Genomic DNA, 115,343 nt, shown 5'->3' with positions numbered 1-115,343 from the left:
TCAGCCTGAACCGCGCGGCCGCGCACCTCGACACGCTGCTCGACAAGGCGACTGGCGTCTACCAGATCTCGTCGTCATTGCAAGTCGCGCTGCTGATGGACAACGTCGAGGTACACAGCGCGTTCCAGGCGCTCGCCGCGTATTACGTGCGCCGCGCCGAGTATGCGCGCGCGGGCCCGTTGAGCCAGCGTGCCGACCGGCTCTCGGCGGCGATCCTCAAGGTGTTCTGGCGCGGCACGCAATCGGGTTTTCGCGCCAGCACGCAGCGGATCAGCGACGCGACCTTCTATCCGGCGAAAGTCGCGCAGATCTTCCCGATCCTGTCCGGCATTCGGGTGCCCGACCAGTCGAACGAGACGATCTACGCGCAGTGGATGCAGAAGTACGGCAAGACCTGGATGCAGCTCGCCGGCTCCGATTTTCCGTGGGGGCTGATCGCACTGGTCGCGTTCAAGATGAACGACTGGAGCACCGTCGCCTGCTGGTATGCCCGCTCGGGCCCATACCGTCACGGCACGCACTGGAACGTACTGGAGGAGGCGCTTTACCTGGCATTCGAAAGCCGGATGGCCGATCCGCTCGCACCCGCTCAATGCGGCTTCACGACGGCGTCGGCGACGGTGACCGGATCGCGCTGACACAATGGCGCACGGTTCGTGACTGAACAAAGGGAAGGAGACGTGTCATGTGTGGCATCGTCGGCGCGGTCGCGCAACGGAACATCGTTCCGATTCTGATTGAAGGCTTGCGCCGCCTCGAATATCGCGGCTACGATTCATGCGGCGTGGCGACCGTCGTCGACGGCCAGGCGCGCCGCGAGCGCAGTGTGTCGCGCGTCGCCGATCTCGACGCGCACGTGCGCAGCGCCGGGCTGTCCGGCAGCACCGGCATCGCGCATACCCGCTGGGCGACGCATGGCGCGCCCGCAACCTGCAACGCGCATCCGATCTTCTCGCGCGACGAAATCGCGCTCGTGCACAACGGCATCATCGAGAATCACGAAACGTTGCGCAGGCAACTGTCTGACGAGCAATACGAGTTCGACGGCCAGACCGACACCGAGGTCGTCGCCCACCTGATCCACAGCAAGTATCGCGGCGACCTGCTCGCCGCCGTGCGCGATGCGACGTCGCAGCTGCACGGCGCGTACGCGATCGCGGTGTTCAGCAAGCACGAGCCGCAGCGGCTGATCGGTGCGCGCGCCGGGTCGCCGCTCGTCGTCGGCCTGAAGGACGACGAATGCTTTCTCGCGTCCGACGCACTCGCACTGGCCGGCATCACCGATCGCTTCATCTTTCTCGAGGAGGGCGACATCGTCGAGCTGACGCCGGGCGGCGTGCGGATTCTCGAGCGCGGCGGCACACCGGTCGATCGTCCGATCCAGACCGTTGCGTCGACGCAAGGCGTGGTCGAGCTCGGGCCGTACCGGCATTTCATGCAGAAGGAGATCTTCGAGCAACCGCAGGCCGTGGCCGCGACCATTCCCGACGCGGGGCTGTTCGATCCGGCGACGTTCGGCCCGGACGCCACGCGGGCGTTCGAGCAGATCGACAACGTGCTGATCCTCGCATGCGGCACGAGTCACTATTCCGGCCTGACCGCGCGCCGCTGGCTCGAGACGATCGCGCGCCTGCCCGCGCAGGTCGAGATCGCGAGCGAATACCGCTACAGCGACGCGCTCGCGCTGCCGAATACGCTGGTGATCAGCGTGTCGCAATCCGGCGAGACCGCCGACACGCTCGCCGCGCTCAAGTACGCGCAGGCGCTCGGTCATATCGACACGCTCGCGATCTGCAACGTGCCGACCAGCGCGATGATGCGTCAGACCGGCCTGCGGTTCCTGACGCGGGCCGGCCCGGAAATCGGCGTCGCGTCGACCAAGGCATTCACGACGCAGCTCGTCGCGCTGTTCATTCTCGCGGTGACGCTTGGCCGGCTGCGCGGCTACGTCGACGACGCGCAGCTCGCGCGTTATACGACGCAGTTGCGGCGGCTGCCGAGCGCGCTCGAGGACGTGCTCACGCTGGAGCCGCAGATCGAGCGCTGGGCTGGGGAGTTCTCGCGGCACGAGAATGCGCTGTTTCTCGGGCGCGGGCTGCATTACCCGATCGCGCTGGAAGGCGCGCTGAAGCTCAAGGAGATTTCGTACATCCACGCTGAAGCGTATCCGGCCGGCGAACTGAAGCACGGGCCGCTCGCGCTCGTCACGCACGCGATGCCGGTCGCGACGATCGCGCCGAACGACGCGCTGCTCGAGAAGCTCAAGTCGAACATGCAGGAAGTGCGGGCGCGAGGCGGGCAGCTTTACGTATTCGCCGATGCCGATACGCGGATCGACAACAGCGAAGGCGTGTCGGTGCTGCGGATGCCGGATTACTACGGGCTGTTGTCGCCGATCCTGCACGTCGTGCCGCTGCAGTTGCTCGCGTATCACGCGGCATGCCTGCGCGGCGCGGATATCGACAAGCCGAGGAACCTGGCGAAATCGGTGACGGTGGAGTGACGGGATGGGAGCCGGTCGACCGCGCCGGCGGCCCCGGCGCGTTTCGGGGCCGTCGGCCGCGGGTTGCCGGCCGGCCCGCGCAAGCGGTCAACACCGGCCCGGCCGGGGCTTCACGATTTTTCCTCGCTGCATCACGTATTCGACGCTTTCGCCTTCCCCCGCGACGATGCCGATATCGTCGAGAGGATTCCCGTCGAGCACGACGACGTCCGCGATCGCGCCCGCGGCAATCACACCCAGTTGCCCCGGCATGTTGACGATCTCGGCCGCCACCGTCGTCGCCGATCTGAGCGCCTCGAGATTGCCCAGCACGTCGGCCCGGATCCGGAACTCGCCGCATTGGAACGCGTGCATTTCGCCGAGGAGGTCGGATCCGAAGCCCATCTTCACGCCGGCGTTCGCGTAAATTTCGAGCGACTCGCGTCCTTTCTGCCGCACGGAGGCCACCTTGGCCACCGAATCCGCCGGCATCCCGAACTGCGCGCCGTGTTTCGCCAGCGCGTCATACGTGACGAGTGTGGGCACGACGAATGCACCGCGCTCGTGCATGAGCTTCGCCGCGTCGTCGTCGACGAGATTGCCGTGCTCGATCGTCCGAACGCCGCACCGCACCGCGCGTGCAATCGCGCGCCCCGTATAAGCATGGGCCATCACGTAAGTGTTCGCGGCGTCGGCTTCATCGACGATCGCCCGGATCTCGTCTTCCGAATACTGCGTGTTCGCGATTGGATCGGTCGGCGAGGCAACGCCGCCCGACGCCATGATCTTGATCTGCGTCGCGCCTTTCTGAATCTCTTCGCGCACGGCGAGCCGCACGCCGTCGACGCCGTCGACGACCCGGGCGATCGCCCCCGTGCGAAAGCAGCACGAGCAAGGCTCCAGGACATCCCCGCGCGGCCGGAAATCGCCGTGCCCGCCGGTTTGCGACAACGCCTTGCCGGACGGAAAGATCCGCGGCCCTGCAACCAGCCCGGTCTCGACCGCCTGCATCAGGCTCCAGTCCGCGCCACCCGCGTCCCGCACGCTGGTAAACCCGCGCGCCAGCATCGCATCGAGAATCGGCAACGACCGGATTGCCGCGAGAATGTTCGGTTGCGTCGCGTTGGCGCCCAGGTTCGCATTTGCAGCGAGCACGTGCACGTGGCAATCGATGAACCCCGGCATCACGGTCTTCCCGCGCACATCGATCACGTGGGCATTCGGAAAATCCGCGGGGCGATCGGTGACTTCGACGATGCGTTCGCCGTCGATGACGACGTGATGATGTTCGAGCAGCACGCCCCGTTCGAGGTCGAGCACGTTGCCGCCGTGAAGCACGGTAATGGTCATGGGGAAAGGTCCTTATCGAGTCGTTGACGCGTTGCGCCGCGGGTCCCTCACGAAGCGCGTGCCGACGAGGCTGACCGCGGCCGCGACGCTCACGTAGAGCGCGGGCGCCATGTTGCTGCCCGTGCGGGCGATCAGCCACGTCATGAGGAACGGTGCGAAGCCACCGAAGAGGGTTACCGCGAAGTTGTAGGCGACCGACAACCCGGTCGACAGCACCTTGGTCGGAAACAGCTCGGCGAACGCCGCGAGAATCGGCCCGGTATACGTCGCGATCAGCACGCCGAACACGGCCTGGAACACGATCAGGGATGCAAAGCCGGGCGCGTGGTTGATCCACGCGAACATCGGCCACGCGAGCACCAGGATCGCGAGCGCCGAGCCGGACAGGAACACGCGCCGGCCCCACGCGTCGGCGAGCTTGCCGACGATCGGCGAGCAGCACATGATCATCAGCCCGCCGACCATGCCGGCCGCGAAGCCGGTCGACTGCGGCAGGTGCAGCGTGCGCACCGAATAGGTCGGCATGTAGAACAGCAGCACGTACGTGCAGACCGTCCACAGGATCACCATCGAGAAGCTGGCGAACGTCTCGCGCGGGTAGGTCGACAGCACTTCCTTCAGCGGGGAGGTTTCCTTCGCCTGTGCTTCGACGGCGCTGAACGCGGGCGTTTCGTCGAGATGGCTGCGGATGAAGTAGCCGACCGGCCCGACGACGATCCCGAGCAGGAACGGCAGCCGCCAGCCCCAGCCATGCAACGCCTGCGCATCGAGCGACGTCGTGACGAACGTGCCGGTGGCCGCACCGAGCAGCACCGCGAAACCGATGCTCGACTGGATCCAGCTCGAGTAGTACGCGCGCTTCTCCGGCGGCGCGTACTCGGTGAGGAACGCGGTGGCGCCGCCCATCTCGCCACCGGCGGAGAAGCCTTGCAGCAGCCGCGCGACGACGATCAGCAGCGGCGCGGCGATGCCGGCCTGCTCGTAGGTCGGCGCGAGCCCGATCAGCGCGGTGCCGAACGCCATCATCAGGATCGTCAGCGACAGCGCGGCCTTGCGTCCGGCCTTGTCCGCGTAGACGCCGAGCACGATGCCGCCCACCGGCCGCATGAAGAAGCCGACACCGAACGTCGCGACGGTGAGCAGCACCGACGTCAGTTCATTGCCCGTTGGGAAGAACAGCTTCGCGATGATCACCGCGAAGAAGCTGTAGACGGTGAAGTCGAACCATTCGAGGCCGTTGCCGATCACGGTCGCAACGATGGCGCGGCGGCGCTGCTGGGTAGCCGCATCGACGGAACGCGCGGCGCGCGGGGAAAGCGTTCCTTGCATGGTCTCTTCCTTTCTCAGAAGACGGGACGGGTGTCCCGCATGAACCCCATGCTAAGGACAGCCGGTTTTTTTTCTGAAACGAAAGATTTGCATGCACGCATGCGCACGGCGCATGCATCGCAATCACGGCGCGGTCTGCTGGTCCGCCTGTTCGAACAGCCAGCGCGAAAACAGTCGTGCCGCCTGGTTCTGCGCGCGATCGTTCGGCGAGATCACGTAATAGCCGCCGCCGTGGCTCGCGGAGGCTTCCGTCACCCGCACGAGCAGGCCTGCCTCGATGCACGCGTCGATCATGTAGCGCCAGCCGAGCGATACGCCCTGGCCGAGGATGGTCATCTGCACGATCTGCGGATACGAGTTGATCGTGATGTCCTGCGGCTGCGCCTTTTGCCGGTCGACGTCGTTCATGCCGAACCATTCGGACCACGACATCCATTGGCGTTGGCCGTCCTCGAGGCGCAGCAGCGTCTCGCTCGCGAGGTCGGCCGCGCTCAGCGTGCGGCCGGCCAGGTAGCCCGGCGCGCAGACCGGGAATACTTCCTCGTCGAACAGGCGGCGCGCGGTGTACTCGGCGGGCGCCTGCTGGCGCACATAGTAGACGCCGACGTCGAATTCCGCGGGCGACATCGACGCCAGGCCGTCGCGCACGATCAGGCGCAGCTTGAGGTCCGGATACGCAACGCGGAACGCGGGCAGGCGTGGCGTGAGCCACAGCAGGGCGACGCCGGACGAGCAGGCGACCGTCAGTTCGAGATCGCCGTACGGCTTCATCACGTCGTGCGTCGCTTCCGCGCATTGCGTGAGCAGATGATGAACCTGCGCCGCGTATTGCTCGCCGGCGATCGTCAGCCGCAGCGAGCGGTGTTCGCGAACGAACAGCGAACGGCCGAGGAATTCCTCGAGCTGCTGGATCTGGCGGCTGATCGCGCTTTGCGTCAGGTGCAGTTCGGCGGCGGCCTTCGTGAAGCTCGCGTGCCGCACGGCGGCTTCGAACGCGACGAGGCACTGAAGGGGCGGCAGGGGTGTGATGCGCATGGCGGGCGTGAGGATCGAGGTCGCTGCCGACATGATACGGGTGTAGGGGCCGGAAATCGCGTGCCGGAAAAGGTACTGCCGGCACGTCGTATTCGTGCGAAGATTGAGCGAGCTTCCACCCGCATTCCATCGAGACCGTCGTGATCCGATCGAACCCCAAGGGCAACCCGCAGGCCGGCCATCCGCCGTGGATGCCCGTCGCGCTGGCCGAGCTGGGCATCCGCCGCTTTCCGCCCGGCAGCGTCAATCCGCGCATCGTCGAATACAACGATCACACGAACCTGGTCGGCTACGACGACAAGATTTCGTGGTGTTCGTCGTTCGTCAACTGGTGCATGACGCATGCGGGCATCCGTGGCACGGGTTCCGCGCTTGCGCGTTCGTGGCTCGAATGGGGGCGCCCGCTGGAGCGCCCCGTGTACGGCTGCATCGCGATCCTGACGCGCGACGATCCCGCGAGCTGGAAGGGTCACGTCGGGTTCTATCTGCGTCACGACGACCTGCAGGTGCACCTGTTCGGCGGCAACCAGCTCGAGGCGGTGCGCGAGCTCGCGTATCCGGTGACCGAGGTGATCGGATACCGGTGGCCTGCCGCCGGCTGACCGGGCCACGGTCAGCCGCTGCCAAGCTGTTGCCCGCGCCGCATCGGCCCGGCCGGGAAGCCGGCCCGGAGATCGCGAGGCCGGCGTCGCACGGCGGTCGCGGTCAGTTCGTCGCGCCAGCGGCAGCCACGGCCACGGGCGCCGTCTCCGGCCCGCCCGCCGCACCATTCCTGCTCCACCCGCCCCCGAGCGACCGATAAAGCGCGACCGCCGCCAACGCATGCTCGCGCTTCACCTGGTTGAGCGCATCCGAGTCCCGCAGATACACCTCCTGCGCGGACAGCACGTCCAGAAAATCCGTCGCGCCTCCCTTGTAGAGCTGGTTCGCCAGCCCGAGCGACTTGTCCGACGCCGCAAGCGCACTGTCGAGCCGCCGTGTCGCTTCATCGCTGCCGACGAGGTTCGCGCGCGCATCCTCGACTTCCCGCAGCGCCTGCAGCATCGTCTGCCGCAACCCGAGTTCCGACTCGCGCATCCGGCTTTCGCTCTGCGTGATGTCGGCCGTGATCCGCCCGGCGTTGAAGATCGGGCTGGTCGCGCTCAACGCCGCGCTGAACAGGTTGTCGGTCAGCGTCGGCAACCCGAGGTACGACGCGGCCAGAATCCCGTCCGTCAGGTTCAGCGAGAACTTCGGATACCGCTCGGCCTTCGCGACGCCGACCTGCGCCGCGCGCCGCTCGACCTGCGCGTAAGCGGCGAGCACGTCGGGCCGGCGCAGCAGCGCCTGCGAGGGCAACGTAGCGGGCGACCCGGCCGGCGGCGCCGGAATCGCGCCGGCCTGCGCGAGCACGAGCCGGTCGATCGACTCGGGCGTGCGGCCTGAATACACGGCGATCAGGTTGAGCTGATGCGCAATCTGCGCCCGTGTCGGCGGAATCCGCGCCTCGAGCGCATCGAGCTGGTTCTGCGCGCGCGTGACGTCGAGTTCCGTCGACAGCCCGAACGCCTGGCGCTTGCGCGTGAGTTCGAGCGCATGCTGACGGATCGCCGCGTTGTCCTGCAGGATCTTCAGTTCCTGCTGCGCCCAGCGCAGGTCGACGTACGCGCCGGCCGCATCGGCCGCGAGCGCGAGCCGCATCGCGTCTTCCGCATGCCTTTGCCCGACCAGTTCGGCCTGCGCGGCCAGCAGGTCGAGCCGTTCGCCGCCGAACACGTCCGGCGACCAGCTCAGCGCGAGTCCCGCGCCGGCCTGCCGCACATAGCCGAGCGGCGGCGGCGTGTTCTGGCGCGCATCGGCCGCACGCGCGGTCGCGTCGAGTTCGGGCAGCAGCGCCGCGCGCTTCTGCCCGGTCAGCGCCTGCGCCTGCTTCACGCGTTCGGCGGCGGCCTGCAGATCGAGGTTGCCGTCGAGCACGGTCGCGATCAGCCGGTCGAGCACGGGATCGTTGAACCGCGCCCACCACGCGGCGGCGCCGATGTCCGCGCGCGGCACGTCGGTGTCCCACGCGGCGGGCGCGAGCGATTGCACGGAATCGTGCAGCGCGGGGTGCTGCGCGGGCTGCACCGCACACCCCGCGGCGAATGCGCTGACGGCCAGCGCGACGAGTAGCTTTTTCATGATGATGACCTCGGCTTCAGTGTGCGTCCGGCGGCGGCGCGTTCAGGGTGATGGGACGGGAAAACGCGACGGCGATCAGCGCGACCACGAAGCACAGCGACAGCGCGTAGTACGCATCCGCGTAGGTGAGCGTCAGCGCCTCGCGATAGATCAGGCGGTGCAGGTTCGCGAGGCCCGCCTGCGCGGTATCCAGCGTATTGCCGGCCACCGAGGTCCAGTACGCGGCCTGGCGGTCGAGCAGCGACGCGACCTGCGGCTCGCCGGCGCTCACGTGCTCGTTCAGGCGCAGGTAGTGGAAGTTCAGCCGGTCGTTGAGCATCGTCGCGCTCACTGCGATGCCGATCGCACCGCCGAGGTTGCGCATCAGGTTGAACAGGCCGCTCGCCGACTTGAGCCGCGACTGCGGCAGCGAACCGAGCGCCATCGTCACGATCGGCGGCACGCTGAACTGCTGGCCGATCCCGCGCAGCGCCTGCGGCAGCAGCAGTTCCCGCCAGCCCCAGTCGTGCGTGATCGGCGTGTACAGGTAGCAGCCGAGGCCGAAGCAGACGAGCCCGAACACGAGCAGCGCGCGCATGCTGAAGTAGCGCGCGGCGAACGCATACGCGCAAAGCGCGAGCAGCTGGAACGCGCCGACCGACAGCAGCGCGATGCCGATCTGCAGCGAACTGAACGCACGCACCTGGGCGAGAAACAGCGGCGTCAGGAACACGGTGACGAAGATACCGATGCCCGTCACGAACGACAGCAGGCTGCCGATCCCGAAGTTGCGCACGGCGAGCGCGCGCAGGTCGACGATCGGGTCTTCGGCGGTCAGCGCATGCACGATGAACAGGACGCCGCAGATGCCGGAGATCCACGCGCAGATGACGATCGCGTCGTCGCTGAACCAGTTCTTGCGCGGGCCTTCCTCCAGCACGTATTCGAGGCAGCCGAGGAAGCCCGACATCAGCGCGATGCCGAGATAGTCGCCGCGCTTGATGAGGCTCAGGTCGGGTTCGTCGATATGCACGTAGCGCGGCACCAGCACGGCCACGGCGATGCCGGGCACGAGGTTCAGGTAGAACAGCCAGTGCCACGACCATTGATCGGTGATCCAGCCGCCGATCACGGGCCCGATCGCCGGCGCGAGCGACGCGAGCGCGCCGATCGTCGTCGACGCGATCAGCCGCTGCTTGCCCGGGAACAGCACGAACGCGGTCGTGAACACGGTCGGGATCATCGCGGCGCCGAGCGCCCCCTGCAGCCCGCGGAACAGGATCATCGAGTTGATATCCCACGCGAGCCCGCACAGCATGCTCGTGATCGTGAAGCCGATGGCCGACGCGACGAACAGCCAGCGCGTCGACATCACCTTCGACAGCCAGCCCGACATCGGGATCACGATGATCTCGGCGATCAGGTAGGCCGTCTGCACCCACGACAGTTCGTCCTGGCTGGCGGACAGGCCGCCGCCGATGTCGCGCAGCGACGACGCGACGATCTGGATGTCGAGCGTCGCCATGAAGAAGCCGACGCACATCAGCGCGAACGCGAAGACGCGCTGCTTCGTCGGTTGCGACGCGGGGTCGCCGGAAAACGCGGTGGTCATCGTCGGCTCCCGTTCAGTTCGCGTGGTCGGTGTGCACGGTCACGACCGCGGACAGGCCGGGGCGCAGCACCTGCTCGATGCCCGGTCGAGGATCGAGATGCACGCGCACCGGCACGCGCTGGACGATCTTCGTGAAGTTGCCGGTCGCGTTCTCGGGCGGCAGCACGCTGAAGGTTGCGCCGGTCGCGGGCGCCAGGCTGTCGACGCGGCCATGCAGCTGTGTGCTCGATGCGTCGAGCGTCACGTCGACGCGATCGCCCGCGCGCATCTTGCGCAGCTGGTCTTCCTTGAAGTTCGCGTCGATCCACAGCCCCGACGCGGGCACGACCGTCAGCAGCGGCACGCCGACGTTCGCGAGCATCCCGACGCGGCCCGTGCGGTTGCCGACGTAGCCGTCGACCGGCGAGCGGATCGTCGTGTATTCGACGTTGAGCGCCGCGACGCGCTGCGCGGCCAGTGCCGTGTTCACGCGGGCCCGCGCATCGGCGAGCTGCGCGCCGAGCACGTCGAGCTGCCGCTTCGATGCGAGCAGCGCGGCGTCGCTGCGTGCGACGGCCGCATCCGCCTTCGAATAGTCGGCGTCCGCGCGTTCGACGATCTGGTTCGACACCGCGTCGGATTTCACGAGCTCGCGGTAGCGCACGCGGTCCGACGACGCACGCGTGAGCTCGGCCGACGACGCGTTCCTGTCCGCCGCATGCTGGCCGATTACCGCGTACTGCAGTTGCTGCTTCGCTTCGAGTTCGGTCACCGCGGAGCGCGCGCTGTCGACTTCCGCGGTGGCCTGCGCGAGCTTCGCATCGTAGTCGCGCGCATCGAGCTGCACGAGCACGTCGCCGGCCTTCACGCGCTGGTTGTCCGTCACGAGGATCTTGTCGACGAAGCCGTTCACCTTCGGCGCGAGCACCGTGACGTCGCCGCCGACATACGCATCGTCGGTGCTCTCCTGGAAGCGCAGCACGAACAGCCAGTCGAGCACGGCAGCGGCCACCACGACGATCACCGCGCCCACCGCGATGCGCATCCACGGCACGCGGCGTTGCTTGGCCGGCCGCTCGATTGTGGCTGCCTCGCGGGAGGCAGCGGCTTGGGTCGTTTCCATCGATTCACCTATGTATATGCACTTATCGAAACGACCGACGACGCGTCGCCGATCGGGGAAGGGGTTAGCGTTCCGGCAGGTTGTGCGTGATCCGGAACAATTCGTCTCTGAGGCGGGCCGCCTGGGCCGGCCCGAAGCGCCGCTCGAACGCTTCCTGCGCGGCGAGCCAGTGCACATGCGCGTCGGCGATCTTCGTTTCGCCGTGCGTGGTCAGCGCGAACGTCTGGCGGCGGCAACGCGGCTCGATCCGGCCCGTCACGAGCGCCGCGCCGACCAGCGGCTTGAGCGCGCGCAGGAGCGCCGTGCGCTCGATCACCAGCACCGCCGACAGCGTCGCCATCGTCAGGCCCGGGCGCTCCCGCAGCAGCGCGAGAATGCTGTACTGCGACGGCGTGACGCCCGCCCGCGACAGGTAGCGCTCGTAGAACTGCGAGATTCGCCGGGCGGCTTGCCGGACCGCGAAGCAATCGTCGTCGGTGAGTGTGCTTTTGTGCATGTGCACATGTTAGGCGGCAACGCGGAGCGAAGCGAGGGGCGGGGCAGGATCAGATTGGTGTCGTGGCTGTACCAATCGGCGGCCCAGCGGCGCGTTCTCGCGCCGGATCAGGCCGCGGCCGGAACAATCCCGCCTTCGCGGTCGCAGTACGCGGCCGTGTAGTCGATGAACGCCTTGACCTTCGCGGGCAGCAGCGCGCGGTTCGCGTAGGCGAGCTTGATCTCCACGAACGCGTCGACGAGATCGGCGCCTTCGAGCAGCTGCACGAGCGCGCCCGACGCGAGTTGGGCTTCGACGAGCGTTTTCGGCACGACGCCGATGCCGAAGTCGTGCATCACCATTTCGCGGTTGAAGACGGGGCTGTTCGACGAGATGTCGAAGCTCAACGGCACGGTCAGCGTGTCGCCGCCGACGCGGAACGACAGCGCGGGCCGGCGCAGCGACGGCGACATTGGCACGAACGCATGATCGGCGAGTTCGGCCGGTGTCTCGGGACGCGGATGCGCGCGCAGATAGGCGGGCGTCGCGACGATCACCACCGGAATGCGTTCGACCAGCCGCACGACGGTCGTCTCGCTCGTCAGCATGTACGGCACGACGATGCCGATGTCGTAGCCTTCGCCGACGAGGTCGACCGGGCGCTCGGTCAGCGTGACGTCGAGCCGCACCTTCGGATGCGCGGCCTTGAAGCCGGCGATCAGCGGCACGAGCCGGTTCAGCGCGGCCGTCGTATGCGCGACGAGGCGCAGCAGCCCCTCGGGCTCGCGCGTATGCGACTGCGCCTGCGCTTCCAGCGAGTCGAGTTCGTCGAGCACGGCCGCGCAGCGTTCGTAGATGCGCTCGGCGGTTTCGGTCAGCGAGACCTGGCGCGTGGTCCGGTGCAGCAGGCGGCTGCCGAAGCGCGCCTCCAGATCCGCGACCGCCCGCGACACGACCGGCCGCGCGAGGCCGTGCATGTCGGCGGCGCGCGTGAAGCTGCGCATCTCCACCACCGACCGGAAGATCCGCAGCTTGTCGATGTAGTCCATGTCCGTCTCCTCGAGGCGATGGCGGGGCGCCCGATGCACGCGGCCGGCCCGGCCATGTTACGGCGGAGTGTACATTGACTTTATGTATATGCACATATAAATTGCCGGTCATGAACGATATCCAGATGACCCAGGCCTGCAATTGCCTCGCGCTGCGTCAGGCGGCGCGCTTCGTCACGCAACTCTACGAGCGGCATCTGGCCCCGGTCGGGGTCACGCCCGCGCAGTTCTCGATCATGGCGAACCTGTCGCGCCGGCCCGGACTGGTGATGAGCGAGCTCGCCGATCGGCTGGTCATGGATCGCACGACGCTGTTGCGCGCGCTGAAGCCGCTGCAGCGCGACGGATTCGTCGCGGCGGCCGCGTCCGAGCACGACGCACGCGCGCATGCGCTCAGCCTGACGAAGCTCGGCGAGCACACCTACGCGCAGGCGAAAGTCGCGTGGCAGGCCGCGCAGGACGAGTTCGAGACGCAGTTCGGCCGCGGCCGGGCCAAGGCGCTGCGCGACGAGCTGTTCAGCCTGACGGCGCAGCGATAGGCGCAACGCGCGCGGTAGTATGACGAAAGCGATCCGGAGCCACCGGACGAGACACGAGGAGCACCTCCCATGCTGCAGTTGAGCGAGCGCGACGACGCGATGTTGCGCGGCGCATTCGGCGACGGCGTCGCACGCGCGATGCGGATCGTCGCGCGCACGGCAGAGGTCATGTCGGCGCCGCACCTGATCGACATCACGTCCGCGCATATCGACGGCTGTCTTTACCACGGCCGGACGAGCCTCGACTTCGTCGAGTATTTCGTCGACACCGGCGCGCAGGTCGCGGTGCCGACCACTCTGAACGTCGGGTCGCTCGACCTGATCCATCCCGAGCTGTATCACGGCGACCGCATGATCCAGCGCGACGCGTGGCGCCTGATGGATGCGCACCTGCAGCTCGGCTGCGAATCGAGCTTCACGTGCGCGCCGTATCAGCTGGAGAAGCGTCCGCGCCTGGGCGAGCAGATCGCGTGGGCCGAATCCAATGCGATCGTGTTCGCCAATTCGGTGCTCGGTGCGCGCACCAGCCGCTATGGCGACTTTCTCGACCTGGCCGCCGCGATTACCGGACGTGCGCCGTATGCGGGGCTGCATGTCGAAGCGAATCGCGCGGCGCGGATCGTGTTCAACGCGCCGGACTTCGGCAACCGGCCGTCGCGCGACATCCATTTCGCGGCGCTCGGGTTGCTGATCGGCAGGATCGCCGGCGCGATCGTGCCGGCGATTGTCGGGTTGCCCGCGGACACCACCGAAGACGAACTCAAGGCGCTGGGTGCCGCCGCCGCATCGAGCGGGGCGGTCGCGCTGTTCCATGCGGTGGGCGTCACGCCCGAGGCGCCGACGCTCGACGCCGCATTGCACGGGCAGGCGGCGCTGCGAACGGTCGATGTCGCGATGGCCGATCTCGACGAGATCCGCCGCACGCTGAACCACGGCGCGGCCGGCGATGCGCTCGTCGCGGTCGCGCTCGGCACGCCGCATTTCTCGCTGGCCGAATTCCGCACGCTCGACGCGCTGCTCGATCGGTTCGACGGCAAGCCGAAGTGCGATTTCTACGTGAACACGAGCCGCTTCATCCTGTGGGAGCTGGGCGAGCTCGGGCTCGCCGACAAGTTCGACGCGCGCGGCATCCAGATCGTCGTCGACACCTGCACGTACATCACGCCGGTGATGAAGCAGCTGTCGGGCCTGGTGATGACCAACTCCGGGAAGTGGGCGTCGTATGCGCCCGCGAACATCGGCGTCACGGTCGCGTACGGCAGCATGCGCGAGTGCGTGCGTTCCGCGTTCGAAGGAAAGGTGCGATTCGATGACTGACACAACGATCGGGAAACTGACGGGCGACACGCTCGTACCGGGCAGCGCATGCGCAAGGACGATCGTGCTCGACAAGCCGCTCAGCTTCTGGGGCGGCTACGACTCGGGCGCGGGGCGGATCGTCGATCGCGGGCATCCGCAGGCCGGCGCGAGCCTGGCCGGCCGGATCATGGTGATGCCGCATGCGAAGGGGTCGAGTTCGAGCAGCAGCGTGCTCGCGGAAGCCGTGCGCAACGGCACCGGGCCGGTCGGGATCGTGCTGAAGGAGCGCGACCTGATCATCTCGATCGGCGCGATCGTTGCCGCCGAACTGTATGCGATCGCGGTGCCGGTGGTGTGCGTGACGGACGACGTGTATGACGCGATCGTTGCCGCGGCTGGCGAGGTGCGGATCGAGGCGGGTGAAGGGGGCGGCGGCGCGCGGATTGACGTCGGCAATTGACGCGTCGCGCTCGGCGTCCGTTCACCTCGGCGAGAGGCGGATCGATGCCGGTGACGGGGCGGCAGCGCGCATTGACGTCGGCAGCCGATGCGTCGGGCGTCGTTCCATTGACCCGGATCACACGAATGCGCCGCTACCTTCGGGTGTCCGGTGTGAGTGCTTTCCCTGCGGCAGGCGGGTCGCGCCAGCCGCCGCGCTTGCGCGAGCCTTCCCGCTTACTCGCGCGCCGGATTGCCGGCCGCTTCCCGATAAGCGCTCGGCGTCTGCCCGGCCCAGCGCCGGAACGCCCGCGTGAAATTCGCCGGGTCGGTGAATTGCAGCCGCTCGGCGATCGTCTTCAGGTCGAGGTCCGATGCCGACAGCAACTGCTTCGCGTCGCGAAACCGCGCTTCGTCGAGCAGTTCCCGATAGCTCGATCCGGCTTCCTCGAGCCGGCGCCGCAGCGTGCGCGTCGACACGAGCAGTGCATCGGCGAGCGCCTCCGGGCTCGAATAGTCGCCGGCCGTGCGCGCCAGTTCCGCGCGCACGCGCTCGACGAGATCGCCTTCCTCCTGGCGCACCTGCGCATACTCGCGCTCGACCTGCACGAGCGCCTGCCGGTGCGCGACTTCGTCGGCGAGCGGCAGCGGCCAGTCGAGCACCTCGCGCGCGATCCACAGCGCGTTCGCGGCGCAGCCGAATTCGACCGGCGGCAATTGGGCGCGGTAACGCGCGAAATACCCGGGCTCCGGCCACGCGAAGCGCAGCGTAATCGGCGGCGACGCGCGCCCGGACCACTGCGAGATGTTTTGCGCGAGCCCGGTCAGCACGAACTCGAACATCACGTGATGCTGCAGCACGGGGCTTGCCTGCACGCCGTGCAGTTCGAGCGTCGCGCCGTGTTCGTCCTCCGCATAGGTCAGCCGATATTGGCGGTTGCGCATCCGGAAGTAGCGCTGCGTGACGACCAGCGCGTCGCGGATGTCCCGGGCGGTCAGCGTCGCATAGCCGAGGAAGCCGTGCACGGTTGGCTTCAGCAGCAGCCCGAACGCGAGCCCGATGCCCGGATCGCCGCCGATCTCGATCGCATTGAGCACGAGCCGGCCCCATTGCGATGGCGCGACGCGCGCGTCCGGTTCGGCCAACACCGCGTCGCGCAGCCCGGTGCCCGCGCGCACCGCGGCCAGATCGACGCCGCGCGCGGCCAGCGCCTGCAGCAGCAGGCGTGTATAGGCGACCGGAATCGTCGGCCGGCGCAGCCCGAGGTGGTCCTTGCGTGGCGGAGAGGTCATGTCGTTTTGGCCGGAAATGACAAGCATTATGGCTGTTTGCCCCCTCACGTTCAAGGCGGCGCGCGGCCTACGATGGCACCTATCGCTTACCGGCAGGATCACCATGACGACCCCCTTTCCCCACCTGCTCGCGCCGCTCGATCTCGGCTTCACCACGCTGAAGAACCGTGTGCTGATGGGCTCGATGCACACGGGCCTCGAGGACAGCCGCAAGACGCTGCCGCGCCTTGCCGACTATTTCGCCGAACGTGCGCGCGGCGGCGTCGGCCTGATCGTGACCGGCGGCTTCGCGCCGAACGTGGCCGGCTGGACCAAGCCGTTCGGCGGCACGCTGATGACGTCGGCCGGCGCGCGGCGGCATCGCGTGATCACCGATGCCGTGCATGCGGACGACGGCAAGATCGCGCTGCAGATCCTGCATACCGGCCGCTACGGTTACCACCCGTTCGCGGTCGCGCCGTCGAAGATCAAGTCGCCGATCTCGCCGTTCGCGCCGCACGAACTCGGCGCGCGCGGCGTCGAGCGGCAGATCCGCGCGTTCGTCCGCTGCGCGCAGCTCGCGCGCGAGGCCGGCTACGACGGCGTCGAGATCATGGGTTCCGAAGGCTACCTGATCAACCAGTTCATCTCGATGCATACGAACAAGCGCACCGACCGGTGGGGCGGTTCGTACGAGAACCGGATCCGCCTGCCGATCGAGATCGTCGAGCGCACGCGCGAAGCGGTCGGGCGCGACTTCATCCTGATCTATCGGCTGTCGATGCTCGACCTGATTCCGGACGGCAGCGACTGGCGCGAGACCGTGCAGCTCGCGAAGGCCGTCGAGCGCGCGGGCGCGACCATCATCAACACGGGGATCGGCTGGCATGAGGCGCGCGTGCCGACGATCGCGACGTCGGTGCCGCGCGGCGCGTTCGCGTGGGTGACGAAGAAGATGAAGGGCGAGGTCGGTATTCCGCTCGTGACGACCAACCGGATCAACCGGCCCGAAGTGGCCGAGCAGATTCTCGCGGATGGCTGCGCGGACATGGTATCGATGGCGCGCCCGCTGCTCGCGGATGCCGAGTTCGTCGTCAAGGCCGCGCAGGGCCGCGCCGACGAGATCAACACGTGCATCGGCTGCAACCAGGCGTGTCTCGACCACGCGTTCAAGAACAAGATCGCGTCATGCCTGCTGAACCCGCGCGCATGCCACGAGACGGAACTGGTCTACACGCGCGTGCAGCAGCCGAAGCGCATCGCGGTGGTCGGTGCGGGGCCGGCCGGGCTCGCGTGCTCGACCGTGCTTGCGCAGCGCGGCCACCACGTCGACCTGTTCGACGCGGCGTCGGAGATCGGCGGCCAGTTCAACATGGCGAAGCGGATTCCGGGCAAGGAGGAGTTCGACGAAGCGCTGCGTTACTTCGGCCGCCAGGTCGAGCTGACCGGCGTGAACCTGTACCTGAACCACCGCGTCGACGCGAGCGACCTGATCGCGGGCGGCTACGACGAGATCGTGCTCGCGACCGGCGTGGCGCCGCGCGACCCGAAGATTCCCGGGCAGGACGGACCGAACGTGCTCAGCTATGTCGACGTGCTCGCCGGCAGGCAGCCGGTCGGCCGGCGTGTCGCGGTGGTCGGCGCGGGCGGCATCGGCTTCGATGTCGCCGAGTATCTGGTGCAGGACGGCGAGTCGCCGACGCTCGATCTGGACGAGTGGAAAGCGGAGTGGGGCGTGACCGATCCGGCCGCGACGCGCGGCGGCGTGACGCGCGCGCAGGTCGCCGCGCCGGCTCGCGCAGTGACGCTGCTGCAGCGCAAGGCCGCGCCGCTCGGCAAGGGGCTCGGCAAGACGACCGGCTGGATTCACCGCGCGACGCTGAAGATGAAGCAGGTGAAGATGATCGGCGGCGTGAACTACGAATTGATCGATGCGCGCGGGCTGCACGTGTCGTACGGCGAGCAGCGTACCGATCACGAACTGATCGAGGCCGACACGATCGTGCTGTGCACGGGGCAGGAGCCGCAGCGCGCGCTGCTCGCGCCGATGCAGGCGGCCGGACGCTCGGTGCACCTGATCGGCGGCGCGGAACTGGCGGCCGAACTCGATGCGAAGCGTGCGATCGATCAGGGCTCGCGGCTTGCGGCGCGGTTGTAACGAACCGCCCGTTCAGGTTTCGAAACGGAGCGCGTCGCGCGGTGGCAGCTTGCCTGCGCGACGGCTCGCGACGTTGCGTCCGATGATGCGTCATGCCGGGGCACACCGACAGCATGGAACGGATGTACCGCGTCGCCCCGCAACGTGGCGACGCGATTTCCGCGGATCGCCATCTGCCGCCGGCCGGCGTGCGTCAGGCCGCTTCGGCCCGTTCTTCCTCTTCCGCTTCCAGCATCGCCTTGACGATCAGGTAGACGGCCGGCAGGTCGTCGTCGTCGCGACGCCAGTCGACCGGCTCCTCGACGTCCGCGGCGACCAGCCGGCTGTCGCGCAGGCGAATGAACGCGTCGACGACCATCGGATCGTTGCGGCTCAGGAAACCGGTATTCGAGAACGCGAGTTCCTCGACGTTCAGCAGCGCCTGCCAGCTCATCGTGCGGACGGCGGCCGGATGGGTGCGGCGCCGCAGCCCGAGCGCGCGTTGCGCAGGGCCGCTGACGACACGCTGCAGGTCGACGACCGCCCGCTGCGCGGCACGCTCGAAGTGGACCGGGTTGAAGCCGGGTTGCTCGGGATCGAATGCGGATGACTGGAACATGGTCGCCTCACAAAAGTCCGTCCGTCATGGGTGACGGAATTCGGGTCAAATGATGCAAAAGCACTGTAAATATATACAGTGTTCGAGGCGGTTTCAAGTGCTGAATGCGCGTGGGTTCGTCGTAACCGGTTCGAGCGCGGCGGTGAGGGGGGTGGCCGAAGCACGGCATCCCTGCCGTTCCCGCGAGCGGCTTACCTGACACACTCACACCGACGCGGCGATCGTCTCCCGCAACCATCGATGCGCCGGATCGCGATGCACGCGTTCGTGCCACAGCATCGACATCTCGTAGCCGGGGATCTCGACGGGTGCTTCCACGACGCGCAGCGCGGGCGTGTTGCGCACCAGCCGCTCGGGCAGCATCGCCACGAGGTCGGTGCTGGCGACGGCCGACATCACGAACAGGAAATGCGGAACCGACAGCACGACGCGCCGCGCGGCGCCCGCTTTCGCGAGCGCTTCGTCCGTCACGCCGAAGAAGCCGCCGCCGTCGGGCGACACGATCACGTGTTCCAGCGCGCCGAACTGCGCGAGCGTCGGGCGCCGCTTCAGTTTCGGATGACCGGCACGGCCGGCGAGCACGTATCGCTCGACGAACAGCGGCAGGCGCCGCATCCCTTCCGGCGAACCCTCTGTCGTGTGGAAGGCCAGGTCGATACCGTTGCGCTCCGCGTCCTGCTCGATGCGCGGCGGCACGAGCTCGACGACGGCGAGCCGCGTAGCGGGCGCGGCCGAACGCAGCGCGTTCAGTGCGGGCAGGACGATCGTCGATTCGCCATAGTCGGTCGCCGCCACGCGCCATGTGTTCGTCGCGGTCGCCGGCTCGAACGGCGTGGCCGTCAGCACTGCGCGCTCGACCGCGTCGAGCGCGTCCCGCAGCGGCTCGCGCAGCGTTTCCGCGCGCGTGGTCGGCCGCATCCCGCGCGGGCCCGGCAGCAGCAGCGGATCGCCGAACAGGTCGCGCAGTTTCTGCAACTGCACGCTGACCGACGGCTGCGACATGTTCAGTTTTTCAGCCGCACGCGTGACGTTGTGCTCGGCGAGCAGGACGTCGAGCGTGACCAGCAGGTTCAGATCCAGTCGTCTGAGATTGTTCATGGCTATACCTGGAATGTCTGGAATTCATTTCCAATATACCTTAGGCGACGGCATCCTGCAGTCATTCAATCAACGGAGCAGTGAACATGAACGTGCTGATCGTCTATGCCCATCCCGAACCGCGCTCGCTGAACGGCGCGTTGCGGGACTTCGCGGTCGAGCATCTCGAAGCGGCCGGCCATGCCGTGCAGGTGACCGATCTGTATGCGATGAACTGGAAGGCCTCGTTCGACGCGCATGACGTGACCGACCGTGTGCCCGACGCACGCTTCGATCCGGCGCTCGATTCGAAGCATGCGTTCGAGACGGGCACGCAGCGCGACGACATCGCGCGCGAACAGGCCAAGCTGAAGTGGGCCGACGCGGTGATCCTGCAGTTCCCGCTGTGGTGGTTCTCGATGCCGGCGATCATGAAGGGCTGGGTCGAGCGCGTGTATGCGTACGGCTTTGCGTACGGCGTCGGCGAGCATTCCGACCGGCATTGGGGCGACCGTTACGGCGAAGGCACGCTGGCGGGCAAGCGTGCGATGGTGATCGTCACGACCGGCGGCTGGGAGTCGCACTACAGCGCGCGCGGCATCAACGGGCCGATCGACGACGTGCTGTTCCCGATCCAGCACGGGATCCTGTATTACCCGGGGTTCGACGTGCTGCCGCCGTTCGTGATCTACCGGACCGGAAAGATGAACGACGCGCGCTTCGACGAAACGCGCGCGGCGCTCGGCAAACGTCTGGACGAACTGTGGACCGCACGGCCGATTCCGTTCCGGCGGCAGAACGCCGGCGACTATGAGATTCCGGCGCTGACGCTGAAGGCGGGGATCGAACCGGAGAAGGTGGGGTTTGCGGCGCATCTGGCGCACGAACGCTGATCGCACGCGGTCATGACCGATCGACGCGCCGTTCGACGCGCAGGCGGCCCGGTGGTTCGAAGTAGGTGCCGAAGCGCACGAGTCCGGCGTTCTTCAGATGGCAGGTCATTTCGAAGCTGACCAGGATCCCGGGATCGCGGTTGTCGACGATCCCGATGTCGATCGAGCGGATGCGCGGCTCGTACTTCAGCAGCGTGGCTTCCATCTGCTGCTTGAGCAAGTGTGCCGACGCGGGCAATGCCTTGTAGATGTTCGTGAGGTCCGGCAGTCCGTAGTCGGGCAGGTGCTTGAGCGCGCCCGCCCGCGTATTGAGAATGCGGCGCACGTTCTGTTGCACGCTCAGGCATTCGAGCGTGCGGTCGTCGTAGGCGCCGATCGGCTCGCCGCCGATCTGGCCGAGCAGCATGTCGTAGAGGGAGGGGCCGGCGGTCATCGGTGGCTCGGCTGCCCGGTGCCGTCATCGATCGTGGCCGGGGCATCGACGAAATCGATCGTCAACGCGCCTTCCATGCCTGTCGACAGAAGGATTTGTCGCGGCCGGACACCCGACGCCATCCTTGCAAGCAATTCGCGCGAAACGACCGGCAGCACGCGCTGGTTCAGGAATGCGTCGACGCTGCGCGCGCCGGATTCCCGTGACACGCAGTACTGCGCGATCGATTCGATCAGATCGTCGGCACACGTCAGCGTCGCTGCATGTTGCCGATGCAGGCGTTCGGCAATCTTGTCCAGCTTGATCCGCACGATCGACGCGAGCGCCGCCGCATCGAGCGGCCGATAAACGAGCGTCTGGAAGCGTGCGAGCAGCGCCGGCTGAAAATGTGCGACCAACTGCGGATGGATCGCATCGCGCAACGCGGCCTGCGTGATCGACGCATCCTCGGCCGTCGCGTCGTCGATTTGCGTACTGCCGAGATTGGACGTCATCACGATCACGCAATTGCGGAAATCGATCTCGCGTCCCTCGCCGTCGCGCATCGTGCCGCGGTCGAATACCTGATAGAAGATGTCGAGCACGTCGCGGTGTGCCTTCTCGACTTCGTCGAGCAGCACGACGCTGTAAGGCCGCTGGCGCACAGCCTCGGTCAGAACGCCACCGCGTCCGTAACCGACGTAGCCGGGTGGCGAACCCTTGAGCTGCGACACCGTATGCGCTTCCTGGTACTCGGACAGGTTGATCGTCGTCAGCGCGGCGGCGCCGCCGAACAGCAGATCGGCGAGCGCGAGCGCCGTTTCGGTCTTGCCGACGCCGGACGGACCGGTGAGCAGGAACACGCCGAGCGGCGCATGCTCGCTTTTCAGGCCGGCTTTGGCCGTGCGCAGGCTTTCCGCCAATGCGCTGATCGCTTCGTCCTGCGCGACCACGCGAGAGGAGAGCGTCGCTTCCAGCGCAAGCAGGCTTTTCAGTTCGTCGTCGACGAGATTGCCGACCGGCACGCCGGTCCATTCGGCGACCACGCGCGCAATCGCTTGCGCGTCGACGTCGGCGGCGATCGTCGGTGATTTTCCCTGAGCTTCCGCCAGCGCGTTGATCGCATGGACCATGTCCGCCGGATCCGGCACGGGATCCGTTGTTCCGCGAAGCGTGCGCAATGCCCCGACAAGTTCGCGTTCCCGCGTGTACTGGCCGAGCAGTGTGCCAGCGGTGATGCGCATCGCATCGTGCTCCGTCTCGATGGCCGCGCGTCGTTCGGCGCTACCGGCGATTCCGGCGCGCGTGTCCGCATCGAGCGCGGCGCGCTCCAGTTCGAGCGCCGCCAGCGTCGCATGCGCCTGTTGCAGTTCCGCCGGCGGTACGTCGAGTGCCATCCGCACGCGTGCTGCAGCCGTATCGATCAGATCCACGGCCTTGTCCGGCAGCTGGCGCGCAGGAATGTAGCGGCGCGACAGGCGGACGGCCGCGACGATCGCCTCGTCGCGGATGTGAACATCGTGATGGGCTGCATAGCGGCCGGCGAGGCCGCGCAGCATCAGGCAGGCCGTATCGTCATCCGGCTCGTCGACCTTGACGACCTGAAAGCGCCGTTCGAGTGCGGCATCGCGTTCGAAAAATTCCTTGTATTCCGCCCACGTGGTGGCCGCGATCGTGCGCAACTCGCCGCGCGCGAGCGCCGGCTTGAGCAGATTGGCCGCGTCGGCGCCGCCGGCCGCGTTGCCCGCGCCGATCAACGTATGCGCCTCGTCGATGAACAGCAGGATCGGCGTTGCGGACGCTCGCACCTCGTCGATCACGTTTTTCAGCCGTTGCTCGAACTCGCCTTTCACACCGGCGCCGGCCTGCAGCAGGCCGAGGTCGAGCGTCAGGATGCGCGTATCGCGGATCGTTTCCGGAACACTGCCGTCGGCGACACGCAACGCAAGGCCCTCGACGAGCGCGGTCTTGCCGACGCCCGGTTCGCCGACCAGGATCGGATTGTTCTTGCGGCGGCGCGCGAGCACGTCGATCATCTGCCGGATCTCCCGATCACGCCCGAAGACCGGATCGATCTCGCCGCGGCCTGCCTTTTCGGTCAGGTCGAGCGCGAAGCGGGCGAGTGCGTCGCCGTCGGGCGAGCGCGACGGCGTCGGTCCGGCGGACTTGTCGGTGATGGGCGCCGTAGCGGCATTGCTGCGCCGATCGACAGTTTCCGGTGCCTTCGGCTGCGGCGCCGCCGTGTCATCGGCCGCGTTCTCGGACGACCGTCGCCCGAGCCGCGGCAGCACGCGCCGGATCTGCGCGCTGGAAACCGACAGCAACGGCCACGCGCGCTGTGTGCGCAGCACGTAAGGCGCTTCGACGATGGCTTGCAACAGATGTCCGGACCGAATGGTGCCGTCGGCGTCATCGGCTGCCGCATGCGTCCATGCGTCGTCGATCACCGCGGCGAGTTGCCGCGACAGCGCCGGCATGCCCCGCAGCGTACGCGGCATGCGATCGATCACATCGATCAATGCGTCCCATACCTCATCGATATCGAGATCGTAGTGACGCAGGATCGCCGGAATGTCGCCGTCGTCGGCTTCGATCAGTTTCAGCACCCAGTGCTCGACCGCGATTTCATCCGCAAGCCGGGTCTGGCAGAGACTGGCCGCGGCTTCGAGCGCGCGCGTGCAATGAGGATTGAGACGGCGAATGAGGCGGGAAGCGTCCGGAAGAGGCGGCGTCATGTCGGTAGCGGATGAGGAGGGAAGCGGGCGGGCGTGCGTCGATACCTGTACGGACGGGCGGAAACCGGCCACGCGAGCGTGCTGGATTCCGCCTGCCGGTCAGCACATCAGGAACGTTCGTTCCACGTGTCCTTGTGGATGATGTTGCCGTCCTTGTACGACCACGTGATCGTCTCGTAGCGCAGTTCGACGTCTTCGAGGTGGTTGTGCTTCTCGTAGTCCGGATTCTTGATGTCGAGCATCTTCGGTTTCACGGCGACGATCTTCACGTTGTCGAGCTTCGTGTTGAAGTACTCCTTTTCCTTGCCTGCATCGTCGATCTTGTACCACTTGATTTCAACCGACTTCAGCGTTTGGCCGCTCGTCACGGCCTTGTACAGATAAGGCGTCGACGCATCCGTTTCCTTCGTCAGCGTGATCGGTTTGTGCACGCGCGTGCCGGTGAGCTTGCCCGTATTGCCGTCGGTCGGGATGTGCACGCCGTGATCGAACGCGACAAGTTCGACGCTGCCCTCGCGGTCCTGGACGGTCACCGAACCCTTGATGTCCGCGCCCCCGTCATCCTTGAGCCACATGTATGCCGGAATTGCCATTGTTCACTCCTTCTTGGTACTACGAAGCGCCGGAATCGGAGTCCGGCGCCGACAAACCCGGGACAATTTCCCCCGGGAACCCAAACACGTATTACCTTGCGGCGCCCGGTACGGCGGCTGCCGGCGTATCGGGCACGAGCGTGATCTCGACCCGACGGTTTCTTGCCCGCCCCTGCGGCGTCGTGTTGTCGGCGATCGGTCGCGTGTCGCCGTAACCCTGGATCGCGAATTGTGTCGCCGGCAGGCCCGATGCGTCGACGAGCCAGTCGCGCACGGCGCTCGCGCGAGCGATCGACAGCGTCAGGTTGCGGTCGGGGCGGCCCTGGTCGTCGGCGTAACCCGCGATCAGCACACGCTTGCCGGGATGCGCCTTGATCAATTCGATCGCATCGACCATCGCGCGTGTGGTGCCGGACTTGAGCCGCGCGTTGCCGCTGTCGAACAGCGACATGCTGTCCAGCGTGACGACCGCGGGCGGCGGTGGGGGCGGTTCATAGGACGCGATCGCATCGTCGATCGCCGGCAGCAGTCGTGAGCCGCGATAGGTGCCGAACGACAGCCGGAGCGGAACACCGACGCGCGCATACCGGTCGAGCTGATCGCGGTCCGACGCAAGGGCTTTGAGGGCGTCGCGTCTCGCTGCATCCTGGGTGGCCGGGATGCGGTGATAGCGCTCGAGATGTCCGCCGATGCGGGTCATCAGCTTCTCGTTATTGTTCGCGGCACCCCAGGTCGCGACGGCGGCGGCACAGGCGGCGATCGCGATGACATGCGCGACCGCGGCCACACGCGGCGACCGCCACGCGCGGCGCGGCATCGCGTCGAGCAATGGTTGCGGCAGCGGCCAGGGTAGCGGCGACGCAGGCAGCGCGGCCGGCGAGATGCCTGTCAGCGAGCGCACCTCGCGCTCCCATGGTTTGCCGGGACCCGCTGCCGGACCATGGTCGATCCAGCCGGCGCCGAACGGCGGCCAGGGCGGCGCGGGCTGGCGGTGGTCCGTCAGCGGGTCGAACACGATACGGCGGGTCCAGCCGAGCATCGATCCGAGGCCGGCGGCACGTGCGGCGACTGTCCGGTCTCCGCCGGCGTGCAGTGCATCCGATTCGGCCGCATCGATTGCGGTGTCGAGGCAGCGCAAATCCGTGACCGGCGAACCCGTCGACATGCCGTACCATCGGACGGTCGATTCGCCCGTCGGCGATGCCGCGGCCGGTTCCGCATTCGACAGCCGTTGATAGATGGCGACATAGCCTGGCAGGTGCATGCCGAGCATGCGCGACGCGTCCGCAACAGCCTGCCGGATCACGCGCAGCGATTGCGACAGCGTATCGGTGTTCGCATGCAGGCCCGGCGCGACCGACAACACGATGCAGTCGGGCGCATGGCCGTCGCGCCACTGGCGGACCGCGACGGCGAGACGCGGAAGATCCTGGGGGCGATCGGCGCGCAGCCAGATCGCGCCGTCGCCGACATGAACGAAGCGCGCGGCCCGGCCGCGATCGAACAAGGCGGGAAGACCGTCGCCGGTTACCAGTGCGAGCGGCATCCTGGTGCGCAACGCGACCGGCAGGTCGGCAGTCGCCGCGCCGAGTTGTGCGATCACATGTACGTTTCGTTCGCGCGCGCGCGTCAATCTGCGCGAATGCAACCAGATGATCAGTAGCGACAGCGCGATGATGACCGCGGCCAATCCCCACACGACGCCACGGCCGACCGGCAACACCCCTATGCTGACTGCAAGTGCCAGTGCGGCCGACAGCGCGACGACCGTGCGCAGCGGATAGCCGAGGCCCGACAGAGCCGCACGCACGGCGTCGGAATCGGCGCGTGTTGTCGCAGCCGGGAACGAGGTATCCGGAATCACGGCCGCTTCGCCTGCCGGACCAGCGTTGCCAATTCGGCGTCGAGGATGCGGTCCCATGTGCACCACACGGCTGTTGCGATCACACATGCGATTCCCGCGATTGCCCATGGCGACAGACGCCTGAGCCGGTCGAACAGTCGTGTGTGAGAGCGATCGATGACGAAGTCCGACCGCGCGGCCGGTCGCAATCGATCGATCTGCTCGGTCAATGCGGCGATCAGTGCCCGACGTTTCGCCTCGCCGTCGTGGCCGTCGGCCGACGGGCCGGAACGGGTGGCGTAGCGGCCGCGAAACCCGAGGCCCAGCACGGCCGCATAGCACTCGAGCAGTTCGACGTTCGGCGCTGGTTCCCGCATCCGGTACTCGAGCCGTTCGTAGACGCGCGTTCCGGCATCATGCGTGCCCAGTCGCTCGACCTGCAGCGGTTTCTGCTCCCACTGGGCCTTGTCGGACGCGGTCAGATAGCGCAACGCGGCTTCATCGATCAGCCCGCATTGCGCGATGACGGCATCGTCGCGGACGTCGGCGGCAACGCCGCGAGCGTCGAGTGCCGTCGCGAACTGCGCAACCAGCTTCGCGCACTGTTGGCGCAATCCTTCATGATTGTCGACCAGGCCGCCGTTCGACAGGTGCGTGACGAGCAGTGCCGTGTCGCGCAGCAACGCACGTATCGAAGGCTGAGCGGTCGGGCCGGACGACGGATTTCGTGCAAGCAGTGCGGAATCGGGACGAGGGGAGACGATGGCATTCATCAGCGCAGCACCGCATAGAGTTCGATCGACGCGTCGGGGATCGACGCGGGCAGATAGACCTGACACGCGCGCGCGGCGATCATCCGCGCGTGTGCGGCGTCGTGCGCGTCGAGCGCGAAGTAGTGGTTGTCCAGCCGGACCGGAATCGCGCCCGGCACGCGCTGCACGGCCTTGAGCGGAATGCCTGCCACCGCGGAATTGACGATGTGCTCGACGTCGTCCGGTGCACCGATCTTGCACAGACGTGGAAACTGTTCGATCAACTCGAGTGCGGGCAGCGCCGCATTGACCGACAGATACCAGTCCGCCGCGCCTTCGACGATGCGCTCGTCCAGGAACTGGCCGGTCCATGTCGTCGGCGCCGTATGCGACAGTCCGATCGAGACGACGCGCGACGGGATGATCGCATCGAGCAGATCGCGGATCAGCGATTCGAGCGTCGCGAAGACGTCATGTGCGCCGGCGTGATCGTAGGGCGGAATGTCGGCCAGCGACACACGCGTCGAGAACGTGGTCAGCGACCCTGCCAGTTGGGCAAGCACCTGGTACAGACGATCGGTCGGCTGTGCCGGATGCGATGCGAGGAAGCGCAATTGTGGCCAGGCCTGATGAATGCAGTGCAGGAGCCAGAAGAGCTGGACGTCCGCGACACCGTACTCGGCCACCTGTTCGATGCGTTCGCTGCGGCGGGCGCCGAGCAGCGCGCTCTTCGCGGCGAGGATATCGGCAAGCCGGTGGATGCGTTCGATATGCAACGCATGACCTGATAGAGACAGACACGGCGGCACGTATTGACGATCGATCTGGAACTGGCCGCTCGTCGTGCGTGTCAGGCGCGCGATGGCGCATACCGTGTCGTCTGCGTGCGATTCGAAGCCGTACAGCAGCCGGACCGCGTGGCGCTCGGCGGCCACTTCGGCTTCACCGGTGCCGTTCAGGTCCGTCGCCTTCACGAATTCCCGATAGGTCCGTCTTGGCCGGGCCAGCGACGTTTCGTCGAAACGGCAGTTGTTGCCGTTCGGATCGGGCAGCGCGAGCGCGGCGAGCACAGCGACGGTCTGCGTGTCGGCGGGAATTTCCCCGAGCAGATCGCGAGCGGGCGGCAGCGTATCGGCGATGGTCGTGTCGATCGGCGTGCCGTCGGGAAAGCGCAGTTGCAGCCGCGTCAGCTTCAGGCGGCCGGATGCCAGTGCCTCTTCGTCGATGTCGACGTTCAGCGTCCCCCACGGCGACGCGGCAATCGCCGACGCTAACTGTTGCAACGCAAACCCGTTCCAGCGGTCCTGCTGCTGAAAGTGCTGCTGCGTAAGAATCAGTCCTTCATGCCAGAGCGGCTTTTCGATCCGCATGGTGTGGTCAATACCGATGTAGGAATTATGAGGCGCCGATTCTATACATCGTTTTCTTATTTCGTATACCCCTGAATTGGGCGAATCCTTGATAAGTGTTTCGATTAAATCGAGATATGGTGGATGGTAATTTTGAGATTTTATTGGGCGTGACTGGTTGGTGTTTTGGAGGGTGGTTTTATTGAGATTTTATGGTTTGGGAGGGTGTGTGAAAAATTCATTTAAATCAATTGTTTGGTGGATTTATATGGGAATTTGAGATTGCGTGATGCTGCGTTGAGGTGAATTTCAAGTCCGTCTTGTGGGTCGAGGTTTGTGACTCGGACTTGTCCCATTCAAAAAATGCAATGTGGTTATTGGGCGATTTCTTGTTTGGGATGTTTACTTTGCACTTGGGTGCATGATATTTTTTGCCGCCTGAATCGGGTATCGTGCCGCGAATATCCGAATCGGCCGTCCGTCGCGATGTATTACGGAGTTCTGCAAAGGTGACGTGATCGGCCCACACCCGTGGTTGCGGGTGTGCATCGCGGAGTCTTCAAGCTTCCTGCAATAAGGAGAACGAATTGGATAGCTTTCAGCGAGAGATCCCGAAGAGCCGGGTGTCGATCACGCTCGACCTGCATACGGGCGGAGCGCAGAAGAAGGTCGAGCTGCCCTTGAAGCTGCTGGTGGCAGGCGATTTCGGCGCGGGGCGCGAACAGGCGCCGCTGGCCGAACGGAAGAAGGTGAACATCGACAAGAACAACTTCGACGCCGTGCTGGCCGACTACGCGCCGGACCTGAAGATCGTCGCGGACAACACGCTGGCCGGCGATGGCGGCGAGCTTCCCGTCAATCTTTCGTTTCGCTCGATCAAGGATTTCGAGCCCGAGCAGGTGGCGCGTCAGATCCCCGAGCTTCAGGCGCTCCTCGCGATGCGCAATCTGCTGCGCGACCTGAAATCGAACCTGCTCGACAACGGCACGTTCCGTCGCGAATTCGAGAAGGTGCTGAAGGACGATCGCCTGTCCGCGAAGCTGCGCGGCGAGCTCGCGCAAATCGCGACCGCCGCGACGCAGCCGGAAGGGCATGCGTGAGCGACGCTGGGCAAAGCGCGCATTCAGCGCATTCCGCAACATCGTAGCGATTCGATCGCAGACAGGACCTGAGATGAAACCCACTGAAATGCAGCAGACCGGTGCGACCGAGACCGTCGTGCTGGACGCCCCGCGCGGCGATATCGACAGCGTTTACGCGTCGCTGTGCAGCAAGATCAACCTGAAGCCGGTCAGCGAGGCGCGCCCGCTCGAGGCATTCCGCGACAACGACATGCTGTCCGAAGCTTCCGCCGATGAACGGATCGCGCGCGGAATGGGCGCGTTCCTCGAACTCGTCGCGAACGCGAGCCAGCCGGTTGACCGGCTGGACAAATCGTTGCTCGATTTCCATATCGGCCAGATCGATCGTCAGATCGGCCGCCAGCTCGACGCGGTGATGCATGCGCCGGAATTCCAGGCGCTCGAAGCACGCTGGCGCGGCCTGAAGATGCTGGTGAGCCGTACCGATTTCCGCAAGAACGCGCGGATCGAGGTGCTCGACGTGTCGAAGGATTCGCTGCAGCGCGACTTCGAGGATACGCCCGAGCTGATCCAGAGCGGCCTGTATCGGCTGACCTACATCGAGGAATACGACACGCCCGGCGGCCAGCCGATCAGCGCGATGATCAGCGACTTCGAATTCGCGAATTCGCCGATGGATGTTGCGCTGCTGCGCAATATCTCGAAGGTGGCCGCCGCCGCACATATGCCGTTCATCGGCTCGGTCGGGCCGGCGTTCTTCGGCAAGCAGTCGATGGAGGACGTCGCTGCGATCCAGGACATCGGCAACTACTTCGATCGTGCCGAGTACATCAAGTGGAAGAGCTTCCGCGATACCGACGACGCGCGTTACGTCGGCCTGACGATGCCGCGCGTGCTCGGTCGCCTGCCGTACGGCAAGGACACGGCGCCGGTGCGGGCCTTCAACTACGAGGAAGCCGTCAAGGGCCCCGACCACAACAAGTATCTGTGGGTGAACGCGTCGTTCGCGTTCGCGGCGAACATGGTGCGCAGTTTCGTCAGCAACGGCTGGTGCGTGCAGATTCGCGGGCCGCAGGCGGGCGGCAAGGTCGAGGACCTGCCGGTCCACCTGTACGACCTCGGCACCGGCTATCAGCCGAAGATCCCGACCGAAGTGCTGATTCCCGAGACGCGCGAATTCGAGTTCGCGAATCTCGGCTTCATCCCGCTGTCGTTCTACAAGAACCACGACTTCGCCTGCTTCTTCTCCGCGAGCTCGGCACAGAAGCCCGCGCTGTACGAGACCAAGGAAGCGACCGCGAACAGCCGCATCAACGCGCGGCTGCCGTACATCTTCCTGCTGTCGCGCATCGCGCATTACCTGAAGCTGATTCAGCGCGAGAACATCGGCACGACCAAGGACCGCCGTCTGCTCGAACTCGAACTGAACGGCTGGATCAAGGGTCTCGTGACCGAGATGAAGGATCCGGGCGACGAACTGCAGGCATCGCATCCGTTGCGCGACGCGAAGGTGACGGTCGAGGATATCGAGGACAACCCCGGTTTCTTCCGGATCAAGCTGTTCATCGTGCCGCACTTCCAGGTGGAAGGGATGGATATCGGGCTGTCGCTCGTGTCCCAGATGCCGAAGGCCAAGAGCTGATTCGACGTGAGTCGCAGGGGGCGCCGGGGTGTACGGGGGCACCCCGGCGTGCCGTGCAGTCGAGCAACCGGGAAATTCCATGTCGATGATTCTGCCTTCGCAGGCTTATGAATTGAAGCTCGCGCCGCAACCGGCGCCGTTCTCGATCCTGACGTTTACCGGGCTGGATCGAATCAGCCAGCTTTACCGGTACGAGATCGAGTTCACGAGCCCGGTCGCGGGAATACCGATGGATCAGGTGTTGGGACGACCGGCGAAGTTCGTCGTGGATCCGGTCGATCCGGACATGGCGTATCTGCGAAAGATGTTCGGCGAGAGCGCCGGGCAGTTCAGCAAGAAGCCGCCTGCGTATACGGTTCACGGGGTCATCACGCGGTTTGACGAGATCGAGACGTCCGCGGATGAAACGCGGTATCGGGTCGTGCTCGAGCCGACGCTGGCCGATCTCGATCGCGGGGTCACCAGTCGGTTGTTTCAGAAGCAGTCGGTCGAGGAGATCGTGACCGATACGTTGCGGCATTACGGGTACCGCGCTGGCGTCGATTTTCAGTTTCAGTTGCGCGGGGAATACAAGCGGCGCGAATACGTGACCCAGTATCGCGAGACCACGTTCGCGTTCATTCAGCGCCTGTGCGCCGAGGGGGGAATCTGGTTCCGGTGGGAACAGAAGAAGGATCGCGCGGTGGTGGTGTTCGGCGACGATCTCGATGCCTATGCGCGCAAGCAGCGTGTCGTCCCGCATCGCAGCGATTCGGGGCTCGATAGTGTCGGTGCGGACGCGATCAAGACGCTCGGACGTGAAACGCAGCGCGTGCCGGAAGCGGTGAGGCTGCATGACTACAACCATCGACAGGCCGGGGTGTCGCTGCTGGTCGAGGAAAACACCGCGCGTGACGACAAGACGACCAATGCCGTCGATTATCACTGGGGCGAGCATTACGAGACGCCCGAGGAAGGCAATCGCATTGCCCGGTTGAGGCATGAGGCTTATCTGGCCGGGCAGATCACGTTCAAGGGAACGGGCAACCCGTTCTGGCTTGAAGCCGGCGAGGTGATGCGGATCGATCCGAAGCCGGTCGATGCGAAGCATGGGGTTTTCGTGACATCGGTCGAATCGCGTGGCGGGCGCAGCGAATCGTACTGGGTCACGTTCGAGGGGATTCCGTCGGATCGGGTGTGGCGGACGCCGGTGGCGTCGGTGTCGCGGCCGGTTGTCGACGGAATCTTGCCGGCGCGGATTACGTCGCCGGGGGACTACAAGTACGCGTATCTGACCGAGCAGGGCTGGTACGTGATCAAGCTGCCGTTCGATCTCGACGAGTGGAGTCCCGGCGGCACGAGCCGGCCCGTGCGGTTTGCGAAGCCGTACAGCGGGGACGACTACGGACATCACTTCCCGCTGATCGATGGGGCGGAGGTGGCGATCGTCCATACGGACGGCGATCCGAACCGGCCGGTGATCATCGGGGCGATGCACGACAGCCTGCATCCGGATCTGGTCAATAACCTGAACCACACTCGCAATATCGTTCGCACCGCAGCCCGGAACGAACTGCGGATGGAGGACAAGGAGGGTATCGAGCATGTCCATCTGACCACGCCGTACCAGACCAGCGAGCTCAATCTCGGGCACATGGTCGACGATGCGCGCAATGAGCGAGGCAAAGGCGCCGAGCTGCGTACCAGCGGACATCTCGCGGTGCGCGGTCCGAAGGGCATGTTGCTGACTACCGAGGCGCAGGCGGGAGCGTCGGGCCATCAGCTCGATATGAGAGATGCGCAGGCACAGCTGCAGCGGGCCATCGAGCGCATGGAGTCGCTTGCCGACGCCGTTCGCGCCGCGGAGGCAACTGTGGCCGAGCTGCAGGAGCAGAAGGCGCTTTATGCGGAGGCGCTCGATGGCTTGAAGCGTGGGGCCATTCTCATGAGCGCGCCATCGGGTATCGGGCTTACGTCAGGCGATCATTTTCAGGTCAATGCGGACCGGAATCTGATCGCGACTGCCGGTGGAAACTTCGACGTCGGGACCATGAAGAACTTCACCGTTGCCGCAGGGAGACAGGTATCGCTTTTCGCGCAGGCGCAAGGCGTGCGAGTCACAGCTGGGAAGCAGGATGTCGTGATTCAGGCGCGCACGGGTGCGATGGCGCTGGCGGCTTCGAAGGATATGCACTTCACGAGCGTCGACGGCTCGATTCTCGCGACTTCGGGCGGCGCACTGACGCTGACGAGCGGAGGTGCTTACCTGAAGATCGATGGCGGCAACATCGAGCTTGGATGTCCCGGCGATATCACGCTCAAATGCGGCAATTTCCGCTGGACCGGCCCGAATACGCTGTCGGTCCCCCGACCGGCCATGCCGATCGGTCCGTGCAGGGAATGTCTGCTGGATGCGCAGCGCGGTGTCGAAGCAATGACGGAGGTTGCCTGATGTCGCAATCCAGCCGTAGTGAGTCAACTGGCGATGTTGACGCGACATGGGCCGTTTGGCGCAATCGTCTGCTATCGCAATTCGATGCATACGATGCCGGCGACGCCTCGACGTACTTGTACGTACTGGCAGATACGCGTGCCAATCCGGAACTCGACAAGCTCCTGGTTCAGGTGCCGGGGTTGGAGTGGCTGTCGCTGTGGCACGGGACTGTCCTGGAGACGTACACGGATATTGCTCCGTATCTGATCGCGATCGATCGCTTCGCGTTCGACGATGCGCGCGATCTGCAGAGCCGGCTCGTCCGCCGGCTTTGGCGTGACGCCGACGGGACATACATGCTGACATGGATCTGGTCGCCGCTTCCGACAGGGCTTCTCGCGGAACACTTTCGGTCGTACTGCCGCTACTCGACGCCAGATAAGCGCGCGTTCTTCCTGCATTTCTATGACAACCGGATTCTTGGCCGTTTGCGGAGGGTCTGGAACGAGGTGCAGGCCCAAGCGTTTCTCTCGCCATGCGCCGAGATCTGGTATCGCGATCGCGAATTGAACGAGGTCGTCTGGGGCAATGATGCTGGCGCGTCTGATCGAATTGTCGACGAAGAACCCGCGATGACGGTCGAGCAACACATGGCATTGCTGCGGCTTGGCCGCGCCGATAAGGTCGCGATGCAGTTGCGCGCGATGTATGGGGCAATGCTCGACGATTTCACGGACACGGCGCTTTACCGGAACGTGTCCGAACAGCTGGAACGCGCTGATCGATACCGCATTACCGACGATGACGATCTGTTGAACTACGTTTCGAAGGGGGTAGTCGTGTCGCCTCGATTTGACGAGCACCCGGTGATTCAGGATCGGTTGGCCCGCGCGATGAACAGGGAGCAGACCTATCGCGAGGCGTTGAGTCAGATCGATGCAGAGGTGTTGCGGGAGGCGTCTCGTCTGGTGCCATGTGTCGAGGAATCAGGTGTGTCTGCTCATGATTAGGCGGCTATGTTTGGCGATGGTTGTAGTGGTGATACTGAGCGGTTGCGATGCGTTTTCGTCCGAGCCGACGTACCGCGGCGTCAGCATCATGGGTCTCAACTACACGCCGTTCAACCTCAGCGAGTTCACGATCCGCGACAAGTTTGGCAACAGAGCGAGTGGCGGCGGTGACCTGCCGCCGAGCGCAGGTGCGGGTAGCCTGAGTTGTTGCTACAAGTTGAAGGGAACGGAGTTCACGGTCGATTGGGAACTGTATGACCAGGACGAGTTCATGAAGAATCCGTACGCGCCGATCAAGAAGATTCACAAGAAGACGGAGGTCAGGTTTCCGCCGACAAAAGTCAAGGGGGGAGCGGGAGACGCGGTGCTGGCGGTGCACTTCTATCCGGACGATCACGTCGAGTTCGAAATCCGGCACGACATGAGCGGGACGAGGATCGACTACACGGAAGTGGATCACTGGTTTCAAACGAAGTACGGCAAGGCGGCAAATCCGGACGATGCCGACATGGCGGTGGCGTTTAGACGGACTGCGAAGGTGGCTTCACAGGGGTGGCTGAAGTATCGATTGACTGACTCGTCTGATCTGGAGCAGTACGTGTATTACACGCAGCTTGTGAATCCGAAGTTCGACGAGCATCCGGCCGTACAGCAGATCTTGAAGGAGACGAAGGGAAGGCCGGGTGCATTCGGTAAGGCGATGGAAAGCCTGCCTACCGCCGTTGTTCGAGAGATCAAGGGAAGTCGCGTTGATTAGACGCAGCCGAGTAGCATACGCACTGGATCGATGGCGGTTCTCCCGGCAGTCGGGGATGAATTGCATGCTTAGTAGAGCGTTGTATTGGATTGTGCTCTTGCAGTGGAGGAGTTCCCAAAATGTTTAAACGGTTCGTTGTCTTGCTGGCGGTCACGCTGGTGCTGGCCGGATGTGATGCGTTCTCGTCGGAGCCGACGTACCGCGGCGTCAGCCTCATGGGACACAACTACACGCCGTTCAATCTGAGTGGGTTCACGATCCGCGACAAGTTTGGCAACAGAGCGAGTGGCGGGGGGGACTTGCCGCCGAGTGCAGGTGCGGGCCGGCTGAGTTGTTGCTACAAGCTGAAGGGAACGGAGTTCACGGTCGATTGGGAAGTCTACGACGCTGACGAGGCCATCAAGGACCTATACGCGCCGATCAAGAAGATTCACAAGAAGACGGAGGTCAAGTTTCCGCCGACGAAAGTCAAGGGGGGAGCGGGAGACGCGGTGCTGGCGGTGCACTTCTATCCGGACGATCACGTCGAGTTCGAAATCCGGCACGACATGAGCGGAACGAGGATCGACTACACGGAAGTGGATCACTGGTTGCAAACGAAGTACGGCAAGGCGGCGAATCCGGACGATGCCGACATGGCCGTGGCGTTTAGACGGACCGCGAAGGTGGCTTCACAGGGTTGGCTGAAGTATCGATTGACTGACTCGAGGGATCTTGAGCAGTACGTGTACTACATGCAGCTTGTTAATCCGAGGTTCGACGAGTATCCGGCCGTACAGGAGATCTTGAAGGAGACGAAGGGAAGGCCGGGTGCATTCGGTGCCGCGATGCTGGCGCTGCCTGCCGCCGTTGTTCGAGAGATCAAGGGAAACCGCTTTGATTAGACGCAGCCGAGTAGCATACGCACTGGATCGATGGCGGTTCTCCCGGCAGTCGGGGATGAATTGCGTGCTTAGTAGAGCGTTGTATTGGATTGTGTTCTTGCGTTGGAGGAGTTCCCAAAATGTTTAAACGGTTCGTTGTCTTGCTGGCGGTCACGCTGGTGCTGGCCGGATGTGATGCGTTCTCGTCGGAGCCGACGTACCGCGGTGTCAGCCTCATGGGTCACAACTACACGCCGTTCAACCTGAGTGGGTTCACGATCCGCGACAAGTTTGGCAACAGAGCGAGTGGCGGGGGGGACTTGCCGCCGAGCGCAGGTGCGGGCCGGCTGAGTTGTTGCTACAAGCTGAAGGGAACGGAGTTCACGGTCGACTGGGAACTGTATGACCAGGATGAGTTCATGAAGAATCCGTACGCGCCGATCAAGAAGATTCACAAGAAGACGGAGGTCAAGTTTCCGCCGACAAAAGTCACGGGTGGAGCGGGAGACGCGGTGCTGGCGGTGCACTTTTATCCGGATGATCACGTCGAATTCGAAATCCGCCACGACATGAGCGGGACGAGGATCGCCTACACCAAAGTGGATCACTGGTTTCAAACGAAGTACGGCAAGGCGGCGAATCCGGACGATGCCGACATGGCCGTGGCGTTTAGACGGACTGCAAAGGTGGCTTCACAGGGTTGGCTGAAGTATCGGTTGACTGACTCGTCCGATTTGGAGCAGTACGTGTACTACACGCAGCTTGTTAATCCGAAGTTCGACGAGCACCCCATCGTGCAGAAGATCTTGAAGGAGACGAAGGGAAAGCCTGGTGCTTTCGGTGAGGCGATGGAAAGCCTGCCTGGCGCTGTTGTTCGAGAGATCAGGGGAAGTCGCTTTGATTAAACGCAGCCGAGTGGCATCCGCATTGGATCGATGACGGTTCTCCTGGCAGTCGGGGATGAATTGCGTGCTTAGTAGAGCGTTGTATTGGATTGTGTTCTTGCGTTGGAGGAGTTCCCAAAATGTTTAAACGGTTCGTCGTCTTGCTGGCGGTCACGCTAGTGCTGGCCGGATGTGATGCGTTCTCGTCGGAGCCGACGTACCGCGGCGTCAGCATCATGGGTTTGAACTACACACCGTTCAACCTCAGCGAGTTCACGATCCGAGACAAGTTTGGCAACAGGGCGAGTGGCGGGGGGGACCTGCCGCCGAGCGCAGGTGCGGGTAGCCTGAGTTGTTGTTACAAGTTGAAGGGAACGGAGTTCACGGTCGATTGGGAAGTCTACGACGCTGACGAGGCCATCAAGGATCTGTACGCACCGATCAAGAAGATCCACAAGAAGACGGAGGTCAGGTTTCCGCCGACAAAAGTCACGGGGGGAGCGGGGAACGTGGTGCTGGCGGTGCACTTCTATCCGGACGATCACATCGAGTTCGAAATCCGGCACGACATGAGCGGAACGAGGATCGACTACACGGAAGTGGATCACTGGTTGCAAACGAAGTACGGCAAGGCGGCGAATCCGGACGATGCCGACATGGCCGTGGCGTTTAGACGGACCGCGAAGGTGGCTTCACAGGGTTGGCTGAAGTATCGATTGACTGACTCGTCCGATCTGGAGCAGTACGTGTACTACACGCAGCTTGTTAATCCGAAGTTCGACGAGCATCCGGCCGTACAGCAGATCTTGAAGGAGACGAAGGGAAAGCCAGGGGCGTTTAGTGATGCGATGAATAAGCTTCCCGAATCCGTACTAAAGGAGATCAAAGGTAATCGATTTACTTCTGTTCCGACTGGAGGTGATCGTGGCTGAAAATGCATACCTTGATCCTGATGATCAAACGCCGGTCGAAGTCCGGGCCGCGATTGGAGAGAGTCGTAGGGCCTATCCCCACGACGCCTGTATTCCTTGTGGAGCCGTGGTCCACATGGGGTTTTTCTTTGATGGATTTGGCCGCCATCGTGACTTTGATGATAAGAGTTCGTCACGCTACTCGAATGTGTGCCGTCTGTGGGAGGCGCATCGAAATATTACCGATCGACGTCGTCCAAGTGTACCGAACCAATTTTGGTATCGATTTTACTTCTCCGGCCTCGGCACGGAACTGAACAGCGATGTCCGAGATGGTTTGGCTGAATCGGTAGTTTGGAAGCTTGCAGGAGAAAGCGTCAAAGCCGCAAAAACATCGGCGGCAAGCGTCGGAAAAAAAGCGACCGGAGTAGATCGACTCCCGATCGACCCCAAGGGTGCTCTCACCGATGCGTTCAAGAAAGGGATCAAGGAATTTTCGTATCGACCGATCGCGAAGACGTTCAACGATCTGGCCGAATCGGTTGCCAACGCACCGCGCAATGTCGGTCGAGTATTGAGTCTCTACCGCGAGAATCGCTGGATTCGTCGTGGTCGAGCCGCTACCCGAGCGATTCTCTACGATACGAAGAAGAATTTTCTATCGATTGGCTGGAGCACCGCCAAGTCGGTGTTTCTCAGCGTCGGGATCGATTCCATTCCGTGGTTCAGAGACAACCGTGCGGTCGCGCGCGCATTCGGAACTGGCGTCGAGGATCGATTGACGGCTGCATTGAACCAGTTTGAAAACGCGATTGATGATGTCAGGCAGAAGATGCCGAAGATTCAGCGCATTCAGGTATCCATCTTCGGCGCGGATCGTGGCTGCGTCCTCGCTCGAGCGCTGGCGAACGAGTTGACACGGAAGTACAAGCATCCGACCGACACGACGCTGGCCTTTGTCCATCCGAAGGATCCCAATTACACCGTGATTCCCGTCGAGATCAAGTTCCTCGGGCTGCTCGATGCTGTCTCTTCGCTGATGGAGGAAAACACGTTGCTCGGCATGGTCCCGATACTGGGCCTGCTCAAGCAGAACTATGGCGACCGCGAACTCTCGGTCCCGGCATCGGTTCAACGGTGCGTGCATTTCGCGGCTGCTCACGAGCTGCGTTTTTATCAGCGACTCGATAGTCTGGAGAAAACCCGAGGCCTGCAATATCTCTATCCGGGAACGAGCGAAGATATCACCGGCGGAGCGCCGCCTGGAATGCTCGGAGCACGTGCGGAGCTGCAGCGTGTTGTCCTGCGCGACATGCTGAACGAGGCTATTTCGCATGGCGTCGTGCTCGACACGATGGAGGACATGGCGAAATGGAAGCCGGAATTGCTTCAGAGATTCACACTTGCACAACCGATATCGGATGGCAAGACGGCCTACAGAATCGGCGAACTGATCGACGCTTACCGACAGATAGTCCCCCACGTCGCGCGTCTGAATTTCGTCGAGCACATGCAGGTTTTCCTGCGCTGGATGGCGGTTCGCTATCAATCGCCCGCATTCCGCGCGACGGTGACGAGTCGCTTCGACCAGCTCGCTGCCCGGCACCGGGAAATGCTGAAGGAACGGAACGAAGCCGAAGCGGCTTATGTGGCGCTACGTAACCAACGCCCGCCGGTCGATAGCGGGACGCTTGGCAAGGCCTATGCACGCTGGCAGGACGCCATCCTGCCCGAGATGCTTTCCGGCCGAGACACGGGTATCGAGAAAGCGCGCCCGTCAGTCGGTGTTTGGGAGCGCATCGAGAGCGAATTCGAAGCGCTGTCGAAGCGACAGTCCAGGCAAACCGGTGTGCAGAAATCAATCGATGTCATGCGTGAACGCGAGAAAGACGGGACGTTGCCTTGGGACGCGGATCCGGAGTTCAGCATAGGGGTATTCGAGGCCGAGATGCTCACGCCCGAGCAGGAGTCGTTGATTCAGGCATGGAAGATGGGCCTGAGCGGCAAGAACCCGTTGCCCCCGAAGGTCATGGCGCTGTTCGATCTGCTGGTCCACGACACGATGCTGACGAGTTGGCATGACCACATGCTGTCGTCGACGCTGTACTTCCAGACGCGTGCGACGGACACGTTCGGAAGCAGCGACTACGTCAACGAGGAAAAGAAGCGCGAACGTGATGAAAAACACGGGGAGCGTGTCAGGCAAGCGACCGAAGCGATGTCGCCTGGCGCTCGGCCAACCGGGCCTGCCCGATCGCCGAGCCAGTCGACCACGTCGCTTGGCAGCAGCGGAACTTGGTAAATTCGAGGATAGATATGGCAGGCATCATTCGGGTAGGAGATCGTCATACGGGCGGCGGTAACGTAACGGCCGGCTCGGCTACCTGTTCTTTCATGAACCGTCCCATTGCGCGCGTTCACGATCCCGTGACGTGTCCCAGGCATGGCAATAACCGGATCGCAACAGCAACGTCGGGTGCGTTCGACGACGATCGCGAAGTCGCACAGCACGATGATCCTTGCGAGTGCGGCTGCCGGTTGATTTCTTCGCTTCCCGACAGCGGGCGCTACTGAGCCGTGGCGCTGGATTTTTCCAGGCTGCCGCCTGAAGAGCCGATTCCGGACACGCCGCCATCCCGGTTCGTATGGACGATCGTTTTCCTGGTGCTGACCTTGCTCGGGGTGTTCGCCGTGCTGATCCTTTGGCCACCCGCGGAGCCGACGCGGACACCGTGGTTCTGGGTCAGCGTGACGGTTTATCCGGTCGGGTTCGCGGCGCTCGTCGCATCCCGGCCCTTCAGCATGTACGAGGGGCGCCGTCTGCGCGTGCATGCATGGAACGCAGCCTGCAAGCAATATACGGAAAGCGCGTTCGAGAGGGAAAGCGTTCCGGTGCTCGTTCTGGGTACCGCCATTTGCGTGACGGAAAACGACGTGGAAAACGACGTCGACGCGATCGTCGCCGGAACCTTGAAGCTGGACGCAAGGGCATCGACGCACGAGGAAAACGGGTCGATGAAGGCTCGATGGCTCGCGCCGATCGATGCACGTCTGGCCAAAAACGATTCCGAACGTCAGGAGATCGTCCTCGACTGGCTTTACGGTCGGTTGCTGAACGACTTGAGTGCATCGATTTCGGTTGTCCCGGCAGAATTGCCGCTTCGCGTGTGGCTCGATGTATCCGGCTACACCGGGGAGATGGATGCGATCGAGCTATGGCGCAAGAAATGGAGCGACCGCAAATTTCGGTCCGCTCATGCGGACCGGGCACCGGAATCCCTGGATTTGATGGCGATCGATTCATGGCTCGACGATGAACGAGGGCCGCTGACGCGCCGTGCGTCACTGGTCATCTCCATCACGCTGAGGAACGTGATCGCCGAGGAACCGGCCGACGGTACAGCGGAGGCGGGTGTCGGCTTGTTGCTGGCTTCGGTACCGGTTGCATCGCGATTCAGGTTGCAGCCCGTGGCAGCCTTGCATAGGCCGCGGATGTCAAGCGACGGAGACCTTGATCATGCGTTGACTTATGCGCTTCGCTGGGGAAGCGTCGATCCGGGGGCGATCGGCGCTTTATGGACGACTGGATTCGACGGGCAAACCGTCGGCCGTTTGCACGCCACGCTTCGGCAGGTGGGGCAGGAAAAGGCGAGCGGCGAAGCAGCACGGGAATTCGATCTGAACCGCACGGTTGGACATGTGGGCGCTTCGGCCGGCTGGCTTGCGGCGGCCTGCGCTTTGCACCAAACCAAAGCGTCGTCGACGTCGCAACTTGTTGCACAACGTCTGGAAGACCGTACGTTCGTCGCAGTGACGACGGTTATCGATAACGAATCAAAGAAAACACACGCGCTGGCATGAACCGGAAATTCAATATCGATTTACTCGGATCCTTTATCGCGGTCGTCCTGGCCGGACTGTTTGTCTGGATGCGACCGCATTCCGTCGGTTTGACCCCGGCAGAGCGCGGGACCGCCATCGCGGTGCTGAGTATCACATTCGTGATCCTGGTACTGGCCTTTCGTCACGCCGAATCATCACGGGGCGCCGACGCATGGCGTGCAGTGCGGAAATGGCTGCACGACCGTGGTCACCGCATATCCCCGACTTCCAACGAAGGCCAGACCGATTACGCACGGGTCCGAGCGGAAATGCTCAAGCGCACGCTGGTCGAACGCCATGGCTGGCCGTGGCGCTATCGTGAACGGTGGGTGCTGATCGTCGGCGAGGAGCCGCTTGTCAAGAGATTGGCACCGGGCATCGTCGACACCGGATATGCCGTCACCGGCGACGTGGTGCTGCTTTATGCGACGCAAAAAGGCGACGAGCTCGATACCGGATGGCTCGATCAGATCCGGCGCCTGCGCCGCCGCCGACCGGTCGATGCAACCGTGGCGATAGCACCCGACCGTAGCGCCGCAGTCGGAACGTTCGACGTTCACACGCTTGCCGGTCAACTCGCCCGCCATGCGCGTGCGTTGCGCTGGGCGTCGCCGACATACCTGCTGGGCGTTACCGATTTTGGTGGCGAATCGTCAAGTATCGACGAGGCGATTGGTTTCACCTGGGGGAACCGGCGCGTGGGCGTCGACGAAGTCGACGAGCGGTTGCAACGGCTTTCGGTCGACCTCGCCGACACGGGCGTTGCGTCCCTCGCCAAGGACGTTTTGGATAGTTACCGGGCCAGACTGTCACAGCACATTTCGGTGCGCCGAAGTGCGCTTTCGGAATTCGTGACGAAAGCCGGTGAATCGCGCGTCTGGCGACAGGAAATTCATGGCGTGTTGTTTGCGCCGTTGTTTGCGGAGCGGGAATTACTGGCGTCGATTCCCGACGGGGCGAGCGACGGCCAGCAGGTACCGGTGCTTCGACATCGAACGATATGGCAAGCCGCTGGTGAGCACGGCCGCAAGATCGGCGGGTGGCGAGTCGGCTTCTCATGGTCGGTCGCAGCCGCTGGACTCGCGACAATCTTCGTCTGCTGCTGGATCATGGGCGCGATGTTTTCCGGGTTCGGCAATCGCGCCAGGATCGTGGACATCGCGGCGACATTCACCAAGCTCAACGCGGCTCGAGATCGCGCCGTGGCCATGCAAGCCCTCGATAGCCTGGACCGGCAGATCGAGACGCTGGAGGAGCATCTGCGTGCCGGAGCGCCCTGGACATCAAGGTTCGGCATGAATCGTGACGGGTTGTTGCTGGGCATGATATGGCCGGGCTACTCCGTCGCAGCGAACCGCATCCTCGTTGCACCGATCCGTCAGAAGCTCGAGGCGCGCCTCCATCAACTCGCATCGCTGTCGGACGCCGAGATTGCCAGCGGCGGCAACGCGCAGGTACAGGCTGCCTATGACACGCTCAAGGCCTACATGATGCTTGCGAAGCCCGAGCGTGCCGTGGCGGCATTCCTGACACCGCAGCTCATGGCGACGTCGATGCCTGCGCACCCGAGCAATTCGTCGCTGTCGGCGGGTACCTGGGAGGATTTACGTCAGCACGCTATCGCGTTCTTCACGAGCCACTTGCAGCAAGGCAGATTTCAGCCGATCGTGCCCGACCTCGGGCTGGTTGCGTCAACACGGCAGACGGTGATCGGTGTGCGGGGCATCCAGAACTCGTCGGACGCGATCTATCAGCACATCCTCGACGACGCGGCACCGAAGTATCCGCCCGTATCGCTCGCAACGCTGCTCGGCGATGTGTCAAGCCGAGGCCTTTTCAACGCATCGGCGACCGTGCCTGGCGTCTTCACGCGAGCCGCATGGGACGACCGCATATCGAAGGCGATCGACGAAGCAGGCGAACACGACGACGTCGCCGTTGACTGGGTCCTCTCCGATGCCCAAGCCGCCGGCCAGTCCTCATCCACCCTGAAGACCCAATTGCGCCAACGCTACTTCGACGACTACGCACGCGCCTGGGCCCAGTTCCTCAACAGCGTGCGCTGGCAACCCGCGTCCACGCTGTCTGCTACCGCCGATCAATTGACCTTGCTCGGCGATCCGCAACGCTCGCCGCTCGTCGCGTTGATGAATGCGATCGTCTACCAGGCGGGGACGGGCGCCAGCACGCAATCGTTGTCCGACACGCTGATCAGCAAGGCCCAACAGCTCGTCGGCGCCGACGAGAAAGATCCTTCGAAGCAGGCCAAACCGCAACTCGCCCCGCTGGCCGCCGCGTTCGGCCCGATCCTGCGCCTGACCGGCAGCGATCTCGCCTTGGGCATGCCGGCCAACGGCAAGGTGGCCAGCGCTCAAATGGCCGCGACGGGCGACCTGAGCCTTGCCCGCTATCTGGAGCGCATCACGGCCATGCGCCTGAAGACCTCGCAAATCGTCTCCAGCGCCGACCCGGACGCCGTTGCTCGATTGGCCGCACAGTCGGTGTTGCAAGGCAAGACCTCCGACATCGCCGACAGCCGCGACTACGCGAATCGTGTCGCCGCAAGCCTCGGCGAACAGTGGTCCGGTTTCGGCGCACTGTTCCGTGCGCCGTTCGATCAGGCATGGCAGGTCATCGTGCAGCCCGCCGCGTCGAGCCTGAACGAAATCTGGCGCACCGCGATCCTGGCCGACTGGAACAAGACCTTCGGCGGCCGCTATCCGTTCGCCGACTCCGACAACGACGCGTCGCTACCCGAGATGGCGCGCTTCATGCGTCCGGATAGCGGCGTGATCGCGCAGTTCGTGACGTCGCAGCTGGCCGGTGTCGTCGAGCGCCAGGGCGACCGCTGGGTTGCTTCGCAGGGGGCCGATTCCGGTGCACTGGCGATCGATCCCGTCTTCCTGACCGGCCTGAACAAGCTCACGCGCACGTCGACGGTGCTGTTCCCGTCCGGCGATGCGCGCGTGCGCTACGAATTGCAGGCGGTGCCGACGCCGGGTGTCACCGACATGCGATTCGTGCTGTCCGGCCGCGAATTGCACTACTTCAACCAGAAGCAGGAATGGACGCCGTTCGAATGGCCCGGCCAGTCGCTCGAAAACCGGGCGCATATCGCGTGGCGGACCGAGCAGGGCGGATTGCGTACCGCGCTCGATTCACAAGGGCGCTTCGGCCTGATCCGGCTGCTGGAACGAGCGAAGGTCACGCAACAAGACAACGCACGTTATTTGCTGACGTGGACGCCGGACACGAGCCAGGGTATTGCGCTGAGCGTGCAGTTGCGCAGCGAGGCGGGTGCCGGGCCGCTCGATGTGCTCCAGCTTCGCAATTTCGCGTTGCCGGCACGGATTTTCATGACCGGCGCGACGAGCGTCGGGCCGAAGGGTTCGACGGCCAGTCCGCCGCCGTTGCCCGCGGCGGCGATCGCTGCGGCAAAGCACGCTGCCGTGCCGCTGCCGCCCGGGCTCCCGGGTGTCATGTCGATGCGGGATGCGCCGATGACCGAGATGTCGCAACCGGCACCGCGTCGATCCGCGGCGACGCAATTGGCTCGACCGGACGTGCAACCTGTCTCGTCCGGCACGAAGCAACCCGGGACCCATCCGGGCATGGCGGTATCGTCGTTGGCGACGACTTCAATGTCCGCCGACGAGCCATCGAGACCCTTTGGACACGCCCTCCGGTTGTTGGGCGATGCATTTGCGTTTTGAGAACGGCCATGACGCTCGCCCATTTCGTCAAGACACTCGTCGGCGGTTCCCGCATCGATTCGCTTCGCGCATCTCGTCAGTCCACCTGGTCGGCATGGCTCGCGCCTATACCGGGCGAGCACGCGTACGGCCGCGATCCCGGCTACGAGGACGCATTCTTCGCACTGAAGGACGAAGCGACCAAGCTGTCGGGAATCGACGACGGGCTGATCGTTCGCGCATGCGAACAGCTTCTCAAGGAAACCGGCAAGGATCTTCGTCTGGTCGGTTACTACGCATTTGCGCGGCTGCGCCAGGATGGGCCGGCGGGATTCGCCGACGGGCTCGAACTCGCCGCGTCACTCGTCGACCGGTTCGGCGAAGCCGTGCTGCCCGCACGGGCCGAAGCGAAGCGGGCAGCGCTGGAAATGCTGGCAACCGCCCGCGTGACCGAGGCGCTGGACGCACGCGGCGACTTTGCGCAAGCCGATCTCGAGCGTACGTTGGCCGCGCTCGACGAGCTCATCGAACAAACGGGAAACTGGCAGGACGCCGCTCGCCCGAATTTGCAGCCGCTGGTTACTCGCTTCGAGCGCAAGGAGGAGCCGGTTCGAGGCACGGATCCACACGCATTGCCTGCCCCGAAGGCTGCTTTCGCGTCCATGTCGAGCGGCGCCATCACTTCGGCGCGCGACCTGCTCGAGCAGGCTCGCTCGATGTCGGCGTGGCTCAGGGATCAGGAAAACGGCTATTTGCCCTCGGTGCGGCTCGTGCGAAGCATTCGCTGGGACACGCTGCACGACGTGCCGCCGTCGGATGCCGCGTCGCATACGCGTCTGGCGCCGCCACGCGCCGAGTTGCGTCAGCAGATGAAGCGCCTCGTGCTGCAGAAGCACTGGCACGAGCTGCTGGAGCGTGTCGAGGGGGCGTTCATGGAAGGCGTGAATCATCTGTGGTTCGACCTGCAGTACTTTCAGCACGTCGCGCTCGACCACGTCGGTACGCCGTACAGCGCATGGCGCGAACTGCTGCGCGCCGACTTCGCGCTGTTCCTCGAGAGACTGCCGGGTATCGAACGGCTGGCATTCAGCGATGGAACGCCATTCTCCGACGACACGACACTCGAATGGATTGCACGGCATGCGGTCGTGCGCGACCTCGAGGCGGGGGAGGCGGTCGCCCCGCTGCCCGTCTCGGCAGACAGCGAGGCCGATGCCGCCGGCGACTGGCCGGAAATCGAGACGCAGGCCCGCGAACTGACGTCACGCGAAGGTGTCGAGACTGCCTTCGCATGGCTCGAGGCGCTACCCGGCATGAAAACCGATCGACATCGCTACCTGCAGCGGCTCGTGATGGCCCGGCTGGCCGATCACGCCGGCCGCCCCGACGCGGCCCTCGCTCTCCTTGCCGAACTCGATGCATCGTCACGATCGTTGCCGTTGATGCGCTGGGAGCCGGCGCTGACGTTCGAGGTCAAGCAGCAACTGGTCAAGGTGCTGAAGGCGCTGGGCAACCGCAAGGACGCGGACAAGCCGGCGCTCACGCGTCGCATCGCCGAGCTGCAGGCCGAACTGACGGTGCTCGATCCTGCACGCGCGCTGACTCTTTCGTAACGAAACGCCATGAACGACAACGATTCCATCCTGCGCTACTACGAAGCGGAAATGCGCTACCTGCGCGAATCCGGCAAGGCATTCGCGAAGGCGCATCCCGATCGCGCGCGCCTGCTCAATCTCGACCGCGTCGGCGATCGGGATCCGTACGTCGAGCGGCTGTTCGAGGGCTTTGCCTTTCTGACCGGCCGACTTCGACAAAAACTCGACGATGAACTGCCCGAGCTGACCGAGGGGCTCGTCAGCCTGTTGTGGCCGCACTATCTGCGAATGATTCCGTCGCTGTCGATCGTCGAGCTGATTCCGTTCGCGCAGAAGCTTCAAAAGACCGAAGTGCTGCCGGCCGGCATCCCCGTCAGGTCCGCACCGGTCAATATCCCGTCGCCAGGCGGCGACGGTTCCGCGCCGCGGGCAGTTCAGTGCCGGTACCGGACCACGCAGCCCGTTGCGCTCCAGCCGATCGCGATCACGCATGCCGGTCCAGGCGTGCGCCATGACGGCCGGTCGGTGATCCGGATCGGTTTCGCGCTCGAAGGCTCGGCGTTGCGCAACGAAACCGATCTGTCCCGCCTGCGTTTGCATTTGAACGCGGATTTGCCGACCGCATTCGCGATGCATCTCGCGCTGACGCGACAGGTCGACGCGATCCACTGGCGCATCCCGGAAGTTCGCGACGGCGAGCCGGTGCCGCTCACCGCCGTGACGATCGAGCCTGCGGGGTTTTCGACGGAAGAACGGCTGTGGCCGAAGGCCGACGCGGCGTTTTCCGGGTATCAGCTGTTGCTCGAGTACTTTACGTTCCGCGAGAAGTTCCTGTTCGTCGATCTGTGCGGGCTGGATGTGACGAAGCTTCCGGAAGGCGCGACGCGTTTCGAACTCGAGATCGTGCTGAAACATGCGTATCCGTCCGATCAGCGTTTCAACGCGGAGAACCTGCGCCTGTTCTGCACACCGGTCATCAACCTGTTCGAACTCGACGCCGAGCCCATCGAGATCGACCATCATGAAACGGAGTATCGCGTCGTTCCGGCCGGCCACCAGGGCGAGCATGTCGAAACGTATTCCGTCGATGCGGTTGCGACGTTCGACCACGACACGGCCGAGCGATACGAGTACGTGCCGTTTGCCACGTTCCGGCATCGCGGCGGCATGCTGCGGCACGAAGCGCCGGAGCGCTATTTCCATACACGGGTGCGTCCCGGCATGTCGGGGCTGCACGAAACCTGGGTGATTCTCGGCGGCCATGCATGGGAGACGATGGACACGCTTCCCGAGGAAAGCCTGTCCCTGCGCGTGACCGGCACGAACGGGATGTTGCCGCGCAAGGGGTTGAGGGAGGCGAGTCTCGAAGAGGTCGTGGTCAGTTCGCAGAGCGTCGCCGGCGTGCGTAATCTCGTGTCGCCGACGATGCCGCTGTATCCGCCGACCGAGGATCGCTTCCAGTGGCGTGTACTGTCGCATCTGGCGCCGAATTTCCTGTCGATGATGAACGCGGAAGTGTTGCGCGGCGCCTTGGCGCTGTACGACTGGACGGACGACGAGCTGAACCGGCGCCGGCTCGCGGGCATCCTGCACGTGTCTCAGGAATTGATCGAGGAAGTGTCGGGCGGCGCGGTCGAGCGCGGCGTGCTGATCGAGGTCACGCTCGATTCGCATGCGTTTTCCGGCGAAGGTGACGTGATGCTGTTCGGCGAGCTGCTGCATCGGTTCTTCGCGGCGTATGCGGAGATCAACCTGTTCACCAAGCTGGCGATCGTCAGCCTGCCTGCCCAGGTCCGAACGGAATGGCCGCGCAGCAAGGCGAGCCGGGCGGCGTTATGAAGTACGCGCTCAATCGGGATGGCATCGTGACGGCCGGCGAGCGACGACTTCCGCCATTCGTCGCGGCATTGCTGGCGAGTGCGCCGAAGATGAGCTTCATGCAGTTCTGTCGGCTCATCGAAGCGAGCGCCCCTGACACACCCGGTTTCGGCATGCGCGATACGCCGGAACAAGAACCGGTGCGGTTTCGTCCGCGTCCGCGCCTGGGCTTTCCCGCAGGCGAGATGGCCGCGGTCGAGCGTGACGATCCCGATGCACCGCCGACCGTACGTACCACGTTCATGGGACTGTACGGCGTCGATGCCGCGATGCCGTCGCATACGATCGACGAGATTGCGCTGCGCGAAGAGGGGCATGAAGCGGTCGAGGCCTTTCTCGACCCGTTCAATCATCGCATCGCGACGCTGCTGTATCGCGCATGGAAGAAATACCGCTATCCGGAGCGTTTCCAGGCCGGCGGTACCGACGACTATTCGCGGAGCCTGTTGTGTCTGGCCGGATTCGGATGGGGCGACAAGCCTTCGCGTGCCGGATTGCCGGCGTCGCGCATGCTTGCGTTGCTCGGTCTGCTGATTCAGCGCACGCGGACGTCCGAAGGGCTGGCTGGCGTCATCGCGCTGGCCGCGCCGGGTGCCGACGTACGCGTCGACGAATTCTGGGCGGTCATGACGAGCGCGGGCAAGCAGCGGCCGTTGACGTCGACGAATTCGGCCGCCGCCGCTGACGAGGACGCCGGGCGTGTCGGTCTCGGCGGCGGTTACGTGCTCGGCAAGCGCATTGCGTACCGGAGTCGGGCGGTGCGTGTCACGCTGCGACCTGCCGACGCGCGGCAGGCGCACGATCTGTTGCCGGGCGCATCGCTGCATCGTGAGCTGATGGCGTTCATTCGGATGTATGTCGGCATCAAGGCCGACGTGCATGTGCGAATGAAGGTGTCGTCCGGATTCGTCCCGAAACCGGTCGTCTCGATCGGGCGCGCCGATCCTGCGCCGCGCCTCGGCTGGACGACCGTCCTGCCGTCGTCGGACACGCGTTTGATCGATATCGGGTTAGGTGTCTATGAAGCTTTTTCGATGCCTCGACCCAACCCGCATCTCGTGCGTCGCACGATCTGATTTCGGAGTCTCAATGTTCAATCGAATGAGTGTGGCAGCCGTTGCTGCAGGATTGCTTTTGTCGGGCTGCGGCGCCTGGCAGTCGGTGTCGGATGCGTCGTCGAACGCGTATCGCGCAGTGTTTTTCAAACAGGTGAAAGTGCTGAACGTGGATCTGACGGCGCGCGCCGAACTGAATCCCGACGAAGCGGGGCGGCCGACATCGGTGGCGGTGCGCGTGTATCAGTTGAAGGATCGCAAGGCGTTCGATGGCGCGTCTTACGAGGATCTGCTGAAGCACGATCGAACCGTGCTTGCGCAGGACTGGCAAGCCGACACGTCAACGGTCGTCAATCCGGGGGCGTCGGCAAGCCTGTCCCAGCCGATGCAGCGAGAGACGAATTATGTCGCGATCGTGGCGCTTTATCGGAATCCCGGGGAAAACGGTGGTTGGAAGCGAGTCGTCGAGAAGAAGAAACTCGACGCCGAAAAGCCGCTTAGGCTGGAACTGTCCAGGAACGATTTGCGGGCGGCTGGCGCGATGCCGGGAGTCAGGGAAACGCGGTGATTTCGCGACGGATGCCGTCTTTTCGTGACGGCATCCATCGCATTGAATTACCGATCGTCTTCCCGCACGGAAGACGGATGCCGGCACAGCGCCCGCACCTCCATCTCCATATACGGAAACAACGGCAGCTGGCTCAAGACATCATGCAGCTGCTGCACGCTTTCCACATCGAAAATGCTGACGTTCGCATACTGCCCGGCGATGCGCCACAGATGCCGCCAGACACCTTCGTTCATCAGCCGCTGGCACATCGCCTTCTCTTCGGCCTTCAGCGTCGCCGCCTTGACCGGATCCATGTCCGCCGGCAGGCGGACGGTCATTTCCACATGAAACAGCATCCTGTACTCCTTGCGTGATCGATGCGTCGAACGGGACGGGCGCTCAGGCCTGCGCACGCGCCCGCTCGACTTCGCTCGCCGGCACGTCCTGCTTGTCCTTGAGCAGCGAGAAATCGAAGTCGATCAGCGCGAACTGCCCGTCGACGCCATACGGCTTGCCTTCCGCGCCCTCGGCCTGCTTGACCTGCGGGATCAGCCCTTCGCGGGTCGCGAATGCGAAGTCGTCCCAGATATGCGGATCGCCTTCGATGTTGATCTGCGTCGTCAGCTTACGATATCCGTCCGCGGAAACGAAGAAATGGATGTGCGCGGGACGATGGCCGTGGCGGCCGAGCTGGTTGAGCAGTTGCTCGGTCTTGCTGCCCGGCGGCACGCTGTAGCCGACCGGCAGCACGCTGCGGAAGCTGTAGCGGCCCTCGGCATCGGTGCGGATCGAGCGGCGCAGGTTGAAAGCGGGCTGCGACGGGTCGAAGTACGAGTAATTGCCGAGATGATTGGCGTGCCACACCTCGACGAGCGCATGCGCGAGCGGCGCGCCGTCCTGGCCGAGCACCTGGCCGCGCATGATCAGCGTCTGGCCCGGATCGGTGCCGTCGTCAAGGCGTGCATGGCCGACCGATTCCGGCGCGCCCGCGACATACAGCGGCCCTTCGATCGTGCGCGGCGTGCCGCCCTGGAAGCCCGCCTTCTCCTCGGCCTCGTCCATCCGCACGTCGAGGAAGCGCTCGAGGCCGAGGCCCGCGGCGATCAGCCCGAATTCACGGCCGGCTTCGTTCAGGTAGTTGAGCGCGGTCCAGAACTCGCTCGGCTGCACGTCGAAGTCCTCGATCGTATAGCAGATGTCCTTCACGATCCGGTTGACGATCGCGCGCACGCGCGGGTTGCCGGGCTTTTCCGCGGCGTCGTCGAAGGTCTTCAGCAGGGCGTCGATGGCTTGCTTGTTCATCTGTGTCTCCGGTTTCGGTTGTCGTGTCGTGTGGGATCAGCGGGCGTCGCGTCGCATCCGTTCGATGCGGGCCCAGTCGAAGGTGATGCCAAGGCCGGGCGCGGCCGGCAGGTGCAGCTTGAAATCCTGGTAGCGCAGCGGCTCGACGAGGATCTCCTCGGTGAGCAGCAGCGGGCCGAACAGCTCGGTGCCCCATTTCAGCGAGCCGAACGTGCTGAACAGCTGCGCGGACGCCATCGTGCCGGCCGCGCCCTCGAGCATCGTGCCGCCGTACAGGTCGATGCCGGCCGCCGACGCGATCGATGCGACGCTGGCCGCGCCGAGCAGGCCGCCCGATTGCGCGATCTTCACCGCGAACACGTCGGCCGCGCGGTCCTGCGCGAGCGCGAACGCATCGACGGGGCCGTGCAGCGCTTCGTCGGCCATGATCGGAATCTGCGCGAGCTGCGTGAGGCGTTTCAGCCCCGCGCGATTGGTTGCGGCGATCGGCTGCTCGACGAGGCTCACGCCGGCGTCCGCGAGTCGGGCGCCGGCCCGGATCGCGTCGGTTTCGGACCATGCCTGGTTCACGTCGACGCGCACGTCGCCGCGCTCGCCGAGCGCACGCTTGATCGCGATCACGTGCGCGACGTCGTCGTCGACCGCGTTCGAGCCGATCTTCAGCTTGAACGCGCGATGGCGGCGCGCGTCGAGCATCGCCTCGGCTTCCGCGATGTCGCGCTGCGTGTCGCCGCTCGCGAGCGTCCAGGCGACGTCGACCGCATCGGTCGTGCGGCCGCCGAACAGCTCGGACAGCGGCACGCCGAGGCGGCGCGCCTGCGCGTCGAACAGCGCGGTCTCGAGCGCGCACTTCGCGAACCGGTTGCCCTGGAACAGCTTGCGCGCACGTGCCATCGCGGCGCCCGGGCGCGTCGCGTCCATGCCTTGCAGCAGCGGCGCGAAGTAGGTGTCGATGTTGACCTTGATGCTCTCGGGGCTCTCCTCGCCATACGCGAGACCGCCGATCGTGGTCGCCTCGCCGACGCCTTCGATACCGTCCGTGCATCGAACGCGGACCAGCACGAGGGTCTGGCAATTCATCGTGGCGACCGACAGTTTGTGGGGCCGGATCGTCGGCACATCGACCAGCAGCGTCTCGATGCTTTCGATGGTGGCGGCAGTTGCTATCATGCGATTCCTCCTGTTGGTGCACATGGTAGGAATTCCCGCCCGGCGTCGTCCAACACTCTTTCCGACTACTTCCATACCTTTGAGGCATGAAATGGAATTGCGTCAGCTCCGGTACTTCATCGCCGTCGCGGAAGAAATGAACATCACGCGGGCCGCGGAGCGGCTGCACATGACGCAGCCGCCGCTGAGCCGCCAGCTGCAGGCGATCGAGGACGAGGTCGGGTTGCCGCTGTTCGAGCGCGGCGCGCGGCCGCTGAAACTGACCGACGCGGGGCGCGTGTTCTATGCGCAGGCGACGCGCGTCGTCGAACAGGCGGACGAGCTCGGCCCGCTGACGCGGCGGCTCGCGCAGCTGTCGGAGCGGATCGTGATCGGCTTCGTGCCGTCGACGCTCTATGGCGCGCTGCCGGACGTGATTCGCGCATTTCGCGAGGCGCACCCGGACGTCGAGCTGTCGCTGATCGAAATGTTCACGCTCGAGCAGCTCGGCGCGCTGAAGGGCGGGCGGATCGACGTCGGGTTCGGCCGCCTGCGCTTCGACGACGACCAGCTCGTGCGCGAGGCGCTGATCGAGGAAAAGCTGATCGCGGCGCTGCCGGTCGGACATCCGCTCGCCGATCCGGACCGGCCGCTGACGCTCGCGGACATCGCGAAGGAGACGCTGATCGTCTATCCGAGCACACCGCGGCCGAGCTTCGCGGATCAGCAGCTGTCGGCGCTGCGCGACGGCGCGCTGGTGCCGGCGGCCGTGCACGAGGTGCGCGAGCTGCAGACGGCGCTCGGGCTTGTCGCCGCGCAGGTGGGCGTGTCGCTGGTGCCGGAAAGCGTGGAGGGCGTGCGCGTGAAGGGCGTCGTCTACCGGCGGCTGCCGGAACCCACGGCGACGTCGCCGATCATCATGAGCCGCCGGCTGCACGGCGAAAGCGCCGCGACGACCGCGTTCTGCGCGATCGCGCGGGAGATGATCGCGCCGGCCGGGTAAGGGCGGGGCCGTTTGCGTATCGATCGCAACTAACGGTCAATTTCGGCGCGTCAGGTCGAATGCGGGGAGGGTGTCGCGATGCGACGTCATTCGCCGCTGATGCGAGCGGGCAGGCCGATCGGTCGGATCGGCCACGCCGACCAGCCGACCAGCCGACCAGCCGACCAGCCGACCACGCCGACAATCAGCCAGGCAGCACGCCGGCGCGCCCGCCTAGCGCTTCCCGTCGAGCGTCTCCGACGGCGATTCGCCGAACTTTTCCCGATACGCGATCGCGAACCGCCCGAGGTGCGTGAACCCGCAATCGAGCGCGATATCGGCGATCCGTCGCTCGGACACCGACCCGCGCAGCAGCTCCCGCGCATGCTCGAGCCGCGTCGCGCGCAGGTATTGCATCGGGCTCATCCCGCGGAACTGCAGGAAGGCGTCGCGCAGCGTCCGTTCCGGCACGTTGGCGGCCTGGACGATATCGGCGAGCTGCAGCGGCTGCGCATAGTACGCGTTCACGAACTCCTGCGCGCGCCGCACGAAGCCGGGCGCCGGATCGTGGCGTGCACTCAGCACCGACGGCGGGTGGCCTTCGATCAGCAGGTCGATCAGCAGGTGCTCGAGCTGCGACGCGACGCGCGGGTTGGCATTCGCGCGCTCGAGCAGTTCCGGCGAGCGGGCGACGAGCATCAACTGCTGGCGCCACGCGGCGAGCGCGGCATCGCTGATGTGCAGCACGGGATCGAGCGTCGCGCGCGGGTCGCCGGTCAGCGAACCGACGGTCGCCGCATCGATGCGCAGCACGAACTGCTCGCAGTCGGCGGACAGCACCGCGTCGAAGCGCTCGCCGGGCGCGCACAGCACGCCCGTCTGCCCGTCGACGCCGAGCCGGCGCCCCATTGCGCGGACCTCGGCCTGCCCGGACAGGCAGAACATCAGCAGGTAATAGCCGTCGACGGCGTCGACCTGCACGCGCATCGCGTCGCCGAACGCGATGGTGCCGATCCCGAGCCCGCCGAGCCGGACGAAATCCATGTGCGATGCGCCTTGCACACGGCCGCTCGGCAGCAGCGCGTGCGGCTGCATCACGCGCGAGATCCGCTCGCGCGTCTCGTCGAGATCGCGGGATTCGAACAGCCGGTGCGCGCGCAGCGCAAGCGGCTCGAACGACGTTGGGGACATGGGCCTCAGCCTTGGTTTGTGCGACACGCGCTTCGATCCGACGAATGGGTCGCGATCGCGCGCCGGGTCGCGTGTGCCGCCATGCTAGCGCAGAAATCCGCCGAAAGTGGATATTGCGCCGCCGCAATCGCACTTTCCGGATAGACGCCGAATATTAGCTTTTCAAAAATCGGCTCCATGCAATCAACGAAACGGAACCACAAGGAGTCCGACATGGAGCAGACAGAATCGCCCGTCGTATTCGCCGCGCGCGACGACGCGTCCGATGTGCGTTTTCCGCACGACGACGGCTCGCGCGTACCGTACAAGGTGTTCAGTTCGCGTGCGGTCTACGATCGCGAGCAGGAACGCATCTTCCGCGGGCCGACGTGGAACTTCGTCGCGCTGGAAGCGGAAATCCCGAACGCCGGCGACTTCAAGAGCACGTTCGTCGGCGACACGCCGGTCGTCGTCACGCGCACCGAGGACGGCACGCTGTCCGCATGGGTGAACCGCTGCGCGCACCGCGGCGCGCAGGTGTGCCGCAAGTCGCGCGGCAACGCGAGTTCGCATACGTGCGTGTACCACCAGTGGAGCTTCGACAACCAGGGCAACCTGCTCGGCGTGCCGTTCCGGCGCGGCCAGAAGGGGATGACCGGGATGCCGGCCGACTTCGACCCGAAGCAGCACGGGCTGCGCAAGCTGCGCGTCGACAGCTATCGCGGGCTCGTGTTCGCCACCTTCAGCGATGAAGTGGGGCCGCTGGCCGACTATCTGGGCGAGCAGATGCGGCCGTGGATCGACCGGATCTTCCACAAGCCGATCGAGTATCTCGGCTGCACGCGCCAGTATTCGAAGTCGAACTGGAAGCTGTACATGGAGAACGTGAAGGATCCGTATCACGCGAGCATGCTGCATCTGTTCCATACGACCTTCAACATCTTCCGTGTCGGGATGAAGGCGCGCTCGATTCCGGATGCGAACCATGGGCTGCACAGCATCATCACGGTGACGAAGACGGGCGACGACACGTCGGCCGCGTACAAGCAGCAGAACATCCGCTCGTTCGACGAGGGCTTCCATCTGGAAGACGAGTCGATCCTCGATCTCGTGTCGGAATACGACGAGGACTGCACGAACCATATCCAGCCGATCTTCCCGCAGCTCGTGATCCAGCAGATCCACAACACGCTGGTCGCGCGCCAGATCCTGCCGAAGGGGCCGGACAACTTCGAGCTGATCTTCCACTTCTTCGGCTATGCCGACGACACGCCCGAACTGCGCGCGCTGCGCATCAAGCAGGCGAACCTCGTCGGGCCGGCCGGCTATATCTCGATGGAGGACACGGAGGCGACCGAGCTGGTGCAGCGCGGTACCGTGCGCGACGCCGACGCGACGTCGGTGATCGAGATGTCGCGCGGCAATCCGGACCAGCAGGACACGGTGATCACCGAAAGCCTGATCCGCAAGTTCTGGGTCGGCTACCAGCAGCTGATGGGCTATTGAAGCGGGAGCGCGGAACGATGGAAAACCTGACGGAAGACATGAAGACGTGGTTCGAGATTTACATGCTCCAGAACCGCTACATCGGCCACCTCGACAACGACCGGCTCGAACGCTGGCCGGAAATGTTCACCGAGGACTGCACGTACGAGATCGTGCCGAAGGAGAACGCGGATCTCGGGCTGCCGGTCGGGATCGTCCACTGCACGAACCAGCGGATGCTGCGCGACCGCGTGGTGTCGCTGCGGCACGCGAACATCTATGAAGAGCACACGTACCGGCACATGACGTCGGGCCTCACGATCGTCGCTCAGCGCGACGGCGAGATCGACACCGAGAGCAACTACGTCGTCGTGCAGACGCGCAGCAACGGCGAATCGAACGTGTACCAGGCCGGCAAGTACTACGACACGGTCATGCGCACGCCCGACGGGCTGCGCTACAAGACCAAGCGCGTGATCTACGACACGTCGCGCGTGCAGACGCTGCTCGCGACCCCGATTTGACCGATCCGACGAAGCAAGGAAACGACATGACCGAAGCAACGCTCGCCGAATGGCATCCGCTGGGCGCATTCGACGAATTCTCCGAAGACGAACCGGCGGCGCGCGTCGCCGGCCAGAAGCCGATCGCGGTGTTCCGGATCGGCGACGAACTGTTCGCGATGCACGACCTTTGTTCCCATGGTCACGCACGCCTGTCCGAAGGCTATGTGGAGGACGGCTGTGTCGAGTGCCCGCTGCACCAGGGGCTGATCGACATTCGCACGGGGGCGCCGAAATGCGCGCCGATCACCGAGCCGGTGCGGACCTATCCGATCCGGATCGTCGACGGGCAGGTGGAAATCAATGTCGGCTGACCCGTTCGTGATCGTCGGCGCCGGCCACGCGGCGCGGCGCACTGCCGAGGCGCTGCGCGCGCGCGACGCCGATGCGCGCATCGTGATGATCGGCGCGGAGCGCGAACTGCCGTACGACCGGCCCGCGCTGTCGAAGGACGCGCTGCTGAGCGACGGCGGCGAACAGCGCGCGTTCGTGCGCGATGCCGCGTGGTATGACGCGCAGCGCATCGAGCTGCGGCTCGGCACGCGCGTCGATGCGATCGAGCGCGATGCACGGCGTGTGCGGCTCGACGACGGCGCGACGTTGCCGTACGCACGGCTCGTGCTCGCGACGGGTTCGCGGGTGCGTGCGTTCGGCGGTCCGGTCGACGAAGGCGTGGTTCCGCATTACGTGCGCACCGTGGCGGACGCGCGGGCGTTGCGGGCACAGCTCGCGCCGGGGCGTCGCGTGGCGGTGCTCGGCGGCGGCTTCATCGGCCTCGAAGTGGCGGCCGCGGCGCGCCAGCTCGGTTGCGACGTGACGGTGATCGACCCGGCCGCGCGCTTGCTGCAGCGCGCGTTGCCGGAAGTCGTCGGCGCGTATGCGCGGCAACTGCATGACGCGCGCGGCGTGAACTTCCGGATGGCGACGCTGCCGAACGCGATTCGCCGCGCACCGGGCGGCGGCGCGATCGTCGAGACCGATCGCGGCGACGTGCAGGCCGATATCGTCGTGGTCGGGATCGGCGTCGTGCCCAATGTCGAACTCGCGCAGGCGGCCGGCCTCGCGGTCGACAACGGGATCCGTGTCGATGCGGGATGCCGCACGGCCGACCGTGCGATCTTCGCGGCGGGCGAGGTGACGATGCACTTCAATCCGCTGCTCGGGCGTCACGTGCGGATCGAGTCGTGGCAGGTCGCGGAAAACCAGCCGGCCGTCGCGGCCGCGAACCTGCTCGGCGCGGACGAAACCTATGCCGAACTGCCGTGGCTGTGGTCCGATCAGTACGACTGCAACCTGCAGATGCTCGGGCTGTTCGGCAGCGAGCGGACGACCGTTGTGCGCGGCGATCCGGCGAGCGGGCCGTTCACGGTGTTCGGGCTGGACGACGACGGGAAGATCGCGGCGGTGGCCGCGGTGAACCTCGGGCGCGACATCGGTGCGTCGCGGCGGCTGATCGCGGCGGGGGCGGCGCCCGAACCGGCGAAGCTCGCCGATCCGGCGGTGAACCTGAAAACGTTTCTCTGACGCAGTGCGCGAACGCGACCCGTGTGGCCGGGTTCGCATCGATATCGGGCGACGAGCGGGTCGACCGTAGCCAGAGCGCGGTGCGGACAATGTTCCCGGCTCGCGCGTCGCGCGCGGGTTTGTCGCGGGCGGGCGATCGGTGCATATTAGCGGCATTGCCGTTTCACCGGTCGCCCATGACGCCAGACAAAGCCCTCGAACTGAAACGAAGCAAGCGCCGCGCGCTATGGCTGCTGCTGGCCGCCGTCGCGGTATTCGTCACGACGATCCTGCTGCCGCGCGGCCCGTGGGTCGACGGTTTCAAGGCGGTGGCCGAGGCCGCGATGGTCGGCGCGCTCGCCGACTGGTTCGCGGTCGTCGCGCTGTTTCGCCGCGTGCCGATCCCGTTCGTGTCGCGCCACACCGAGATCATCCCGAAGAACAAGGACAAGATCGCCGACAACCTCGCGGTGTTCGTGCGCGAGAAATTCCTCGGCCCCGACGCACTTGCCGCGCAGATTCGCCAGCACGACCCCGCGCAGAAGCTCGGCGCGTGGCTCGGCGAGCCGGCGAACACCGACGCGCTCGGCGGCTACGTGACGAAGCTGATGAGCTTCGCGCTCGACATGACCGACGACGCGCGGATCCAGTCGTTCGTCCACGACGCGTTCCGCGCGGTGATCGACCGGATCGACCTGTCGCAATCGGCCGGCGCGATCCTCGACACGCTGACGAAGGACGGCCGCCACCAGGCGCTGCTCGACGACGCGATCGAACAGGTGGTCGACGTGCTCGACAAGGAGGAAAACCGCGAGGTGATCGCGGGCTTCATCGTCGAATGGCTGAAGACGCAGTACCCGAAGGTCGAGAAGATCATGCCGACGCAGTGGTTCGGCGAGAACGGCGCGCGGATGCTGGCGAGCGCGGTGAGCCGCGTGCTCGAGGGGGTGGCGGCCGATCCCGAACACGAACTGCGGCAGCGCTTCGACCGCACGGTCGTGCGGCTGACCGAGCGGTTGAAGCATGACCCCGCATTCATCGCGAAGGGCGACGAGATCAAGCGCTACATCCGCGACGGCGATGCGTTCAACGACTATGTGCGCGATCTGTGGGGTCAGTTGCGCGCCTGGCTGAAGGCGGATCTCGCGCGCCCGGATTCGGCGCTGCACCGGCAGGCCGCGACGCTCGGCGGCTGGCTTGGCGCACGGCTTGCGGAAAGCCCGGCGCTGCGCGCGTCGCTGAACGAGCATGTCGAGAAGGCCGTGCACGAGATGGCGCCGGATTTCGCGGATTTCCTGATGCGTCACATCCGCGATACGGTGCGCAACTGGGATGCGCGCGAAATGTCCCGGCAGATCGAACTGAACATCGGCAAGGACCTGCAGTACATCCGCATCAACGGCACGCTGGTCGGCGGGTTGATCGGGCTCGGGCTGTATCTGGTGTCGCTGGTGCCGCGCTGGGCGGGCGGATGGCTGCATTGACGCGGCCGCGGCCCGCGCGCACTGCCGCGCGCCGTCGAATCACGCGTGCGCCTTCGCGCCGTGCAGTTGCAGGCCGAGCGCCTTGATCACCTTCAGGATCGTGCCGAAGCTCGGATTGCCGTCGTGCGACAGCGCCTTGTACAGCCCTTCGCGCGACAGGCCCGCGTCGCGCGCGACCTGCGACATGCCGCGCGCGCGGGCGATCACGCCGAGCGCATGCGCGATGAAGGCCGGGTCGTCGCCGGCTTCCTGCAGACAGGCCTCGAAGTAGTCGGCCATGTCGTCGTCGGTTTTCAGGTGTTCGGCCGAATCCCACGGCCGGGTCTTGATCTTGTCCATCGATCACTCCAGGTCGAGCCGCTCGAGCATCGCGTGCGCGGCGCGGATGTCCGCCTGTTGCGTCGACTTGTCGCCGCCGCAGAGCAGGATCACCCATATCGTTGCGCGCCTGACGTAATAGACGCGATAGCCGGGGCCGTGGTCGATACGCATTTCGACGACGGGGGAGCCGGCGGACTTCCAGTCACCCGGATTGCCCATCGACAGGCGGTCGATGCAGGCCTGGATGCGTCGCCTGGCGACGCGATCCTGCAGGCCGGCAAACCACGCGTCGAAGACGTCGGTGGTCCGGATGCTGAATGTAGGCGCACTGTAGGGCATGAATCGCAGCATGTCAACCATGGTTCACAGATTGAATGAATGATTTCGGTCCCCCCCACAGTAGGGCCGCGCGCGCCGTTTGACGCCGAATTGGCCGTCAGGCCGATCTTTTCGCAAGGCCGGCCCCGGCCATCCGGTCGAAGCCGGAATTTCTCGAATCCGTCTACAATCAAAAACGTCCTTGCCGCCCGCGCATGCGTGCTTGCCGCGCGCGGGCGGATCCGTTTGTCCTCCTGCACAGGGAGGCGCCGCCGCACGTTGCACGTGCGGCGGGCAGTGCCGTGGTCAGTGTCCAGTAGGTAAAGCGTCCGCGTGCCGTAGGCCGGCGCGCGTTCTGAACGTCGCGCGCCCGTAAGCCGGGCAGGCGGCATCAACCGAGAGTCCCCCATGAAAGCATCGGATCTGTTCGTGAAGGCGCTGGAAGCCGAAGGCGTCGAATACGTGTTCGGCATTCCCGGCGAGGAAAACCTCGATCTGCTCGAATCGCTGCGGCGATCGAAGATCAAGCTCGTGCTGACCCGGCACGAGCAGGCGGCCGGGTTCATGGCCGCCACCTACGGCCGCCTGACTGGCCGCACCGGCGTGTGTCTCGCTACGCTCGGGCCGGGCGCGACCAACTTCGTGACGGCTGCCGCGTATGCGCAGCTCGGCGGCATGCCGATGCTGATGATCACCGGGCAGAAGCCGATCAAGTCCAGCAAGCAGGGCCACTTCCAGATCGTCGACGTCGTCGACATGATGCAGCCGCTCACGAAGTTCACGCGGCAGATCGTGTCGATCGGCAACATCCCGTCGGCGGTGCGCGAGGCGTTCCGCCGCGCGGAGGAGGAGCGCCCGGGCGCCGCGCACCTCGAGCTGCCGGAGGACATCGCGCACGAGGAGGGCGACGGCAAGCCGATCCCGCGCAGCTACAGCCGGCGGCCGGTGGCCGAGGAGAAGGCGGTGGCGCACGCGATCGACGCGATCCAGGCCGCGCGCCATCCGCTGTTGATGATCGGTGCGGGCGGCAACCGCAAGACGACCTGCAAGATGCTGCTCGAATTCGTCGACAAGACGGGCATCCCGTTCTTCACGACGCAGATGGGCAAGGGCGTGATCGACGAAACGCACCCGCTGTGGCTCGGCAACGCGACGCTGTCCGACGGCGACTTCGTGCATCGCGCGATCGAGCACGCGGATTGCATCATCAACGTCGGGCACGACGTGATCGAGAAGCCGCCGTTCTTCATGCGCGCGGACGACAAGACCGTGATCCACGTGAACTTCCTCGGCGCGCAGGTCGATCCCGTCTATTTCCCGCAGATCGAGGTGGTCGGCGACATCGCGAACGCGGTGTGGCAGATGAAGGAAGCCGTGACGCCGCCGCCGCACTGGGATTTCGAGCGCTTCGCGATGATCAAGGCGCATTTCGACGCGCATCTGCAGAAGGGCCAGCACGACCCGCGCTTCCCGATGTATCCGGTACGGATCGTCAACGACCTGTACAACGCGCTGCCGGTCGACGGGATCGTCTGTCTCGACAACGGCATGTACAAGATCTGGTTCGCGCGCTACTGGCGTGCCCACGAACCGAACTCGCTGCTGCTCGACAACGCGCTCGCGTCGATGGGCGCGGGCCTGCCGTCGGCGATCGCGACGAAGATCGTGCATCCGCGGCGCAAGGTGATCGCCGTGTGCGGCGACGGCGGCTTCATGATGAATTCGCAGGAACTCGAAACGGCCGTGCGGCTGAAGCTCGACATCGTCGTGATGATCCTGCGCGACGATGCGTTCGGGATGATTCGCTGGAAGCAGGAAAACATGAATTTCCCCGATTTCGCGATGACGCTGAAGAACCCCGATTTCGTGTCGTATGCGCAAAGCTACGGCGCGCACGGGCATCGCGTCGAATCGGCCGACGATCTCGAGCCGCTGCTGCGCGACTGCTTCGCGACGCCGGGCGTGCACGTGATCGACGTGCCGATCGACTATTCGGACAACGAGCGCGTGCTCAACCGCGAAATCAAGCGCCTGTCGGCGCAACTCTGAATCCGCCGTTCACCGGAAGGAGCGTTCCATGTTGAAGGATACCTATCCGTACTATCTGGCCAACGAAGCCGTCTACGCGAACACCGATCTCGAAGTGACCGACAAGTTCAGCGGCAAGGTCGCGACCCGTGTCGCGCTGGCCGATGCGAAGGCGATCGACGCGGCCATCGGCGCGGCGGTCGACGCCGCGACGCCGATGCGCGAGCTGCCGGCCTACAAGCGGCAGGCGGTGCTCGACCACTGCGTCGCGCGCTTTCGCGAGCGATTCGACGAACTGGCCGAGGCGCTGTGCATCGAGGCCGGCAAGCCGATCAACGATTCGAAGGGCGAAGTGACGCGGCTGATCGATACGTTTCGCGTCGCGTCCGAGGAGTCGGTGCGCATCGACGGCGAAGTGATCAACCTCGAGATCTCGGCGCGCGCGCAAGGCTATACCGGCTATACGCGGCGCGTGCCGATCGGCCCGTGCTCGTTCATCTCGCCGTTCAACTTTCCGCTGAACCTCGCCGCGCACAAGGTCGCGCCCGCGCTGGCCGCAGGCTGTCCGTTCGTGCTGAAGCCCGCGAGCCGCACGCCGATCGGCGCGCTGATCATCGGCGAGGTGCTCGCGGAAACCGACCTGCCGAAGGGCGCGTTCTCGGTGCTGCCCGCGCATCGCGACGGCGCTGATCTGTTCACGACCGACGCGCGCTTCAAGCTGCTGTCGTTCACGGGTTCGCCGGCCGTGGGCTGGGCGCTGAAGGAGAAGGCCGGCAAGAAGAAAGTCGTGCTGGAGCTCGGCGGCAACGCGGCGGCGATCGTCGACGCGGATCAGCGCGGCCAGCTCGACTACGTGGTCGACCGTCTCGCGTTCGGTGCGTATTACCAGTCGGGCCAGAGCTGTATCGGCGTGCAGCGGATCCTCGTGCATGCGGACCTGTACGACGCGCTGCGCGACAAGCTGATCGCGAAGACGCGTTCGCTGAAGATGGGCGATCCGAAGGATCCGTCGACGTTCGTCGGCCCGATGATCTCCGAATCCGAGTCGCGCCGGTTGTCCGGCTGGATGGACGCGGCCGTCGCGGCGGGTGCGAAGATCGTCGCGGGCGGGAAGGTCGACGGCGCGATGTTCGAGGCGACGCTGCTGGAAAACGTCGGCCGCGAGCAGGACCTGTACCGCAAGGAGGCATTCGGCCCGGTCGCGATCCTTGAGAAGTTCGACCGCTTCGACGATGCGCTCGCGCGCGTGAACGACAGCGACTTCGGGCTGCAGGCCGGCGTGTTCACCGATTCGCTCGCGCATGCGCAACGGGCATGGGACGAACTGGAGGTGGGCGGCGTCGTGATCAACGACGTGCCGTCGTTCCGCGTCGACAACATGCCGTATGGCGGCGTGAAGGATTCGGGGCTCGGCCGCGAAGGGATCCGCTACGCGATCGAGGACATGACCGAGCCGCGGCTGATGGTCGTGCGGCGCCGCTAGCGCGAGGGCAGGCGGCATGGCGGCACGCGGGCGGGCGATCGCGCCGGCCCGCGTGCCGTTTTTCGTTTCGACGCATACCGGCGGGCGCGGCGACTTCCCGCCGTGCGCCATCGACGCGGCGCCGCGCGCCGCGCGTGCCGAACGCGCTCGACTGCAAGCGTCGCATCGTGATGTAATCGCGCGCAATGGCCAACCGGGGTACGACGCCGGCTGGCGCACGCATTCATTCTTCACGAGGTCGATTCATGTCCCCCGTCTCGGCATTCAAGCTGGTTCTGTTGTCATTCCTCGCGATCGTCGCGCTCGAATGCATCGCCAAGCGGTTGCGGTTGCCGCCCGCGGCCGCGCTGCTGATCGGCGGTATCGGCATCGCGTTCATTCCCGGCCTGCCGCCGATCAACCTCGATCCGGAACTCGTGCTGCTCGTGTTCCTGCCGCCGCTGCTGATGGACGGCGCGTATTTCTCCGTGTGGGAGGAGTTCAAGCGCAACGTCGGCGGCATCCTGATGCTCGCGATCGGCGCGGTGGTGTTCACGACGTTCGCGGTCGGCCTTGCCGTGCACTGGGTCGTGCCGTCGCTGCCGTGGGCCGCATGCTTCGTGCTCGGCGCGATCGTGTCGCCGCCCGACGCGGTGGCCGCGAAGGCGGTGCTCGAACGCGTCGCGCTGCCGCGCCGGCTGATGGTGCTGCTCGAAGGGGAAAGCCTGTTGAACGACGCGGCCGGCCTGGTGCTGTTCCGCTTCGCGGTTGCCGCCGCGCTGACGGGCGCGTTCAGCCTCGAGCACGCGGTCGTGCGCTTCTCGGAACTCGCGCTCGGCGGCGTCGTGGTCGGTTTCCTGGTCGGCAAGCTCGTCGTGTGGTTCCTGAAACTGCTCGATGACGACTATCTGGCGATCACCGTCGCGGTGATCGCCGGCTGGATCGCGTACATCGCGGGCGAGATGGTCGAGGTGTCGGGCGTGATCGCGACGGTGACGGCCGGCATGATCGTTGGCTGGCATCAGCACGAGGTGTTTTCGGCGGCCGTGCGCACGCGCGGCACCGCGTTCTGGCAGGTCATCGTGTTCCTGCTCGAAGCGCTGGTGTTCGTGCTGATCGGGCTGTCGCTGCGCGGCGCGGTACACCGGCTCGGCGGCTTCGAGCAGGTGCTCGCCACGATGGTGCCGCCGGTGCTCGCGGTGCTGGCGGCGGTGGTCGTGTCGCGCTTCGTATGGATCTATGCGGTCGAGGTGCTGAAGGTGCCGGTGCGCGGGATCGTCGGGCGCGGGATTCGGCCCGACTGGAAGGCCGCGACGATCATGAGCTGGGCCGGGATGCGCGGGGTCGTGACGCTGGCGATCGCGCTGTCGTTGCCGGAGGCGATGCCGGGCCGCGACGTGATCCTGGTCGCGTCGTTCGCGGTGATCCTCGTCACCGTGCTGCTGCAGGGCACGACCATCGGGCCGCTGATCCGGCTGCTGCGCCTGCCTCAGCACGATCAGCGCGCCGCGCATCACCTGACCGAGCCGATGGCGTGGGCGCACATCGAGGCGGCCCAACTCGCGGCGATCCAGCCGCTGGTGCGCGACGAGAGCGGCCAGGTGATTCACCCGCGCCTGCTGGAGCAATACACGTATCGCGCGCAACTGACCGAGCGGGCGAAGAACGAGCCTGCGTATCCAGCGGAGGTACGCACCGCGCATTACGATGTCGTGCTGGCCGCGATCAAGGCCGGACGTGCGGAACTGTTGCGCCTGCATCGTTCGGGCCGCATCCACGACGAGATGCTGCACATGCTCGAGCGCGACCTCGACCTGCAGGAAGTGTCCGCGCAGCACGCGCGCGGGTAACCTGCCGCGCGGACCGGCCGTGCGCGCACGGCCGTCGTTGTTGCAGTTGCCGGTTCCCGTCCCGCTGTGCCCCGGGCCTTCGCGTCGCGGCCGATCCCGATCGCGGTCGCGGTCGCGGCGCGCGACTTCCCCCCTCCATCTCTTCCGGTTTCGTCGCCTCGGAATCCGGCCCCAATACGCTCGGCGCGCGGGCCTTGCAGCGAATGCAAACCTCGTGGCGCCGGGTTCGCAAACGTTATCGTCTTTCGCGTGCGGAAATGATCTGATTTATCTGAATTCCGCTCTTTCAACATATTTGGCAAAACTAAACCGGAAGGAGATAGATGCTGTGTTCTAATTTCATTTAGAATCAGCCGGTTATCTTTATTGAGAGAAAGCGCGCGGAGGTAATGCGACCGTCGTCGGGGGAAAATCGGCGTTCGGATCCCCGTGAGGCAATGCCGACAGGCCAGATCGGCAGCAATAGGCGGATTTCTCAGCCGCTAAATTAAGATGGCGCCCAAGTCGGATAAACAACTCCTATGAAAGAATCAATTGGAGATTTGGCGTTTGAAACGGTATTTATGAAAGAATCGAGCGGTGAAAATGCGCCGGATTGTCTCGAATCGGGGCTGTCGGTTCTGCTTGTCGACGATCAGCCGTTCGTCGGCGAGGTGATCCGCCGCGCGCTGCGCAGCGAGCACGATATCGACCTGCATGTGTGCACCGACGCACACCGGGCGATGGCGGTCGCGCGCGACGTGAAGCCGACGGTCATCCTGCAGGATCTCGTGATGCCGGATATCGACGGCCTTGACCTCGTTCGCGCGTGGCGCGCGGACGCCGCCACCGCACGCGTGCCGATCATCGTGCTGTCCGCGAAAGAGGAGCCGATCGTCAAGCGCGAGGCGTTCATCGCCGGCGCGAACGACTATCTCGTGAAGCTCCCGGACGCGATGGAGCTGACCGCGCGCATCCGCTATCACTCGAATTCGTACCTGATGTCGCGGCAGCGCGACGAAGCACTGGATTTCCTGTCGCACGACATGCGCTCGCCGCAGACGTCGATCCTCGCGCTGCTCGAGGTCTACCGGACCGAGCACGGCGACATGCCGCCGATCATGGAGCGCATCGCCGGCCACGCACGGCGCGCGCTCGCGCTCGCCGACGGCTTCATCCACCTGACGCGCGCGCAGTCGGAACGCCGCGCGCACGAGGTCCTGAGTCTCAACGAGATCGTGCTCGACGCCGCCGATCAGCTGTGGGAAAAGGCGGCCGGATTCGGCAGCCGCGTCGTTGCCCACGTGCCCGACACCGAGTGCGTGACGATGGGCGACCGCATGATGCTCACGCGCGCGGTCGCGAACCTGGTCGACAACGCGCTGAAATACGGTCCGGCCGGCACGGACGTGCACTGCACGCTGAGCGACGACGGCGATGCCTGGCTGATCGGTGTCGAGGACACCGGCAACGGCATCGCGCCCGAGCAGCGCACGGCTGCGACCGAGTCGTTCGTGCGGCTCGAATCCGCGCACGGCGCGGCGCGCAGCGGCTTCGGCCTCGGGCTCGCGTTCGTCCGTGCGACGGCCGCGCGGCATCGCGGCCAGATCCTGATGCGCAATACGCCGCGCGGCTTCATGGTCGCGCTTCGGCTGCCGGCGCAAGCGGAGCGATGATTTCGCGGCGCGGCCCGCCGGTGCCGTGCCGCCCGCAGACCCCGATGCGCTCGTGGCGCGCCGTCCGGCGCGCAGGCGGGCGCGGTTTTTTTCAACGCTGATTTTAGAAAGCCCATAACGAACATGGCCACCGTGACGCCCCGCGCGACCAATGAAAGCCTGCATCCGACGGTCGGCGCTGGCCGGCTGACGCTCGGCAACCGCATCCTGCTCAGCTTCGGCGTGTTGTTCGTGCTGATGCTGGTGACCGCCGGCGTGTCCTACGAGCGTTTGCGTGCGATCAACGCCGAAGCCGTCAGCATCGAACGCGACTCGCTGCCCGGCGTCTATCTCGCGGCGTCGCTGCGCGGCGCGGTCAACGAATCGTTCACGCAGCTGCAGCAGGCAACCTTCGTCGATACCGATCCCGAACTCGTGCAGCGCGATTTCGCGAAGATCGCCGAGGCGCTCAAGGCGGTCGAATCGTTGTCGGTCGACTACCAGAACACGACGTTCCGGGATGACGACCGCCAGCGCTTCGCGACGTTCCGCGGCTCCTTCGACCGCTACCTGCCGCTGCTGAACGACGCGGTGCAGAAGAGCCGCGTGTCGCGCGAACAGGCCGTCGCCGCTTATGCGAAGGTGCAGCCGTCGTGGGCCGAGGTCGTGCGCAACGCGAATATCCTGGTGCAGGAGAACCGCACGTTCGCCGACCAGTCCGCGAAGCTGATCCGCGAATCCGTGCAGGCCACCGAGGTCGTCCTCGCAACGGCGTTGGCGATCGTGCTGCTGTCCGCGCTCGGGCTGGGCTACGGGCTGTACCGTTCCGTTACCGTGCCGATGGCGCGGCTCGTGGAAGTGCACGACGTGATGCGCACCGGCAACCTGACGCGCCGGCTCGACCTGCGCCGCCGCGATGAATTCGGCACGCTCGAGACGGGCTTCAACCGGATGGCCGACGAACTGACCGAGCTCGTCTCGCGTGCGCAGCAGTCGTCGCTGCAGGTGACGACGTCGGTCGCCGAAATCGCGGCGACGTCGCGCGAGCAGCAGGCGACCGCCAACGAAACCGCGGCGACGACGACCGAGATCGGTGCGACGTCGCGCGAGATCTTCGCGACCTCGCGCGACCTGCTGCGCACGATGAACGAGGTGGCCGGCGTGGCCGAGCAGTCGGCGACGCTCGCGGGCGTGAGCCAGAGCGGCCTCACGCGGATGGGCGAGACCATGCGCAGCGTGATGGACGCGGCCGGTTCGGTGAATGCGAAGCTCGCGATCCTCAACGAGAAGGCACTGAACATCAACCAGGTCGTCGCGACGATCACCAAGGTGGCCGACCAGACCAACCTGCTGTCGCTGAACGCGGCGATCGAGGCCGAGAAGGCCGGCGAGTACGGCCGCGGCTTCGCGGTCGTCGCGACCGAAATCCGCCGCCTCGCCGACCAGACGGCGGTTGCGACCTACGACATCGAGCAGACGGTGAAGGAGATCCAGTCGGCCGTGTCGGCGGGCGTGATGGGGATGGACAAGTTCTCCGAGGAAGTGCGCCGCGGGATGCTCGACGTGCAGCAGGTCGGCGGGCAGCTGTCGCAGATCATCGCCGAGGTGCAGACGCTCGCGCCGCGCTTCCAGATGGTCAACGAAGGGATGCAGACGCAGGCGAACGGCGCCGAGCAGATCACGCAGGCGCTGTCGCAGTTGTCGGAAGCCGCGCAGCAGACGGCCGAATCGCTGCGCCAGTCGTCGCAGGCGATCGACGACCTGACGCTCGTCGCGAACCAGTTGCGCACCAGCGTGTCGCGCTTCAAGGTCGACGCGTGACGCGCGCCGAGAGTCACGGCGGCGCGCACGCGCTGTTCCTGATGTTCGAACTCGACGGCGAGCGCTATGCGCTCGACGCGGCCGACATCGACGAGGTGTTGCCGCTCGCGACCACCAAGGCCGTGCCCGGCGCGCCCGAATGGATCGCCGGGCTGCTGATGCGCGGCGGTCAGCCGGTGCCCGTGATCGACGTGCCGATGCTGGCGCTCGGGCGGCGCGCGCATGCGTTGCGTTCGACGCGGCTCGTGATGGTTCGCTACCGCGTCGAGCAGCGCGATCGCGAGCGCGTGATCGGCCTGATCGTCGAGTGCGCGACGCAGACGCTGCGGATCGACCGCACGGCATTCCGTGCCAGTGGCGTGACGACCGCGCGCACGCGCTGGCTCGGGCGTGTCGCGAACACGCCCGGCGGGATCGTACAGCAGGTCTCGGTAGCGGACCTGATCGACGACGTTGCGCGCCTGTATCTGTTCGACGGCCTGCCGGGCCACGGAGGAGAGTCCGCATGAAAGCGTCCGATTCGCGATTTCGCGGCTGGCTGCTGCGCGAGACCGGTATCGACCCCGATTCGCTCGGCAACGATTTCCTGAGTCGCGCGCTGACGGAGCGCGTGCACGCGCTGCAGGGCGACGGCGAGCGGCTGCCGTCGGCGGCGCGGCCGCCCGTCACGCCGGAAGCGCTCGACGCCTATTGGCAACAGCTCAACGCGTCGGCCGACGAACGGCGCGCGCTGATCGAACTGTTCATCGTGCCCGAGACGTGGTTCTTCCGCGATCGCGAGGCGTTCGCGACGCTCGCGCGGCTCGCGATCGAGCGGCTTGCCGCGATGCCCGGGCGCGTGATCCGCGTGCTGAGCGCACCCTGCTCGACCGGCGAGGAGCCGTATTCGGCGGCGATGGCGCTGCTCGACGCCGGGCTCGATCCGGCCAGCTTTACGATCGACGCGATCGACCTGAGCACACGCGCGATCGAACAGGCGCGGCTCGGCTGCTATGGGCGCAATGCGTTTCGCGGCACGGCGACCGAGTTCCGCGCCCGCTACTTCACGCCGGTCACGGATGGCTGGCTGCTCGACGAGCGCGTGCGCGCATGCGTGCAGTTTCGCCAGGCGAACCTGGTCGAGCCGGGAGCCGATACAGGCACGCGCTACGATTTCGTGTTCTGCCGCAACGTGCTGATCTATTTCGACCGCGACGCGCAGGATCGCGTGATCGGTTCGCTCGAGCGCTGGCTCGTCGACGACGGGATGCTGTTCGTCGGTCCGGCCGAAACGGGCGTCGCGATGCGGCGCGGGATGTGCTCGGCGCGCGTGCCGCTGGCGTTCGCGTTTCATCGCGTGCAGGGCGGCGCAGCGGCGGACGGGTACGCGGCGCGGCATGCGGCACCGATGCCCGCGATCGCGCCGTACCGGCGCGCGGAGCGCTTCACGGTGGCGCCGCCGGCCGCAGCCCGCCCGCTGGTGGCCGTCGTGGCGCCGGCGTGGGGTGGTCCCGCGCCTTCGCCGGCTCCGCTCGCGCCGGCCGAGCGCGCGACGGCGTTCGAGCGGCAGACCGGCATGCGGGCCGACTCGCCGGCCAATGCGGCCCACGCGGCCCACGCGATCAACGCGATCAACGCGATCAACGCGCCCGCCGCACCGGTCGCCGACGGCGCCGCGCCGACGCTCGAGGAAGCGCAGGCGCTGGCCAACGCAGGCGCATTCGACGAGGCCGAGCGCGTGCTCGCGCAGTTCTCCGCGCATGCCGGGCCGCACGCGGACGCGTTCTACCTGAACGGGCTGATCGCGGATGCGCGCGGGCGGGTGGCGGAAGCGGGCGACTTCTACCGCAAGGCGCTGTATCTGCGGCCGACGCACCACGAAGCGCTGACGCATCTCGCGACCTTGCTCGACGTCGGCGGCGACGGCGCCGGCGCGCGATGGCTGCTCGAGCGTGCGCGGCGCTCGGCCGGATAATGAGAATACGGGTTGGGAGCCGACATCGGGATGACCGACGAAAGAATGAACCGCGACGCCGTTGCCACTGAAGGCACGACGATCGGCGTCGACGATTGCTGGAACCGGATCGGCACGCACGGCGACCGCTCGTGCGAGCGGCTGGCTGACGGCCTGCGCTGCCTGAACTGCCCGGTCTACGCGTATCACGCGGCGAAACTGCTCGAACGCCCCCTCGGCGTCGCGGAGATGGCCGACGCCACGCAGCGCATCAGTGCGTTCGATGCGACCCGCGTGCACGGCGATGACGACACGCGCCAGGCGGCGCTGGCGTTTCGCGTCGCCGACGAATGGCTCGCGCTGCCGATCGGCGTGCTGCGCGAGATCGCCGGCACGCGTCCGATCCATTCGCTGCCGCATCGCCGCCAGTCGGCCGTGCGCGGCGTGGTCAACATTCGCGGCACGCTGCGCATCGCGATCTCGATCGGCGCGCTGCTCGGCCTCGAGGCGGGCAAGGGCGGCAGCCGCAGTGCGGACGGCCGCTTCACGCGGCTGCTGGTCGCCGCGCACCAGGGCGAGCCGGTGGTGTTCCCGGTCGACGAAGTCGAGGGCGTGCTGCGCTTCGGCGCATCCGAATGGGTGCCCGTGCCGGCGACGGTCGGGCGCGCAAGCGGCGGCCTGTCGCGCGGCGTGCTGTCATGGCGCGGCAAGTCGGTGGGCCTGCTCGACGACGATCGGCTGTTCGATGCCGTCACACGGAGCATGCGATGAGCGGCGATGACGATCTGAGCCACCTGTCGCTGCTCGAGCTGTATCGCGAGGAGACGCGCACGCAGACCCAGGCGCTGTCCGAACGCCTGCTCGCGCTCGAATCGGGCGAGCCCGACTCCGTCGCGCTCGAGGCGTGCATGCGCGCCGCGCATTCGCTGAAGGGGGCCGCGCGCATCGTCGGCGTGCCGCTCGGCATCGACATCGCGGGGCGGATGGAAGAATGCTTCGTCGCCGCGCAGGCCGGCACCATCGCACTGACGGCCACGCATGTCGACGTGCTGCTCGCCGGCGTCGACCTGCTGGTGCGGGTCGCCGATCCGCAGGCGCAGCCCGTCTCGTCGGTGGAGATCGACGCGTTCGCGCTGGCGCTGACGGGCGCCGACGGCACGCACGCGATGCCGGCACGGGCCTTCGCGCCGCCGCCGTTCGCCGTGCCGTTTCGCGATCACGACGGTGCGGCGAACGAGCCCGTGGGGACCGGTGCCGCGGTGCCGCCGCTCGCCGTGTCGGCTGCCGTGCCCGATCCGGTCCCGGCCGGACGCGCGGCCAGCGCGGGCGCGATGCGCCGCGTGCGGGCCGATACGCTGAACCGGCTGCTGAGCCTGTCCGGCGAGTCGCTCGTCGAATCGCGCTGGCTCAAGCCGTTCGCGGAATCGATGCTGCGGGTGAAGCGCGCGCAGCGCGATGCGGCCCGCTCGCTCGATCTGTTGTACGAACAGTTCGCCGACGATCTCGATGCGGGCGTGCTCGCGTCGGTGAACGAAGTGCGGCACATGCTCAACGACCTGCAGCGTTCGCTCGCCGAGCGCATGGACGAATTCGACCGCTTCGAGCGCCGCAGCACGCATATCGCCGAGCAGCTGTACGACGAGGCGCTGCAGTGCCGGATGCGGCCGTTCGGCGACGCGACGCGCGCGTATCCGCGCATCGTCCGCGATCTCGCGCGCTCGCTCGGCAAGCAGGTACGCTTCTCGATCGTCGGCGAAGGCACGCAGGTCGACCGCGACATCCTCGACCTGCTCGACGCGCCGCTCGGCCATCTGCTGCGCAACGCGATCGATCACGGCGTCGAATCGCCCGATGCGCGCCGCGCACGCGGCAAGCCGGCCGAGGCGGGCGTCACGCTCGAAGCGCGCCACAGCGCCGGCTCGCTGCTCGTCAGCGTGATCGACGACGGGCCGGGCGTCGACATGGACGCGCTGCGCGCGGCGGTCGTGCGCCAGCGCCTGACCGACGACGAGACGGCCGCGCGGCTGTCCGATCCCGAGCTGCTCGAATTCCTGCTGCTGCCGGGCTTCTCGATGCGCGACGCCGTGACCGACGTGTCGGGGCGCGGCGTCGGCCTCGATGCGGTGCAGGAGATGGTGCGCGGCGTGCGCGGGGCAGTGCGCATCTTCAACGAGCCCGGCGCGGGCATGCGCTTCGTGCTGCAGCTGCCGCTCACGCTGTCGGTGATCCGCAGCCTGCTGGTCGAGGTCGGCGGCGAGCCGTACGCGTTTCCGCTCGCGCACGTGCGCCGCACGCTCGAACTCGCGCACGACGACATCGACGTGCTCGAGGGCCAGCCGCATTTTCCGTTCGACGGCCGGCGTGCGGGCCTCGTCGCCGCGCATCAGCTGCTCGATGCAGGCGAGCCCGACGTCGCGCGGGCGAGCACGGCGGTGGTGGTCGTCGGCGGCGAGCCCGAGCTGTACGGCGTCGCCGTCGACCGTTTCCTCGGCGAACGGATGCTCGTCGTGCAGCCGCTCGACAGCCGCCTGAACAAGATCCAGAACATCGCGGCCGGTGCGTTGCTCGAGAACGGCGACCCGGTGCTGATCGTCGATGTCGAGGACCTGATCCGCTCGGTCGACAAGCTCGTGCGCGGCGGCCAGCTCGCGAAGCTCGCGCGCGATCCGCAGCTCGCGCTCGCCGACCGGCGCCGCCGCGTGCTCGTCGTCGACGATTCGCTGACGGTGCGCGAGCTCGAACGCAAGCTGCTGGAAAAGCGTGGCTACGACGTGACCGTCGCGGTCGACGGGATGGACGGCTGGAATGCGGTGCGCAGCGACGCGTTCGACCTGGTCGTCACCGATGTCGACATGCCGCGCATGGACGGGATCGAGCTCGTCACGCTGATCAAGGGCGACCCGATGCTCAAGCGCGTGCCGGTGATGATCGTGTCGTACAAGGATCGCGACGAGGATCGCCGGCGCGGGCTCGATGCCGGCGCCGACTACTACCTCGCGAAGAGCAGTTTCCACGACGAGGCGCTGCTCGATGCGGTGCACGACCTGATCGGAGAGGCGCGCGGATGAACATCGGCATCGTCAACGATCTGCCGCTCGCCGTCGAGGCGCTGCGCCGCGTGATCGCGCTGCGCACCGATCATCGCGTGCTGTGGGTCGCGACCGACGGCGACGAGGCGGTGGACTTCTGCGTCGCGCATCCGCCCGACCTCGTGCTGATGGATCTCGTGATGCCGAAGCTCGACGGCGTGGCCGCGACGCGGCAGATCATGGCGCGCGCCCCGTGCGCGATCCTGATCGTGACCGCGAGCGTCAGCGCGAACACGTCGTCGGTCTACGAGGCGATGGGCGCCGGCGCGCTCGACGCGGTCGACACGCCGACGCTCGCGCTCGGCCTGCCGTCGGACGCGGCGCCGCAGCCGCTACTCGCGAAGATCGACCAGATCGGCCGGCTGCTCGAAAGCCGGGCCGCGACGCCCGTGCAGCCCGTGCCGGTGCCTGCGCGCGGCGAGCCGACGCTGATCGCGATCGGCGCGTCGGCGGGCGGGCCGACCGCGCTCACTGCGCTGCTGCGCGCGCTGCCGGCCGATTTTCCGGCCGCGCTCGTGATCGTGCAGCACGTCGACCAGGCGTTCGCGCTCGGCATGGCGGAGTGGCTCGACGGCTATACGCGGCTGCCCGTGCGCGTCGCCCGGCAGGGCAGCGTGCCGCAGGCGGGCGAGGTGCTGCTCGCGGCGACCAACGATCACCTGTGCCTGTCGCCGCGCGGCGTGCTCGGCTATACGCGCCATCCGGCCGAGACGCCGTATCGGCCGTCGATCGACGTGTTCTTCAACAGTGTCGCCGACGGCTGGCGGGGCGACGCGCTCGGCGTGCTGCTGACGGGGATGGGCCGCGACGGCGCGCTGGGGCTGAAGGCGATGCGTGCGAAGGGCTGCTACACGATCGCGCAGGACGAAGCGACGAGCGCCGTCTACGGAATGCCGAAGGCGGCCGCGGCGATCGGCGCGGCGTCCGCGATCCTGCCGCTCGACCGGATCGCGCCCCAGCTGATCTCGCGCGTGACGCGCATGCCGCTCGACTGACGGTGCGCAGCGGCCCGGCCGGGCCGCATTGCACGCGACGGGCGGCGTCGCGTACAATTGCCGCCTGCGGAGATGGCATGCCTCCCTGCGGTCGATCGCGGCGCCTCGCGCACGGTTCGGCCCTCAACCGCCGGTTTGCCCGGCTGATGATGCCTGCGTGTTCCTGGGTCGTCAGGAGGTCGCAGGCCGTCCACGCGGTATTCTGCCGCCCAGGTTTTGATGTCCCGTCGAATCTGGAAATCATGTTTTTCTCGACTTCTGCCGATTTTTTCGCGACCGTGCGCTACGTATGCCGCTGGCTCGCGCTCTCGGCCTTGCTCGGCGCGCTGGCCGGCACGGCGTCCGCGCTGTTCCTGATCGCGCTCGACTGGGCGACCGGCACGCGCGTCGCGCATCCGTGGCTGCTGTGGGGGCTGCCGGCCGCCGGCTTCGCGACCGGCTGGGTCTATCACCGGTTCGGTCAGTCGGTCGCGCGCGGCAACAACCTGCTGATCGACGAGATTCACGACCCGAAGGCGCTCGTGCCGAAGCGGATGGCGCCGCTCGTGCTCGTCGCGACCGTCGTCACGCACCTGTTCGGCGGGTCGGCCGGCCGCGAGGGGACGGCCGTGCAGATGGGCGGCGCGCTCGCCGATCGCGTCACGCACCTGTTCCGGCTCGATCGCGAGCACCGGCGCGTGCTGCTGATGGGCGGCATCGCGGCCGGGTTCTCGTCGGTGTTCGGTACGCCGCTCGCGGGCGCCGTGTTCGGGCTCGAGGTGCTCGCGATCGGCCGCGTGCGGTACGACGCGCTGCTGACCTGCGTCGCGTCGGCGATCGTCGCGGATGTCGTGTGCCGTGCGTGGGGCGTGCATCACACCGTTTATGCGATTCCGTTCGTGCCGGTCGTGTCGGCGACGGCGCTGGCCGCGACGGTCGTCGCGGGTGTCGCGTTCGGCGTCGTCGGCCGGCTGTTCGCGTTCGCGACGCATGCGCTGACCGCGTGGTTCCGGCGCGTCGTCCGCCATGCGCCGCTGCAGCCGGTGCTCGGTGGCGCGATGGTGGCCGTGGCGGCAACCGTGCTGAACGTGCCGCAGTATCTCGGTCTCGGGATTCCGACGATCGAGGCCGCGTTTCACGGGCCGCTGCCGGCTTACGATTTCGCGGGCAAGTTCGCGTTTACCGTCGTCACGCTCGCGTCGGGATTCAAGGGCGGCGAAGTGACGCCGCTGTTCTACATCGGTGCGACGCTCGGCAACGCGCTGGGCCAGGTGCTTGCGCTGCCGGTGCCGGTGCTCGCGGGGCTCGGCTTCGTCGCGGTGTTCGCGGGTGCGGCCAACACGCCGATCGCGTCGACGATCATGGCGATCGAACTGTTCGGCGCGGATGTCGGCGTGTATGCGATCGTCGCCTGCGTGGTCGCCTATCTGTTTTCAGGGCACGCGGGGATTTATCGGTCGCAGCGGGTGGCGGTGGGGAAGGGGGCGCAGGTGGAGGCGGAGTGACGTCGGCGTGCGGGGCGGCCGGCCAGGGCGTGTCGACCCGAACCGATACCCGGTGATCCCGCCGATCACCGGGAACAGGGGGGCCGTTACTGCTTCGGCAGCCGCGCGACGTTGCGGGCGAGCAGTTCCTCGATATCGATGCCCTTTTCCGCCAGCAACGCCGTCACGACGCCGGTCAATTCCCCGAGCGTTTCCTTGACCGACTCCCGGATCGTATCCACGACGACCTGGGTGCTGCGCTCGATCTCGATATTGACCTTGTCGTTGCCGCCCTTCGCATCGAAGGTGGTGGCGCGGCGCGTTTCGGGAATCAGCCAGACTTCGAACCAGCCTTCGTCGCGATTGACGTCCGACACGGTGAGGCTGCAGCCGTTGATCGCGATATAACCCTTGCCGAACACATAGCGTTTGAAGTCGGCGGGCACGCCGATGCGGATCATCCGGTTGTGTTCGGACGTCGCGACGTGCAGGATGGTCCCCATGAAGTCGACGTGGCCGGACAGCGGATGGCCGCCGATCTCCGCACCGTCCTTCGCGGCCCGCTCGACGTTGACTCGCGCACCGGTCGTCAGGTCGGCCAGCGTGGTGATTCTCAGGCTCGGCAGCATCACGTCGAAGTCGACCAGCACCGGGGAGTGGAGGGTCGTCACCGTCAGGCAGACGCCGTCGACCGACACGCTCGCGCCGATCTCGATGTCGGCGGTGAACCGGTCGGGGAATTCGATGCTGAACGTTCTCAGTTCGCCGTGATCCTTGATGGCCTTGATGACGCCAACGCCCTGAACAATGCCTGTAAACATGATCTGCCTTTCGTCGCGAATTGCCTGGCCGGTATGATAAGTGATCCGGGGAACCCCCATCGCGAACAGGGTCGCGGCGCGGCGGCATCCACCGAAGCCGCGGTAACGAAAACAGGTCGTGCACCGGCACGGCCTCGATTCAAACCCGATCACGGACGTGACCCGACGGCAACCACCTCGCCATCGGGCCACACACGGCCTGCCTGCTTCAAGCCTCCGCCGGCTCCCCCAGCGGCCCGGCATCACCATCCGCCATGCGCCGCGGCGAATCGATCAAGCCCTTCGCCAGCTCGAGCGCCTGCCGCTCGAACAGCCGGCGATAGATCCCGCCGTCGATGCGGATCAGCGCGTCGTGGCTGCCTTCCTCGATCACCTTGCCGCGATCGAGCACGAGCAGGCGGTCGAGCGCGCGCACCGTCGACAGCCGGTGCGCGACGACGAGCGTCGTGCGGCCGACCATCAGCCGCTCCATCGCCTGCTGGATCAGCACCTCGCTTTCGCTGTCGAGGCTCGACGTCGCTTCGTCGAGGATCAGGATCGGCGCGTCCGCGAGGAACGCACGCGCGATCGCGACGCGCTGGCGTTCGCCGCCCGACAGCTTGATGCCGCGCTCGCCGACGAGCGTGTCATAGCCGTCCGGCAGCGCGACGATGAAGTCGTGCGCGCTGGCCAGACGCGCGGCGCGCTCGATCTCCGCGCGGCTCGCGCCGGGGCGCGCATACGCGATGTTCTCCGCGAGCGTGCGGTGGAACAGCACGGGCTCCTGCTGGACGATCGCGATCTGGCTGCGCAGCGAATCCTGCCGCACCTGCGCGATGTCCTGGCCGTCGATCGTGATGCGGCCGCCCGACACGTCGTACAGGCGCTGGATCAGCTTGATGAACGTCGTCTTGCCCGACCCGGAATGACCGACGAGACCCACGCGCTCGCCGGGTGCGATGCGCATCGAGAAGTCGTCATACAGCGGCACCGGATGATTGCCGTAGCGGAACGTCACGTGTTCGAAGCGGATCTCGCCTTGCCCGATCCGGATCGCCGGCGCGCCGGGCCGATCGTCGATGCCGAGCGGCTGGCGCTCGAGCGCGACGAGCTCTTCCATGTCGTTGACCGAGCGCTGCAGGTTGCGGATGTGCATGCCGACGTCGCGCAGGTAGCCCTGCAGCATGAAGAACATCGTCAGCGAGAACGCGATGTCGCCGACGCTCGCCTCGTCGTTCGCCCACAGCCGCAGCGCGACGCCGATCATCGCCGCCTGCATCGCGACGAGCATCGCACCCTGCAGCCCGCCGTTGAACGTGCCGCGCACCCACGTGCGGCGCGTGCGCTGACGCCACTTGCCGATCACGCGCGCGAGCCGCGCTTCCTCGCGCGTTTCCGCGCCGAACGCCTTGACGACCGCGTTGCAGCTCACGGCGTCGGCGAGTGCGCCGCCCATGCGCGTGTCCCACAGGTTGCCGAGCCGCGCGGCCGGCGCGACGATGCCGAGCGACACGGCGACCGTCACCGAGATGTACAGCAGCGAACCCGCGCCGACGACGAGCCCCATCACCGGCCAGTGCGTGCCGAGCAGCACGGTTGCACCGACGAGCATCGTGACCGACGGCAGCAGCGCGATCAGCACCGTGTCGTTCAGCAGGTCGAGCGCCCAGATCCCGCGCGTGATCTTGCGCACGGTCGACCCCGCGAAGCTGTTCGCGTGCCAGTCGGTCGAGAAGCGCTGCACGCGATGGAACGACGCGGCGGCGATCTCGCTCATCATTTTCAGCGTGAGCGTGATGATGTTCAGGTAGACGCCTTGCCGCAGCAGCGTCGCGCCGATCCCGAGCGCGGCCAGCGTGCCGAATGCGGTGACGGCCGCATGCCACGCGGCGGCACGGTCGGTCAGGCCGGCCGACAGCGCATCGACGAGGCGCCCGGCGAACAGCGGCGTGAGCACGTCGGCGAGCGCGCCGAGCAGCGCCAATGCCGCGATCGCCGCGATGCGCACCGGCTGCCTGCGCCAGTAGCGGAACGTGAAGCCGAAGACGGCCTGGAATGCCTGGCCGCCCGAATGGGTGGTTTTTTGGGTCATGTATCGTTGCCCGGCGCATCGCGCGACGGGACTTTCCGGTTCGGAGAACGTCGAAAACGCAACAGCCGGGCCGCACGGACGACGCGGGCGAAACGAAACGGGCTGTCGGGAAAATGCGCGGGCTGGCGGGTTAGCGGAGCACCCGGGGGCTGGCGCGGACGACGGGCGGGGTCAGCCGCGTCGTGGGACCACGTTCGGGAAGGTTGCTGGCATTCGGAACATCTGCACCTCCCTGAAGTGAACGGTTGAAAGGACGCCGAAAAGACGTGAAGGGATTTTATCAGCAGTGCCGGACCCGCCGCAATGTCTGACGAATGCGGCGTTGCCGCGTCGATGCGGTTAGTATTCGGGGTTCCGGCCCTTCTTTCGTGCGCGTCTCGCGGTGCGGTGCCGCACGAGGCGGCGCCGTGCATCGATTACACTCTGCGGTTGCGCGCCGGCCGCTGCGGCCCCGCGGATTCACCACGATACATTCCTGAGGAAACGATGAGCGACGTTCAGCAAGGCATCCTGGCTCCGATCGACACGGCGGCCCGATACCTCACTTTCACGATTTCGAACAACGGCAATGTCGCGGCGGCGCTGACGGCATTGCGCGAGCTCGTCGATGGGCGCGACACGGTCGCCGGCTTCGGACAGGCGCTGGCCGCGCACCTCGGGCACCCGGTCCCGGGCCTCGCCGAATATCCGGCGTTCGCCGTGAACGACCGCACGCTGCCGATCACGCCGGCCGACGTCTGGATCTGGCTGCGCGGCGACGATCGCGGCGATCTCGTGCTGCGCGCGCGGGCGATCGAGCGGGCGCTCGCGCCGGCATTCGCGCTGCAGGACGCGGTCGACGGGTTCCGCTATTCGAGCGATCGCGACCTGTCGGGTTACGAGGACGGCACCGAGAACCCGACCGGCGACGACGCGCTGGCCGCGGCGATCGTCACGGGGCAGGGCGCGGGGCTCGACGGTTCGAGCTTCGTCGCGGTTCAGCAATGGCTGCACGACTTCGACCAGATGGAGCGCATTGCGTCGGGCGACATGGATCACATCATCGGCCGCCGCCGCTCGGACAACGAGGAACTCGATGACGCACCCGAGTCCGCGCACGTGAAGCGCACCGCGCAGGAGAGCTTCGAGCCGGAGGCATTCATGCTGCGCCGTTCGTCGCCGTGGTCCGATGCGCGCCGCGCGGGGCTCTACTTCGTCGCGTTCGGTGGTTCGTTCCGCGCGTTCGACGTGCAGATGCGCCGGATGAGCGGCGCGGACGACGGCATCGTCGACGGCCTGTTCCGCTTCACGCGGCCGCTGACGGGCGCGTATTTCTGGTGTCCGCCGGTGAAGGACGGCAAGCTGGACCTGTCCGCGCTCGGACTGTAAGCGCCTGCGACCTCGGCAAACGGGCGGGCCGCGCATCGTGCGCGGCCCGCCCGTTTTGCTTGTCGCGCGTCGATTGCGTGCGGCGCGGTGCGGCGCGGTGCGTTTCTCGCCCGGCCCCGCGCGCCCGGCACGTCGCGCGTCAGTTCAGCGTCGTTTCGATGCGCGTGCCGCGCTTGATGAACAGCGTCACCGGCGTCTTCTCGCAGATTTCCGCGAGACGCTGGCGCTGCGCGTCGTCGAGCGGACCATCGAGCGTGACGACGCGGCGCACGTATTGCTGACCTTCGCGATCGGCATGCAGTTCGGTGCGCACGTCGATGCGCACAGCCGGCCACGTCTTGCGCTGCATATACATGCGCAGCGTCGCGGCCGTGCATTGCGCGAGGCCGGCCAGCACGAACTCGAACGGCGCCGGCCCGAGGCCCTGGCCGCCTTCGCGCGGCGCTTCGTCGCCGGTCAGCGCGTGCGTGCCGGCCTGCAGCTGGACGACGTAGTCGGGCGCGTCGGCGGCGAGGGTGGCGGCAGCGTGGATGAGCGGCATGGCAAGTCTCCGGTAAGCGGGAAAGAGGGGGCGCGACGATGCGCGGCGTGCGAGCCGCCAGCATACCGTCCTGGCGGAAACCGCGGGCGCCGTGAGCGTCGACGCGGCTCGACGGGATCAGCCGGCGACGCCGGCAGCCCGGCGCACGAGCGTGGCGACGCGTTCGCGTACCCACTGGTGCGCTCGGTCGGTCTCGCGCGATTCGTGCCAGTACGCGAGCAGCGGAAACGGCTTGAGCCGCAACGGCAGTGGCTGCACGACGACCGGCAGCAACGCCGCCATGCGCAGCGCATACGTGCGCGGCAGCGTCAGCAGCAGGTCGCCCGCCGCCGCGATCTGGCAGGCGGCGAAGTAATGCTGGCACACGAGCTGGATGTGCCGCAAGCGCCCGTCGTTGCCGAGCAGCACGTCGAGCGATTGCGGTTCGCCGAGCGACGACACCGCGATATGCCGCGCGGCGAAGTAGTCGCCGCGCCGCAGCGGACCGCTCGTCAGCGGATGATCGCGCCGCATCGCGATGACGAGCGAATCGTCGAGCAGGTGTTCGGTCGCGATGCGCGGGCCGGTTTGCACGCGTCGATCGACGGCGAGATCGAGATTGCCCGACGCGAGTTCGCGTTCGATGTCGTGCACCGCGACGCGGCGGCTCACGAATCGCAGCCCCGGCGCTTCGTCGGCGAACGCGGCGACGATCTGCGGCAGCGCGATCGATTCGAGCACGTCGCGAATGCCGACCGCGACGCTCAGGTCGAGCGTCGCCGGGTCGAATGCCGACGGGTTGCGCGCGGTGCGCTGCAGGCCGGCGAGGTGAAGCTGCACGTCCGCGATGATCGCGCGCGTGCGCTCGGTCGGCACGACGCGGTTGCCCTGGCGGACGAACAGCGGATCGTCGAAATGCGCGCGCAGCCGGTTGAGCGCATGCGTGACGGCCGGCTGCGTCAGGTGCAGCGCGCGGGCGGCCGCGCCGATGCCGCCGTGCACGTAGACGGCGTCGAGCACGCGGAACAGGTTCAGGTCGAGACGATGATCGGCGGGCACGGACGAAGTCGGCGTGGTGGGCGGTGGAGCGATTCTAATGGATGGGCGGACGACGGAACGCAGGGCGTGCGGTCGTGCGTTCGCAGCGGTGTTGCCGCCGGTGTTGCCGCGAATCTCGCGAGTATCGGGCATGCCGCGCGCGGTGCGGGCCCGCACGTTGAAGGCGCGTCTCGGCGCGGCATGCGATCGGCCGGTGACAGCCTGTAGTAATCCGCCATCATGCTGTCACTGTCAGCCATTTCTCGCCAAAGACAGAACCCGTTCGGCTAAGATGCCGTCGCTTCACATTTCGAGATAGCCGTCCTGTCGCACGTGTTCAAACCAAATATAAGCCTGACAGTTCGACGGTATTAGAAGAAGTCGAAACAGTCCGGGGGCTTGGCCAGTGGAAGCAGCAGATCAGAGGTGGGTCGTTGTCTATTTGAGTACGGGGTTTTCTTTGGCCCAGGCCGCGCGTCTCGGCGAGGCCTTCAACCTGGCGAATCGCCTGCACGCGTTCAGTGCCGATTACCAGCTGAAGTACGTATCCGAAAGCGGGGGATTGCTGCAGTCGTCGTCCGGCGTGAGGATTGCCGCCGAGGCGCTCGGCGACGAGCACGGCCATCGTGCGCTCGCGTTCTTTCATCTTCATGGTGACCGCGTGTCGGTCAACTGGAGCGATGCGTTGCGGCGGCGCCTGACCGACATTCGCCGGCATGCGCGGTGGATCGTCGATGCGATGGACCTGCCGACGCTCGCGGCGTCGCAGCGGCAGACGGATGCCGGGCACCCGCGAACGGAGCGCGCCCGCCGTGCGGCGGCAACGATCGAACTGCAGGCCGGCGAGGCCGACGTGTTCGCGGCCGTGCTCGACATGTTCCGCGCGGATCTCGGCGACAGCGCCGCGCAGGAGATCGCCAGCAACCTGATGCGGCCGGTGGAGCAACGCTACGCGCAGTCGATGTGGGCGTTTCGCGAACTGAGCGCGAGCCCGTCGATCCGGATGTCGGCGCAGCGCCTGCGCGCGCAGAGCGCGAACCGCATTTCGATCGCGGAGGTCGCGCGGACGGCCTCGATGAGCGAGCGCAATTTCCTGCGGCGCTTCAAGAAGGAAGTCGGCGTGACGCCGACCGAGTTCGTGCAGCATGTGCGGCTCGAGCGTGCCTGCCATATGCTGATCCACACGACGCTGCCGGCCGACAAGGTCGCGCGGCGCACGGGCTTCGGCAGCGGCGAGCGTCTGGCGAAGCTGTTTCGCCAGCGCCTCCTGGTGTCGCCGACCGAGTTTCGCGTCGCCGAGCGCGAGCGGATCCTGGCGAACGGCGCCGGGGCGCCCGACCCGCAGCCTGCGCCCAGGCCCGCGAAAGCCGGCGGCGAGCGGGCAAGCCGGGGGGCGCGCGCCGACGCGCGGGAGAAAGCGGGGCGGATGACCGTAAAATCACCGTGTCGCGATCACGATCCCCGCTTTCCATGCCCCTGCTCCCCACTACCGCCACCGCCCCCTTCTGCCCGTCGGAAGTAAAGGGCAGCATCACGATCGACGCCGGCGCATCGCGCTGGATGAAGCTCAAGCGCTTCTTCGGCCCGGGCCTGCTGGTCGCGATCGGCTATATGGATCCCGGCAACTGGGCCACCGACCTCCAGGCCGGCTCGCAATTCGGCTATTCGCTGCTGTGGGTCGTCGCGTTCTCGAGCCTCGCCGCGATCTTCCTGCAGATGCTCGCCGCGCGGCTCGGCCTCGTCGCGGGCAAGGATCTCGCGCAGGCCAGCTACGACCGTTATGGCCGCTTCGGCCGCGTCGTGCAGTGGGTGACCGCCGAGGTGTCGATCATCGCGTGCGACATCGCCGAAGTGCTCGGCTGCGCGCTCGCGTTCAAGCTGCTGCTCGGCGTGCCGCTCGCGTGGGGGATCGTGCTGACCGCGTTCGACACGGTGATCGTCCTCGGGCTGCAGGGCAAGGGCGTCCGGCAGATCGAGGCGATCGTGCTCGGGCTGATCGCGACGATGGCGTTCTGCTTCGTCGCGCAGGTCGCGATCACGCCGCCCGACTGGCATGCGGTCGCGAAGGGGCTCGTGCCGGGCGACCCCGGCCACGACCGCAATGACGCGATCGTGCTCGCGCTCGGCATCGTCGGCGCGACGATCATGCCGCACAACCTGTATCTGCATTCGTCGGTCGTGCAGACGCGCCGTGTCGTCGGCGGCGCGCGCGGCCTGGTCCGCGACACGCTCGCGCTGGTGCGGATCGATACCTGCGTGTCGCTGTTCGTCGCGATGCTCGTCAATGCGGCGATCCTGGTCGTTGCAGGCGCGGCGTTCCATGCGACCGGCCAGCACGGCGTCACCGACATCGAACAGGCGTACCGGCTGATCACGCCGATCGCGGGCGGCGCGGCCGCGCTGCTGTTCGGCATCGCGCTGCTCGCGTCCGGGCAGAGCTCGACGCTGACCGGCACGATCGCGGGCCAGGTAATCATGGACGGCTTCCTGCATACGAAGATCCCGTGCTACCAGCGCCGGCTGATCACGCGCGGGCTCGCGCTGGTGCCCGCGCTGATCGGCGTGCTGTGGCTCGGCGAAAATTCGGTCGGCCAACTGCTCGTCTGGAGCCAGGTGCTGTTGAGCCTGCAACTGCCGTTCGCGATGTGGCCGCTGATCCGGTCGGTCAGCGATCGCAACACGATGGGCGAGCATGCGATCGGCCGCAAGATGCAGGTCGCCGCATGGGCGCTGTTCGTCGTCATCACCGGCACGAACCTGCTGTTGATCACCGGTGTCGCGGGCTGATACAGCCTGTCACAGGCTGAAACAGGCGCGCGGCGCGCTTGCGTTAAACTTCCGCCTTTCGCTAGCCGTCCGACGTTCGTTATGTGGAGTGAAATCAGCAACCTCGGCGACGCCGCGCTGACCCTGCCGGTTGCGCTGACCTGCGCAGTCTGGCTCGCGCTGTCCAACTGGCGGCTCGCGGTGCGCTGGATCGTGCTGCTCGCGGCCGGCATGAGCCTGGTCGGGGCCACCAAGATCCTCTATGCGGGTTGCGGTGTCGAGATCCCGCAGTTCGATTTCCGCGTGATCAGCGGTCATGCGATGCTGTCGACGTCCGTATGGACCGTCACGCTGTCGATGCTGTGGCAGGCGTTCCGTCCGGGCAAGGCGCCGGGCGTGGCGGCGGGTCTCGCCGTCGGCGCGGTGACGGCCGTCGCGCGCGTGTTCGACCATTCGCACACGATTCCCGAAGTCGTCGTCGGCTGGCTGCTCGGTGCGCTGGTCGCGCTGATGTTCCTGCGCGCCTACGACCACGCGCACAAGCGCTCGTTCTCGCCGCGCATCGCGGCCGTCTGCCTGCTCCTCGTGTCCGGTATCGCGTACGGCCATCGTGCACCGTTCCAGCAGATGATCGATACGCATTCCCCGCAGTTCTGCGCGTTCATGCGCGCGTCCGGCGACGGGTTCTGACGGCTATCGATTCCGGCGCGTCGCTGCCCGGGTGCCGGATGGGTCGCCGCCGCGGCGGCTGCCCGTGCCGGATTCCTCGTTCCATTCGTTCCCTGTCATTGGCAAAAGCCGGCGCGCGGTCTTCATTGAACCGAAATCCGCGGTGATCGGCCGCGCCGTATCGTTCCATCCCGCCGGCCGCGGACGCGAAGGTCATGAGCCACGCCTATGACCAGGCATTACGAATATTCATTTCATCGATTGGCGGCAATCGCGTACGCTGGCGTTCGTTCGATCGGGGGCGGCAGCGGTCGCATACCCGGTTTGTCCGGCACGGTGCGGCCGGCTCGCTATACTCGCGCAAACCGCGCGGCCGTCGGCCGGCGCACGGCAACCGTCGTCGCGGCACCGGTCCGCCACGACGATTCACGACAGGAGCAGGTCCCATGACAGTCATTTCCTCGCGCCTCGCAGGCAAGTGCGCGTACATCACGGGCGCCGCCGGCGGCCTCGGCCGCGCGATCGCGCGCCGGATGGTCGAGCAAGGCGCGCGCGTGTTCCTGACCGACATCGCCGACGCGGCGGTGCTCGACACCTTCGCGCACGAACTCAATGCGGGGCACGCGGCGCCGGTCGCGTTCGCGGCCACGCAGGACGTGCGCGACGAGGCGCGCTGGCAGGCGCTGCTCGCGCAGGCGAACGAAGCGATGGGCGGCTTGTCGGTGCTCGTCAACAACGCGGGCGTCGGGTCGATCGGCGCGCCCGCGCAGATCGAGATCGACGAGTGGCGGCGCGTGATGGCGATCAACGTCGAGAGCATCGTGCTCGGCTGCAAGCATGCGCTGCCGTACCTCGGCGCGAGCCGTCCGGCGTCGATCATCAACATCTCGTCGGTGGCCGCGTTCAAGGTCGAGCCGGATTTCACCGCGTACAACGCGTCGAAGGCCGCGGTCGCGTCGCTGACGAAGTCGGTCGCGATCGATTGCGCGCGCCGCGAGCTCGACGTGCGCTGCAACTCGATTCACCCGGCGTTCATTCGCACGGGGATCGTCGAGCCGTTGTTCCAGTCGCTCGGCGAACGCGATGCGACGCGCAAGCTCGCGCGCGGCATTCCGCTGCGCCGGCTCGGCGAGCCGGACGACGTCGCGCATGCGGCCGTCTATCTGGCGTCCGACGAAAGCCGCTTCGTGACGGCCGCCGAACTCGTGATCGACGGCGGCATGCGCGCGGTCTGACGCGCATCGAAAACAACACCTGGAGGAGAACATCGTGTCGTCACTCGTGAACCGCCAACTGTTGCTGAAGACGCGCCCCGAAGGACGGGTCGGCCGCGAACACTTTTCGCTCGTCGAAACGCCGGTGCCGGCGCTCGCCGACGGCGAAGTGCTCGTGCGCGTGCTGTATCTGTCGATGGATCCGACCAACCGCGTGTGGATGAGCGACGTGCCGCAATACCTGCCGCCCGTCGCGATCGGCGAGGTGATGCGCGCGCTCGGCATCGGGCGCGTGGTCGCGTCGCGCCATGCGGGTTTCGCGCAAGGCGATCTCGTGCAGGGGCTCGTCGGCTGGCAGGACCATGCGGTCGTCGCCGCCGACCAGGCCGCGCAGCTCGTGAAGCTGCCCGCGCAGTCGGGCCTGCCGCTGCCGACGCTGCTCGGCGCGTGCGGGATGAGCGGGCTGACCGCGTACTACGGGCTGACCGACATCGCGCCGGTGCAGCCGGGCGAGACGCTCGTCGTGTCGGCGGCGGCCGGGTCGGTGGGCTCGATCGCCGGCCAGATCGGCAAGATCCACGGCGCGCGGGTGGTGGGCATCGCGGGCGGCGCGGACAAATGCCGCTACCTGACCGAGACGCTCGGCTTCGACGCGGCCGTCGACTACAAGGCCGACGATTTCCGTCAGCAGCTGAAGGCGGCGACGCCGGACGGCGTGCACGTGAACTTCGAGAACGTCGGCGGCGAGGTGATGCGCGCGGTGCTGTCGCGGATGGTGATCGGCGGGCGCGTCGCGCTGTGCGGCGTGATCTCGAACTACAACAGCGGCCGCGCGGCGGACGATGTCGGCGTGCTGATCTCGAAGCGGATCACGATGCGCGGCTTCCTGATCCTCGACTACCGCAAGAGCCGCGAAGCGGTGCAGACGCTCGCCGGATGGCTGCGCGACGGCCACCTCAAGGCCGAGGAAACCGTGGCCGACGGGCTCGAAAACGCCCCCGACGTGCTCAATCGCCTGTTCGACGGCGATCATCGCGGCAAGCTCGTGCTGCGTGTCGATCCCGACGCGTGAGCGGCAGCGCGCGCACGCGTTGAGTTCGAAGAGGCGGACATCGATTTAGGACTTGTCCCATATATTGTTCCGGTTGCTCTCCTTAAAGTAACTGCAGGCAAACGGCGGCGTGACATGCGCGTCACGCCGCCGTTTTTGTTTGCGCGGCGAGAAGGGAGGCGGAACATGCGAACGAAGGCAACGCAGGCAGCATCGGCGATGGTGCGCGATCGCACGATGCGGCGCGTGTGCGACAGGCTGCGGATCGTCGCGACGGGGATCGGCATCGCGTGCGCGATGTCGGGCGCCGGCGCGGCCGGGCACGCGAACGCGGACGGCATCGTGCGATTCACCGGTGCGCTCGTCGATCTGTACGACGTGACGTTCGAGGCGCCGTCGATCGACGCGGCAGACAGCGCGACGGCAGCGACGCTACGGTTCGATGCGCACGGCCGGCGCTTGCCGGGCGCGCAGGTGGCGCTCGTGGGGCTGGACGGCCGGCCGCTTGCGCAGTCCGCGGGAGCGGACGTTCGCGCAACGTGGCGCGATGCACGCGACGATCGCAGCGTGCCGCTCGTATCGGGCCGCGCGCATCGCATCGGGCCGTATGGCGGCGTGATGACGATAGCAGGGCCGGACATGAAAACGGGCGCCGTGGCGCCCGTCGTGATCAAGGTCCGTCATCCGTGACGCGCTGCGTCATTCCCCTTGTTCGGCGCGCGCGTAGATGTCCCAGCTCGCCATGAACAGTGCGGCGACGAGCGGCCCGATCACGAAGCCGTTGATCCCGAACAGCGCCATCCCGCCAAGCGTCGAGATCAGCACGACCCAGTCGGGCATCTTCGTGTCCTTGCCGACGAGGATCGGGCGCAGCAGGTTGTCGACGAGGCCGATCACGCCGACGCAGAACGCGACGAGGATCACGCATTTCCAGATCGCGCCGGTCGCGAGGAAGTAGAGCGCGGCGGGCACCCATACGAGGCTCGCGCCGATCGCCGGCAGCAGCGACAGGAACGCCATCAGCGCGCCCCACAGCACGACGCCCTCGATCCCGAGGATCCAGAAGATCAGGCCGCCGAGCGCGCCCTGCACGAGCGCGACCGCGATGTTGCCTTTCACGGTGGCGCGCACGACCGTCGTGAACTTCGCGAGCAGCAGGTTCTTGTGCTCTTCGTCGAGCGGTATCGCACGGCGCACGCGGCGGCCGATTTCGCCGCCGTCGCGCAGCAGGAAGAACACCATGTACAGCATCACGCCGAAGCTGACGATGAACTGGAACGTGTTCTGGCCGATGTTGAGGGCCTGCGCCGCCGCGAACTGGCTGATCTGCGCGGCGCCGTCGGTCAGCTTCTTCTGGATGCCGGGGATGTTGGTCAACCCGTATTTCTGCAGCAGGTTCTGGATCGACGTCGGCAGCGCATGAATGATGTCATGGAAGTACTGCGAATAATTCGGCTGCGCGCTCTTCAGTTCCTGGTACACATACGCGATTTCCTGCACCAGCGTCGCCGCGACGAACACGAGCGGCAGGATCACGATCAGGACGATCAGCGACATCGTCACGAGCGCGGCGAGATTGCGCCGCTTGCCGAAGCGCGCGGCGAGCCAGCGCTGCACCGGCTGGAACAGGATCGCGAGAATGGTGCCCCAGAAGACGGCGCCGGAGAACGGCGCGAGTATCCAGCACAGTCCGACGGTGACCGCGAACAGCAGGAAGTAAAAGAATTTTTGGTGATCGTGTCCGCTATCCATGGATGGTTCGCGCAGATTGATGCCTGGTTTGATTGAATCTCGTTGCCTCGGGCGCGATCGGCTCGCGAACGTCAAGGGTTCGCGGCGCAGCGCGCGGCAGGGCGGCCCGATCGGCAGTATGCCCGCAAAGGTGTCGCCATCATAGCCGCTGCGCGCGGCGCACGCGAAAACGCCGCGGCCGGGCCGCGGCGTTGCGGGGGAAGCGGACGCGGCGGCGCCGCGCCGGAGCGTCAGATGTGGAGCCGGGTGACCTTGGTGCCGTTCACCGACAGGTCGCCCATCAGGCCCGCGTTGGTCAGCACCAGCACCTCGACCGGTGCGGTGGCCGTGTTGGAGTCGACCACGCCGTTCGCGCCGACCTTCACGACCGCGACGGAAGCGTCGGCGCCGGCCGACCAGCCTTCGGACTTGCGGAACGAGTCGAGCGCATCCTGCGTCATGAACAGGAACACGATCGCCTTCGATTGCGCGCCGGCCTGCAGGCCGACCGACAGCGACGACGTGTTGTAGTAGCCGACGGTGCTGCCGCCGACGCGCAGTGCGCCGTTGCCGGACTGGCCGCCGACGATGAGGCCGGCCTGCAGCACGTTCGGAAACACCAGCACGCCGCGCGACTTCGCGACGAGCTCACGCGAGCCCGGTACCGTCGAATACAGGCGCGACAGCGTCGCGTTCACGCTCGCGTCGATCGACTCGCGTTTCGACGCGCTGGCTGATGCACTCTCGGGTTTGTCAGGCGTGGTGGTGCAACCGGCGAGCGCGAGACTGCCGAGCATGACGGCGGCGGCGGCTTTCATGCCGAGGGATTTCTGCATGGCGATGCTCCTTGTCGGGTTGAGGACGGGCGGGGCGGGCAGCGGGGCGGCCGGCCCTGTTCAACGGCGGGCGAGCAGCAGGCCTGCGACGAATGCCAGACCCGCAACGACGCCCGCTGTCTGCCACGGGTTGTCGTGCACGGCTTGCGACACGCGCTCGGCCGAATCGCGCAGCCGGGCGGCCGCGCTGCCCGACGCGTAGTCGAGTGCGCTGCGCGCTTCATCGAGCCGTGACTGCACGCGCTTGCGCAGCGCGGCGATATCGCCGTCGCCGTCGCTCTTCAGCAGGTCTTCCAGTTCATCGACCAGCCCGCGCAGATCGTCGGTCACGTCCGCGTGCAGATCGCGGGCGGCCGAGCGCGCCGTGCGGCCCACGCGCCGGCCGGTGCGACGGATGTCGGACAGGCCGCGGTCCAGCTTGTGTTCGATCGAGTCGGTGAGCGCCATGGTGTTTATCCTCCTTCGATTTGATTTGCAGACCCATTTGAAGATAAGACGAATCCCAGCAACCAGTGTGATTCACATCAGCCAATTGAGTTTCGAGACAAATTTTCAATTCGTCGGCAAGTTTCCCGGGAAGCCCCGCGCGATGGGGCGGGGCGACGGTTGAAAAAATTTCGCGATCGAGCGAGGCGAGGCCACTGCACGACGTGAAAGCCCGGTAAATATGGCACCGCCCGGCGTGTCAGGTAATTAGTGCCGTTGCACGCGTCGTGTTGATGCAATTGCACTCATCGCCATTTCTTCATCGAGCAGGGTTTGTGCCCGCGGCCGGTCAGGTGGCGCCTTCCTCCAGCGCAAGGTCGATGACGACGGGATCATGATCCGACGAACGGTATGCATCGGGTGCGTAATAGGCAGCCTGTTGCGCCGGGGTTTTGTAATCGGGCACGGATTGCAGTGCAATCGGCTCATCGGCGTTGATGTGCCAGGCATGCACGGCCTTCACACGGGCGGCGAGCGGCGACGTGGCGAGTGCGTGGTCGAGGTTGCCTGCTTCGCCGCGAAATACGTAGCTGTAGCCGGCATTGCCGACGAAGCGGGCGACGAGGTTGGTGTAGCCGCGCGATTCGAGCGTGCGCAGCGGGTCTTCCTTCGCGTAGCTGTTCAGGTCGCCGATCAGCAGCACGCCGTCGGCTGCGGCACCGGTCGGCGACGTGGCGAGCCAGGCCGCGACGCGTTCGGCCGCCCGCGTGCGCGTCGCATTCCAGCAGCCCTGGCCGTCCGACTGGTCGAGATCCGGGCCGGTGGCGTGCGGACAGTTCTTCGACTTCAGGTGGTTGACCGCGACCGTGAACGCGCGGGTGCCGCCCATGCGACGGAACGTCTGCGCGAGCGGCGGGCGATTCCGGCCGCCGAGCACGACGGTCGCGGCACGCCCGACGGGCTCGATCGTCCGGCTGTCATACAGCAGCGCGACCGCGATCGCATCGCGGCCGAGCCGTGCGGTGCCGGGGTCGACCACGCGCCAGCCGCCGCCGAGCCGGGCCGCGAGCCGCTGCACGGCGCTCGCGGGGCCGTGGCCGTTGTTCGCGATTTCCATCAGGCCGATCACGTCGGCGCGCAACGCACGCAGCGCGGCCACGATCTTCGCTTCCTGCCGCGCGAAGGCGGCGGGTGTCTTCGCGCCGCGGTTGGCTGGATCGTCGAAGCCGCTGCCCGTGCCGTCGCCGTTGAAGTAGTTGAATACGTTGAACGACGCGACCCGCACGTCGGCTTGCGGATGCCGTGCCGGCGCATCGGTTCGCGGATTCGACGCCGCGTCGAAGACCGGCACCGCGGACGGTACGGGCTGCAGTCGCCACGTGCCGTAGCGCTTTTCGAGCACGCCTTCGATGCCGCGCACCGTGTAGCCCGCACGCAGCGTGTTGGCGGCGCTCAGCGCAGGCGGCGGATAGCGGGCGGTTGCGGGGTTCACGCGGGGCGAACCGTCGTCGAGCACGATGCGGTTGCGGGCATTGGCCGCCGCCTGCGCGGCGGCTTCGGCCGGCGGCACCACGTGAGTCGGCATGTACAGGCGGCCATGGCTGAGCACGATGCTGCCGTAGCGGCCGAGCGCGTAGGTATCGCTGACCGTCAGCGTTTGTGGAAAGCGCACCCGCATGCCTTCATGCGCGGCGAATACGGACTCGCTGTCGACCGGCAGCATCAGCGCTGCCGGCGTGACGGTCTGTCCGCGCGCGCAGACGGCCACGCGGCCCGACAGCGCGAGCTGCGTCCGGCCGTACTTCTGCTCGATCCTGCCGGTGATGTGCACGCGCTCGCCCGGGCGGGCGCGCGCATTCGGCGCATGGACGAACAGGCCTTCCGGGACGCCCGGCCGGTGCCGTCGCTGCGCGTCCGCCTGCTGGACGAAGAAACCGCCGAAGCCGTCGGTGCCGCCGAATGATGCGGTGACGACTGCTTCGATCGACGTGGTGTGCCCGGCCAGCGGCGACCGGCCGCCGCGGTGCCGGATGTCGGCGATCGGCGTGGCGGCGCCGCCGCAGCCCGCGCTGACCGGCAGCGCGGCGGCGGCGGGCGCGGCGGAAAGGGCGAGCGAGGCGGCAAGCGCGAGCGGCGGCAGCAGGCGTGACATGGCGCGGTCCACAGGAAGAAAATTCGAAGGTTCGGGAAAGCATCTTGACGGCAAAATCGCGTGCGGCGACCAAAATGGCCATCAGGCCAGTGCCGAATGGCCAACGATGACGGCAGGGCCGGCCGGGGCTGTTACGCTTCGCACCTGACGTGTCATTCCGGCCCGCGATTCGAATGCTTGCGTGCACGGCCCCTACAGGAGATCTCCATGTCCTACATGCTGTTGATTGTCGAACCGACCGGCCAGCGCGCCGAACGCACGCTCGAAGACGGGCAGGCGCTTTATGCACGGATGGTCGATTTCGCCGAGACGCTGAAGGCGCGCGGCGTGCTGCGCGGCGTCGAGTCGCTGGAGCGCTCGGAACGCGCGACGCGCGTGCAGGTGCGCGACGGGGAGACGCGCCTCGTCGACGGCCCGTTCGCCGAGGCGAAGGAAATGGTCGGCGGCTTCTTCATCGTCGACGTCGCCACGCGCGACGAAGCGATCGAGATCGCGCGCCAGTGCCCGGCTGCGCAATGGTGCACGGTCGAAGTGCGGGCGGTCGGCCCGTGCTTCCAGTGACGGCGGCACCCTGGTATTTACCCTGATTCATCGCGCGGCACGTCGATCCGGCAGCCTGCCGCCCGTCGTCCGGATAAGGCGCGGATGAACGGGCGCCCCTTTCCACCGACGACAAGGAGTGAACGATGCGATTCATGATCATGATCCGGGCGAATGCCGTCAGCGAATCCGACGCTTTGCCCGACAACCGGCTGGTCGAGGCGATGACGGTCTATCACGAGGAGCTGGCCAGGGCCGGCGTGCTGCTCGATGCGAACGGCCTGCGGCCGAGCGCGCGCGGCTGGCGCGTGCGGTACACCGGCGGCAAGGGCACGGTGGTCGACGGCCCGTTCGCGGAGACGAAGGAACTGATCGCCGGCTATACGCTGATCCAGGTGCGCTCGCGCGACGAGGCGCTCGAATGGACGCGCCGGTTCCCCGCGCCGTTCGGCGCGGAGATGGACTGCGAGATCGAGGTGCGCCCGCTGTTCGAGCTCGACGACCTCACGCCCAGCGACGCGGTCGAACGGTTCCGCGAACTCCACGTCGGGCGCAACAACGCCGCCTGAATGCCCGCCTGAATCCAACCCCACCGGGAGCACCCGTCATGCACAAGATGGTTTTCATCAACCTGCCCGTAGCCGACCTGCCGCGCGCGAAGACGTTCTACCAGGCGCTCGGCTTCGAGGTCGTGCCGGCCTATACCAACGATCAGGCCGCCTGCCTGAAGATCAGCGACACGATCTTCGCGATGCTGCTCGTGCGGCCGTTCTTCCAGACCTTCACCGACAAGACGATCGTCGATCCGGCGACGCACGTGCAGGTGTTGTCGTGCCTGTCGTGCGAAAGCCCTGCCGAAGTCGACGAAGTCGTCGCGAAGGCGCGTGCGGCCGGCGGCACCACGCCGCGTCCGCCGATGGAATACCCGGGCATGTACGGCCACAGCTTCGCCGATCCGGACGGCCACGCATGGGAGCTGATGTACGTGGCGCAGGACGCGTCCGCGCAGGGGCACGCGTCGTGACGCGTGAGGCGACTCACCGTGCGATCGAAGCGGTCTGGCGAATCGAGGCGCCGAAGATCATTGCCCGCGCCGCGCGCGTGGTGCGCGACGTCGGCGTGGCCGAGGAACTCGCGCAGGACACGCTCGTCGCGGCGCTCGAGCACTGGCCCGTCGACGGCGTGCCCGACAACCCGGCTGCGTGGCTGATGACGGCCGTGAAGCGGCGCGCGCTCGACCGGGTCAGGCAGGAGTCGCTGCACGCGGCGAAGCGCGACCAGCTCGGGCATGAAATGGACGCGCTCGAGGCGCACGTCGTTCCCGACATCGCGGAGGTGCTCGCCGATGCGCGCGACGACGATATCGGCGACGACCTGCTGCGGCTGATCTTCACGTCGTGCCATCCGGTGCTGTCGACCGATGCGCGCGTCGCGCTGACGTTGCGGCTGCTCGGCGGGCTGACCACGAGCGAGATCGCGCGTGCGTTCCTGTCGCCCGAGCCGACGATCGCGCAGCGCATCGTGCGCGCGAAGCGCACGCTTGCGGCGGCGCGCGTGCCGTTCGAGGTGCCGTCCGCCGGCGCGCGGCCCGCGCGGCTCGCGTCGGTGCTCGAGGTGATCTACCTGGTGTTCAACGAAGGCCATGCGGCAACCGCCGGCGACGACTGGACGCGCCCGGCGTTGTGCGACGAGGCGCTGCGTCTCGGCCGCGTGCTGGCCGGGCTCGTGCCGGACGAAAGCGAAGTGCTCGGGCTCGTCGCGCTGATGGAACTGCAGGCGTCGCGCATGCATGCGCGGACCGATGCGCAGGGGCGCCCCGTGCTGCTGCTCGACCAGGACCGCAGCCGCTGGGATCCGCTGCTGATCCGGCGCGGTCTCGCGGCGCTCGATCGGGCAACGCAGCTTGGCGGCGTGCGCGGCCCGTATGCGCTGCAGGCCGCGCTGGCGGCGTGCCATGCACGCGCGCGGCAGGCGGCGGAAACGGACTGGGCGCAGATCGTCGCGCTGTACGACGCGCTCGCCGAAGTCGCGCCGTCGCCGGTCGTCGAGCTGAACCGCGCGGTGGCGGTGGGGATGGCGTTCGGGCCTGCCGCGGCGCTGGAGATCGTCGACGTGCTGCGCGACGATCCGGCGCTCGCGCGCTATCACTGGTTGCCGAGCGTGCGCGGCGACCTGCTCGCGAAGCTCGGCCGCGCCGACGAGGCGAAGGCCGAATTCCGCCGCGCGGCGGAGTTGACCCGCAACGAGCGCGAAAGGGAATTGCTGCTGAAGCGCGCGACAGACGCGTGACGTGTAACAAGCGACGCCGGTGCGCATGCACCGGGCGTCGCGCCGACCGCCGACCGCCGACCGCCGACCGCCGACCGCCGACCGCCGACCGCCGACCGCCGACCGCCGAACCCGCCGGCGACCCATTCCGACCCGTCAACCGTTCCCCGTTCCCGTCCGCCGCTATCGCCCGGATTGAAAAAGCCTATTGGGGGATGCGAACGCCAGCGCCTAGATTGAAAAGCACGACGCGTGCACGTCTGGCGTACGCATCGTTCCCCACATACATCATCGGCCGGCTTCGCACGCGGTCGCGCCGACTCGTACGGAGGCGCAAATGGCTCAACTCAAGGGCAGCAAGACCGAAGAGAACCTGAAGGCCGCGTTCGCGGGCGAATCGCAAGCGAACCGGCGCTATCTGTATTTCGCTTCGAAGGCGGACGTCGAAGGCCAGAACGACGTCGCCGCGCTGTTCCGCTCGACCGCCGAAGGCGAAACCGGCCATGCGCACGGCCACCTCGAATACCTCGAAGCAGTCGGCGATCCGGCGACGGGTTTGCCGTTCGGCCCGTCGCGGCTGAACCTCGAATCGGCGATCGCCGGCGAGACGCACGAATACACCGACATGTATCCGGGCATGGCGAAGACGGCACGCGACGAAGGTTTCGACGAAATCGCGAACTGGTTCGAGACGCTCGCGAAGGCCGAACGCAGCCACGCGAACCGCTATACGAAGGCGCTGGACGCACTCGTCGACTGACGCGGGCGCCGCAAGGCCGCACGGCCGGCCGGGCATTGCCCGCGGCCGGCCGTCTGTTGATCGCTGCCCGCATCGTGCGGGCGGCGCGCCCGCGCGCATGCGCGCCACGCTGGAGCGCCCCATGCCCCACAAGGAAGGCAGTCTCGAAGCCCCGACCCGGCATCCGCTCGACTGGCAGTCCGAAGCGTTCTACGACCAGGCCGCGATCGATGCGGAAATGACGCGCGTGTTCGACATCTGCGCCGGGTGCCGCCGCTGCGTATCGCTGTGCGGCGCGTTTCCGAGGCTGTTCGATCTCGTCGACGAAACGCCGACGGGCGATATCGAGGAGGTGCCGAAGGAGGCATTCGGCAAGGTCGTCGACCAGTGCTACCTGTGCGACCTCTGCTACATGACGAAGTGCCCGTACGTGCCGCCGCACGCATGGAACGTCGATTTCCCGCACCTGATGCTGCGTGCGAAGGCCGCGCGCTACCAGCGCGGCGAAGCGCCGCTGCGCGACAAGGTGCTGTCGAACACCGACGCGCTCGGCCATTTCGCGGGCATCCCGATCGTCACGCAGACGGTGAACGCGGTGAACCGCACGCCGCCCGCGCGCCACGCGCTCGAGGCGGCGCTCGGCGTCGATCGCAACGCATGGCTGCCGGAGTTTGCGCCGCGCAAGTTCCGGCGCGCAGCGAAACGCTCGGACGGCCCGCCGGTACGCGACGGCGAACGCACGCCCGGCAAGGTCGCGATCTACGCGACGTGCTACGTGAACTTCAACGAGCCGGGCATCGGCCACGACCTGCTCGCGATCCTCGCGCACAACGAGATCCCGTACGAGCTCGTCACGCGCGAAGCCTGCTGCGGGATGCCGCTGCTCGAGCAGGGCAATCTCGCGGGCGTCGCCGCGAAGAAGGCCGTGAACGTGCCGGTGCTGGAGCGCTATGCGCGCGAAGGCTATGCGCTGATCGGCGCGATCCCGAGCTGCGTGCTGATGTACAAGAGCGAACTGCCGCTGATGTTCCCCGGCGACGAAGCCGTGCGCGCGGTGGCCGACGCATTCTGGGATCCGTTCGAATACGTGATCGCGCGGCATCGCGACGGTTTGCTGAAGACCGATTTCAAGCAGGGCCTCGGCACCGTGTCGTATCACGTGCCGTGCCATGCGCGCGTGCAGAACATCGGCCGCAAGACGGCCGACGCGCTGTCGCTCGTGCCCGATACGCGCGTCAACGTCGTCGAGCGCTGTTCGGGGCACGCGGGCACGTTCGGCGTGAAGAAGGCGTTCCATGCGGACGCGATGCGGATCGGCGCGCCCGTGTTCAAGGCGATGGCCGAGCCGAAGCCCGATTTCGTGTCGTCGGACTGCGCGCTCGCCGGCCATCACATCGTGCAGGGCATCGACGACAAGGGGCTGCCCTCCGCACCGCTCGCGCATCCGCTGACGCTGCTGCGCCGTGCGTACGGCATCTGAGACGGCCGCCCGGCGAACACACCGACGACATCCGAGGACATCCCATGACGCTGACCCGCGACTCGCTGCTGACGCTCGAAGCGTACGCGAAGATCCGCAGGACCGAACACGCGCGGCTCGTCGCGTACAAGCGCCGCCGCGCGGTGGCGCTCGGCAACCATCTGCGCCTCCTGTTCGAGGACGAGACCACGATCCGCTACCAGATCCAGGAGATGCTGCACATCGAGAAGATCTTCGACGAGGCGGGCATCGAAGGCGAACTGGAAGCCTATCTGCCGCTCGTGCCCGACGGCTCGAATCTGAAGGCGACGCTGCAGATCGAATACGAGCACGAGGCCGAACGGCGGGCGGCACTCGCGCGACTGATCGGCGTCGAGGATCGTGTGTACCTGCAGGTCGACGGGCATCCTGACTTGTATGCGATCGCCGACGAGGATCTCGATCGCGACAACGCGGAGAAGACCTCGGCCGTGCATTTCGTGCGCTTCGAATTGAGCGGGGCGATGCGCACGGCGCTCAAGGACGGCGCGACGCTGTCGATCGGCTGCGACCATCCGGCCTATACGGTGCCGCCGCAACGCGTGGACGCGGACGTGGCCGCGTCGCTGGCCGGCGATCTGCGCTGACGCACGGCCGCGCGTGGCCGTGCGCATCGCCTGTTCGGCACGTCGTTCCAACCCGAATCACGCTCATCCGGCCGACCGTTTCCCGAGGATGTAACAGACGGGCTGCGCTTGCATGCCGGGAAACAATGTGCATTGCACGTCAGATCGCTTTCATCGTTCGCAGAGAAACAATAAAAAGATTGTGCACGGAGAAAATTCAGTCCATTGGAATTTGAATGATTTACCGATCCGTGAATATCTTGTTACGAAATTTTCCCTGATTTACCGATTTTAGGCGGCAATTCCCGCAATTGTTGCCGTCAAGGGTCGGAACACATCGGGAGGCCCGCCGGCCGGGGCGCGGTCGCACCCCGCAGAGCCCCGCCAGACGGGGCTTCCCGGCGTCGCGCATAACGATCGCGTAAAAAAATTCAAGCGTAAATAGATCACGCATCCATGGCAGGTTGTTTCAGTGCGTAACATTAAGTCATTGTCATATTGAGATAAACCCTGAGGATGGTATGCTTCGTGCACAAAAATTCCCACATTGGAGTGAGACCGTGATTTGTGCGCCATTGCCGGGAATGGCGGCACCGCGAAAGTGCGGTGCCGCGCCGGCATGCACAACAATCGGATAACCATAATGTGCAACCGGGGCGCCCCGTGACGCGATGCGTGACGACGGCGCCGACAATCGCAGCCCCGGCCTGGCTGCGTGGAGAAATCAACTATGTTCTTCGATGAGCTTAACGATGAAGAGTGGTTTCGTCTTTCAACGCTGATCGCGGATGAACCCATCCGGCTGAACCGTCGAGGCCGTCCGCGCGCCGAACCGCGCGTCGTCGCCAACGCGGTTCTCTGGATCCTGACGACCGGTGAAGCGTGGTCCAAACTGCCCGGGCGCTATCCGTCCGGGCCGACGTGCCGCCGCCGCTACGAAGAGTGGCTCGCGAACGGCACGCTGCTGCAGATGATCGACGTGCTGACCCAGTTCAGCGGGCGCACGTTCGCGTATGTTCCGCCGCCGCCGGTGCCGGTCGCGCCGGCATGCCGTGCGGAGCCCGTGCCCGACAACGATCGTCTGCGCGGCGTGTTCTGGCAGAACCCCGAGTCGTGGCAACTGCCGGTCGCGCAGGCAAACGTTTGGGAGGGCGAGGGCGCGACGCTGACCGCGATGTCGAACGCCGGCGCGGACGCGTCGTCCGGTTCGTCGTTCGCGGTACCCGGCGCGCAGCCCGCGGGGCTGCGCCACGGGCGTCCGTCCGCCGCGAGCTTCGCCGCGGCCGAACCGCAAGTCGACGAGTATCGCGGCTACACGGTCTACGGCAGCGCACAGCCGGTGCAGAACCTGATGTACCGCGCGTGGGCCGAGATCATGCAGGACGACCGGCGCGTCGAGCGCTCGGGCCTGATCGGCCCGCGCTTCACCGACGCGGAAGAAGCGGAGCAGTACGCGCTCGACTGGGCGCGCCAGTGGATCGATCGTCATGGTGCGAGCGACGAGCCGGTGCGTGCGCCGCAAAGCGAAGTGCTGGCCGGCCTGTCCGCGCTGGCGCGTGCCGAGTCGGACATCAAGCGCTTCATCGCCGAGCGTCGCGCGGGTGCGCTGTCCGAGGGCCGCAACGACCCGGTGCAGTCGGATCGCCGCGAGTATGCGTACCGCGTAGGTTGATCGTCATCTGAACGAAAACGCGCGGGTCGTCGTGTGTCACGGCGCCCGCGCGTTATTCCTTGTCTCCCCCATGCCCGTGATGCCGGGCGCGCCGTCGAGACGGCGCGCCCGGCATGCGCTGCGTCACTGGCGTCCGTAGGTGTCGTCGAAGCGGACGATGTCGTCCTCGCCGAGATACGCGCCCGATTGCACTTCGATCAGCTCGAGCGGCATCTTGCCCGGGTTCTCGAGACGGTGCGACACGCCGAGCGGGATGTACGTCGATTCGTTTTCGGACAGCAGGAAGGTTTCGTCGCCGCGCGTGATGCGCGCGGTGCCGCGCACGACGATCCAGTGTTCGGCGCGGTGGTGGTGCATCTGCAGCGACAGTCGCGCGCCCGGCTTCACGACGATGCGCTTCACCTGGAAGCGCTCGCCCATGTCGACCGAATCGTAATGACCCCACGGGCGGTGGACCTTGCGGTGATCGGTCGCCTCCGCACCGCGCTCGGCCTTGATGCGTCCCACGATCTTCTTCACGTCCTGCACGCAGGACTTGTCGGCGACGAGCACGGCGTCGGGCGTTTCGACGACGACGAGATTCTGCGTGCCGACGCACGCGACGAGCCGGCTTTCCGAATGCGCGAAGGTCGATTCGGCGTTCTCGAACAGCACGCGGCCGCGGCCGACGTTATCGGCATCGTCCTTCGGCAGGATCTGCCAGATCGCGTCCCACGAGCCGACGTCCGACCAGCCCGCATCGAGCGGCACGACGACGCTTTCGCACAGCTGCGACAGGTTCGCGAGCGGCTCCATCACCGCGTAGTCGATCGAGTTCGACGGCGACGCGGCGAACGCGTCGCGATCGACGCGGAAGAAGTCGCCGTCTTCCTTGCCGCGTGCGACGGCCTGCTCGCAGGCCGTGTAGATTTCGGGTTCGAGCTGGCGGATCGCGTTCAGCCACACCGACGCGCGCACGATGAAGATCCCGCTGTTCCACCAGTATTCGCCGGACGCGACGTACTGCTGCGCGAGCTCGAGATGCGGCTTCTCGACGAAGCGGTCGAGGCGGCGCACGTCGAGGCTGCCGGTGGCGGCGTCGCCGAGCGGCGCGCCGACGCGGATGTAGCCGTAGCCCGTTTCGGCGCGGCCCGGCACGATGCCCATCGTCGCGATCTTGCCCTGGGCCGCGCAGTGCACGCCGGCCGCGACCGCCGCATGAAAGCGCGGCTGGTCGGCCACCGCGTGGTCGGCCGGCATCACGGTCATCACGGCGTCGCCGCCGCGGGCGACGATCCGCAGCGCGGCGAGCGTCAGCGCGGGCGCGGTGTCGCGGCCGAGCGGCTCGAGCATGATCGATGCACGCTTGCCGGTCAGGCGCAGTTGTTCGGCGGTCGTGAAGCGGTGATCCTCGCCGCACACGATCAGCACGTCGTCGTTCAGCGGATGACCGGTCGTGAGGCCGTCGAGCCGCAACGCGGTGGATTGCAGCAGCGAATGATCGCCGAGCAGGCCGATCAGCTGCTTCGGATAGTGTTCGCGCGACATCGGCCACAAACGCGTGCCCGAACCGCCGGCAAGGATCACCGGCTGCACCGCGACGCGCACACTGGCGTCGGTTGCGGCGGAAGAAGAAGGGCGCGTATCGGCTGCCACGGCCGGAGCATTCATGATGACACTCTCCTCGATTGAAGTCAGTGCCTGTTTGTAGCATGAAGTAAATCGACAATAAAACCGGACGCCTTGCACGATATTCGTCGCGCACTTCGTCGCGCACGTATCCGGGAAAATTTTCCGCGATAGCATCGGATGCAAACAAAAAAATAAAAAATAATTCGGGCAATCGGGCTGACGTCCCGTCCTGCAAGGGGCTGGCGGGAACCGTAAAGTCTTCGAAAAAATCCCGATTCGCGCTCGTTTCGGGAAAACGTGCCGATTTAATTCAAGAATTTCGCGGCAAGAATTTCCGATTATTTTTCGAAATACTTGTGCGCTTGAGGAGAGATTTTCTTGTCGCTTCAATAGCGTCATGCAACGTTTGAATCGAATGTGCGGCACGGGCGGCACAAGGAGCTGTTCGACAAACGCCTGTTCAAAGAGGAAGCGAACATGTTGAGCGTGCTGGCGAGAGTCATCGATATCGCGATGGTCGTGTTGGGGGCGTTGATCGCCGCCACGCTGCACGGCGGCAGCATCTGGCTCAACGACCTGCAGCGCACGACGGTATTGTTCGACTGCCTGCTGGTCGTGGTGTTCTTTCCGGCGATCGGCATCTATCAGTCGTGGCGAGGCAAGCGTCTCGTCGGGCTGGTGGGGCGCGTGGCGTTCGCGTGGCTGGTGGTCGAGCTCGCGGGCATCCTGATGAGCTTCAGCTTTCACCAGTCGGGCGACCTGTCGCGGCTGTGGCTGGGTTACTGGGCGCTTGTGACGATGGCGCTGCTCGTCGGCTCGAAGGCCTGCGTGCACGTCGTGCTGCGACAGCTGCGGCGCGGCGGCTACAACCTGAAGGCGGTCGCGATCGTCGGCGGCACGCCGGCCGCGCGGCGGCTGATCGCGCAGATGCGGGCACGTCCGGAAGCGGGCTTCAACCCGGTATGCGTGTACGACGAAAGCGAAGTGCCGGGCGAGGTCGCGCTCGACGACGTGCGCATCGAGCGGCAGTTCGAATCGCTGGTGTGGCTGGTGCGCAGCCGCGCGATCAGCGAGCTGTGGCTCACGCTGCCGATCACGGAGGAGCGCCGGATTCACCAGATCGTGACGGTGTTCCGCCACGACTTCGTGAATATCCGTTTCATTCCGGACGTGCGCACGCTGTCGTTCTTCAACCAGGAAGTGGTCGAGGTGCTCGGCGTGCCGGCGATCAACCTCGCGGCGTCGCCGATCACCGACGTGCGGATCCTGCCGAAGTTCGTGTTCGACCGGCTGTTCGCGCTGGCGGCGCTCACGGCGCTCGCGCCGGTGATGGTGCTGATCGCCTGCCTGATCAAGTTCACGTCGCGCGGGCCGGTGTTCTTCCGCCAGAAGCGCAAGGGGATCGACGGGCACGAGTTCGAGATCTACAAGTTCCGCTCGATGAAGGTGCATCAGGAAGTCACGGGGCAGGTCACGCAGGCGACGAAGAACGACTCGCGCGTGACGCCGGTCGGCCGCTTCCTGCGCCGCACGAGCCTGGACGAACTGCCGCAGTTCATCAACGTGCTGAAGGGCGAGATGTCGGTCGTCGGCCCGCGGCCTCATGCGCTCGCGCACGACGACATCTACAAGGATCTGGTGAAGGGCTACATGTTCCGCTACCGGATCAAGCCGGGCATCACCGGCTGGGCGCAGATCAACGGCTTTCGCGGCGAGACCGACCAGATCGAGAAGATGATGGGACGCGTGAAGCTCGATCTGTACTACATGCAGAACTGGTCGTTCTGGCTCGACATCAAGATCGTCGTGCTGACGCTCTGGAAAGGCTTCACCGGCAGCAACGCTTACTGACGCGGAACGCGCGCAGACACTCCGGTTTTACGAATTTCGAATCATTGGTCACGAGGTCCGACATATCATGAATCTGACTATCATCGGCAGCGGTTACGTAGGTCTTGTCACCGGCGCCTGTCTCGCCGACATCGGGCACGACGTGTTCTGTCTCGACGTCGATCGGGCGAAGATCGACGTCCTGAACAGCGGCGGCGTGCCGATCCACGAGCCGGGCCTCAAGGAAGTCATCGCGCGCAACCGCGCGGCGGGCCGCCTGCGCTTCTCGACCGACATCGAGGCCGCGGTCGCGCACGGCGACGTGCAGTTCATCGCGGTCGGCACGCCGCCCGACGAGGACGGCTCGGCCGACCTGCAGTACGTGCTCGCGGCGGCGCGCAACATCGGCCGCTACATGAAGGGCTTCAAGGTGATCGTCGACAAGTCGACGGTGCCGGTCGGCACGGCCGAGCGCGTGCGCGCGGCAGTCGCCGAGGAACTCGCGAAGCGCGGCGACGACCAGATGTTCTCGGTCGTGTCGAACCCGGAATTCCTGAAGGAAGGCGCGGCGGTCGACGATTTCACGCGGCCGGACCGCATCGTGATCGGCTGCGACGAAGACGTGCCGGGCGAGCGCGCGCGCGAACTGATGAAGAAGCTCTATGCGCCGTTCAACCGCAACCACGAACGCACGCTGTACATGGACGTGCGCTCGGCCGAATTCACGAAATACGCGGCGAACGCGATGCTCGCGACGCGCATCTCGTTCATGAACGAGCTTGCGAACCTGGCCGACCGCTTCGGCGCGGACATCGAGGCCGTGCGCCGCGGGATCGGCTCCGATCCGCGCATCGGCTATCACTTCCTGTACGCGGGCTGCGGCTACGGCGGCTCGTGCTTCCCGAAGGACGTCGAGGCGCTGATCCGCACCGCCGACGAGCACGGCCAGTCGCTGCAGATCCTGAAGGCCGTGTCGTCGGTCAACGCGGCGCAAAAGCGTGTGCTCGCCGACAAGATCGTCGCGCGCTTCGGCGAGGACCTGACGGGCCGCACGTTCGCGATCTGGGGCCTGGCATTCAAGCCGAACACCGACGACATGCGCGAAGCGCCGAGCCGCGAGCTGATCGCCGAGCTGCTGTCGCGCGGTGCGCGCATCGCCGCGTACGACCCAGTCGCGCAGCAGGAAGCGCGCCGCGTGCTCGCACTCGATCTCGCCGACCACCCGAGCTGGCTCGAACGCCTCACCTTCGCCGACGACGAGGCGCAGGCCGCGCGCGATGCCGACGCACTCGTGATCGTCACTGAATGGAAGGCGTTCAAGAGCCCGGATTTCGCCGCGCTCGGCCGCCAATGGAAGTCGCCGGTGATCTTCGACGGCCGCAACCTGTACGAGCCGGAGACGATGAGCGAGCAGGGCATCGAATACCACCCGATCGGCCGCCCCGGCTCGCGCCAGGCCGTCGCCGCCCGCGTGCCGGGCGCCGCGCGCGCGAACGCCTGACCCGCGCGTCGCCGTTACCCGTAACCCGATTCGAGCTGCCATGTTCCGGAACATCCTGATCGTCTGTCACGCGAACGTCTGCCGCAGCCCGGCGGCGGAAATGCTGTTCAAGTCGCACGCGGCGTCGCGTGGCGGCCCGCGCGTGACGTTCCACTCCGCCGGTGTACGGGCGAACGACGGCGACGGCATCGATCCGGTGATGCGGCAACTGCTCGCCGAGCGCGGCGTCGACGCGACGCCGCACCGGTCGCGGCGGCTGTCGCGCCGGATCGTGCGCGACGCCGACCTGATTCTCGTCAGCGAGCGCGAACAGATCAAGGCCGTCGAATCGGTCGATCCGTTCGCGCGCGGCAAGGTCCACCTGCTGGGCAAGTGGGAGGACGCCGAGATCGCGGATCCGCATGGCGGCCCGGAGGCCGACTATCGCGAGAGCTACTCATTGATCGAACGTCTGGTTCAAGGATGGCTGCAAAAACTATGCTGAAACGTCCCATGCGCCCGCTGGCGCTTGCCGTCGCGATGACGACATTCCTGTCGGCCTGCGCGACCGCGCCCGGCAACTATCTCGACTCGTCGAACCTGAAGGACGAAGGCCGGCAAGGCCAGGCCGAAACCTATCCGGTTCATTACATCGACGCGAAGCTGGTGATGGATCAGCTGCAGAAGCAGCAGGTCGAGCACCCGCTGCCGCCGGGCCGTTACACCGATCCGTCGCAGTACGTCTACCGCGTCGGCCCGCAGGACATCCTCGGCGTCACGGTGTGGGATCACCCCGAGCTGACGACGCCGCAGGGCCAGTCGTTCTCGAGCGGCGGCAACACGACGCAGTCGGTCGCGGGTGCGCTGCAGCAGCCGTATACGACTGCGCTGCCGGGTCAGGCCGATCCGTACGGCCAGACCGTGGCCGCCGACGGCACGATCTTCTTCCCGTTCGTCGGCCGCATCCGCGTGGCGGGCAAGACGGTTGCACAGATCCGCGAGCAGATGGCGTCCACCCTCGCGCGCTACGTGAAGAATCCGCAGCTCGACGTGCGCGTGCTGTCGTTCCGCAGCCAGAAGGTGCAGGTGACGGGCGAGGTGAAGCAGCCGGGCCCGCTCGCGGTGAGCGACGTGCCGCTGACGCTCGTCGACGCGATCTCGCGCTCGGGCGGCTCGACCAACGAGGCCGACCTGCAGCGCGTGCGCCTGACGCGCGAAGGCAAGCTCTACACGCTCGACGCGAACGGCGTGCTCGATCGCGGCGAAGTGAAGCAGAACGTGATGCTGCAGCCGGGCGACATCATCAACGTGCCGGATCGCAGCGACAGCCGCGTGTTCATCATGGGCGAGGTCAAGACGCCGGTCACCGTGCCGATGCTCAAGGGCAGGCTGACCCTTGCCGATGCGCTGACGTCCGGCGGCGGCATCCTCGACACCGATGCGAACCCGCGCAAGATCTACGTGATGCGCGGGATGCATGACAACCCGACGAAGCCGGAAGTGTTCCGTCTCGACATGACGCAGCCGGATGCGCTGATGCTGTCGAGCCGCTTCCCGCTTCAGCCGCTCGACGTTGTCTATGTCAGCACGGCCAGCTCGGTGCAGTTCAACCGTGTGCTGCAGCAGGTGTTGCCGACGATCCAGACGATCTTCTTCATGCGGCAAATCACGCGCTGATAGCCCGCCGGGGCGGCGCCTCCGCCCCGGCACCACTCAAGCGGGAACGAACGGTGAACACGCAAGCGAAACACTCCTACGCGGATCTGACCGCGAAAACCGAGGAAGAGGACGTCGTCCTCGGCCAGCTGCTCCAGGTGCTCATGGACGACATCTGGCTGCTGCTCGGCATCGCGGTGACCGTCATCGCGCTCGCCGGCCTCTACTGCTACGTCGCGAAGCCGGTCTATCAGGCCGACGTGCACGTGCGGGTCGAGGGCAACGACAACACGTCGCAGGCGCTCACGCAGACGCAGACGGGCGCGATGATCAACAGCGGTCCGCAGCAGGCGCCGACCGATGCGGAAATCGAGATCATCAAGAGCCGCGGCGTCGTCGCGCCGGTCGTCGAGCAGTTCAAGCTGAACTTCTCGGTCGTGCCGAAGGCGCTTCCGGTGCTCGGCAGCCTGGCCGCGCGCATCGCGACGCCGGGCGAGCCGTCGCGTGCCTGGTTCGGCCTGCGGTCGTACGCATGGGGCGGCGAAGTCGCCGACATCGACACGATCAACGTCGTGCCGGCGCTCGAAGGCAAGAAGCTGACGCTGACGGCCGGCCCGAACGGCACCTACACGCTGGTCGACCAGAACGGCAACCGTCTTCTGTCGGGCCGCGTCGGCGAATCGGAGCAGGCAGGCGGCGTGACGCTGCTCGTGCAGAAGCTCGTCGCGCGTCCGGGCACGCAATTCACGGTGGTCCGCTACAACGATCTCGACGCGATCGGCGGCTTCCAGTCCGGCATCCAGGTGAGCGAGCAGGGCAAGCAGACGGGCGTCGTGCAGATCTCGCTCGAAGGCAAGAATCCGGACCAGACCGCCGCGATCGCGAACGCGCTCGCGCAGTCGTACCTGAACCAGCACGTGATCGCGAAGCAGGCCGAAGCGACCAAGATGCTCGACTTCCTCAAGGGCGAGGAACCGCGCCTGAAGGCCGACCTCGAGCGCGCGGAAGCCGCGCTGACGCAGTACCAGCGCACGTCCGGCTCGATCAACGCGAGCGACGAGGCGAAGGTCTACCTCGAAGGCAGCGTGCAGTACGAGCAGCAGATCGCCGCGCAGCGCCTGCAGCTCGCGTCGCTCGCGCAGCGCTTCACCGATTCGCATCCGATGGTGATCGCCGCGAAGCAGCAGCTCGCGGAGCTGCAGGGCGAGAAGGACAAGTTCAGCAACCGCTTCCGCAGCCTGCCGGCGACTGAAGTGAAGGCCGTCCAGCTCCAGCGCGACGCGAAGGTTGCCGAGGACATCTACGTGCTGCTGCTGAACCGCGTGCAGGAACTGTCGGTGCAGAAGGCCGGCACCGGCGGCAACATCCACCTCATCGATTCGGCGCTGCGCCCGGGCGACCCGATCAAGCCGAAGAAGGTGCTGATCCTGTCGGCCGCCGTGTTCCTGGGCCTGATCCTCGGCACCGGCGTCGTGTTCCTGCGCCGCAACCTGTTCCAGGGCATCGAGGATCCGGACCGCGTCGAGCGTACGTTCAACCTGCCGCTGTACGGGCTGGTGCCGCAAAGCGCCGAGCAGGTGAAGCTCGATGCCATGGCCGAGAAGGGCGGCGGCCGCGCGCGGCCGATCCTCGCGAGCCTGCGCCCGAAGGACCTGAGCGTCGAAAGCATGCGCAGCCTGCGTACCGCGATGCAGTTCGCGATGATGGATGCGAAGAACCGCGTGATCGTGCTGACCGGCCCGACGCCGGGCATCGGCAAGAGCTTCCTGACGGTCAACCTCGCGGTGCTGCTCGCGCATTCGGGCAAGCGCGTGCTGCTGGTCGACGCCGACATGCGCCGCGGGATGCTCGACCGCTACTTCGGCCTCACCGCGCAGCCGGGCCTGTCCGAGCTGCTGAGCGATCAGTCTTCGCTTGAAGAGGCGATCCGCGAGACGCCGGTGCCGGGCCTGTCGTTCATCTCGGGCGGCACGCGCCCGCCGAACCCGTCGGAGCTGCTGATGTCGACGCGTCTGCCGCAATACCTCGAAGGGCTCGGCAAGCGCTACGACGTCGTGCTGATCGACTCGCCGCCGGTGCTGGCGGTGACCGACGCGACCATCATCGGCCGCATGGCCGGCTCGACCTTCCTGGTGCTGCGCTCGGGCATGCATACCGAAGGCGAGATCGCCGACGCGATCAAGCGCCTGCGCACTGCGGGCGTCGATCTGGAAGGCGGGATCTTCAACGGCGTGCCGCCGAAGGCGCGCGGCTACGGCCGTGGTTATGCGGCCGTCCACGAATACCTGAGCGCCTGACCGCATTGCACGAAACCGGGCCGGCGCGCGCAGCACCGGCCCGGCCGACTGGAGAACCCTCGATGAAAATTTCCGTGCTCGTTCCGACCTACCGGCGCCCGGCCGACCTCGCGCGCTGCCTGCTGGCGCTGCAGCGCCAGCAGCGGCTGCCCGACGAGGTGATCGTCGTCGCGCGCCCGGAGGACGATGCCACGCACGAGCGCCTCGCCGATCCGTCGGTCGGCGGCGCGCTGCCGCTGCGGGTCGTGCCGGTCGACGTGCCGGGACAGGTCGCAGCGCTGAACAAGGGGCTCGACTCGGCGAACGGCGACATCGTCGCGATCACCGACGACGATGCGGCGCCGCGCGCCGACTGGCTCGCGCGCATCGAAGCCGTGTTCCTGGCCGATCCGCGCGCCGGCGCGGTCGGCGGCCGCGACTGGGTGCACGAGAAAGGCCGCGTGCTCGACGAGTCGCGCGAACTCGTCGGCCAGCTCATGCTGTCCGGCAAGATCATCGGCAACCATCACCTGGGCGTCGGCGGCGCGCGCGAAGTCGACATGCTGAAAGGCGCGAACATGAGCTACCGCCGCGCCGCGATCGAACGGCTGCGCTTCGACACGCGGCTGCGCGGCGCCGGTGCGCAGGTGCACAACGACATGGCCTTCAGCATGCACGTGCAGCGTGAAGGCTGGAAGCTCGTCTACGACCCGGCGATCGCGGTCGATCATTTTCCGGCCGAGCGCTTCGACGACGACCGGCGCGATGCTGCATCGCTGAATGCGATCAGCAACGGCGCGTACAACCTGCACCTGATCCTGCGCGAGCATCTGCCGCTGGTGCGGCGCGAGATCGCATGGTGGTGGTGGACGCTGGTCGGCACGCGCGTCTACCCGGGCCTCGCGCACGTGCTGCTGTCGCTGCGTGGCGCGCAGCGCGACCGCGTGCGCGAGCACTGGCGCGCGGTGCGCCGCGGCGCCCGCGATGCGCGCCGCGCGAACCTTGCCCCCCACCGTGCGGCGATGCCGCCGGTGACGTCTTGAACGGGCCGCGCGCATCGCGCACGGCTACCCCCGGAGGGCTTGCATGACCACGACGAAAGTTCACGTCCACCTGTTTTACGGCGCAGATCCGCGTACCTACCGGAAAGGCGAGGACATCGGCTGCCTGTACGGCTATCACCACGCCGAATCCGACGAATTCCGGCTGACCTATTCGCAGGACCGGCGCGAGAGTCGCGTCGCGAGCCTCGCGCGCCGTGCGCTGAAGGCGACGCTCGGCTTCGACGTCGTGCACGCGTGGCGCAATCGCGCCGCGCTGCTGGGCACCGACGTGATCTGGACGCACACCGAGCAGGAGCACCTCGCCGCCGCGCTGATCCTGAAGCTCGCCGGTGCGCAGGGCAAGCGCCCGCTGCTGCTCGCGCAGAGCGTCTGGCTGTTCGACAAGTGGAACACGTTCGGCGGCCCGCGCCGCTGGCTGTATCGCAAGCTGCTCGCGCGCGCCGACGCGCTGACGACGCTCGCCCGCGACAACGCCGAGCTGTGCCGCCGCTATCTCGGGCGCGACGCGGAGTTCGTGTACTACGGGCTGAACACGCAGGACTTCCCGCCCGCCGAGCCGCGGCAGTGGCAGCCGAACCGGCCGCTGCGGATCGCCGCGATCGGCAACGACCGCGATCGCGACTGGCGCACGTTCCTCGCCGCGTTCGGCGGCGACGAGCGCTACGACGTGCGGCTCGCGACGCGGCGCCGCGTGCCGCGCGAGTGGCATGCGCCGAACGTGAAGATCGGTTCGGCGTCGGGCCTCGCGAAGCAGCACGAGCTGTATGCGTGGGCCGACGTGATCGTCGTGCCGCTGCGGCCGAACTTCCACGCGTCGGGCATCACGGTGATGCTCGAGGCGGCGGCGGTCGGCAAGCCGATGATCGTGTCCGACGTCGGCGGGCTCAGCGACTACTTCCCGCACGACACGGCCGCCTACGTGCCGGCGTTCGATGCACCGGCGATGCGCCAGGCCGCCGACCGCTTCGTGGCCGAACCGGCCGCCGCGCTCGAATGCGCGCGTGCCGCGGCGGCGTGCCTGCGCGAGCGCGACCTGACCACGCAGGCGTTCGCCGAACAGCACGTGCGGATCACGCGCGACATGCTGCGCCGGCGCCGCACGCCGGCGGCCGCCGGTCTCGCGATGCCGCTCGCGGATTCGCGTCCTTCGTCGCGGTGAGAGCGGATCGATGAGTACGATTGCCGCCGAACGCGCACCGTCGCGCAACCGCCGCCGGTTACCCGAACCGAAGCACTGGGCCGGGCAGGCCGGGCTGTGGACGTTCACCGCCGCGCTGATCGCCGTTCACCAGGGCAAGGTGCTGACGCTCGCGTTTCCGGTGCTGGCGATCGCGGTCGGCATCTGGCTGTATTTCAAGAGCCCGGCGCGCTACGTCGGCTTCATGTGGTGGGTGTGGTTCCTGAGTCCCGAAGTGCGGCGCCTGGCCGACTGGTCGAAGGGCGCGTTCACGCCGACGAGCCTGATCCAGGTCGCGCCGCTCGCGGTGACGATGATCGCCGGGTTCGGGCTCGTCAGGCATTACCGCGTGCTCGCGCAGCGGCGTGGGATTCCGGTGCTGCTGATCCTGTTCGGGCTCATGTATGCGTATCTCGTCGGGATCGTGTCGAGCGGCGTGATGGCCGCGACCTACGACCTCGCGAACTGGGTGTACCCGGTGCTGATCGGTTTTCACATCATGGTCAACTCGCGCAACTATCCCGAGTACCGCGACGTGCTGCTGTCCACGTTCATGTGGGGCATGCTCGTGATGGGCGTGTACGGGGTCGTGCAGTACTTCGTGATGCCGCAGTGGGACGTGCTGTGGATGGTCGGCTCGCAGATGGGCTCGCAGGGCGAGCCGGTGCCGTACGGCGTGCGCGTGTTCAGCACGATGAATTCGTCGGGGCCGTTCGCGTTCGCGATCATGGGCGCGCTGGTGTTCGTGTTCGCGGCACCGCAGAAGGTCCGCTGGTTCGCGGGCGCCGCCGGCTTCGTGTCGTTCGCGCTGTGTCTCGTGCGCTCGACCTGGGGCGGCTGGGTGATCGCGCTCGCGATCCAGCTCGTGCAGTCGAGCAACCGCGTGCGGATGCGGATCCTGATCAGCGGCGTCGTGCTGGTCGGGCTGTGCGTGCCGCTCCTGACCGTCGGGCCGGTGGCCGACCGGCTCGGCCAGCGTCTCCAGTCGATCACGAACCTGAAGGACGACCGCAGCTACGACGACCGCAACAAGTTCTATGCGACCTTCGCGCAAACGGCGTTCACCGACGTCGCCGGCGAAGGGATGGGCGCGACCGGCGCGTCCACCAAGCTGTCGAGCGACAGCGGCGAGCTCGGCAAGTACGGCAGCTTCGACAGCGGCGTGATGAACGTGCCGTTCGTGCTCGGCTGGCCCGGCACGCTGCTGTACCTGTCGGGCGTCGTGATGCTGCTTGCCCGCACGCTGCGCGCGGCGTTCAAGCTGCGCAAGGACAAGTTCGTCGGCGCATGCCTGAGCCTGTGCCTGTCGGTGTTCGCGATGCTCGTGTTCACGAACTCGCTGATCGGCACGGGCGGCCTGCTGCTGTTCACGGCCATTTTTTCAATACTATCCGCGGCGCACTGGCAGAAGGCGCAGCGCCTGCTGGCCGCCGCGCGTTCACGGGGAGGCGACCATTGAGAATCGCGATCGTCACGCACGTCGTGCGACATAACGACGGGCAGGGCCGCGTCAATTACGAAATCGCGCGCGCGGCGCTGGCTGAAAACTACGAGGTCACGCTGGTCGCGTCGCACGTCGCGCCCGAGCTGCTGGCCGACCCGCGCGTGCGCTGGGTGCCGGTGAAGGTCGGCCGCTTCTGGCCGTCGAATCTCGTCAAGCAGCAGGTGTTCGCGCTGAAGAGCGCATGGTGGCTGCGCGCGCATCGCGGCGAGGTCGACGTGCTGCACGTGAACGGCTTCATCTCGTGGATCCGCGCCGACGTGAATACCGCGCACTTCGTGCATGGCGGCTGGTTCAAGAGCCCGTACTACCCGTTCGGTCTGACGAAGGGGCTGTGGTCGGCCTATCAGTACGTCTATACGCGCGTGAATACCGCGCTCGAGCGCTGGGCGTACCGGCGTTCGAGCGCGATCACGGCCGTGTCGCAGAAGGTGGCCGACGAGATCGCCGGGCTCGGCATCGACAGCCGCAAGATCAGCGTGATCTACAACGGCGTCGACGGCAGCGCGTTCGCGGGCGCGCAGGCCGATCGCGCGGCGTTCAAGCTGCCGGACGACGCGTTCCTGCTGCTGTTCGTCGGCGACCTGCGCACGCCGCGCAAGAACCTCGGCACCGTGCTGAAGGCGCTGACGAAGCTGCCGGCGAACGTCCATCTCGCGGTGGCAGGCTACTTGCCCGGCAGCCCGTATCCGGACGAGGCGCGCGCGCTTGGCATCGCATCGCGCGTGCATTTCCTCGGGCTCGTGAAGAACATGCCGACGCTGATGCGCTCGGTCGATGCCTACGTGTTTCCGTCGCGCTACGAAGCGATGAGCCTGTCGCTGCTGGAAGCGATGGCGGCCGGGCTGCCGGTCGTCACCGCGCGCACCGCCGGCGGCGCGGAAATCATCACGCGCGACTGCGGGATCGTGCTGGAAGACCCTGACGATCCGGCCGCGCTCGCGCAGGCGATCGGCTCGCTCGCGGCATCGCGCGACACCTGTCGCGCGATGGGCGACGCGGCCCGCGAACTGATGACCCGTTTCGGCTGGGCGCACATGGGCGCCCAGTACGTCGCGCTCTACCGGCGCATCGGCCAACCCTCGCAGCCGTCCGCCTTCGAGCGGGTCGAGCATGCGGTCACGCAGGAGCAATCGTGAAGTCTCTTTCTTCCCGGCCGATCAAATCGTTGCAAATCGGCATGCACTGGTTTCCCGAACGCGCGGGCGGCCTCGACCGGATGTACTACTCGCTCGTCGGCGCGCTGCCGGGCGCGGGCGTCGAGGTGCGCGGGCTCGTCGCGGGCTCGCCGAAGGTCGCCGACGATACCGGCGGCGCGATCCAGGGCTTCGGCCCCGCGTCGCAGCCGCTCGCACGCCGGATGCTCGCCGCGCGGCGCGCGCTGCGCGACGAGATCCGCGCCGAGCGGCCCGACGTGATCTCGTCGCACTTCGCGCTGTACACGTTCCCGGGCCTCGACGTGACGCGCGGCATTCCGCAGGTGT

At 66.4% G+C, this 115,343-nt stretch carries 98 protein-coding genes and 1 riboswitch (2 of these 99 running past the window's edge); of the genes, 66 read left to right on the top strand and 32 right to left on the bottom strand.

Going from position 1 to position 115,343, the window contains the following annotated elements:
• Together DIE22_RS01310 and glmS are read left to right on the top strand one after the other, a co-directional pair.
• Positions 1–638 carry the 3' portion of a hypothetical protein gene (locus tag DIE22_RS01310; RefSeq protein WP_124495818.1) on the top strand. The gene continues 451 nt to the left of window position 1, outside the view, so only the last 638 of its 1,089 coding nucleotides appear in the window; its start codon lies off the left edge, out of view; its stop codon occupies positions 636–638.
• Positions 639–685: 47 nt separating this feature from the next.
• The gene (gene glmS, locus DIE22_RS01305; protein ID WP_124604165.1) at positions 686–2,503 is read left to right on the top strand and encodes a glutamine--fructose-6-phosphate transaminase (isomerizing); all 1,818 of its coding nucleotides are present in this window, start codon (positions 686–688) and stop codon (positions 2,501–2,503) included.
• A gap of 87 nt (positions 2,504–2,590) precedes the next feature.
• On the opposite strand, the gene DIE22_RS01300 is transcribed toward glmS, so the two are convergent.
• The 3 genes from DIE22_RS01300 to DIE22_RS01290 all read right to left on the bottom strand — a co-directional run bounded on the left by DIE22_RS01300 (position 2,591) and on the right by DIE22_RS01290 (position 6,196).
• Positions 2,591–3,832 (bottom strand): amidohydrolase family protein, encoded by a 1,242-nt coding sequence (locus DIE22_RS01300; protein ID WP_124604163.1) that lies wholly within the window; start codon positions 3,830–3,832, stop codon positions 2,591–2,593.
• A 12-nt stretch (positions 3,833–3,844) separates the two neighbouring features.
• Entirely contained in the window at positions 3,845–5,161 is a 1,317-nt protein-coding gene (locus tag DIE22_RS01295) for an MFS transporter (protein WP_124495812.1), read from the bottom strand.
• Positions 5,162–5,284: 123 nt separating this feature from the next.
• On the bottom strand, positions 5,285–6,196 hold the full coding sequence (locus DIE22_RS01290; protein ID WP_124495961.1) for a LysR substrate-binding domain-containing protein: 912 nt from the start codon (positions 6,194–6,196) through the stop codon (positions 5,285–5,287).
• Positions 6,197–6,387: 191 nt separating this feature from the next.
• Between DIE22_RS01290 and DIE22_RS01285 the strand changes: the two genes are divergently transcribed.
• Entirely contained in the window at positions 6,388–6,798 is a 411-nt protein-coding gene (locus DIE22_RS01285) for a TIGR02594 family protein (RefSeq protein ID WP_124495963.1), read from the top strand.
• 103 nt (positions 6,799–6,901) lie between these two features.
• Here DIE22_RS01285 and DIE22_RS01280 read toward each other — a convergent pair whose 3' ends face one another.
• From DIE22_RS01280 to DIE22_RS01260, 5 genes are all read right to left on the bottom strand, one after another.
• Complete coding sequence (locus DIE22_RS01280; protein ID WP_124604161.1) at positions 6,902–8,356, bottom strand: efflux transporter outer membrane subunit; 1,455 nt, start codon at positions 8,354–8,356, stop codon at positions 6,902–6,904.
• A 16-nt stretch (positions 8,357–8,372) separates the two neighbouring features.
• A complete protein-coding gene (locus DIE22_RS01275) occupies positions 8,373–9,947 on the bottom strand; it encodes a DHA2 family efflux MFS transporter permease subunit (RefSeq protein WP_124604159.1) in 1,575 nt (524 codons plus the stop codon).
• A 13-nt stretch (positions 9,948–9,960) separates the two neighbouring features.
• Positions 9,961–11,049: an HlyD family secretion protein gene (locus DIE22_RS01270; RefSeq protein ID WP_124604157.1), complete on the bottom strand. Its 1,089-nt coding sequence runs from the start codon at positions 11,047–11,049 to the stop codon at positions 9,961–9,963.
• 64 nt (positions 11,050–11,113) lie between these two features.
• The gene (locus DIE22_RS01265) at positions 11,114–11,545 is read right to left on the bottom strand and encodes a MarR family winged helix-turn-helix transcriptional regulator (RefSeq protein ID WP_124495804.1); all 432 of its coding nucleotides are present in this window, start codon (positions 11,543–11,545) and stop codon (positions 11,114–11,116) included.
• Positions 11,546–11,652: 107 nt separating this feature from the next.
• Positions 11,653–12,573 (bottom strand): LysR family transcriptional regulator, encoded by a 921-nt coding sequence (locus DIE22_RS01260; RefSeq protein WP_124495802.1) that lies wholly within the window; start codon positions 12,571–12,573, stop codon positions 11,653–11,655.
• A 110-nt stretch (positions 12,574–12,683) separates the two neighbouring features.
• Between DIE22_RS01260 and DIE22_RS01255 the strand changes: the two genes are divergently transcribed.
• The 3 genes from DIE22_RS01255 (at position 12,684) to DIE22_RS01245 (ending at position 14,871) form a co-directional block, all read left to right on the top strand.
• Complete coding sequence (locus tag DIE22_RS01255) at positions 12,684–13,112, top strand: MarR family winged helix-turn-helix transcriptional regulator (protein WP_124495800.1); 429 nt, start codon at positions 12,684–12,686, stop codon at positions 13,110–13,112.
• 69 nt (positions 13,113–13,181) lie between these two features.
• A complete protein-coding gene (locus DIE22_RS01250; protein ID WP_124604155.1) occupies positions 13,182–14,429 on the top strand; it encodes an aconitase X in 1,248 nt (415 codons plus the stop codon).
• Positions 14,422–14,871 (top strand): aconitase X swivel domain-containing protein, encoded by a 450-nt coding sequence (locus tag DIE22_RS01245; RefSeq protein WP_124604153.1) that lies wholly within the window; start codon positions 14,422–14,424, stop codon positions 14,869–14,871. Before DIE22_RS01250 ends, DIE22_RS01245 begins: the two co-directional genes overlap by 8 nt.
• Positions 14,872–15,086: 215 nt before the next feature.
• Here the strand turns inward: DIE22_RS01245 and DIE22_RS01240 are convergent, their stop codons facing one another.
• Positions 15,087–16,169, bottom strand: coding sequence for an AraC family transcriptional regulator (locus DIE22_RS01240; protein ID WP_124495794.1), 1,083 nt, complete (start codon positions 16,167–16,169; stop codon positions 15,087–15,089).
• Positions 16,170–16,245: 76 nt separating this feature from the next.
• Here DIE22_RS01240 and DIE22_RS01235 point away from each other — a divergent pair, with 76 nt between their 5' ends.
• The gene (locus tag DIE22_RS01235; protein WP_124604151.1) at positions 16,246–18,279 is read left to right on the top strand and encodes an NADPH-dependent 2,4-dienoyl-CoA reductase; all 2,034 of its coding nucleotides are present in this window, start codon (positions 16,246–16,248) and stop codon (positions 18,277–18,279) included.
• Positions 18,280–18,472: 193 nt separating this feature from the next.
• Here DIE22_RS01235 and DIE22_RS01230 read toward each other — a convergent pair whose 3' ends face one another.
• Entirely contained in the window at positions 18,473–18,877 is a 405-nt protein-coding gene (locus tag DIE22_RS01230) for a DUF2471 family protein (RefSeq protein WP_124604149.1), read from the bottom strand.
• 204 nt (positions 18,878–19,081) lie between these two features.
• Entirely contained in the window at positions 19,082–19,975 is an 894-nt protein-coding gene (locus DIE22_RS01225; protein WP_124604147.1) for a LysR family transcriptional regulator, read from the bottom strand.
• 86 nt (positions 19,976–20,061) lie between these two features.
• On the opposite strand from DIE22_RS01225, the gene DIE22_RS01220 reads away from it, so the two are divergent.
• Positions 20,062–20,847, top strand: a complete 786-nt coding sequence (locus tag DIE22_RS01220) for an NAD(P)H-dependent oxidoreductase (protein ID WP_124604145.1) — start codon at positions 20,062–20,064, stop codon at positions 20,845–20,847.
• Positions 20,848–20,857: 10 nt separating this feature from the next.
• On the opposite strand, the gene tssE is transcribed toward DIE22_RS01220, so the two are convergent.
• The 6 genes from tssE to tssK form a co-directional block, all read right to left on the bottom strand.
• Positions 20,858–21,280, bottom strand: a complete 423-nt coding sequence (gene tssE, locus DIE22_RS01215) for a type VI secretion system baseplate subunit TssE (RefSeq protein WP_124495784.1) — start codon at positions 21,278–21,280, stop codon at positions 20,858–20,860.
• A complete protein-coding gene (tssH, locus tag DIE22_RS01210) occupies positions 21,277–23,994 on the bottom strand; it encodes a type VI secretion system ATPase TssH (RefSeq protein ID WP_124604143.1) in 2,718 nt (905 codons plus the stop codon). The genes tssE and tssH overlap by 4 nt, the downstream gene beginning before the upstream one ends.
• Before the next feature lie 107 nt (positions 23,995–24,101).
• A complete protein-coding gene (locus tag DIE22_RS01205) occupies positions 24,102–24,587 on the bottom strand; it encodes an Hcp family type VI secretion system effector (protein ID WP_006479553.1) in 486 nt (161 codons plus the stop codon).
• A 91-nt stretch (positions 24,588–24,678) separates the two neighbouring features.
• On the bottom strand, positions 24,679–26,508 hold the full coding sequence (locus DIE22_RS01200) for an OmpA family protein (protein WP_124604141.1): 1,830 nt from the start codon (positions 26,506–26,508) through the stop codon (positions 24,679–24,681).
• Entirely contained in the window at positions 26,448–27,203 is a 756-nt protein-coding gene (locus DIE22_RS01195; protein WP_185640519.1) for a DotU family type IV/VI secretion system protein, read from the bottom strand. Before DIE22_RS01195 ends, DIE22_RS01200 begins: the two co-directional genes overlap by 61 nt.
• Positions 27,203–28,552, bottom strand: coding sequence for a type VI secretion system baseplate subunit TssK (tssK, locus tag DIE22_RS01190; protein WP_124604139.1), 1,350 nt, complete (start codon positions 28,550–28,552; stop codon positions 27,203–27,205). Before tssK ends, DIE22_RS01195 begins: the two co-directional genes overlap by 1 nt.
• Positions 28,553–29,118: 566 nt before the next feature.
• Between tssK and tssB the strand changes: the two genes are divergently transcribed.
• The 16 genes from tssB (at position 29,119) to tssJ (ending at position 50,763) form a co-directional block, all read left to right on the top strand.
• The gene (gene tssB, locus DIE22_RS01185) at positions 29,119–29,631 is read left to right on the top strand and encodes a type VI secretion system contractile sheath small subunit (RefSeq protein WP_124495776.1); all 513 of its coding nucleotides are present in this window, start codon (positions 29,119–29,121) and stop codon (positions 29,629–29,631) included.
• Between the two features lie 73 nt (positions 29,632–29,704).
• Positions 29,705–31,255, top strand: coding sequence for a type VI secretion system contractile sheath large subunit (tssC, locus tag DIE22_RS01180; protein ID WP_124495774.1), 1,551 nt, complete (start codon positions 29,705–29,707; stop codon positions 31,253–31,255).
• Between the two features lie 79 nt (positions 31,256–31,334).
• Entirely contained in the window at positions 31,335–33,686 is a 2,352-nt protein-coding gene (locus DIE22_RS01175; RefSeq protein ID WP_124495772.1) for a type VI secretion system Vgr family protein, read from the top strand.
• Entirely contained in the window at positions 33,686–34,678 is a 993-nt protein-coding gene (locus DIE22_RS01170) for a DUF4123 domain-containing protein (protein WP_124604137.1), read from the top strand. Before DIE22_RS01175 ends, DIE22_RS01170 begins: the two co-directional genes overlap by 1 nt.
• Before the next feature lie 16 nt (positions 34,679–34,694).
• Complete coding sequence (locus DIE22_RS01165; protein ID WP_124495957.1) at positions 34,695–35,435, top strand: DUF3304 domain-containing protein; 741 nt, start codon at positions 34,695–34,697, stop codon at positions 35,433–35,435.
• Between the two features lie 119 nt (positions 35,436–35,554).
• A complete protein-coding gene (locus DIE22_RS01160; protein WP_124495768.1) occupies positions 35,555–36,319 on the top strand; it encodes a DUF3304 domain-containing protein in 765 nt (254 codons plus the stop codon).
• 119 nt (positions 36,320–36,438) lie between these two features.
• Positions 36,439–37,203, top strand: coding sequence for a DUF3304 domain-containing protein (locus DIE22_RS01155; protein WP_124495766.1), 765 nt, complete (start codon positions 36,439–36,441; stop codon positions 37,201–37,203).
• Positions 37,204–37,322: 119 nt separating this feature from the next.
• Positions 37,323–38,114 carry a DUF3304 domain-containing protein gene (locus DIE22_RS01150; RefSeq protein ID WP_124604135.1) on the top strand — a complete coding sequence of 264 codons (792 nt, stop codon included), beginning with the start codon at positions 37,323–37,325 and terminating at the stop codon, positions 38,112–38,114.
• Positions 38,107–40,395 carry a DUF2235 domain-containing protein gene (locus DIE22_RS01145; RefSeq protein WP_124495762.1) on the top strand — a complete coding sequence of 763 codons (2,289 nt, stop codon included), beginning with the start codon at positions 38,107–38,109 and terminating at the stop codon, positions 40,393–40,395. The genes DIE22_RS01150 and DIE22_RS01145 overlap by 8 nt, the downstream gene beginning before the upstream one ends.
• A gap of 14 nt (positions 40,396–40,409) precedes the next feature.
• Positions 40,410–40,667, top strand: a complete 258-nt coding sequence (locus DIE22_RS01140) for a PAAR domain-containing protein (RefSeq protein WP_124495760.1) — start codon at positions 40,410–40,412, stop codon at positions 40,665–40,667.
• 3 nt (positions 40,668–40,670) lie between these two features.
• Entirely contained in the window at positions 40,671–41,954 is a 1,284-nt protein-coding gene (locus DIE22_RS01135; protein ID WP_124495758.1) for a hypothetical protein, read from the top strand.
• The gene (locus tag DIE22_RS01130) at positions 41,951–45,688 is read left to right on the top strand and encodes an ImcF-related family protein (protein ID WP_124604132.1); all 3,738 of its coding nucleotides are present in this window, start codon (positions 41,951–41,953) and stop codon (positions 45,686–45,688) included. The genes DIE22_RS01135 and DIE22_RS01130 overlap by 4 nt, the downstream gene beginning before the upstream one ends.
• A gap of 8 nt (positions 45,689–45,696) precedes the next feature.
• A complete protein-coding gene (tssA, locus tag DIE22_RS01125; protein WP_124495754.1) occupies positions 45,697–47,280 on the top strand; it encodes a type VI secretion system protein TssA in 1,584 nt (527 codons plus the stop codon).
• A 9-nt stretch (positions 47,281–47,289) separates the two neighbouring features.
• Positions 47,290–49,101 carry a type VI secretion system baseplate subunit TssF gene (gene tssF / locus DIE22_RS01120; protein WP_124495752.1) on the top strand — a complete coding sequence of 604 codons (1,812 nt, stop codon included), beginning with the start codon at positions 47,290–47,292 and terminating at the stop codon, positions 49,099–49,101.
• On the top strand, positions 49,098–50,216 hold the full coding sequence (tssG, locus tag DIE22_RS01115) for a type VI secretion system baseplate subunit TssG (protein WP_260426592.1): 1,119 nt from the start codon (positions 49,098–49,100) through the stop codon (positions 50,214–50,216). The genes tssF and tssG overlap by 4 nt, the downstream gene beginning before the upstream one ends.
• 13 nt (positions 50,217–50,229) lie before the next feature.
• Positions 50,230–50,763: a type VI secretion system lipoprotein TssJ gene (gene tssJ, locus DIE22_RS01110; protein ID WP_124495748.1), complete on the top strand. Its 534-nt coding sequence runs from the start codon at positions 50,230–50,232 to the stop codon at positions 50,761–50,763.
• Positions 50,764–50,810: 47 nt separating this feature from the next.
• Here the strand turns inward: tssJ and catC are convergent, their stop codons facing one another.
• From catC to DIE22_RS01095, 3 genes are read right to left on the bottom strand one after another with little or no spacing between them, the layout of a single operon-like run.
• The gene (gene catC, locus DIE22_RS01105; RefSeq protein WP_059448784.1) at positions 50,811–51,101 is read right to left on the bottom strand and encodes a muconolactone Delta-isomerase; all 291 of its coding nucleotides are present in this window, start codon (positions 51,099–51,101) and stop codon (positions 50,811–50,813) included.
• Positions 51,102–51,144: 43 nt separating this feature from the next.
• Complete coding sequence (catA, locus tag DIE22_RS01100) at positions 51,145–52,047, bottom strand: catechol 1,2-dioxygenase (protein WP_124495746.1); 903 nt, start codon at positions 52,045–52,047, stop codon at positions 51,145–51,147.
• 36 nt (positions 52,048–52,083) lie between these two features.
• Positions 52,084–53,217, bottom strand: coding sequence for a muconate/chloromuconate family cycloisomerase (locus DIE22_RS01095; RefSeq protein ID WP_124495744.1), 1,134 nt, complete (start codon positions 53,215–53,217; stop codon positions 52,084–52,086).
• Positions 53,218–53,308: 91 nt separating this feature from the next.
• Between DIE22_RS01095 and DIE22_RS01090 the strand changes: the two genes are divergently transcribed.
• Positions 53,309–54,199 carry a LysR family transcriptional regulator gene (locus DIE22_RS01090; RefSeq protein ID WP_124495742.1) on the top strand — a complete coding sequence of 297 codons (891 nt, stop codon included), beginning with the start codon at positions 53,309–53,311 and terminating at the stop codon, positions 54,197–54,199.
• Positions 54,200–54,412: 213 nt separating this feature from the next.
• Here the strand turns inward: DIE22_RS01090 and andR are convergent, their stop codons facing one another.
• Positions 54,413–55,369 carry an anthranilate 1,2-dioxygenase regulatory protein AndR gene (andR, locus tag DIE22_RS01085; RefSeq protein ID WP_124495740.1) on the bottom strand — a complete coding sequence of 319 codons (957 nt, stop codon included), beginning with the start codon at positions 55,367–55,369 and terminating at the stop codon, positions 54,413–54,415.
• Positions 55,370–55,582: 213 nt separating this feature from the next.
• Here andR and andAc point away from each other — a divergent pair, with 213 nt between their 5' ends.
• The 5 genes from andAc (at position 55,583) to DIE22_RS01060 (ending at position 60,383) form a co-directional block, all read left to right on the top strand.
• Positions 55,583–56,854: an anthranilate 1,2-dioxygenase large subunit AndAc gene (gene andAc / locus DIE22_RS01080; RefSeq protein WP_124495738.1), complete on the top strand. Its 1,272-nt coding sequence runs from the start codon at positions 55,583–55,585 to the stop codon at positions 56,852–56,854.
• Positions 56,855–56,871: 17 nt separating this feature from the next.
• On the top strand, positions 56,872–57,357 hold the full coding sequence (gene andAd / locus DIE22_RS01075) for an anthranilate 1,2-dioxygenase small subunit AndAd (protein WP_124495736.1): 486 nt from the start codon (positions 56,872–56,874) through the stop codon (positions 57,355–57,357).
• 26 nt (positions 57,358–57,383) lie between these two features.
• A complete protein-coding gene (gene andAb / locus DIE22_RS01070) occupies positions 57,384–57,710 on the top strand; it encodes an anthranilate 1,2-dioxygenase ferredoxin subunit AndAb (protein WP_124495734.1) in 327 nt (108 codons plus the stop codon).
• Positions 57,700–58,920 carry an anthranilate 1,2-dioxygenase system ferredoxin--NAD(+) reductase gene (andAa, locus tag DIE22_RS01065; protein ID WP_124604129.1) on the top strand — a complete coding sequence of 407 codons (1,221 nt, stop codon included), beginning with the start codon at positions 57,700–57,702 and terminating at the stop codon, positions 58,918–58,920. Before andAb ends, andAa begins: the two co-directional genes overlap by 11 nt.
• 176 nt (positions 58,921–59,096) lie before the next feature.
• A complete protein-coding gene (locus DIE22_RS01060) occupies positions 59,097–60,383 on the top strand; it encodes a DUF445 domain-containing protein (protein WP_124495730.1) in 1,287 nt (428 codons plus the stop codon).
• Positions 60,384–60,422: 39 nt separating this feature from the next.
• On the opposite strand, the gene DIE22_RS01055 is transcribed toward DIE22_RS01060, so the two are convergent.
• Positions 60,423–60,722, bottom strand: a complete 300-nt coding sequence (locus tag DIE22_RS01055; RefSeq protein ID WP_006750245.1) for an addiction module antidote protein — start codon at positions 60,720–60,722, stop codon at positions 60,423–60,425.
• A 3-nt stretch (positions 60,723–60,725) separates the two neighbouring features.
• Positions 60,726–61,043, bottom strand: coding sequence for a type II toxin-antitoxin system RelE/ParE family toxin (locus tag DIE22_RS01050; protein WP_124604436.1), 318 nt, complete (start codon positions 61,041–61,043; stop codon positions 60,726–60,728).
• 387 nt (positions 61,044–61,430) lie between these two features.
• On the opposite strand from DIE22_RS01050, the gene DIE22_RS01045 reads away from it, so the two are divergent.
• The 11 genes from DIE22_RS01045 (at position 61,431) to DIE22_RS00990 (ending at position 77,318) form a co-directional block, all read left to right on the top strand.
• Positions 61,431–63,071: an acetolactate synthase large subunit gene (locus tag DIE22_RS01045; RefSeq protein ID WP_124495728.1), complete on the top strand. Its 1,641-nt coding sequence runs from the start codon at positions 61,431–61,433 to the stop codon at positions 63,069–63,071.
• A gap of 28 nt (positions 63,072–63,099) precedes the next feature.
• Positions 63,100–64,533 (top strand): aldehyde dehydrogenase family protein, encoded by a 1,434-nt coding sequence (locus DIE22_RS01040; protein ID WP_124604127.1) that lies wholly within the window; start codon positions 63,100–63,102, stop codon positions 64,531–64,533.
• 245 nt (positions 64,534–64,778) lie between these two features.
• Positions 64,779–66,362 carry a Na+/H+ antiporter gene (locus DIE22_RS01035; protein ID WP_124495724.1) on the top strand — a complete coding sequence of 528 codons (1,584 nt, stop codon included), beginning with the start codon at positions 64,779–64,781 and terminating at the stop codon, positions 66,360–66,362.
• Between the two features lie 521 nt (positions 66,363–66,883).
• The gene (locus DIE22_RS01030) at positions 66,884–68,017 is read left to right on the top strand and encodes a hybrid sensor histidine kinase/response regulator (protein WP_124495722.1); all 1,134 of its coding nucleotides are present in this window, start codon (positions 66,884–66,886) and stop codon (positions 68,015–68,017) included.
• A gap of 123 nt (positions 68,018–68,140) precedes the next feature.
• Entirely contained in the window at positions 68,141–69,817 is a 1,677-nt protein-coding gene (locus DIE22_RS01020) for a methyl-accepting chemotaxis protein (RefSeq protein ID WP_124495720.1), read from the top strand.
• Positions 69,814–70,326, top strand: a complete 513-nt coding sequence (locus tag DIE22_RS01015; RefSeq protein WP_124495718.1) for a chemotaxis protein CheW — start codon at positions 69,814–69,816, stop codon at positions 70,324–70,326. The genes DIE22_RS01020 and DIE22_RS01015 overlap by 4 nt, the downstream gene beginning before the upstream one ends.
• Positions 70,323–71,771: a protein-glutamate O-methyltransferase CheR gene (locus tag DIE22_RS01010; RefSeq protein ID WP_124604125.1), complete on the top strand. Its 1,449-nt coding sequence runs from the start codon at positions 70,323–70,325 to the stop codon at positions 71,769–71,771. Before DIE22_RS01015 ends, DIE22_RS01010 begins: the two co-directional genes overlap by 4 nt.
• A gap of 45 nt (positions 71,772–71,816) precedes the next feature.
• Complete coding sequence (locus DIE22_RS01005; RefSeq protein WP_124604435.1) at positions 71,817–72,521, top strand: chemotaxis protein CheW; 705 nt, start codon at positions 71,817–71,819, stop codon at positions 72,519–72,521.
• Positions 72,518–74,818 (top strand): hybrid sensor histidine kinase/response regulator, encoded by a 2,301-nt coding sequence (locus DIE22_RS01000; protein WP_124495714.1) that lies wholly within the window; start codon positions 72,518–72,520, stop codon positions 74,816–74,818. The genes DIE22_RS01005 and DIE22_RS01000 overlap by 4 nt, the downstream gene beginning before the upstream one ends.
• The gene (locus DIE22_RS00995; RefSeq protein ID WP_124495712.1) at positions 74,815–75,834 is read left to right on the top strand and encodes a chemotaxis response regulator protein-glutamate methylesterase; all 1,020 of its coding nucleotides are present in this window, start codon (positions 74,815–74,817) and stop codon (positions 75,832–75,834) included. The genes DIE22_RS01000 and DIE22_RS00995 overlap by 4 nt, the downstream gene beginning before the upstream one ends.
• A 59-nt stretch (positions 75,835–75,893) precedes the next feature.
• Positions 75,894–75,997: riboswitch (Fluoride riboswitch) on the top strand.
• A gap of 79 nt (positions 75,998–76,076) precedes the next feature.
• The gene (locus DIE22_RS00990) at positions 76,077–77,318 is read left to right on the top strand and encodes a voltage-gated chloride channel family protein (protein WP_124495710.1); all 1,242 of its coding nucleotides are present in this window, start codon (positions 76,077–76,079) and stop codon (positions 77,316–77,318) included.
• An 86-nt stretch (positions 77,319–77,404) separates the two neighbouring features.
• On the opposite strand, the gene DIE22_RS00985 is transcribed toward DIE22_RS00990, so the two are convergent.
• Positions 77,405–78,118 carry a riboflavin synthase subunit alpha gene (locus DIE22_RS00985; protein WP_124495709.1) on the bottom strand — a complete coding sequence of 238 codons (714 nt, stop codon included), beginning with the start codon at positions 78,116–78,118 and terminating at the stop codon, positions 77,405–77,407.
• Between the two features lie 208 nt (positions 78,119–78,326).
• Positions 78,327–80,189: an ABC transporter ATP-binding protein gene (locus DIE22_RS00980; RefSeq protein WP_124495707.1), complete on the bottom strand. Its 1,863-nt coding sequence runs from the start codon at positions 80,187–80,189 to the stop codon at positions 78,327–78,329.
• A 486-nt stretch (positions 80,190–80,675) separates the two neighbouring features.
• Here DIE22_RS00980 and DIE22_RS00970 point away from each other — a divergent pair, with 486 nt between their 5' ends.
• Positions 80,676–81,557 carry a Dyp-type peroxidase gene (locus DIE22_RS00970; protein ID WP_124495705.1) on the top strand — a complete coding sequence of 294 codons (882 nt, stop codon included), beginning with the start codon at positions 80,676–80,678 and terminating at the stop codon, positions 81,555–81,557.
• Between the two features lie 139 nt (positions 81,558–81,696).
• Here the strand turns inward: DIE22_RS00970 and DIE22_RS00965 are convergent, their stop codons facing one another.
• Positions 81,697–82,098, bottom strand: a complete 402-nt coding sequence (locus DIE22_RS00965; RefSeq protein ID WP_059466564.1) for an OsmC family protein — start codon at positions 82,096–82,098, stop codon at positions 81,697–81,699.
• Positions 82,099–82,215: 117 nt separating this feature from the next.
• Positions 82,216–83,136, bottom strand: a complete 921-nt coding sequence (locus tag DIE22_RS00960) for a LysR family transcriptional regulator (RefSeq protein WP_124604123.1) — start codon at positions 83,134–83,136, stop codon at positions 82,216–82,218.
• Between the two features lie 439 nt (positions 83,137–83,575).
• Between DIE22_RS00960 and DIE22_RS00955 the strand changes: the two genes are divergently transcribed.
• The 6 genes from DIE22_RS00955 (at position 83,576) to DIE22_RS00925 (ending at position 89,505) form a co-directional block, all read left to right on the top strand.
• Entirely contained in the window at positions 83,576–84,637 is a 1,062-nt protein-coding gene (locus tag DIE22_RS00955) for a helix-turn-helix domain-containing protein (protein WP_124604121.1), read from the top strand.
• Positions 84,586–85,902: an Nramp family divalent metal transporter gene (locus tag DIE22_RS00950; protein WP_124495699.1), complete on the top strand. Its 1,317-nt coding sequence runs from the start codon at positions 84,586–84,588 to the stop codon at positions 85,900–85,902. Before DIE22_RS00955 ends, DIE22_RS00950 begins: the two co-directional genes overlap by 52 nt.
• An 81-nt stretch (positions 85,903–85,983) precedes the next feature.
• Positions 85,984–86,571 (top strand): phosphatase PAP2 family protein, encoded by a 588-nt coding sequence (locus DIE22_RS00945; RefSeq protein ID WP_124604119.1) that lies wholly within the window; start codon positions 85,984–85,986, stop codon positions 86,569–86,571.
• A 425-nt stretch (positions 86,572–86,996) separates the two neighbouring features.
• Positions 86,997–87,785: an SDR family oxidoreductase gene (locus DIE22_RS00935; protein ID WP_124604115.1), complete on the top strand. Its 789-nt coding sequence runs from the start codon at positions 86,997–86,999 to the stop codon at positions 87,783–87,785.
• A gap of 34 nt (positions 87,786–87,819) precedes the next feature.
• Positions 87,820–88,836 carry an NADP-dependent oxidoreductase gene (locus DIE22_RS00930; RefSeq protein WP_124495691.1) on the top strand — a complete coding sequence of 339 codons (1,017 nt, stop codon included), beginning with the start codon at positions 87,820–87,822 and terminating at the stop codon, positions 88,834–88,836.
• 165 nt (positions 88,837–89,001) lie between these two features.
• Positions 89,002–89,505, top strand: a complete 504-nt coding sequence (locus tag DIE22_RS00925; protein WP_124604113.1) for a thioesterase — start codon at positions 89,002–89,004, stop codon at positions 89,503–89,505.
• A gap of 9 nt (positions 89,506–89,514) precedes the next feature.
• Here the strand turns inward: DIE22_RS00925 and DIE22_RS00920 are convergent, their stop codons facing one another.
• The 4 genes from DIE22_RS00920 to DIE22_RS00905 form a co-directional block, all read right to left on the bottom strand.
• Positions 89,515–90,567: an AI-2E family transporter gene (locus tag DIE22_RS00920; protein ID WP_124495687.1), complete on the bottom strand. Its 1,053-nt coding sequence runs from the start codon at positions 90,565–90,567 to the stop codon at positions 89,515–89,517.
• 230 nt (positions 90,568–90,797) lie between these two features.
• A complete protein-coding gene (locus DIE22_RS00915) occupies positions 90,798–91,382 on the bottom strand; it encodes a YSC84-related protein (protein WP_124495685.1) in 585 nt (194 codons plus the stop codon).
• Between the two features lie 60 nt (positions 91,383–91,442).
• On the bottom strand, positions 91,443–91,829 hold the full coding sequence (locus DIE22_RS00910) for a YqjD family protein (protein ID WP_124495683.1): 387 nt from the start codon (positions 91,827–91,829) through the stop codon (positions 91,443–91,445).
• Positions 91,830–92,157: 328 nt separating this feature from the next.
• The gene (locus tag DIE22_RS00905; protein WP_124604111.1) at positions 92,158–93,960 is read right to left on the bottom strand and encodes an ExeM/NucH family extracellular endonuclease; all 1,803 of its coding nucleotides are present in this window, start codon (positions 93,958–93,960) and stop codon (positions 92,158–92,160) included.
• Positions 93,961–94,167: 207 nt separating this feature from the next.
• Between DIE22_RS00905 and DIE22_RS00900 the strand changes: the two genes are divergently transcribed.
• From DIE22_RS00900 to DIE22_RS00855, 8 genes are all read left to right on the top strand, one after another.
• Positions 94,168–94,521, top strand: coding sequence for a YciI family protein (locus DIE22_RS00900; RefSeq protein ID WP_124495679.1), 354 nt, complete (start codon positions 94,168–94,170; stop codon positions 94,519–94,521).
• Positions 94,522–94,646: 125 nt separating this feature from the next.
• On the top strand, positions 94,647–95,069 hold the full coding sequence (locus DIE22_RS00895) for a YciI family protein (RefSeq protein WP_124495677.1): 423 nt from the start codon (positions 94,647–94,649) through the stop codon (positions 95,067–95,069).
• Between the two features lie 38 nt (positions 95,070–95,107).
• Entirely contained in the window at positions 95,108–95,524 is a 417-nt protein-coding gene (locus DIE22_RS00890; protein ID WP_124495675.1) for a VOC family protein, read from the top strand.
• Positions 95,521–96,789 (top strand): RNA polymerase sigma factor, encoded by a 1,269-nt coding sequence (locus DIE22_RS00885; RefSeq protein WP_124604109.1) that lies wholly within the window; start codon positions 95,521–95,523, stop codon positions 96,787–96,789. The genes DIE22_RS00890 and DIE22_RS00885 overlap by 4 nt, the downstream gene beginning before the upstream one ends.
• 316 nt (positions 96,790–97,105) lie before the next feature.
• Complete coding sequence (locus DIE22_RS00875) at positions 97,106–97,528, top strand: rubrerythrin family protein (protein ID WP_124495671.1); 423 nt, start codon at positions 97,106–97,108, stop codon at positions 97,526–97,528.
• A gap of 121 nt (positions 97,529–97,649) precedes the next feature.
• The gene (locus tag DIE22_RS00870) at positions 97,650–98,987 is read left to right on the top strand and encodes a heterodisulfide reductase-related iron-sulfur binding cluster (protein ID WP_124495669.1); all 1,338 of its coding nucleotides are present in this window, start codon (positions 97,650–97,652) and stop codon (positions 98,985–98,987) included.
• A 44-nt stretch (positions 98,988–99,031) separates the two neighbouring features.
• The gene (locus tag DIE22_RS00865) at positions 99,032–99,613 is read left to right on the top strand and encodes a DUF3501 family protein (protein ID WP_124604107.1); all 582 of its coding nucleotides are present in this window, start codon (positions 99,032–99,034) and stop codon (positions 99,611–99,613) included.
• Between the two features lie 709 nt (positions 99,614–100,322).
• A complete protein-coding gene (locus tag DIE22_RS00855) occupies positions 100,323–101,264 on the top strand; it encodes a transposase (protein WP_124604105.1) in 942 nt (313 codons plus the stop codon).
• 123 nt (positions 101,265–101,387) lie between these two features.
• Here DIE22_RS00855 and DIE22_RS00850 read toward each other — a convergent pair whose 3' ends face one another.
• Positions 101,388–102,914, bottom strand: coding sequence for a mannose-1-phosphate guanylyltransferase/mannose-6-phosphate isomerase (locus DIE22_RS00850; protein ID WP_124604103.1), 1,527 nt, complete (start codon positions 102,912–102,914; stop codon positions 101,388–101,390).
• 438 nt (positions 102,915–103,352) lie between these two features.
• Between DIE22_RS00850 and DIE22_RS00845 the strand changes: the two genes are divergently transcribed.
• From DIE22_RS00845 to DIE22_RS00800, 10 genes are all read left to right on the top strand, one after another.
• Positions 103,353–104,726: an undecaprenyl-phosphate glucose phosphotransferase gene (locus tag DIE22_RS00845; protein WP_124495661.1), complete on the top strand. Its 1,374-nt coding sequence runs from the start codon at positions 103,353–103,355 to the stop codon at positions 104,724–104,726.
• Between the two features lie 67 nt (positions 104,727–104,793).
• Positions 104,794–106,206, top strand: a complete 1,413-nt coding sequence (locus DIE22_RS00840; RefSeq protein ID WP_124604101.1) for a UDP-glucose/GDP-mannose dehydrogenase family protein — start codon at positions 104,794–104,796, stop codon at positions 106,204–106,206.
• A 40-nt stretch (positions 106,207–106,246) separates the two neighbouring features.
• Entirely contained in the window at positions 106,247–106,690 is a 444-nt protein-coding gene (locus tag DIE22_RS00835) for a low molecular weight protein-tyrosine-phosphatase (RefSeq protein ID WP_124495657.1), read from the top strand.
• On the top strand, positions 106,684–107,862 hold the full coding sequence (locus tag DIE22_RS00830; protein ID WP_124495655.1) for a polysaccharide biosynthesis/export family protein: 1,179 nt from the start codon (positions 106,684–106,686) through the stop codon (positions 107,860–107,862). Before DIE22_RS00835 ends, DIE22_RS00830 begins: the two co-directional genes overlap by 7 nt.
• Positions 107,863–107,915: 53 nt before the next feature.
• Positions 107,916–110,138 carry a polysaccharide biosynthesis tyrosine autokinase gene (locus DIE22_RS00825; protein WP_124495653.1) on the top strand — a complete coding sequence of 741 codons (2,223 nt, stop codon included), beginning with the start codon at positions 107,916–107,918 and terminating at the stop codon, positions 110,136–110,138.
• A gap of 62 nt (positions 110,139–110,200) precedes the next feature.
• Positions 110,201–111,160 carry a glycosyltransferase family 2 protein gene (locus tag DIE22_RS00820; protein ID WP_124495651.1) on the top strand — a complete coding sequence of 320 codons (960 nt, stop codon included), beginning with the start codon at positions 110,201–110,203 and terminating at the stop codon, positions 111,158–111,160.
• A 43-nt stretch (positions 111,161–111,203) separates the two neighbouring features.
• Positions 111,204–112,340, top strand: coding sequence for a glycosyltransferase family 4 protein (locus DIE22_RS00815; RefSeq protein ID WP_124495649.1), 1,137 nt, complete (start codon positions 111,204–111,206; stop codon positions 112,338–112,340).
• A 10-nt stretch (positions 112,341–112,350) separates the two neighbouring features.
• Positions 112,351–113,817, top strand: a complete 1,467-nt coding sequence (locus DIE22_RS00810; RefSeq protein WP_124495647.1) for an O-antigen ligase — start codon at positions 112,351–112,353, stop codon at positions 113,815–113,817.
• Positions 113,814–114,998 (top strand): glycosyltransferase family 4 protein, encoded by a 1,185-nt coding sequence (locus DIE22_RS00805; RefSeq protein ID WP_124604099.1) that lies wholly within the window; start codon positions 113,814–113,816, stop codon positions 114,996–114,998. The genes DIE22_RS00810 and DIE22_RS00805 overlap by 4 nt, the downstream gene beginning before the upstream one ends.
• Positions 114,999–115,039: 41 nt before the next feature.
• Positions 115,040–115,343, top strand: partial view of a glycosyltransferase family 4 protein gene (locus DIE22_RS00800; protein WP_124495643.1) — the start only. 821 nt of this gene lie beyond the right edge of the window; the window shows 304 of its 1,125 coding nt (coding positions 1–304); the start codon lies at positions 115,040–115,042; the stop codon falls past the right edge of the window.

It is taken from the genome of Burkholderia sp. Bp9142, assembly GCF_003853415.1.
Classification (GTDB): Bacteria; Pseudomonadota; Gammaproteobacteria; order Burkholderiales; family Burkholderiaceae; genus Burkholderia.
The sequence above is the reverse complement of the archived record's forward strand: the minus strand, read 5'-3'. Positions and strand labels throughout refer to the sequence as shown.

Coding starts and splice junctions, on each gene's coding strand:
- DIE22_RS01230 (WP_124604149.1), bottom strand. CDS start 18,877: ATGTTCCAGTCATCCGCATTCGATCCCGAGCAACCCGGCTTCAACCCG.
- DIE22_RS01240 (WP_124495794.1), bottom strand. CDS start 16,169: ATGCTTGTCATTTCCGGCCAAAACGACATGACCTCTCCGCCACGCAAG.
- andAd (WP_124495736.1), top strand. CDS start 56,872: ATGGAAAACCTGACGGAAGACATGAAGACGTGGTTCGAGATTTACATG.
- DIE22_RS00905 (WP_124604111.1), bottom strand. CDS start 93,960: ATGTCACGCCTGCTGCCGCCGCTCGCGCTTGCCGCCTCGCTCGCCCTT.
- DIE22_RS01195 (WP_185640519.1), bottom strand. CDS start 27,203: ATGAATGCCATCGTCTCCCCTCGTCCCGATTCCGCACTGCTTGCACGA.
- DIE22_RS00945 (WP_124604119.1), top strand. CDS start 85,984: ATGTGGAGTGAAATCAGCAACCTCGGCGACGCCGCGCTGACCCTGCCG.
- DIE22_RS01090 (WP_124495742.1), top strand. CDS start 53,309: ATGGAATTGCGTCAGCTCCGGTACTTCATCGCCGTCGCGGAAGAAATG.
- tssH (WP_124604143.1), bottom strand. CDS start 23,994: ATGACGCCGCCTCTTCCGGACGCTTCCCGCCTCATTCGCCGTCTCAAT.
- tssE (WP_124495784.1), bottom strand. CDS start 21,280: ATGACCGCCGGCCCCTCCCTCTACGACATGCTGCTCGGCCAGATCGGC.
- DIE22_RS01295 (WP_124495812.1), bottom strand. CDS start 5,161: ATGCAAGGAACGCTTTCCCCGCGCGCCGCGCGTTCCGTCGATGCGGCT.
- DIE22_RS00965 (WP_059466564.1), bottom strand. CDS start 82,098: ATGCCGCTCATCCACGCTGCCGCCACCCTCGCCGCCGACGCGCCCGAC.
- DIE22_RS01165 (WP_124495957.1), top strand. CDS start 34,695: ATGGTTGTAGTGGTGATACTGAGCGGTTGCGATGCGTTTTCGTCCGAG.
- DIE22_RS01050 (WP_124604436.1), bottom strand. CDS start 61,043: ATGCCCTACAGTGCGCCTACATTCAGCATCCGGACCACCGACGTCTTC.
- DIE22_RS00870 (WP_124495669.1), top strand. CDS start 97,650: ATGCCCCACAAGGAAGGCAGTCTCGAAGCCCCGACCCGGCATCCGCTC.
- DIE22_RS01170 (WP_124604137.1), top strand. CDS start 33,686: ATGTCGCAATCCAGCCGTAGTGAGTCAACTGGCGATGTTGACGCGACA.
- DIE22_RS01270 (WP_124604157.1), bottom strand. CDS start 11,049: ATGGAAACGACCCAAGCCGCTGCCTCCCGCGAGGCAGCCACAATCGAG.
- DIE22_RS01060 (WP_124495730.1), top strand. CDS start 59,097: ATGACGCCAGACAAAGCCCTCGAACTGAAACGAAGCAAGCGCCGCGCG.
- andR (WP_124495740.1), bottom strand. CDS start 55,369: ATGTCCCCAACGTCGTTCGAGCCGCTTGCGCTGCGCGCGCACCGGCTG.
- DIE22_RS00915 (WP_124495685.1), bottom strand. CDS start 91,382: ATGCAGAAATCCCTCGGCATGAAAGCCGCCGCCGCCGTCATGCTCGGC.
- DIE22_RS00950 (WP_124495699.1), top strand. CDS start 84,586: ATGCCCCTGCTCCCCACTACCGCCACCGCCCCCTTCTGCCCGTCGGAA.
- DIE22_RS00865 (WP_124604107.1), top strand. CDS start 99,032: ATGACGCTGACCCGCGACTCGCTGCTGACGCTCGAAGCGTACGCGAAG.
- tssC (WP_124495774.1), top strand. CDS start 29,705: ATGAAACCCACTGAAATGCAGCAGACCGGTGCGACCGAGACCGTCGTG.
- DIE22_RS01030 (WP_124495722.1), top strand. CDS start 66,884: ATGAAAGAATCAATTGGAGATTTGGCGTTTGAAACGGTATTTATGAAA.
- DIE22_RS00890 (WP_124495675.1), top strand. CDS start 95,108: ATGCACAAGATGGTTTTCATCAACCTGCCCGTAGCCGACCTGCCGCGC.
- glmS (WP_124604165.1), top strand. CDS start 686: ATGTGTGGCATCGTCGGCGCGGTCGCGCAACGGAACATCGTTCCGATT.
- andAa (WP_124604129.1), top strand. CDS start 57,700: ATGTCGGCTGACCCGTTCGTGATCGTCGGCGCCGGCCACGCGGCGCGG.
- DIE22_RS01035 (WP_124495724.1), top strand. CDS start 64,779: ATGTCCCCCGTCTCGGCATTCAAGCTGGTTCTGTTGTCATTCCTCGCG.
- DIE22_RS00985 (WP_124495709.1), bottom strand. CDS start 78,118: ATGTTTACAGGCATTGTTCAGGGCGTTGGCGTCATCAAGGCCATCAAG.
- andAb (WP_124495734.1), top strand. CDS start 57,384: ATGACCGAAGCAACGCTCGCCGAATGGCATCCGCTGGGCGCATTCGAC.
- DIE22_RS01040 (WP_124604127.1), top strand. CDS start 63,100: ATGTTGAAGGATACCTATCCGTACTATCTGGCCAACGAAGCCGTCTAC.
- DIE22_RS01010 (WP_124604125.1), top strand. CDS start 70,323: ATGAAAGCGTCCGATTCGCGATTTCGCGGCTGGCTGCTGCGCGAGACC.
- DIE22_RS00815 (WP_124495649.1), top strand. CDS start 111,204: ATGACCACGACGAAAGTTCACGTCCACCTGTTTTACGGCGCAGATCCG.
- DIE22_RS01055 (WP_006750245.1), bottom strand. CDS start 60,722: ATGGACAAGATCAAGACCCGGCCGTGGGATTCGGCCGAACACCTGAAA.
- DIE22_RS01275 (WP_124604159.1), bottom strand. CDS start 9,947: ATGACCACCGCGTTTTCCGGCGACCCCGCGTCGCAACCGACGAAGCAG.
- DIE22_RS01000 (WP_124495714.1), top strand. CDS start 72,518: ATGAGCGGCGATGACGATCTGAGCCACCTGTCGCTGCTCGAGCTGTAT.
- DIE22_RS01200 (WP_124604141.1), bottom strand. CDS start 26,508: ATGGGACCGCATCCTCGACGCCGAATTGGCAACGCTGGTCCGGCAGGC.
- catC (WP_059448784.1), bottom strand. CDS start 51,101: ATGCTGTTTCATGTGGAAATGACCGTCCGCCTGCCGGCGGACATGGAT.
- DIE22_RS01155 (WP_124495766.1), top strand. CDS start 36,439: ATGTTTAAACGGTTCGTTGTCTTGCTGGCGGTCACGCTGGTGCTGGCC.
- DIE22_RS01130 (WP_124604132.1), top strand. CDS start 41,951: ATGAACCGGAAATTCAATATCGATTTACTCGGATCCTTTATCGCGGTC.
- tssK (WP_124604139.1), bottom strand. CDS start 28,552: ATGCGGATCGAAAAGCCGCTCTGGCATGAAGGACTGATTCTTACGCAG.
- DIE22_RS00845 (WP_124495661.1), top strand. CDS start 103,353: ATGTTGAGCGTGCTGGCGAGAGTCATCGATATCGCGATGGTCGTGTTG.
- DIE22_RS01095 (WP_124495744.1), bottom strand. CDS start 53,217: ATGATAGCAACTGCCGCCACCATCGAAAGCATCGAGACGCTGCTGGTC.
- DIE22_RS00920 (WP_124495687.1), bottom strand. CDS start 90,567: ATGGATAGCGGACACGATCACCAAAAATTCTTTTACTTCCTGCTGTTC.
- DIE22_RS01005 (WP_124604435.1), top strand. CDS start 71,817: ATGAACCGCGACGCCGTTGCCACTGAAGGCACGACGATCGGCGTCGAC.
- DIE22_RS01150 (WP_124604135.1), top strand. CDS start 37,323: ATGTTTAAACGGTTCGTCGTCTTGCTGGCGGTCACGCTAGTGCTGGCC.
- DIE22_RS00970 (WP_124495705.1), top strand. CDS start 80,676: ATGAGCGACGTTCAGCAAGGCATCCTGGCTCCGATCGACACGGCGGCC.
- DIE22_RS01235 (WP_124604151.1), top strand. CDS start 16,246: ATGACGACCCCCTTTCCCCACCTGCTCGCGCCGCTCGATCTCGGCTTC.
- DIE22_RS01020 (WP_124495720.1), top strand. CDS start 68,141: ATGGCCACCGTGACGCCCCGCGCGACCAATGAAAGCCTGCATCCGACG.
- DIE22_RS01300 (WP_124604163.1), bottom strand. CDS start 3,832: ATGACCATTACCGTGCTTCACGGCGGCAACGTGCTCGACCTCGAACGG.
- DIE22_RS01280 (WP_124604161.1), bottom strand. CDS start 8,356: ATGAAAAAGCTACTCGTCGCGCTGGCCGTCAGCGCATTCGCCGCGGGG.
- andAc (WP_124495738.1), top strand. CDS start 55,583: ATGGAGCAGACAGAATCGCCCGTCGTATTCGCCGCGCGCGACGACGCG.
- tssG (WP_260426592.1), top strand. CDS start 49,098: ATGAAGTACGCGCTCAATCGGGATGGCATCGTGACGGCCGGCGAGCGA.
- DIE22_RS01140 (WP_124495760.1), top strand. CDS start 40,410: ATGGCAGGCATCATTCGGGTAGGAGATCGTCATACGGGCGGCGGTAAC.
- DIE22_RS01245 (WP_124604153.1), top strand. CDS start 14,422: ATGACTGACACAACGATCGGGAAACTGACGGGCGACACGCTCGTACCG.
- DIE22_RS00840 (WP_124604101.1), top strand. CDS start 104,794: ATGAATCTGACTATCATCGGCAGCGGTTACGTAGGTCTTGTCACCGGC.
- DIE22_RS00855 (WP_124604105.1), top strand. CDS start 100,323: ATGTTCTTCGATGAGCTTAACGATGAAGAGTGGTTTCGTCTTTCAACG.
- DIE22_RS00830 (WP_124495655.1), top strand. CDS start 106,684: ATGCTGAAACGTCCCATGCGCCCGCTGGCGCTTGCCGTCGCGATGACG.
- DIE22_RS00810 (WP_124495647.1), top strand. CDS start 112,351: ATGAGTACGATTGCCGCCGAACGCGCACCGTCGCGCAACCGCCGCCGG.
- DIE22_RS01265 (WP_124495804.1), bottom strand. CDS start 11,545: ATGCACAAAAGCACACTCACCGACGACGATTGCTTCGCGGTCCGGCAA.
- DIE22_RS00910 (WP_124495683.1), bottom strand. CDS start 91,829: ATGGCGCTCACCGACTCGATCGAACACAAGCTGGACCGCGGCCTGTCC.
- DIE22_RS00820 (WP_124495651.1), top strand. CDS start 110,201: ATGAAAATTTCCGTGCTCGTTCCGACCTACCGGCGCCCGGCCGACCTC.
- tssF (WP_124495752.1), top strand. CDS start 47,290: ATGAACGACAACGATTCCATCCTGCGCTACTACGAAGCGGAAATGCGC.
- DIE22_RS01285 (WP_124495963.1), top strand. CDS start 6,388: ATGCCCGTCGCGCTGGCCGAGCTGGGCATCCGCCGCTTTCCGCCCGGC.
- DIE22_RS00925 (WP_124604113.1), top strand. CDS start 89,002: ATGCGAACGAAGGCAACGCAGGCAGCATCGGCGATGGTGCGCGATCGC.
- DIE22_RS00895 (WP_124495677.1), top strand. CDS start 94,647: ATGCGATTCATGATCATGATCCGGGCGAATGCCGTCAGCGAATCCGAC.
- DIE22_RS00835 (WP_124495657.1), top strand. CDS start 106,247: ATGTTCCGGAACATCCTGATCGTCTGTCACGCGAACGTCTGCCGCAGC.
- DIE22_RS00875 (WP_124495671.1), top strand. CDS start 97,106: ATGGCTCAACTCAAGGGCAGCAAGACCGAAGAGAACCTGAAGGCCGCG.
- DIE22_RS01160 (WP_124495768.1), top strand. CDS start 35,555: ATGTTTAAACGGTTCGTTGTCTTGCTGGCGGTCACGCTGGTGCTGGCC.
- DIE22_RS01045 (WP_124495728.1), top strand. CDS start 61,431: ATGAAAGCATCGGATCTGTTCGTGAAGGCGCTGGAAGCCGAAGGCGTC.
- DIE22_RS01290 (WP_124495961.1), bottom strand. CDS start 6,196: ATGCGCATCACACCCCTGCCGCCCCTTCAGTGCCTCGTCGCGTTCGAA.
- tssJ (WP_124495748.1), top strand. CDS start 50,230: ATGTTCAATCGAATGAGTGTGGCAGCCGTTGCTGCAGGATTGCTTTTG.
- DIE22_RS00900 (WP_124495679.1), top strand. CDS start 94,168: ATGTCCTACATGCTGTTGATTGTCGAACCGACCGGCCAGCGCGCCGAA.
- DIE22_RS01220 (WP_124604145.1), top strand. CDS start 20,062: ATGAACGTGCTGATCGTCTATGCCCATCCCGAACCGCGCTCGCTGAAC.
- tssA (WP_124495754.1), top strand. CDS start 45,697: ATGACGCTCGCCCATTTCGTCAAGACACTCGTCGGCGGTTCCCGCATC.
- DIE22_RS01205 (WP_006479553.1), bottom strand. CDS start 24,587: ATGGCAATTCCGGCATACATGTGGCTCAAGGATGACGGGGGCGCGGAC.
- DIE22_RS01225 (WP_124604147.1), bottom strand. CDS start 19,975: ATGAACAATCTCAGACGACTGGATCTGAACCTGCTGGTCACGCTCGAC.
- DIE22_RS01175 (WP_124495772.1), top strand. CDS start 31,335: ATGTCGATGATTCTGCCTTCGCAGGCTTATGAATTGAAGCTCGCGCCG.
- DIE22_RS00935 (WP_124604115.1), top strand. CDS start 86,997: ATGACAGTCATTTCCTCGCGCCTCGCAGGCAAGTGCGCGTACATCACG.
- catA (WP_124495746.1), bottom strand. CDS start 52,047: ATGAACAAGCAAGCCATCGACGCCCTGCTGAAGACCTTCGACGACGCC.
- DIE22_RS01260 (WP_124495802.1), bottom strand. CDS start 12,573: ATGGACTACATCGACAAGCTGCGGATCTTCCGGTCGGTGGTGGAGATG.
- DIE22_RS00990 (WP_124495710.1), top strand. CDS start 76,077: ATGTTTTTCTCGACTTCTGCCGATTTTTTCGCGACCGTGCGCTACGTA.
- DIE22_RS00980 (WP_124495707.1), bottom strand. CDS start 80,189: ATGACCCAAAAAACCACCCATTCGGGCGGCCAGGCATTCCAGGCCGTC.
- DIE22_RS01250 (WP_124604155.1), top strand. CDS start 13,182: ATGCTGCAGTTGAGCGAGCGCGACGACGCGATGTTGCGCGGCGCATTC.
- DIE22_RS00850 (WP_124604103.1), bottom strand. CDS start 102,914: ATGAATGCTCCGGCCGTGGCAGCCGATACGCGCCCTTCTTCTTCCGCC.
- DIE22_RS00995 (WP_124495712.1), top strand. CDS start 74,815: ATGAACATCGGCATCGTCAACGATCTGCCGCTCGCCGTCGAGGCGCTG.
- DIE22_RS01255 (WP_124495800.1), top strand. CDS start 12,684: ATGAACGATATCCAGATGACCCAGGCCTGCAATTGCCTCGCGCTGCGT.